A 115,343-nucleotide genomic window follows, 5' to 3' on the forward strand; every position below is an offset into this window, starting at 1 on the left:
TACGCCGCATGCCGCGCCACGTCCTGCACCGATGGCGTCTGCGTACCCAGGAAAAAGGACACACCCGACACGCACACCACCCCGCCGGTGGCCGCGCAGGCGCGGATTTGTTCGTCGGTGATATTGCGGCCATGCTCCACCAGGGCCAGGGGGTTGGCATGGCTGAAGATCACCGGCTGGCTGCTAGCCGCCATGATGTCCAAGCTGCAGCGCCGCCCGGTGTGCGAGCAGTCCATCAACATGCCTGCCGCATTCACCGCCTGCACCATGCGCTGGCCCAGTGGCGTCAGGCCGCGCTCCACGTCATGGCAGCCGTCGGCCACGCTGTTGTTGCGGTTGTAGGCAAAGTGGATCTGGCGCACACCCAAGGCCGCGTACAGCGCCACCATGTCGGGCTGCTCCAGCAGCGGCATGGCGCCTTCCAGGTCGAAGCCTATGGCGATCTGGCCGCCGGCCTGGGCGCGCTGGATGTCGGCCACGCTGCCGGCCAGCAAGTAGCGGTCCGGTTGCGCGGCGATGCTGGTGCGGAAGCCGGCCAGCACGGACATCACCTGGCTGAGCGGGTTCATGTCCATGCCGACGTTGATCGACACGTAGTGCACGCCGGCGGCACGGAGCTGGTCTATGGGCTCAAAACTAGCCTGCGGGTGCAAGGGCAAACAGGCGTGGGATTCCCAATGGATCATGCGACAACTCCGGTTCGGCGAAAGCCACTGGAGGCCTCCATCAGTTGGCGGGTGTAGGGCTGGGCCACGCGGCTGGCCGCCAGGTCAGCGGCTGACAGCATCTCCACCGTCTGGCCGCGCTGCATCACCATCAGCCGCTGGCACAGGTGGGTGACCACCGCCAGATCGTGGCTGACCATGATGAACGTCAAACCCCGGCGTGCGCGCAGGGTCTCCAGCAGGTTCAGCACCTCGGCCTGCACGGACGCATCGAGCGCGGAAGTGGGTTCGTCCAGCAGCAAAATCTGCGGCTCCAGAATCAATGCCCGCGCAATGGCAATGCGCTGGCGCTGGCCGCCCGACAACTGGTGCGGGAAGCGAAAGCGAAAGCCCTGCCCCAGGCCCACATCCTCCAGCGCCTGGCCGATGCGTGCTTCGGCGTTGTCCATGCCGTGGATGGCCAACGGCTCGGCCAGCAGCCGGTCTACCGTGTGGCGCGGATGCAGCGAGCCGTAAGGGTCCTGAAACACCATCTGCACGCTGCGCCGGAAGGCCTTGCTGCCCGGCTGTGGCAAGGTGTCGGCACCCAGCAGCTGCACCGTGCCTGAGGCGCGCGGCGCCAGGCCGCAAATGGCGCGCAGCACCGTGGACTTGCCCGAGCCGGATTCGCCAACAATGCCAAAGCTCTCGCCAGGCTGGACAGCAAAGCTGGAGTCCGCCACAGCGACAAAGCCGTCAAAAACCACGCGCAGCTGGTCTACTTGCAGGCCTATGGAAGGGTTCATAGCGCCCACTCCGGCTGTCGGTCCAGCGTCGGCAATGGGTGGCGCTGCGCGCCCAGCTGCGGCAGGCAATTCAGCAGGCCCTGGGTGTAGGGGTGCTTGGCCTGGGCCAGATCACCTGCGCTGAGCTCCTCCACCACGCGCCCGGCATACATCACCAGAATGCGGTCGCAAAAGGTGGAGACCAAGCGCAGGTCGTGCGATATGAACACCAGGCCCATGCCACGCTGGCGCACCAGCCCGTCGAGTATGGCCAGCACCTGCAGCTGTACCGTCACGTCCAGGGCTGAGGTGGGTTCGTCTGCAATCAGCAGCTCGGGTTCGGCGATGAGCATCATCGCGATCATGGCGCGCTGGCCCATGCCGCCCGAGACCTCGTGGGGGTACAGGCGAAAGACGCGCTCGGGCTCGTCGATCTGCACTGCCTCCAGCGCGGCCAGCGCCTTGTTGTGCGCCTCACCTCGACTGACCGGGCTGTGGGCACGCAGGGTTTCCACAATCTGGTCGCCGATGCGCATCACCGGGTTGAGTGAAAACTTAGGGTCTTGCAGCACCATGGCAATGCGCCCGCCGCGCAGAGCGCGCCGCTCTTTAGCTGAACAGGCCAGCAGGTCTGTGCCATGGAAGGCCAGACGCTGGGCAGTGACACGCCCCTCCGGTGCCGTAAGGCCCAGAATCGCCCTGCCGGTCTGCGACTTGCCCGAGCCCGATTCGCCCACAATGCCCAGGCGCTCGCGACCCAGCGTAAAGGACACGCCCCGCACCACCTCGGCCCAGCCGCCATCGCGGTTGGGGAAGGACACGCGCAGATCGTCCACGACCAAAACAGGATCGCTCATTTGTGGCCCTTTGGATCTAGTGCATCGCGCAGGCCATCACCTACCAAGTTGAAAGCCAGGCTGACCAGGAAGATGGCCGCCCCGGGCGCCGCTGCCACCCACCATTGGTCCAGCACGTACTGGCGGCCATTGGCGATCATGGCACCCCACTCGGGTGTGGGCGGTTGAGCGCCCAGGCCCAGAAAGCCCAGGCCGGCCGCGGTGAGGATGATGCCGGCCATGTCCAGCGTGACGCGCACGATCACCGACGACATGCACAGCGGCATGATGTGGTGCAGCACGATGCGCCAGGGCGAAGCGCCTATCAAGCGCACTGCAGAGATGTAATCGGCCTGGCGAATGGTCAGGGTTTCCGCGCGGGCCATGCGTGCGTAAGGTGGCCAGGCGGTGATGGCAATGGCGATGATGGCGTTCTCAATGCCCGGGCCCAGCGCCGCTACAAAGGCCAGAGCCAGTATCAGCCGGGGAAAGGCCAAAAAGATGTCGGTGATGCGCATCAGCACCGCATCCACCATGCCGCCCGCGTAGCCCGCCACCGTGCCCACCAGCAAACCTATGGGTGCGGCTAGCACGGCCACCAGCACCACCACCTTCAGGGTGATGCGTGCGCCAAAAATCAGCCGCGACAAGATGTCACGCCCCTGGTCGTCCGTGCCCAGCCAGAACTGTGCGGACGGTGCCAGCAACCGCGTGGTGCGCAGGTCACCCACCGTGGGCGCATAGGGCGCCAGCACCGGCGCTAGCACGGCCACCAGCACCAGGGCCAGAATCGCCAGCAGGCCCAGCGCTGCGAGCCGGTTGCGCAAAAAGACGCGCCAGGCGTTATAAGTTCGCCCCCAGGCAGCCTGGCGGCGTGAGGCGGGGTGCTCGCTCATCAGCCAGCCGTGCCAGCGTTGCAATAGCTCCATCATCTACTCCGGGTGCGCGGGTCCAGCGTCTTGTAGAGCAGGTCCGACAGCAGGTTCAACGCGATAAATACCGAACCCACCACCAGCGTGCCGCCCAGCACCGCATTCATGTCGGCGTTCTGCAGCGAGTTGGTGATGTACAGGCCCAGGCCCGGCCAGGCAAATACGGTCTCGGTCAGCACCGAGCCCTCCAGAAGCCCCGCGTACGAAAGTGTGATAACCGTTACCAGCGGCACGGCTGCATTGCGTAAGGCGTGGCGCCAGATGATGCGCGCCTCTGACAAGCCCTTGGCCCGCGCCGCCACGATGTACTCCTGCGACAGCTCGTGCAGCATGAAGGACCGCGTCATGCGGCTGATATAGGCCAGCGAGAAGTAGCCCAGCAGCGAGGCTGGCAGCACCAGGTGCGACAGCACATTGGCAAACGCATCCCACTGCCCGGCCATGGCCGCGTCCAGCAGCAGCAGGCCTGAGACGTTTTCCAGGGTGTATTCAAAGGCCACGTCCACCCGGCCCGGCCCACCGACCCAGCCCAGCTTGGCGTAGAACAGCAGCAGGCCCATCAGCCCCAGCCAGAAAATGGGCACCGAATAGCCCACCAGCGCCATCACCCGCACCAGCTGGTCCACCAGGCCGCCACGCCGCACGGCGGCCCACACGCCCAGCGGCACACCTATGCCGGCGCCCAACAGAATGCCCAGGGTGGCCAGCTCCAGCGTGGCCGGGAATACATGGCGTATATCCTGCATCACCGGGTTGGAGGTCAGCACCGAGACCCCAAAGTCGCCACGAAGCACCTTGCTCATGTAGATCAGGAATTGCTCCCACAGCGGCTTGTTCAAGCCCAGTTCTTCACGCACCCGAGCCACGGCGTCGCCCGATGCATGGTCCCCCAGTATGACCAGGACCGGGTCTATGGGCATCACCCGGCCAATGAAGAAGGTGACCGCCAGCAGGCCCAAATAAGTCAGCACCATGGCCAACAAGAACCGGCCAGCAGCGTGCAGCCACCGCGATGTGCCCGCGCCGGCGGACACTTGTTTTGGCGCTCCCAAACCGACTAGCGCTTGCTAACGGTAAACATGTAGTTCGTGCCGAACGTGGGGCCCAGCTTAAAGCCCTGCACATTGCTACGCACGTTCGCCACCTCGACCTGCTGGTACAACATGATGAAGGGGCTGGTCTTGCGGAACTCCGCCTGCATATCTTCATACATCTTCTTGCGCTTGCCGGTATCGCGCTCCAGCACGGCGGCATCTGCCATCTTGTCGAGAGCGGGCACCTCCCAGGCATTGCGCCAGGCCAGGGTCTTGGACTTGGCGTCGTCGCTGTTGTCGGGGTTCTGCACAAAGGTGGCGTTGCTATGCGGGTCCCAGTAGTCAGCGCCCCATTGGCCAATGTACATATCGTGGGCACGGGCACGGTATTTGGTCAGCACCTGCTTGCCGTCGCCGGGAATGATCTCCACGTCAATGCCCGCGCGCTTGGCGGTTTGCTGAAAGGCTTCGGTAATGCCCTGCACCGGCTGGATGGTGCGCATATCAATGCTGACCTTGAAGCCGTTGGGCAGGCCCGCCTTGGCTAGCAAAGCCTTGGCTTTGTCCACGTCCAGCTTGTAGGGCATGTCCTTTGAGGCGCCCAGCAGGCCAACGGGCATGAAGTTCTGGTCGATGGCACCGATGTTCTTGATGAGGGTGTCGCCAATAGCAGCATAGTCCACCAGCCATTTCAGGGCCTCGCGCACTTCGGGCTTGGCCAGGTTGGGGTTCTTCTGGTTCAGGCTGATGTAGTACACCGTACCCTTGGGCGACGAAGTGCTCTTGATCTCCTTGTTGCTGGCCACAGCGGCGATGTCTTGCGGTGACAGGTTGCGCGCGATATCCACATCGCCCTTTTCCAGCAGCAGGCGCTGTGTGGACGACTCTTTGATGTGGCGGTACAGCACGCGGGCCATGGGTGTCTTGGGACCGTTGTAGTTGTCGTTGCGCTCCAGCGCTACGACTTCATTGGCGCGCCATTCGCGTAGTTTCAGCGGGCCGGAGCCTGCGTAGTGGGTCTTGAGCCAGGCATAGCCCATGTCACCCGACACCTCATTGGCCAACACCAGCTTTTTATCGACCACGGACGCCACATCAGCGGTAAGGCAATTCAATACGAACGACGGTGCATAGGCCTTATCGACCTCCATCGTCAGCGTGAGCGGACCGGTGACCTTGATCTTGTCCTTGACGTTGCCCTTGTTGAAGCCAAACTGCCCCAGGATGAAAGCCGGCCCCTTGTCCAAAATGACGGCACGCTGGAAGGAAAAGGCCACGTCTTCGGCCGTCAGCGGGTTACCCGAGGCGAACTTCAGCCCCGGTTTAATTTCGAAGCTGAAGGTTTTGCCGTCGGCGGAAATGCTCCATGACTTGGCAATATCAGACGCCAGCTGGGACGGGTCGTTCAGGTCCAGCCGCACCAGGCGGTCATAGATGTTGTTCGCAACTTCGCTGGCGGAAATCTCAAACAACTCTGCCGGGTCCATGGTGATGATGTCGTCGAAAGCAAACGCTACCACCAGGGTGTCTTTGGGTGTGGCGGCGATGGCCGTTCCTGCGACAACGGCAGAGGCTGCCAGCGCAACCAGGGCGCGGCGGGACAGAAGGGGTATTGAAAGTCGCATCAGTCGTTTCTCCGGTTGTAAAACAAGCTGTCAAACAAGGTGCATCCATGGTGCAAACACTACATCCACCCGAGCAAGAAGCATGCTAACGGTTGCGCATCGGACTGATGTCGCCGAGTGCCGCACTGTCGATCAAGGCGTAATGGTCAGGTAGCGCATAGTGCCACCACTCGTGGTCTATGTGTTCAAAGCCTGCGTCTTGCATGATTTTGAGCAACAACATGCGATTCGCCTGCGCTGCGGGCGAAACCTGCTCGCTGAAATGGTGGGACTGCACGGTCATATCGTCAAAGCCCGTGCCCATGTCTAACTCATGGCCTTCGGCATCCACCAGTGTCAAGTCGATCGCCGTGCCGCGCGTGTGGTTGGAGCCAATTTGCGGGTCGGCCACGTAGGCCTGGTCGGGGGCAGATTCCCACAGCAACACCTGCGCTTCGTGCGGACGGAAAGCATCAAAAATCTTCAACCGATAGCCCGCCTGCGCGGCCAGTCCTACCGCCTTGCGCAGACAGCGCTCTGCGTCACGGTGCAGTAGGCAATGGGGAAAGTCGTAAATCGGCCGGCCTGCAATGTTGTTACTGCTGGCATAGGCCAGCTCAATCACCACCCCGTGGGTTTCGGAGCGGACCGGGACGAGAGGATGTGGCATAGCGAACGCTGATTTGGCAAAGCCAGCAGTTTATAAAAATAAGTGCCGCACCGCTGATAACTGGGCGGCAAGCGCCCGATTCCCCAATGAGAAAAGCCGCTAAGGATTGCTCCTTAGCGGCTCTTATCGTTCGTAATGGTCGGTGTGAAAGGATTCGAACCTTCGACCCCTTGCACCCCATGCAAGTGCGCTACCAGGCTGCGCCACACACCGATCAAGCCTCGAATTATAGCCCGAATTCAGAGCACTTCTGAAAGCAGGTCACGAATTTCAAATAATTCTTGACGCACAGACAGGAGATGGTACGAAACGAGCTCGTCGCCCTCCAAAGGCACCGCATCTTCCAAGCGCTCAAACGACGATTCGGCTTCATCCAGGACATCCAGGCTTTCCAGAGCCGGCACATACTCGCGCAATTTCTCTCGGTCGCCACTCGCCCACTCTTGCAGCTTATTGCGGGCGCCACTGATTGTGAAACCTTGGTCGTACAAGAGGTCGCGAATACGCCGAATCATCAGCACCTCATGGTGCTGGTAATAGCGCCGATTGCCGCGCCGCTTCATAGGCCGCAACTGGGTGAACTCCTGCTCCCAATAACGCAAAACATGCGGCTTGACACCGCATAGCTCGCCAACTTCACCAATGGTGAAGTAGCGTTTTGCGGGAATGCTAGGAAGTAAATTTCCCATGGAAATCAAGAGGCTTGGATGAAGTTCAGAGTTAATCCACTAGGTTAACCCAAGTCTCATGTCGCGGAAAAAATACTTTCAACGGGCCGGATACCAGTAGTGACAAATATCACACGCGCTAACCAGCCAAGCCCAGAGGACAACGGCGTATTAAATCGCCGTCAACCCTGGATTTGCTCTTTAAGTTTGTGGCTGGCGTGGAAGGTCACAACACGGCGTGCATCGATTGGAATCGCCTCGCCGGTCCGGGGATTGCGGCCAGGCCGAGGTGCCTTGGTGCGAATTTGGAAGTTGCCAAATCCAGAGATTTTGACGTCCGTACCCTCGACCAGGCTGGTATTGACCAGGTCAAAAAAGGCATCCACCATGTCTTTCGACTCACGCTTGTTCAAACCAATCTGCTCAAACAGCAAATCGGCCAGTTGCGCCTTGGTCAGGGTCGGGGTCTCCAGGCTCTCTACCGCAATTTCCACGGCATTCTCCAGTGTGTCGTGTGGCATCAAACCGATTTCATCAAGCACGCAGACGCGCGCCGCATTGCATCACCAGCTGGGCCAACACCGCCTGCACCGAAGCATCGATCTGCGCCTCGGTCAGCGTGGCGTCCGGGCTGTTGAGAGTCAGGCGCAGGGCCACACTCTTCTCACCTTGCGTCAAGCCCCCTGCCGCCACCGGCTGGGCTTCAACCCCCTTGGGTGTGGGCTTGGGACGGTAGATGTCGAACACCAGGGTATCGCGCAGCAAACCGTTGGTTGCCGCCGCTTGCGCAGCAGCCAGCAAAGTCGCATGGGTCACAGCTTCGGCCACGATCACCGCAATGTCGCGCTCGACGGCCTGGAACTTGGCCACCGGCGTGAACACCGGGACAGGGCGTTGCAGCACGGCGTCCAAATCCAACTCAAACAAGATCGGTGCCTGGGCCAGCTCGTAGCCCTGGCGCCATTGCGGGTGCAATTCGCCGATGAAGCCAATCGCCCGTCCGTTGACCAGCACCCGAGCGCAACGTCCGGGATGCAAAGCAGGATGCTCCGCAGGTTCGAACTGGGCCTGCAGCGGCGCCAACAGCGCCTCCACATCGCCCTTCATATCGAAGAAGTCGGCGCCCTGCTCGCTACGGCCCCATTGCAGACGATCAGCAGCGCCATAGCTGATGCCGGCGACGCGCATGGGCTGGTGAAAGCCCGCCACCGTGGTGTCGGAATTCACCGCATTGGCATCGCGCAGGAACACGCGGCCCAGCTCGAAGACCCGGACGCGGCTGGCCTTACGGTCCAAGTTGAATTTCAAAACTTGTAGCAAAGAACCCAGCAAAGACGAGCGCATGACGCTCATTTGGCTTGCAATAGGATTAAGCAGTTGGATAGGATTGGGGTTGCCCGCCAACTCCTTCTCCCAGCGTTCTTCGACGAAGCTGAAGTTGATGGTTTCCTGGTAACCCAGACCGGCCAGGGCACGGCGCAAGGCAAACGGGCTGCGCTGCGCTTCGGGGCGAATTTTGGCGGTAATCGGCGCCAGCGGCGGCGTGGTGGGCAACTGGTTGTAGCCCACCATACGCACCACTTCCTCGATCAGGTCTTCTTCGATGGTCAGATCGAAGCGGTAGGGCGGCGGGGTCACGGTTAGCACACCATCGCCCTCCACTACCGGCAGACCGAGGCGCTTCAAGGCATCGGAGCACTGAGCCTGCGTCAGCGGCATGCCGATGACTTTGGCGGCGCGCGCCACGCGCAGAGTAACGGGTTGCGCCTGCGGCACATTCACCTGCACATCATCCATAGGGCCAGCTTCGCCGCCGCAAATGTCCAAAATTAGCTGAGTGATGCGCTCCAGGTGCTCCACCGTCTGGCTGGCGTCCACACCGCGCTCGAAGCGGTGACCGGCGTCGGTGGAGAAGTTATAGCGGCGCGAACGGCCTGCAATCGACTTGGGCCACCAGAAGGCGGCTTCCGCGTAGATATTGACCGTGTCGTCCGACACAGCGGTGGCGTCACCGCCCATGATGCCGGCCAGAGATTCAACCTGACGGTCATCGGCAATCACGCCGACCTTATCGTCCACGGTGACAGTGTTGCCGTTCAGCAGCTTGAGCTGCTCACCGGGGTGGCCCCAGCGCACATCGAGTCCGCCATGGATCTTGTCCAGGTCAAAAATGTGCGAAGGACGGCCCAACTCGAACATTACGTAGTTCGAAATGTCTACCAAGGCGGTCACGCTGCGCTGACCGCAACGAGCCAGGCGGTTCACCATCCACCGTGGCGTTTGGGCTTTGGGATTTACATTGCGCACCACGCGGCCAGAGAAGCGCCCGCACAGATCGGGGGCGCTGATCTTGACCGGTACGCGGTCGGCATTCTTCGCAGCAACAGCGGGAAACTCAGGGTTCAGCAACGGTGCACCAGTCAATGCGGCAACTTCGCGCGCCACTCCATAGACGCTTAAGCAGTGCGCCAGATTCGGCGTGAGCTTGAGGGTAAACAAGGTGTCGTCCAGAGCAAGGTGCTCACGGATGTTCTGCCCCAAAGGCGCATCGGACGCCAGCTCCAACAAGCCACCATGGTCTTCGGATAGCTTCAACTCGCGGGCCGAGCAAAGCATGCCCTGGCTTTCCACACCGCGCAGCTTGCCGACCTTGATAAGGAAGGGCTTGCCATCTTCGCCGGGCGGCAATTCGGCGCCAACTAGCGCACAAGGCACGCGGATGCCAACACGGGCATTCGGCGCACCGCAGACAATATTCAGCAGCTCAGCCTGGCCCACATCAACGGTGCAAATGCGCAGACGATCGGCATTGGGGTGCTGCTCGGCGGTCTTGATTTCGCCCACAACGATGCCGGTAAACGGTGGCGCGACGGGCTTCAGTTCTTCGACTTCCAGCCCGGCCATGGTCAGGGTCTCGGCCAGTTGCTCGGTGGTCAGCTCAGGGTTGCAGAAGGTGCGCAACCAGGATTCAGGAAATTGCATGGTCTAGTTCTGCTGAAGGTTTATTGAAACTGGCTGAGAAAGCGGATATCGCCATCAAAGAACAGTCGCAAGTCGTTCACGCCATAACGCAGCATGGTCAGACGGTCAGGGCCCATGCCGAAGGCAAAGCCAATGTATTTCTCGGGGTCCAGGCCCATATTGCGCACCACATTCGGATGCACCTGACCGGAGCCAGCCACTTCCAGCCAACGGCCCGACAACGGACCGCTCTGGAACTGGATATCAATCTCAGCGCTGGGCTCGGTGAACGGAAAGAAGCTAGGACGGAAACGAAGCACCAAATCATCGGACTCAAAGAAGGTACGGCAGAAATCGGTGAAGACCACTTTCAGGTCTTTAAAGCTGACGTTCTCACCGATCCACAGGCCCTCGCACTGGTGAAACATCGGCGAGTGTGTGGCATCGCTGTCAACGCGGTAGGTGCGGCCGGGCGCGATGACGCGGATCTCTGGCATGACCTGGCCTGCATCAATGGCGGCGCGGTGTTTTTTCACGTGCGTGACCGCATGGCGGATCTGCATCGGGCTGGTGTGGGTGCGCAGCAGGTTGGGTGCGGTGGCGGTGCCGCCTTCCACATAGAAGGTGTCGTGCATGGAACGCGCCGGATGGTCTTCCGGTGTGTTCAGCGCGGTGAAATTGAACCAGTCGGATTCGATCTCGGGGCCCTGGGCGACTTCAAATCCCATTGAGCCGAAGATGGCCTCGATGCGTTCCAGCGTCAAAGAGACCGGGTGCAAACCGCCCTGCCCGCGCTGGCGGCCTGGCAGACTTACGTCCAAGGCTTCGGCTTTCAATTGCAGGTCCAGCTCAGCATCCGCCAATGCTTTGCGGCGTGCCGTCAGAGCAGTTTCAATGGCCTGCTTGGCCAAATTAATGGAGGCGCCGCGTGATTTTTTTTCTTCTATGCTCAGAGCGCCCATGCCTTTCATCAACTCGGTGATACGGCCGGATTTGCCGAGAAACTGGGCCTTGGCATTTTCCAGATCGGCAGGCGTGCTCGCCTCCTGAAAACTGGTTTGTGCTGCACCGACGATTGCGTCCAACTCGTTCATAACATCTCTTGTCTTGAAATGACAAAGGGCTAGTGCTTTTTCAAGCTCTAGCCCTTGTACTACTTGCACAGACTGCTATTCAAAGAATAGCAGCCCAGCGTGGGGAATCAAGCAGCCAGACGGGCCTTGACTTGCTCCACGATGCTGGCAAAAGCCGCCTTGTCGTGCACAGCGATATCCGACAGCACTTTGCGGTCGATCTCGATGGCAGCCTTCTTCAGGCCATTGGCGAACTGGCTGTAGGTCAGACCGCATTCACGCGCAGCGGCATTGATACGGGCAATCCACAACTGACGGAACACCCGCTTGCGGGTACGACGGTCACGGTAGGCATATTGCCCAGCCTTCATTACCGCTTCTTTAGCGATGCGGTAAACATTACCGCGGCGACCGCGGAAACCTTTTGCAAGGGCGAGAACTTTTTTGTGGCGGGCGCGAGCCGTTACACCACGTTTGACGCGAGGCATGTATTTACTCCTTGTTCGTCGTTAAATTAAATGCCACGGCCTGGCAGCATCTGTGCCATGTGACCCATATTGGTCTCATGCACGGTTGCAGTACCACGCAATTGGCGTTTATTTTTGGTGGTCTTCTTGGTCAAGATGTGACGTTTGAAGGCGTGACCGCGCTTGACGGTGCCACCTGGACGAACGCGGAACCGTTTCTTGGCCGCGCTCTTGGTCTTCATTTTGGGCATTTAAATGCTCCTTTTCATTGTGCTCGTGAGGCGCCAGGAACCGATCCCAGACTTGTTGGCCCCGAGCCACTTCTTAATGAAAGGTTCTCACCTTCCACTTTTCAAAATGATGGAAAACCACCATTTTGGACAAAGAGGTTGCCCTCTCTGCAAACAGCCTGCAGGTAAACCTGCAAACCGAATTTTTAAGATGCCGCGACGGCCGGAGCAACTGCAGCTTCTGCCGCAGGCTTGCTAGAGCCTGGCTTTTTCTTGCCTGGCGCAATCATCATGATCATCTGGCGGCCTTCCAACTTAGGGAACTGCTCAACGATGATCAAATCCTGCAAATCCGTACGGATGCGCTGCAACAAAGCCATGCCGATTTCCTGGTGGGTGATTTCCCGCCCACGAAAACGCAAAGTGATCTTGCACTTGTCGCCATCAGCCAGAAAGCGCTTGATATTGCGCAGCTTGATGTTGTAGTCGCCATCATCGGTACCAGGACGGAATTTGACTTCCTTGATCTCGATAACCGTCTGCTTGGACTTCGCGTCTGCCGCCTTTTTTTGTTCTTGGTATTTGAACTTGCCGTAGTCCATCAACCGGCAAACCGGCGGATTCGCTGTGGCAACAATTTCAACCAAGTCCACATCGTACTCACCCGCCAAGCGCAAAGCTTCCATCAGGCTGACGATACCCAAGGGTTCGTTTTCAGGACCGGAAAGTCGAACTTCCGGCGCCATGATTTCACGGTTGAGACGGTGTTTGCGTTCTTCGCGGTGACGGCGGTCACGAAATTCAGTAGCGATGGCTCTAATCCTTCAAAATCAATGCTATAAATACTATAGCTACAACCGCAATCAGCGCGGGCGCTAAAGCTGCGTTCTATTAAAACTAAACTTTAGAGGCTATGTCATCTGCCACTTTGGACATGAAGTCCTGGAGAGACATGACTCCGAGGTCAATATTGCCTCGGGCGCGCACTGCAACGGAACCAGCTTCTTTTTCCTTGTCGCCTATTACTAGGATGTAGGGAAGCTTTTGCATCGAATGCTCGCGTATTTTACGCGTAATTTTTTCGTTACGTAGATCCAGTTGAACCCTAAGCCCTTGATTCTGCAGCATTTTGGCAATTTCGCGACAGTATTCGTCCTGAGACTCCGTGATATTCAGAATGGAAACCTGGATCGGCGCCAACCATGTTGGTAGCGCACCGGCATGCTGTTCGATCAAAATTCCGATGAAACGCTCCAGGCTACCCACGATCGCACGGTGCAGCATCACAGGGCGGTGGCGCGCGCCATCCTCACCCACATACTCGGCATCCAGACGCTCGGGCATATTGGGGTCCACCTGCATCGTTCCGCACTGCCATTCGCGACCAATCGCATCTTTCAGCGTGTATTCGATCTTCGGACCATAGAAAGCGCCTTCACCGGCCGAAATCTGGAAGTCGCAACCTGACGCCCGCAAGCCTGCCATCAAGGCGCTCTCTGCCTTGTCCCAACTTTCTTCGGAGCCAATGCGCTTCTCGGGCCGTGTAGCCAGCTTGTAAATGATGTCGGTGAAACCAAAATCCTTGTAGACCTTTTGCAGCAGCGTGGTGAAGGCTACGCACTCGGCCTGTATCTGGTCTTCGGTACAGAAAATGTGACCGTCATCTTGCGTGAAGCCACGCACGCGCATGATGCCGTGCAAGCCTCCCGATGGCTCGTTGCGGTGGCACTGACCGAACTCACCGAAGCGCAACGGAAGGTCACGGTAGCTCTTGATACCTTGCTTGAAGATCAGGATATGGCCCGGGCAGTTCATCGGCTTCAGCGCGTATTCACGCTTTTCCGATTCTGTCGTGAACATGTTTTCACGGTACTTGTCCCAGTGGCCAGTCTTCTCCCACAGCGTTTTGTCGATCACCTGTGGACCCTTGACCTCCTGGTAACCGTTGTCCTGGTAGACCTTGCGCATGTACTGCTCAACGCCCTGCCAGACAGTCCAGCCCTTGGGGTGCCAGAACACCAGGCCAGGAGCATGGTCGTCAATGTGGAACAGGTCCAACTCACGGCCCAATTTGCGGTGGTCACGCTTCTCAGCCTCTTCCAGCTGCGTCAGGTAGTTTTGCAGCTCGTCCTTGGTGGCCCAGGCCGTGCCGTACACGCGTTGCAGCATTTCGTTGTTGTGGTCACCGCGCCAGTAGGCACCGGCTAGCTTCATCAGCTTGAAGAACTTGAGCTTGCCGGTACTTGGCACATGGGGGCCACGGCACAAATCTTCAAATGCGCCCTCACGGTACAGCGACACATCCTCATTCACCGGAATGCTGGCAATAATTTCGGCTTTGTAATGCTCCCCCAGGCCCTTGAAATAGGCCACCGCCTCGTCGCGCGGCAGAACGCGGCGCACCACTGGCTCGTCTTTAGCAGCCAAGGCCGCCATCTTCTTTTCAATGGCAACTAAGTCGTCTGGAGTGAACGGGCGCTTGTAAGAGAAGTCATAAAAGAAGCCGTTTTCAATCACCGGCCCAATCGTGACCTGCGCATCGGGGAACAACTCCTTCACCGCGTATGCCAACAAATGCGCTGTGGAGTGGCGAATCACGTCCAGCCCCTCCGAATCCTTGGCCGTAATGATGGCTAGTGGGCTGTTTTCCACGATCTGGTAGCTGGTATCAACAACCTGGTCATTGATCTTGCCTGCCAACGCCGCTTTGGCAAGGCCGGTACCGATAGATGCAGCCACCTCGGCCACAGTGATCGGACCAGGAAACTCACGGACAGAGCCATCGGGGAGCGTGATTTGGATCATAGGAATTGAATAGGTAATCGGGGAAACTGGATTCACACAAAGCAAAAAGCGCGGTTCACAGACCGCGCTTTTTTCGTGTTGATAGCTTTTGGACGCCCAAGGCGCGCAGACAACGACCTTTAGGGGCTACTAAAAAATACCGGTGTAGTTCGCAGAGCCATCATGGGAGTGCCTTCAAAAAGCGTGTATCAACAAATATCTAAGCTGCGTATCTTATTCTATCGAATATGGTGCTGCAACCCATTCGCTGCGGAAACAACGTGCGGCTAAACGCTGCCGAGAATACGGTCAATGGCCGGAAAAACATGCGCATCCAGATGGGACTTTTGCATCGCGGCCACTGCGTCCAGAACCTGGGCGGGGCGGCTGGCGCCAATCAGCACCGAGCTCATACCCGGATGGCGCAGCACCCAGGCCAATGCCAGTTGCGCCAAACTACGGCCCTGCTCTTGGGCGAGTTGGTGCAATTGGCGAATTTGCGCCAACCGCTCGGACGTCAAATGCTCTGGTCGTAAAAACCCACCCGAACGCCCTGCCCGGGAATCCGCCGGAATCGCGCCGTCCAGATATCTGTCCGTCAAAAGCCCCTGTGCCAGCGGAGAAAAAGCGATGCACCCCACACCCTCGGCATCAAGGGTCTGCAGCAGCCCCTCCTCCAACGTACGGTTGAACATGTTGTAACGCGGCTGGTGGATCAAGCAGGGGGCACCCATGTCACGCAACACTCCAGCAGCGCGGCGTGCGAGCTCCGCCGGATAGTTGGACAAGCCCACATACAGCGCCTTGCCAGTACGCACCGTATGGGCCAGCGCACCCATGGTCTCTTCCAGAGGTGTATCGGGATCGGGCCGGTGATGGTAAAAAATATCTACATAGTCCAGCCCCATGCGCTTGAGGCTTTGGTCCAAACTGGCCAGCAGGTACTTGCGCGAGCCCCAGTCCCCGTAGGGACCTGGCCACATGGTATAACCCGCCTTGGTGGAAATCACCAACTCGTCGCGGTAGCACCCTAAATCGCTGCGCAGAAGTTGGCCAAAGCACTCCTCCGCAGAACCGGGCGGTGGGCCGTAGTTGTTCGCCAAATCGAAGTGGGTCACCCCGTGGTCAAACGCGCAACGCACGATGGCTCGCGCATTGTCCAAAGCATCTACACCGCCAAAGTTGTGCCACAGGCCCAGCGAAACAGCGGACAACTTGAGCCCACTGCGGCCACAACGGCGATAAGGCACTTGCTCGTAGCGATGGGGGTTGGGTTGGTAGATAGAGCTCATGGTTCTAATTTTTAGGCAATAGCACCTGCGCCCGCGCTCGGCAAGCATACGTAGACATCTCCCGGCAACCCGTTGGGAGATCGGTAGTGCGCGTCGACCACGGCGCACACGTCTGCCACCATGGCCTCAGGCAATAGCGCCACCACACAGCCACCGAAGCCACCACCGGTCATACGCGCCCCACCATGTGCACCGATTGCGTCCTGCAGCAACTTCACCAGTTGGTCAATGGCAGGAACTGTGATCTCAAAATCATCACGCATCGATGCATGCGACTCGGCCATCAGCACGCCCATACGCTGCAGGTCACCACGCGACAAGGCCTCGCAGGCGTCCAGCGTACGCTGGTTTTCGGTCACGATATGGCGAGCCCGGCGCAGCACCACGGGGTCAATTCCTGCGCTGTGGGTGTCCAGCATCTCGGGCGTGGCGTCGCGCAGCGCCGGCACGCCAAAATGGGCGGCGGCAGCCTCGCATTGCTGACGACGGATGTTGTAAGCACTCTCCACCAGACCGCGCTGCACGCGTGAATTGACGATCATCACCGCCACGCCGGCAGGCATGGGCACAGCACGGGCGTCCAACGAACGGCAGTCGATCAGCAATGCGTGGCCTGTCTGCCCACGGGCCGAAATGAGCTGGTCCATGATGCCGCAGTTGCAACCTACGAAGCGGTTTTCTGCCCGTTGGGCGATCAAAGCCATGTCCGTGGGTTGCAACTCAGTCCAGCCCTGCAGGCTTTTGAATGCTTGGGCAACGGCAACCTCCAACGACGCGGACGAAGACAGCCCGGCGCCTTGGGGCACATCCCCAGACAAGGCCAAGTCCGCGCCCTGTAAGGCCAAACCATGTTCCTGCAAGTATTTGACGACGCCCCGAACATAGTTGGGCCATAGCTCGGTGGCATGGGGCACGATGGGTGCATCCAGACGGAACTGGTCCACGGCGTTGCCATAGTCTGCCGCCACGACACGCACCAGCCCGTCGTTGCGCGGTGCAGCGGCGATGACCGTACCGTGGTTGATGGCGCAGGGCAGCACAAAGCCGTCGTTGTAATCGGTATGCTCGCCGATCAGGTTGACGCGCCCTGGCGCCTGAACAAACAGTGTGGGGGCTGCGCCAAAGCTGCTTTCAAATGCTGCTGTTACAGCCGCGATCAAGGCGGGATTCATGGTTGGGTGCTCAGGTAATGGGTATCGGATACGGCACGCAGTTTTTCTGCGGCCTGCTCAGGTGTAAGGTCGCGCTGCGCCTCGGCCAACATTTCGTACCCCACCATGAACTTGCGCACGGAAGACGAGCGCAAAAGCGGTGGGTAGAAATGGGCGTGCAGCTGCCATGGCCGGGCATCAGAGCTGTCGAACGGGGCTCCGTGCCAGCCCATGGAATAGGGAAACGAGCACTGGAACAGGTTGTCGTAGCGGCTAGTGAGCTTTTTCAAAGCCAGGGCCAGGTCTAGCCGTTGGGCAGCATTCAGCTGCGGTAACTGTTGCACCTCAAAGCGCGGCAACAAAAGCGTTTCGAACGGCCATGTCGCCCAGTACGGCACCACAGCCAACCAGTGCTCGGTTTGCACCACGGTCCGCTCGCCCAGTTGGGCTTCTCGTTCGGCGTAATCCAACAGCAATGCCCGGCCATGCTCCGCAAAGTAGCTCCGCTGCTGCGTGTCTTCCTTCAAGGCTTCATTGGGTAGAAAGCTGCTGGCCCACACTTGCCCATGGGGATGCGGGTTGGAGCAGCCCATGGCCGCCCCCTTGTTTTCAAACACCTGCACCCACGGGTAAGTCGCCCCCAAGTCTTCGCTCTGCTCAGCCCAGGTGGTGATGACATGGCCTATCGACTCCAGCGACAGCTCGGGCAAAGTCTTGCTGTGGTCGGGCGAAAAACATATCACGCGGCTAGTCCCACGCGCCGACATGCTGGTGAACAAGGCATCGGTGGCAGGCGGGGCATCAGGCACCTCTTGCATCAACGCTGCGTAATCGTTGGTGAACACATGCGTGTGTGTATAGGCTGGATTGCGCTCGCCGGTGACACGGGCATTGCCTGCGCACAAATAGCACTGGGCGTCGTAAGCCGGACGCTCTGCGGTGTCGGGTGCCTCTTGCTGCCCCTGCCAGGGCCGCTTGGATCGGTGTGGAGACACCAGCACCCACTGGTCAGTCAAGGGGTTGTGGCGGCGGTGGGAATGGTCGTTGCGGTCAAACATGGGATGAAACGAAATAGAATGCCTGGGAACCGATTAATCATCATACAAATGCAAAACTATGCACAGTGTAGCGCGCCACGCCATCAGTCCATCTGAGGGTAAACACGTTTAACACGCGGCAGTAGCTTGATCAGACACCATGCACGACACCCCCCCTACCCTTTTGCATCTGCGCAGCCCGGACGGGCTGAGTCTGACCCTCATGGACCTGGGCGCCACCTGGCTGTCATGCCAGGTGCCGATGCCCGATGGCACGCGCCGCGAGGTTCTGCTCGGCTGCCCCACGCCAGCCGCATACGCACAACAAACCGCCTACATTGGTGCCACCATAGGCCGTTATGCCAATCGGATTGGGCATGCCCGCATTGCCCATGCTGGCCAAACTTTCCCCATCACACCCAGTCCCGGTTCTCCTCACCAGTTGCATGGCGGACCCGACGGGTTTGACAAGCGCCGCTGGACGGTAGCCTCGGCCAACGACACCGAGGTGCGCTTCACGCTGGAATCTCCCGATGGAGACCAAGGCTTTCCCGGCGCATTGCAGACCCAAGTGCTGGTACGCCTGGTAGACGGGCTGGGTATTGACATGGAGTTCGAAGCACGCGTCAGCGCGCCCAGCCCGGTGTGCTTGACCAACCATAGCTACTTCAACCTGGACGCCGCGCCTGGCGATGCGCGAGCGCATACGCTGTCCATTGCCGCCAACCAATACCTGCCTGTAGACGATTCACTGATTCCACATGGCGAATTGGCTCCGGTGCAAGATACAGGTTTCGATTTTCGCCAGCCCAAGACCCTGGCAAAGGACTGGCTGAAGGACCCACAGCAGGCAGCTGGCGCGGGCTACGACCATGCGTTTTTGCTCGACCCCGTATGTGCCCAGATGCAGGTACCGGCTGCCATGCTGCAGGCCAGCGATGGCCGTCTAACCTTGCAGGTACACACCACGCTTCCCTCGTTGCAGATGTATGGCGGCCAGTTCCTCACCGGCGCACCTGACAGGGACGGAGGCGAATACTCAGCATGTGCAGGCATCGCACTGGAACCCCAGTTTCTGCCTGACAGCCCCAACCACCCAGAATGGCCCCAACCCTCGTGCTGGCTGCCGCCCGGACAAGTCTACCGGCACAGCATCCACTACCGATTCTCTGCCCGCTAAAGGCATCGCAAGCCCCCGCAGGTCCGACAGCGTCGCGGGGTAATTTCCTACACGGGCAGACGGTTTAGGCCGATGGTTGGCCATGGTCCCTGGTTTTAAAGTTCAGTCATCGGCTTGGTGCATTCACCCACCGCCAAGACGAACAACCAAGGACTTTCATGGCGCACCATAAAAAATCTACGAACACCATCCATGCAGTTGCCGCTGAACCTGGCCGTATGGAGCTCGACACGGTTGCCATGGAGGCAGCCAAGCACAGCCTGGACCAAGGCTCGATCACGCCCCACTACGGACCGTGGCGTGAGGACATCATCCAACTGCTAAACGACTCGCTGGCTACTGAACTGGTGTGCGTACTGCGCTACAAGCGCCACCACTTCACCGCCCAGGGCCGGGCATCGGCCAAGATTGCAGAAGAATTCCTGGTACATGCCAACGAAGAATCAGCCCACGCCGACCGTTTGGCCCAGCGTATCGTGCAGTTGGGCGGAGAACCCAACTTCGCACCCGACTCTCTCAGCAAGCGCAGCCATGCCAGCTATGACGATTCCGCAGACCTGACCGACATGATCCGCGCCAACCTGGTTGCCGAGCGCGTCGCCATTGAAGCCTACAGCCAGATCATCGCCATGATTGGAGACAAAGACTCCACCACACGGCGCCTGATCGAAGATATCTTGAGCGACGAGCAAGAGCACGCCGAAGAACTCAAGGACTGGCTCGGCGCCTAGCCGAGCAGGATGCATCCACCCACAAGTGGACTCGCAAACCTCACTATCCCCCGGTTGATTGCAACCAACTTATTCACCACAGGAGCCTCACCATGTACTTCAACTTACGCACCACTATCGCCACCACCATTGCCGCCGCAGCCCTGCTCACCATGGGCGGATGCGCGGTCAGCCGTGGCCAACAAACCGTCGGCGCTTACGTTGACGACGCGTCCATCACCACTGGCATCAAGGCCCGCTTTGTAGAAAACAAGGATGTGGACGCCACCGCCATCAGTGTTGAAACACTGAACGGCACCGTGATGCTGTCCGGCTTTGCCAAGAGCTTGCGTGAAAAGACCGCTGCGGAAAGTATTGCGCGCAGTGTCAGCGGCGTGAAGGCCGTGAAAAACGAAGTAGCTGTGCGCCCCTAAGCCCAGCCGCTATCTGAATCCCCAACTATCCTGAAAGGACATGTTATGAACTGGGACCGCATTGAAGGCAATTGGAAGCAAGCCACTGGCAAAGCCAAGGAACAGTGGGGCAAGCTGACCGATGACGACCTGAGTGTCATCGCGGGCAAACGCGACCAACTGGCCGGCAAGATCCAAGAACGCTACGGCGTTGCCAAAGACGAAGCAGAGAAGCAGCTTTCAGCCTGGGAAAAGCAGGCCGACGACTCCTGGTTCAAATAGTTTCCTGTGCCCTCGGTTGTATGCCTTTCAAGGCCGCAACCTTTCAACGCCCCTGGTCGCTTGCGCCCAGGGGCGCTTTTCATGGGGCAAGGCACTTTGGCGTGGCGCAAGACAGAATAAGATCCAGGCCCTGTTCTTCTTCCCTGCTAAGCCATGCAACTCGCCACCTGGAACGTCAACTCTCTCACCGTGCGCCTGCCCCAGGTCCTGGACTGGCTGGCAGCCAACCCAGTCGATGTACTGGCGCTGCAAGAAACCAAGATGACCGACGACAAGTTCCCGCATGCGGCCTTTGCCGAAGCCGGCTACCAGGCGCAGTGGTTTGGTCAGAAGACCTATAACGGCGTAGCCCTGCTGAGCAAGACGCCAGCGACCGATGTCGTAAAAAATATTCCGGGCTTCAGCGACGAGCTGTCGCGCGTCATCACTGGCACCGTGGATGGCGTGCGCGTCATCGGGGCCTATTTCCCGAATGGACAGGCGCCGGGTACCGACAAGTTCGACTACAAAATGCACTGGCTGAAGGCCTTGCGCGACTGGATCAAGGCCGAACTGCTGATCCACCCGCAGCTGGTGCTGATGGGCGACTACAACATCACCTTCGACGATGCCGACGTGTGGGACCCTGTGGGCTTGAAGGACACCATCCACTGCACCGACGAAGAACGCTACCACCTGCAAGCGCTGGTAGCGCTGGGCCTGACCGATTCCCACCGCATGTTCCCGCAGCCCGAAAAAAGCTACTCATGGTGGGACTACCGCGACTTCGGCTTTCGCCGCAACCGGGGCATGCGCATCGACCATATCCTGGTCAGCCCCGCACTCAAACCGCTTGTCAGTGCCTGCGTGATCGACAAAGTGCCGCGCAAGAACGAGCGCCCCAGCGACCACACACCTGTCGTCGTGACAATCAATACGCTATAAATTCAATAGCTGTATGCGCAGGTATTACCTGCGCTGCAAGCCGATAAAACGCTTAATCAATGCGTGTCTGCGCGTGTGAACAAGGCCGCCAGATCGCGCTGAGGTCGCGCATGCAGAAAGCCTTGCTGGGCCGCGCAACCGGCCTCCAGCAGGTAGCGCGACTGCTGCAGTGTCTCCACGCCTTCGGCAACCACCTGGATCTTCAAGCGCGCGGCCAGAGCCAGAATACATTCGGTCAGCGCACGTGCGGACTCGTCATGTTCCACGTCCATGCTCAGGGTGCGGTCCAGTTTGAGGAAGTCGCACGGTAATTGCCGCAGCAGCGAGAAGTTGGAATAGCCCACACCAAAATCATCGATCGCAATACGGATTCCCTGGGCATCGAGCGCAAACAGCATAGAGCGGGTCAATTCAGTGTCATGCAGCAGCGCGGTTTCGGTCAACTCAATCACCAAGGCCCGAGCCGGGAACCCGACCTGGGCCAGCAGCAAGGGTAGCGCACGCAATGCCCAGCCTGCGTTGAACTGGGTGGGTGACACATTCACCGTGAGGTAGTCCATGGCTCCGCTGATCACCAGCGGCAGCGCTTCTGGCAAGGCGCGGCGAAGCATGTTCTCCATCATCACGTCAAGCAGGCCCAGCTCTTCCACGGTGTTCAGAAAAGCCGGGGGCGACCGCACCTCGCCACCGGGCACATGCCAGCGTGCCAGCATCTCCGCGCCCGTGTGGCGCCCCTGGTCACAGCGAAAAACGGGCTGGAACCAGGGTTCAATATGGTCGGCCAGCACGGCCTCACGCACTTCGGTTTCATGCCGTGCGCGATGCTCCACGGCGACACGCAAGTTGGACTCGTAGCAGGTCACGCGGGCACGTCCCATGCGCTTGGACGCGTACAAGGCCAGGTCTGCATTGCCCAGCAGCTTGTCGGCCAGCTCATTGGGCAGCTCGGCCGACGCCACGCCAATGGAGCAGTAGCAGGGAATGCTGACGCCATTGAATACCACCGGGCGGCACAGCACGGCCAGCAGCCGCTGCGCCAGCCGCAGCCCGTTGTGCTGGGCACCTATATTTTTGGCGATGACGGCGAACTCATCCCCGCCCAGGCGGGCAACCAGATCTCCGGTGCGGCCCGCGTCATCCGGGCGCAGAGCATCTGACAGACGGCGGGCCATCTCCACCAGTACCGTGTCGCCGGCCTGGTGGCCCTGGGTGTCGTTGACATCCTTGAAGTTGTCCAGATCAATCAGCAACAGCGCCACGCCGGCCCGTATCGCATGCGTATTGCGCAAGGTGTCGTCCAGCCTGCGGGTGAATGCGGCGCGGTTGGCTATGCCGGTCAGGGCATCGGTTTCGGCCAGCTCCACGGCGGCCTGGCGCGCGGTGCGGAGCTCCTCGGTGCGTACCTCCACGCGCTGTTCCAGATCGTTGGCCAGCGCGCTGAGTGCCAGATTGGCATCAAACAAGGCGCGTGACTTTTCTTCCAGCAGATGCTCCGCCTCGGCACGGGCACGCCGCTCCCGGTCCAGCCGCGCCTCCATGCGGCGCAGGCGCTCTGCCAGCGCGGTGGCGCTGAGGTCGGGCATTGAGGGAGCGTTAGACATGGGCCGGTGCGTCACCAGTCAAGTCGATCACGAAGCGCACCACCGGTCCGTTCGCACTGTCGCGCAGCTGCTGCTGCTGAACGCGCACCTGGACGCCGAAATGCTGGGCTGACCCTTGGATCAACCCCACGGCAAGATCGCTCATTTGGCGCGGACTGCGGTAGTCCAGCACCAGGCGTGAAGGCGTGCGCTCGCAGGCGGTAAAGCTGGGCAGCTCGGCATCCGGATACAGCTTTTTCACCTCTTTGTGGATGTGTTCTTCTATGCTTTCCAGAAAGTCGAAAAAATGGCCGCAGCGTGCAAAAAATGCGGGGTAGCCCTTGGCAAAACTGCCACTGAGGTAGACGCCAAAAGCCTGCACCAGTGTCGGTATGGCCTGGCCCGTCTGCTGCGCCAAGGCATTGCACAAGGCCACCAACTCACCGTGGTCGTAGGTGCCCACGGACGTGTATGCACCGCCACCGGGCAAGGCACTGGCGTCGATGATGTCGTCCACCGTATCTTCGCCATAGCGCTGGGCTACAAAGCCAAGAAACTCGGTAAAAACAATACCTTTCACAGTTTCTCTCCATCGAAGTGAATCGCGTGCAGGTGCCAAACAGTGTATCGACTTACGCCGCCTGCGGGGATGCCTGGTGAGGGAGGTCTGGAATACCCAGGCCATATGCTGCCGTGCACATAAGCCAAGTACAAAATAGCGTTCCAGCGCAATCAGAATCTGCGCCAACCGCTATATATTCAAGAGCAACCAGGTTTTAGCGTGGCACCTCTAAAACAAAGCACGCCGCTTCCCACAACAGCCCCGCACGTCCGCATAATGGGGCCGCCCCCCGCGCTGTGAAGGCGCGGATACTTCCATCCATGGACCAGCAGCACGCCACATGTTTGCATTTCTCAAAAGATTCCAGCGCCCCGCAGCCGTGACCGCCCAGCCCAAAGCGGAACCACCTTCGCGGCGCATGGACCTGGAGGAGCGCAAGGCCTACCGCAAGGAGCGGCTTTACCAGTCGATCCGAGAGTCTTTTTTGTCGATGGAAGTGGTGTCGAATATGTACCGCTTCAAGCTCATGCCGGTGGACGAGCGGCACCACCGCTTCATCGCCATGGTGGATGTGGCAAAGTCGTTTGCCGCCGGGGCGCACGGCAAGGGCAAGAGTTTTGCGGCCATGGAGCAAAGCCTGCGCACCGATGCCTTCAAGCGCTATGGCGTGTTGATAGACGGCGTGTACTGGCGCGTCAGCGAAACCGAGGACCAGTTTGAGCGCCGCACCCGCGCGGGCGACCCTGCGCGCAGCGGCAGTTTCGAGCCGCCCAAGCCGGTGGCGCCTGTCGCCAGCACCGCCGCCAATGACCACCCGCCCACGCCCATACTGTCGCGCCGCACCTACCAGCCGATCTCGGCCGCCGAGCAAGCGGCCTTCATGGAAGCCTTGCAGCGCGGCAAGACGCCGCCCCCGGTACGCGTGGGCGAGCAGGAATACCTGTCCGACCTGATGCCTCTGGAAGGCGGCAGCCTGACCGGCGGCACCCAGTACGGCAAGCTGCACTAAGCATTTAAAGAAAATCAGGCTCTGGCGCAGATTCTGCCTGCGCGAGCAGCTACCAGTTCAATAGCACACAAGAAAATGCCACACGGCAGCCTGGGCTGGCGTGTGGCACGTATCCGCATGGCGGCGCTGCGCGGTCAGCGCAGCGGGTGGCTATCAGGCCGCGACGGTTTGCAGCGCTGCGTTCAGCGTGGCGCTGGGGCGCATCACAGCATCGGTCTTGGCGACGTCAGGCAGGTAGTAGCCGCCGATGTCCACCGCGTGGCCTTGCACCGCATTCAGCTCAGCCACGATCTTTTGCTCGTTCTCTGCCAGCAACTTGGCCAGGGGGGCAAAGCGGGCTTGCAGCTCGGCGTCGTCCGTTTGGGCTGCCAGGGCTTCAGCCCAATACAGCGCCAGGTAGAAATGGCTGCCACGGTTGTCGAGCTGACCGGTCTTGGGCGAAGGGTTCTTGTTGTTATCCAACAGCTTGCCGGTGGCGGCATCGAGCGTCTTGGCTAGTACCTTGGACTTGGCGTTGCCGGCCTTGATACCGAGGTCTTCCAGGCTAACGGCCAGGGCCAGGAATTCACCCAGCGAATCCCAGCGCAGGTGGTTTTCTTCCACCAGCTGCTGCACGTGCTTGGGGGCCGAGCCGCCCGCGCCGGTTTCGTACATGCCGCCGCCGGCCATCAAAGGCACAACCGACAGCATCTTGGCCGAGGTGCCCAGTTCCATGATGGGGAACAGGTCGGTCAGGTAGTCGCGCAGGATGTTGCCGGTAGCACTGATGGTGTCCTGGCCGCGGATCACGCGCTCCAGGGTGTAGCGCATGGCACGCACCTGGCTCATGATCTGGATGTCCAGGCCGGTGGTGTCGTGCTCGTGCAGGTACATCTTGACCTTGGTGATCAGCTGCGCTTCGTGCGGACGGTAGGCGTCCAGCCAGAAGACCACGGGCATGCCGGAGTTGCGTGCACGGGTGACGGCCAGCTTGACCCAATCGCGGATGGCGGCGTCCTTGACCTGGCACATGCGCCAGATGTCACCGGCTTCCACGTTCTGGCTCAGCAGCACTTCGCCAGTGGCCAGGTCGGTGATGTTGGCCACGCCGTCTTCGGCGATTTCAAAGGTCTTGTCGTGCGAGCCGTATTCTTCGGCCTGCTGGGCCATCAAACCGACGTTAGGCACCGTGCCCATGGTCTTGGGATCGAAGGCGCCATGCCACTTACAGAAATTGATGATTTCTTGGTAGATGCGGGCGAAGGTGGATTCAGGCATGACAGCCTTTACATCCTTCAGGCGGCCATTGGCATCCCACATCTTGCCGCCGCTGCGGATCATGGCGGGCATGGATGCGTCCACGATCACATCGTTGGGCGAGTGGAAGTTGGTGATGCCCTTGGCGGAATCGACCATGGCCAGCTCGGGGCGGTGCTCGTGGCAGGCGTGCAGGTCACGCTTGATCTCGTCTTGCTTGCTTTGTGGCAGGGTGGCAATCTTGTCGTACAGATTGGCCATGCCGTTGTTCACGTTCACGCCCAGTTCGTCGAACAGCTTGGCGTGCTTCTCGAACGCGTCCTTGTAGAAGATCTTCACGCAGTGACCGAACACGATGGGGTGGGACACCTTCATCATCGTGGCCTTGACGTGCAGCGAGAACATCACGCCGGTCTTGTGTGCGTCTTCGATTTCTTTTTCATAGAACTCGACCAGCGCCTTCTTGCTCATGAACATGCTGTCGATGACTTCGCGGTCCAGCAGCGACACCTTGGGCTTCAGGATGATGGTCTTGCCGCTCTTGGTCAGCAGTTCCATCTTCACGTCGCGGGCCTTGTCCAGCGTCAGGGATTTTTCACCGTGGTAGAAGTCGCCATGGTGCATGTGCGATACGTGCGACTGCGATGCCTGGCTCCACTCGGCCATGCTGTGCGGATTCTTGCGGGCGTATTCCTTCACGGCCTTGGGGGCGCGGCGGTCAGAGTTACCTTCACGCAGCACGGGGTTTACCGCGCTGCCGGTGCACTTGGAGTAGCGCGCACGGATGGATTTTTCTTCGTCGGTCTTTGGGTCTTCAGGAAAATCGGGAATCGCGTAGCCCTTGGCTTGCAGTTCCTTGATACAGGCTTGCAGCTGGCCCACGGAGGCGCTGATGTTGGGCAGCTTGATGATGTTGGTGTCGGGCAGCAGGGTCAGGCGGCCCAGCTCTGCCAGGGTGGCGGGAACCTTCTGGTCGTCCGACAGGAATTCGGGGAACTCGGCCAGCACGCGGGCTGCTACAGAGATGTCGCTGGTCACCACTTCGATGCCGGCTGCCGCTGTGAACGACTGGACGATGGGCAACAGCGAGTAGGTTGCCAGACGCGGCGCTTCGTCGGTCAGGGTGTAAAAGATCTTGGATTTTTCGGCAACCATGGTTCGTCCTCTAGTGCATTTAACAAATGTGTGAGCCGCTCGCAGCGGTTAAGCGGAGTCGCTTGCGCGACCGCCACATCCCAAGAGTCTACTTGAGGGTGCATGTGCTTCCAGACAAGGAGCAATGTGCTAACACAGAAATAAACCGTCAAATATGCATTTGACGCATACAAACCATGCACAGTAAGCTATATTTTATATAGCATTCAAACCGGTGTACCAACCCGTCTAGCGTACTTTTCACCCACCGCAGCGCGGGTGAAATAGCCCAAGGCAGGGGCCACACCCTGCGGACTAAACAGGATGTCTAGCGTCCCGATACCGCTTTAGCCGGATGCATCGCACACCTTGGTGAAACCCTGGAACAGGATGGCAAAAACTGCGTCCAGCGCAAATGCCACGGCCATAGCCAGCTATGTTTTATATAGCTACAACAACCCATCCTTCACGCAGCGGACCAGCGCCGCCGGCACGTCGGACTCAGGCACCTCAATGGTTTCTGCGCCCTGGGCGCCGGTGCGCGAGATGCGGTAGCGAAAGCCATCAGCCACCGGTGGCGCGGCACGGCTGGCCTTTTTGCCTGTGGCGTACCGCTGAAACAGGGCATCCAGTGCACTGTGTTCCTCCGCACTCAAGGCACTGGCGGCCAGCTCGCCCCGGCTGGCGATGCGGGCGCCCGGCCCGCCGAAGCCGGCCAGCCCCCCTACCCGCTCGATTTTCAATATAGCCATATCGTGCCCATGTGAGGTGTGGTTACAAGCCTACCGCCAGCCACGCCTGGTGCACGGCGACGTATACCGCAGGCTGCGTGGGATAAAGGCTTTTTGCCAGCTTGCGGGTGCGGTTGGCAAATACCTTCATCTTCATGCTGGGACTGGGGGCGAAGCCCGTCAAGGCCTTGTACCAGATCTGTCCGGCCACCTCCCAGCTATACCCGCCCAGGGCCATGGCCGCCTTGTAAAAGGCGAAATTGGGTATGCCGCTGCTGTAGTGCGGGTCCATGCCGGGCTGGTATTGCGAATACTGTGTCGGCTGCGGTGACAGGCAATGCGCGGCGGCCGGGTTCGCCAGGTCGCGCAGGCAGGTATAGCCCTTGGCTCGGGCGCCCTTGCCCATGATGTCGCTGCCTATCAGCCAGTCTGCCGCAGTGACGGTCTGCTTCTTTTCCCACTGGCGGAACATGGAGCCAAACACGTCCGAGGCGCTCTCGTTCAAGCCACCAGGTTCGTTGGCGTAGGCAAATTGCGCACTGAACTGGGTGACGCCGTGGGTCAGCTCGTGGCCAATCACGTCGTTGCCTTTGGTGAAGTCCACAAAGATATTGCCGTCACCGTCGCCGTAGGTCATCTGCGTGCCGTTCCAAAACGCATTGTTGTATTTCACTCCGTAGTGGATGCTCGATTGCAGAGCCATGGCCTGGTTGTCCACCGAGTTGCGGCCGAATATCTTGCGGTAAAAGTCGGCCACTGCCGTGGTTTCCGAAAATGCGCGCTTGGCGGTTTGGTCGGCAGAAGTGCCAGGGTTGGGCACAAACGTGCCGGGCAAATGGGTGCTGGTAGCGCAGTTATAGACCGTGATGGCCGGCAAAACGCCAGCCGCCGCCGTGGCTGCTGCCACCGTGGCCGTGCCAGACAGAGAGCGAAGCGCCAGCGCATTTGCCACCGAGGCGGCAGAACGCACTTTGCGCCAATACGCCTCGAATTCGGCCATGTTGGCAAAGTTCTGCCGCTCGGCTGCCGACAAGCTCTTGTCCTTGGCGAAACGCTCCAGCACATCCTTTGGAACAATGAAGCAGTGACATTGCATAGAACCCCCGTAGTTGTTGGTGTAGAACCGCCCGCTACATGCCGCCAACCGTGGTGGGCGATGCCACGGTGCGGGCCGACTCCTGGCGGCCCCCTGTAGTTGTAGGCGGGCCTGCAAAATCCGCTGCCGGGATTTCCATAACAAGAGGGATAGGTTCACAGCTTGCACAGCGCCAGCTTTACCAGCAGGCAACACAGCCGCCACGGCAAGTAATCTGTACGAAAAGTGTCTGTAGCGCTTTCATTTACTGCGCATACAGCTATTTTTTCCATAGCAAAATAATCCAAGAAACACTAGCACGCCACGCCGGCTGGAGGTGCTGCCCACACACCGGTCCGCAGCCGCAGGCCGCACCCGCGCTTACCAGAACTTTACTTTTCGACAAAGAAGGCGCAATGTTTACAACTTGCGAATTCGATAACTAGTAGGCAAAAGCCGCATGTTTTACACAGCGGCTGGCTTGTTCTGTGCAGGGTCAACAGGAGATGGCAATGGCATCGAATGGCTGTAAAACAAGAACCCCTTGGCTGCTGGCGTTGGCGTTGACGCTGGCGCTGCTGCTGGCGGCCTGCTCCAAAGGCCCGGAACCCGGCACCGTGCTGGACGAAGCCCTGCTAGCCGGACGCGACGGCAAAAGCTTTCCCCATGCCAGCGAGGACTACTTCCACGATATGGACGGCGCCGTGGCCCTATCGCCCGCAGAAGTCACCGGGCGCAATATGTGGCTGGTCTGGACCGGCGGCAACGACCGTCTGTGGGACCACATGACGGACTACACCTTTGGTGCCTTCGACCTGCTGAAAATGGTCAGCTCCCACCCCAGCCAGGGCTACACCCGTGACAGCCGCTGGGACTATTTAGGGCTGGTCAACGAACCTTGCTTCGACAAGGCTTCTGGCCCCGACCCCAAGCACCAGGGCCTGTGGCTGGACCAGCGCAGCAAGGGTTGCGCCCCCGACCCGTTTGAGAACGCCAGCAAATACCCTGGCGTAGCCACAGGTGCGCGCGGCAAGCCCCTGCCGGTGGGCTCGTTCTACGGAGAGGCCACCGGCATCGTGGGCCTGCGCCTGTTCCCCAATCCGGCGTTTGACGAAAAAGCCGCCAAGGAATGGAACGCCGACAAGTACTACACCGACCCGAAGTACTACAACCGCCAGGACCTGGTGCGGCCTTACCGCGTGGGCATGTCCTGCGGCTTCTGCCATGTGGGGCCCAGCCCGGTGAACCCGCCTGACGACCCAGCCCACCCCAAGTTCGCCAACCTCAGCTCGTCGGTAGGCGCGCAGTACATGTGGGTAGACCGGCTGTTCATCCACAACGCCAACAAGCCCGAGGGGCAGAAGAACTATATGTTCCAGCTGGCGCACACCTTCCGCCCTGGCGCCATGGACACCTCGCTGATCTCCACCGACAGCATCAACAACCCGCGCACCATGAATGCGGTGTACGACTTCGCATCCCGCATGGGCGTCGCCAAAAACCTGTGGCATGAAAAGCTGAACGGCGGCGAGCGCGACAACAAGCAGTTCAACGACTTCTTCACCAGCGGCCCTTTTTCCAGTCTCACCGAGTTCTACGACAAAACCAGCGGCACCACACGCACGCCCCATGTGCTGAAAGACGGCGCAGACTCGGTCGGCCTGCTGGGCGCGCTGAACCGCGTGTACCTGAACATCGGCCTGTTCAGCGAGGAATGGCTGCTGCACTTCAACCCCGTGGTCGGCGGCAAAGCCATCACGCCGATCCAGATCGCGGTGGCGCAAAAGAACTCGGGCTACTGGCAGGCTACCGAGGCTGGCACGCCCAATACCGCGCTGTTCTTCCTCAAGGCCGCGCAGCCCGACCATTTGAAAGACGCCCCCGGCGGCGCCAGCTATTTGGCCGAAGACCGTACCACCGTGGAGCGCGGCAAAACCGTGTTTGCCGACACCTGCGCGCGCTGCCACTCCAGCAAGGCCCCCACTCCGCCCCCGGAGCTGGCGCTGGACCCGGACAAATGCGCCGGCGCGGGTTACCTGGCCTGCTTCAAACGCTATTGGGGATGGACGCAAACCGATAGCTACAAGACGCAGATGCGCCAGATCGTACAGGCGCCCGATTTTCTGCATGGCAACTACCTGTCCACCGAGGCCCGCATACCGTCCACACTGCTGCGCACCAATGTCTGCAGCCCGCTGGCCACCAATGCCCTGGGCGGCAATATCTGGAACGACTTTTCGTCCACCTCCTACAAGCAGCTGCCATCGGTGGGCACGGTCACATTGAGCGACCCGTTCACCGGCGACCCCGTGCCCTACGCCATGCCGGCCGGCGGACGGGGCTATACCCGCGTGCCATCGCTGATCAGCATCTGGTCCACCGCGCCTTTCCTGCTGAACAACAGCCTGGGGCCATTCGACTCCAGCCCCTCGGTCGCCAGCCGCATGAAAGTGTTTGACGCCTCCATCGAGCAACTGCTTTGGCCCGACAAGCGCGAGCGTGACAGCCTGCTGGGCAACAAAGTGCCCGGCACCATAGACCGCACCACCCAGCGCAGCGAGGTCATCGTCCCTGACGGCTTCATGCCCGATGCGCTGCAGCCGCTGCAAGGCATGCTGCACCGCTGGTTCCCCAAGCTGGTCGGCTCGGGCAGCGACGTGGTGCTGGGCCCCATCCCCAAAGGCATGCCGGTGAACCTGATCGCCAACCTCAAGCTGCGCAGCGAAAGCGACGACCTGGGCGACAAAGCCGCCCAGGTGCGCGACGTGACCGAGATGGTGGTCAAGCTCAAGGCCGACCTGCTGACCGCGCCCGAGAACGCCACGGACGAGCAGCTGCGCGACAAGTTCGCCAACCTGCGCGCACCCATGCTGCGCCTGAGCAAATGCCCGGACTTTGTAGTCAACCGTGGCCACTACTTTGGCACCGCTGCATTCAATGAACAGGAAGGGCTGAGCGCAGACGAGAAGTCATTCGGCACCGAACCGGTGTTGAGCGACGACGACAAGCGCGCGCTGATCGCCTTCATCAAGACCTTTTGAACACCCATAGCCCCCAATGACCGATGCCGAAAGACGACCATGGGACTACATCATCGTCGGGTCGGGGGCAGGCGGCGGCACGCTGGCTGCCCGCCTGGTAGAGGCCGGCATGCGGGTTTTTTTGCTAGAGGCCGGCGGTGACCCGCGCACCAGCGCCGGGCCGGGCCTGCCCGATGATTACGACGTGCCCGCATTCCACAGCTTTGCCTGTGAGAACGAAGCCATGGCGTGGAACTTCCAGGTGCGCCACTACGGCGACGAAGCACGCCAGCTGCGCGACCCCAAGTACAACGCCAGCCACCAGGGCGTGCTCTACCCCCGCGCGGCCGGCCTGGGCGGCTGCACCGCGCATAACGCCATGATCTTCATGCGCCCGCACGATTCCGACTGGAACCACATCGCCGAGCTGACGGGCGACCGCAGCTGGCAGGCCCGCCCTATGCAGCGCTATGCCGAACGCGTGGAGTCCTGCCACCACCGCCCGCTTTGGCGCGCACTGCGCCACTTGGGCATCAACCCCACTGGCCACGGCTGGGATGGCTGGCTGCACACCGAACGCGCCATCCCGCTGGAAGCGCTGGGCGACGCACAAATGGTGCGCCTGGTGGCCCAGACCGCCCGCACGTTCACCGGCAGCCTGGCCCATCCGCTGCGCAGCGCCCTGCGCTGGCTGCGCGGCAAGGGCGACCCAAATGCGCGCCCCTGGGGCGGCGGCAGCTTTGAAGGCCTGTGCTACACCCCCACCAGCACGGTGCAGGCCAGCCGGTTCGGCACCCGCGAGCGTCTTTTACTGGTGGCGGCGCGGCACCCAGGCCAGTTGCACATCGAGCTGGATGCCCTGGCCACGCGGGTGCTACTGGGGCCCGATGGCAAGGCCGAAGGCGTGGAGTTCCTCAAGGGCGCGCGCCTGTACCGCGCACACAGCCAGGCCAGCAGCAGCCCTGGCCGACGCCAGCAGGTACGCGCTGCACGCGAAGTGGTGTTGTGCGGCGGGGCCTTCAATACGCCGCAGCTGCTGATGCTCTCCGGCATAGGCCCGGCAGACGAACTCAAGGCCCACGGCATTCCACTGAAGGTAGATTTGCCCGGTGTTGGGCGCAATCTGCAAGACCGCTACGAAGTGGCCATCACCCACCGCATGGCAAAACCCTGGCAGGCGCTGGCCGGCGCCCGTTTCGCGCGGGGCGACCCGCAGTGGCAGGAATGGCATGCCCGGCGCAGCGGCATGTACGCCACCAACGGGGCCGCTGTGGGCCTGGTGCGTCGCTCGTCCAGCCAGCAGCCCGAGCCGGACATCTTCTGCATGGCCCTGCCAGCGCGCTTCGAGGGCTATGCGCCGGGCTTCTCGCAGCTGATACGCCAGCACAGCGACAGGCTCACCTGGGCCGTGTTGAAGGCGCACACACTGAACCGCGCCGGCCGCATCAGCCTGCGCTCGGCCGACCCGCGCGACACGCCGCAGGTCAACTTCCACTACTTCGAAGAAGGCAGCGACACCCAGGGCAGCGACCTGCAAGCCGTGGTGCAGGCCATACGATTTATACGCGGCCTGACAGCGCCGCTGCTGGCCCGTGGCCTGATCGCCGAAGAATGCCTGCCCGGCCCCCAGGTGCAGACCGACGCCGCCCTGGCCGACTATGTGCGCAACACCGCCTGGGGCCACCACGCATCCTGCTCCTGCCCTATGGGTGCCGCGAAAGATGGCGGCGTGCTGGACAGCCGCTTTCGCGTGCACGGCACACAAGGGCTGCGGGTGGTGGACGCATCGGTGTTCCCGCGCATACCCGGTTTTTTCATCGCATCGGCGGTCTATATGGTGGGTGAAAAAGCCGCCGATGTGATCCTGCAAGACGCCGCGCAAGCGCCCACCTAGTTTTTTACAGCGGGCAACCGCATAAGGAGAGAGCATGGCCTACGACGTAAAACAACTGCTGGCAATGAGCCAAGTGCAGCTTGATGATTTGTTCCGGGCCAGCCCGGCCGGCGATATACCCAATGGCTCGGCCAACGGCACGGCCATCATCGCGCCCGGCACCAAGTACACCGAGAGCATTGCCCACCTGATCAATATGTTCGGCTGGCAAGGCAAGGTGTTTGACGCCGAAAAAGGCCTGCTGAAAAACAAGGTGCTGGTGTTCGGCTTCGAGGCCGTACTGGCCAAGGTCTACAAAGACAAGAGCTGGCTGGATGGGCAGGAATGCATCGTGCTGGACTACTCCGACACCTCGGTCATCGCCCACTACGTGCGCGACGAAATCCGCCTGATCGGCCCCAACTTCTACCTTGGCAAGGTGTATTGGGGCAAGGAACGGCTGATCGACTTCTGCCTGCAATTCTAAAAAGCCACCGTGACCCCACAGTCGCAATTCACCGTGGTGGCGCCGCTGGCCAGGGGGCGCGAGATCAGCTTGCGTACGCTGCTGGACAGCATGAACGCCACCCCCGGCATGGCAGATGCACACAACGCGGTGCTGCCATTCACCCGCTTCCAGCAGTTGCATTTCGCCCGCTTGGTTTTGCTAGACGACGCACTGCAGGTAGACCTGGAAACGCTGGGCCTGCCGCGCCCACGCCTGCCCACCTACCTGGCGTTCATGGGCGACTGCGACGGCACGGCCCACGACTGCCTGGCCGACCTGGTACAGCACGCGGGCGACGGGCTGCGGCGCATCTTCGCCCACTGCGCCGGCTTTGACGCCACCGCTGACCTGCTGGGCTGGATGCTGGCGCACGACCGCCCGATTGCGGCCCGCTACGTGAATTGGCTGGGGCGCAGCGTGCAGCAGATCCAGCAGGAAAGCGCGCTGCAGCGCTCCCTGTCGGCACGCCTGCCGCGCAACAGCACTGCCGATGCGCAAACCGTGCGGCGCGCACTGCAGTCGGTGGTGCAAACCGAGATACAGGCCGGCAGGCTTACGCTGACACCACCGCCGCCCACTCCGCTGGCCTGGTGTCTGGGCCAGCTACTGCATCTGCTGGCCGTGCCCCTGGCTGGGTTGGTGCTGCTGCCCCTGCTGGTGGTGCTGTCGCCCTGGCTGGTCTACCAGCTGCGCAGCCGCGAGGAAACCGATGTGGAAATCTGCCCCCGACCCGACCCGGCCGACCTGCAGGCACTGCAAGACCTGGAGGACTTCGACGCCAGCAACCAGTACACCGCGCTGGGCGCCGTCAAGCCCGGCCTGTTCCGCCGCTGGCTGGTGACGCTGCTACTGGTGCTGATCGACTACGCCTGCCGCCATGTGTTCACCCGCGGCCATCTGGCGCGGGTGCAGACCATCCACTTCGCGCGCTGGGTGTTTCTGGACGACAAAAGCCGCGTGCTCTTCACCAGCAACTACGACGGCAGCCACCAGGGCTATATGGACGACTTCATCAACAAAGTGGCCTGGGGCCTGAACCTGGTGTTCAGCAACGGCCTGGGCTGGCCGCGCACGCGCTGGCTGATCCTGGGTGGCGCGCAGCAGGAACAAGTCTTTAAGTACTACCAGCGCCGCCACCAGGTGCCCACCCAGGTCTGGTACAAGGCCTACCCGGGCCTGACCCTGGCCGACATGCAGCGCAACCAGCGCATCCGCGAAGGCCTGCAGCGCCCCCATATGACCGATGCCCAGGCCCTGACCTGGTTGAGGCTGCTATGAGCAACATCCGCCCCGCAGCGCCCGTAGAGCTGGAAGACATCCAGGGCCTGCTGCGCTTTGGTTACAAGCACCACAGCGAGGCCTGCTTTCTGCTGCTGCGCGTGAAGGACCCGGCCGCCGCCCGCGCCTGGCTGGCCAGCGCCCCCGTAACCAGTGCCGCGCCGGCCGAACCACCGCCGGCAACCGTACTGCAGATTGCCCTGGGCAGCGCTGGCCTGCGTGCACTGGGCGTTCCGGCAGCGGTGGTGGATGGGTTTTCCACCGAGTTCATCGCCGGCATGGGCGGTGACCCCAGCCGTTCCCGCCGCCTGGGCGACTTGGGCGCCAACGCGCCCAGCCAATGGGCATGGGGGGACGACGCAACGCTACCCCATGTGCTGGTATTGCTGTACGCCTTACCCGGTCAAATGGACGCCTGGCAAAGTGCGGTGGAAGCGCAATGCGCCGCTGGCTTCGACACCCTGGCCCGCCTGCGCTGCAGCGAGCGCGGCGACCATGAACCCTTCGGCTTCCTGGATGGCATCTCCCAGCCCCTGCTGGACTGGAGCCGCGACCGGCCGGTGCGCGATGCCGAGCAGCTGCACTACACCAACCTCAGCTGCCTGGGCGAATTCCTGCTGGGCTACCCCAATGAATACGGCGGCTACACCGACCGCCCCTTGCTCAGCCCGCAGCAAGATCCACAGGCCCTGCTGCCGCGTGCGGAAGACCTGCCCGACCAAGCCGACCTGGGCCGCAACGGCAGCTACCTGGTGCTGCGCCAGTTGGAGCAGGATGTGCAGGGCTTCTGGCAATGCCTGCATGCCCAAGCCGGCGGCGACTCCGCACGGCAGGAGCAACTGGCCGCCGCCATGCTGGGTCGCACGCGCGACGGCCAGCCGCTGCTGGCCAGCACGCCGGCCAGCGACCTGAATGCCTTCGACTACAGCAGCGACCCGCGCGGCACGCAATGCCCGCTGGGCGCGCATATTCGCCGCGCCAACCCGCGCAATGCCGACCTGCCGGCGGGCGCCCCCGGCCTGCTGCCCTGGCTTGCGCGCACCCTGGGGTTTGACGCCGCCGCGCTGGAGCAGGACCGTGTGCCCTCCACCCGCTTCCACCGCCTGCTACGGCGTGGCCGCGCCTATGGCCAGGACGGGCCGCCTGGTGAAACTCCTACCGGCCTGCACTTCATCTGCCTGGGCGCCAACATCGCCCGGCAGTTTGAATTCGTCCAGGGCGCGTGGCTGAACTCGCCGCATTTCGATGGCCTGCACGGCGAGAACGACCCGCTGCTGGGCAACCGCGCACCCGGGCTTGGCAGTGGCGTGGTGGATGGTTTTTCAATGCCCCAGGCCCAAGGGCCGGACCAGCGGCTCAGCGGCTTGCCGCAGTTCGTCACCGTGCGCGGCGGTGCCTACTTCTTTCTGCCCGGCATCCGCGCACTGCGCTACCTGGCGCAGATTGGTGAAGAGGGAGACACACGATGAATTCCAACACCAGCCGTCCGGTGCCGCGCGCCAATACCGGCTCGGCCGTGAAGAACTGGCTGTCTGATACCTCGCTGGCACTGATCCAGCTGGAACGCCGCTTCGACCCCTTCATCCGCCCCGCCTTTGACGCCCTGCTGCGCGACCCGCTGGCCCGGCTGACCACGGCGCTGATCAACGCCCAGCGGCCCAACGAAGGCCTAAAGATCGCTGAAGAAAAGCTGCTGCCCGGCGAGGAGGCATTTGTAGATTCCATCATCCAGAGCTTTCAGGAGCAGATGCGCGCGCTGTGGAAGCCCGGCGGCTTCGAGCGCGGTGGCAACACCAAGACCCAGGGCATTGTGCGCGCCGAGTTCATCGTGCACGACAACCTGCCCCCAGCGCTGCGCCACGGCATCTATGCCCAGCCCCGCAGCTACCCGGCCTGGGTGCGCTTCTCGGGCCCCGGGCCCTACATCACACCGGATATTGACGACGTAGGCTTCATGAGCATCAGCGTCAAGCTGATGGACGTGCCCGGCCCCAAGCTGATGGACGAGGAAAGGTTCACCCAGGACATGTTCGGCGTGTCGCCGCCCACCTTCGTCACGCCCGACGTCATGGCCAATGCCCAGCTGCAAAAGACCAGCCTGGAGAACGCGCAGATCTTCTATTTCCTGAACTTCCACCGCCCGCACATCCTGGACGCCATCATGCAAGGCCTGTGGACCAAGACGCAGAGCAGTCCGCTAGAGGCGCCCTACTTCAGCTGCGTGCCGTATTTGCTGGGCGAGGGCCAGGCCATGCAGTATTCGTTCTGGCCCAAGAGCACGCAGCGCACGCCCATACCCCGCCTGCCGCTACGCCCGCCGGACGACTACCTGCGCGCCGCCATGGCGCAAAGCCTTGCCATGGGCGATGTGGAGCTGGACGTGCGCCTGCAGCTGCAGACCGACCCGCACCTCATGCCGATTGAAAACGCTGGCGTGCTCTGGCCCGAGCGCCTGTCGCCCCGCATCAGCGCCGCCACGCTGCGCATCCCGCGTCAAAAGTTCGACTCACCGGCCCAAATGGAGTTTGCCAAGCGCCTGTCGTACAACCCCTGGCACAGCATCGCCGAGCACCGCCCCCTGGGCAACCAGAGCCGGGCCCGCAAGCGCATGTACTACGAGCTCTCCAAGCTACGCCACCAGATGAATGCAGTGCCGCACTTTGAGCCTACGGGCGATGAAAAATTTGAATGAAATATGCCTGATTAGGTACATGCCTCAGAACGCAACCACGCCGATGTCCCCCCCCGTTCGCCCTGAGCTGGTCGAAGGGCTTAGTTTGCAAGCCCTTCGACCAGCTCAGGGCGAACGGTTGTCGTGGTGTGTCTGAGGCAAGTAACTAATCAGGGAAATATGGCTCTGGCGCTTATAAAAACTGCGCAGGCAGCTGCATTATTGATAGCAAACGCTGCGTTTAGCCTAGCAGCTGCTTGAACATCACATAGGCGTCCACATAGCCGTGCTGCCGGTGCTGAAACGCACCAGGCAAGGTGCCCACGATGCGAAAGCCCAGCTTCTGCCACAGGCGCACCGCGCCCTCGTTGGTGGACACGACCAGGTTGAACTGCATGGCACGAAAGCCCAGGCGCAAGGCTTCGGCCTGGGAGTGCTCGCACATCAGCGACGCAATGCCCTGGCCGCGCGCCTGGGGCGACACGACGTAGCCGCAGTTGCAAACATGCGCGCCCAGCCCGGGCTGGTTGGGCTGCAGCTTGTAGGTGCTGATGACCGTGCCATCGTCCGCGCAAGCCACGTAGGTAGCCAACGGTGCATCGACCCAGATGGCACGGATCTCGGCCTCACTGCTTTCGGGGGCATAGGCATAGGTGTCGCCGCTGGCGAATGTGGTCTGCAACAAAGTCCAGACGCTGGGCCAGTCGGCGGGTTGGAAGGGGCGGATGGTGTGGGGCATGGTGGATCAACAGACTAAAGATGCACGGCGCAATAAATGGGACTGGCGCTGGCGTACGCAGCCAACGCGCCACTGGTTACCAATGATTTCAAACAACTCGCCTCGTACCGCAGGGTCTCCTATGAACTTGCCATACAACGGAGACATCTTGCGAATATACAAAGAGAAGTCCTTCACCACGGCAGCCCGTGCCGTGGCCACACGTTTCTCCATCACCAACGGTTTACACGGTACGCCGCAAGGCTTCAAAGAACAGCTCAGACTGCAAACGCTCACCCAGCGTCTGCTCGCACACGCGCCGGGCCAAGGCGGGGTCTACGGGCTGCAGCGCCCGGCCCGTGGATTGCGCCAGCACCTGGGCCATGCAGGCGCGCTCCAGGTAGTACAGGTCGTCGTAGGCATAGTCCATGCGCGCACCGCAAACCACCACGCCGTGGTTACCCAGGAAGGCTATCTCGGCACCCCGCATCACACCGGCAATACGCTCGCCTTCCGATGCGTCCAGCGCCAGGCCGTTGTATTCCGTATCCACCGCAACACGGCCATGGAAACGCATGGCTCCCTGCGACAGGCAGGTATCCAGCGCGCGGTCGCTGGTCAGTGTCAGTGCCGTGGCGTAAGGCATGTGGGTGTGCAGCACGCAGGCCTGGCCGCACAGGCGGTGGATGGCCGCGTGGATGAACATGGCGGTCGGCTCCACCGCGTGGCGCCCAGCCAGCTTGTTGCCCAGGGCGTCGATCATCACGATGTCGTCCGCGCCAACCTCGCTCCACAGCAGGCCGCGCGGGTTCAGCAAGAAGCGGCCAGACTGGTCGGGCAGCTCCACGCTGAAGTGGTTGCAAACGCCCTCGGCCAGGCCGTGGTGGGCGGCGGCGCGCAGGGCCAGGGCCAGGTCGGCGCGTAGTCGGCGGACCGTAGGCGATTCAAAATCCAGTGCTTGCATTGCAGCTTCTTTCAATCCAGGTCGGGAAAAACGAGGGTGGGTGTGGCCCAATCCAACCGGCCAGGCCGGTCGCCCCCTATTCTCCGCTGAGCACCGGCAGCAGTTGGTCGGCCCTTACATAAGAAACTAGCCCCTGGCGCAGGTACCGCCTGCGCAGGCAGCTATATCTTCAATAGCAATAAAAAAACCCACGGCATCCTAAGACACCGTGGGCTGAGCTCTACCGATGGGGTTTACTGTTTGATCGCGCTGAGGAAACCCAGCAGGGCCGTGCCGTTCGGGCTACCCAGACCAGTGCTGCTGTCGTAGCCAGTCGTGGCTTTGCAGGTAGTGCAGTTGCCGTTGGAGCCGCTGGTCACGTCCAGAAATGCCTGGGCGTACGAGGTGGCGCTGGGCAGCACGTTCAGGTACAGCGCGTTGTGCACACTGCTCAGAACCGGCAGGCTGGACAAGGCGCGTTGGGCGCTGGCAATGGCCAGCAAGCCAGCCCATTCGGGGGCTGCAATACTGGTGCCGCCACCGGACATGAAACCAAAAGCTCCCCCCGGCACGGTGATGCCCACGTACTGGCCGGTGTAAGGGTCGGAGTCGATGGCCACATCGGCCACGCGGCGTTTGGTGATGGTGGAAGACAAGGCCTTCTGGTAGGTCGGCACGGCGGTATAGGCGCTGGTGCCGCCGCCGGAGCCGGTCCACACCACTTCAGAACGGGTGCTGCCGTTGTAGGTCAACGTAGTACCGCCGGTGGCCAGCACCTTGGTGGACACGGCCGGCCAGTTCACCGCCACACCGGAGTCGCCAGTGGACGCGGTGTACTGCATGCCCGAGACCTGGAACAGGCTGTCCACAGATGCAGTCCACGAGCCTTCCAGCGCGCCAAAGCTCATGCTCACCACGCCCTTGCCCATGTTGTTGGCCACGGTAATGGCATTGGCCAGCGCCGACAGCGAAGACGATGCAGCCTCGATCAAGACAATGCGGGCCAAGGGCGCAATCGCATGTGCGGACTCCACGTCCATCGCGATCTCGGCCGCCCAGCTGGCGTTATAGGCCGGTGCAGTTGCCGTACGGCCACTGGTGGCGCCCGCATACACCACGCTGAAGGTGCAGCCGGCGGTTGTGCTGGCCGCAGCCAACGGCAGGCTGGCGGTTGCGGCGATGGTCACGCTGGTGCAGCCGGGCAGGTTCAGGCGGGAGCTGTAGGTATTCAGGTCCGAGAACGCATTCGGGTTGTGGTACGCGTCCACGATGTAGATGGTCTGGCCGGCGCCCAGGGCCGCACGCGCCGCAGCGGTGGACACCACGCCGGTGGCGCTGACCGCCGGCAATTTATAGGCCGCGCGGATCTGCGCCGGGGTGTAGACGGTGACGGTGGACGCAGCCCGCGAACTGATGGTGCCTGCGTTCTCTACCGCCAAGCGGCGCGCCACTACCGCCTCGGAAGCCACGGTTTCGGGCAGCAAACGGGCGGTGACCATGCCTTCCATGGCGGGCAGTACCGCCTCCGTGCGCACCACGTCCGGGTCACTGGGCACCAGGGACGGGTCGCTGATGTCTACCGGCGCGGTGTGGAAGGTAGGCAACACCTCGGTCGTCACGCTGGACAACGCCGCCACGGGGTCCGATTCTGCGGTGGCTGTCACGTCGCCGCCACCGCCACCGCCGCCGCAGGCGCTCAGCACCAGTAACGCCAGCAGGGAGAGGCCGCCGCCTGCGCAGCGTGCCGTGGAACGAGAAAAAGTAGAGGTTTTCAGCATGTCGTCACCTTAGAGTTAAAAAACAAAAGGGCGACAGTGCACAGAGAAGAGTTTGACGTCACTCTGTACGGCAACCCCGCTAGCATGGTGCTGGAACCCAGCACCGAAGCCCGGTGGCTTTGCGTCCCCGGCTTTCGCCAGGTTTGCCCCTGTCAGTTTTGCTTCACAGAAGCCGCATACTGACCGCGGCACCTGGGGGATTTCAAAGCCCCCGAAGTGCAAACGAAGTGTGTCAGAAAAATACCGCCATGGCAGCGGGCATTTGTCACACCAACCGGGATTTACACAGCCGTACACGCAGTATGCATCCCCAAAACCGGTGCGGCGCCCTGCCCGCCGGCGCGTGCAGCCTCTACGGCTGCATCCAGGGCCTGGATATTGGTCTGGAAGGCGATGCCATGGATGGCTGACGATGACTGCCAGTGTGTTGCTGCTTTCGTTGATGCCCTTCATGGTCTGGAGCAGCTGGCCAACCACATCGCCAGCACGCACAGCAACGCTAGAGGCGTTCAGCGCCAGCTGGTTCGCCTGTTGGGCGCTATCAGCCGGGCCTTTTACAATCGCGCCCTTTTTCCCCTGCTAGCGCTACAACATGAATATCACGGTCAACGACGAACTGCTTGCCTACATCGACCCGCTCACCTCTGAGGAGCACGCCGCGCTGGAGCGCAGCATCCTGGCCGAAGGCTGCCGCGACGCGCTGGTGCTGTGGGGCGATGTGCTGGTAGACGGCCACAACCGCTACGGCATCTGCCAAAAGCACAACCTGCCCTTCAACACCGTGCAGAACGCGGCCTTCAAGACTATCGACGACGTGCACCTGTGGATGATCGACCAGCACCTGGGCCGGCGCAGTGTGTCCGACTTCCAGCGCGGCGTGCTGGCCCTGCGTAAAAAAGACATCCTGGCTGGACGCGAGCAGCCCGCACCGGCCGAAGCAGTAGCCGACACCAGCGGCCCCGCGCCCTGGGAGGCGCCTGCCGAAGCCCCGGCCGCCCCTGCCGCCGAGCCCACGCTGACCCGCGAGGCCTTGGCCAAGGCCGCACGCGTCAGCAGCGCCACCATCAGCCAGATCGAGAAGATCCAGAAAACCGCCACGCCCGAGCTGGTGGCTGCGGTGAAGTCGGGCACCATCTCCATCAGCACTGCCGCCACCGTGGCCACGTTGCCCGCCGAGGAGCAGCTGGCCGCCGCCGCAGGTGGCAAGAAAGAGCTGCAGCAAGCCGCCCGCCAGGTGCGCGCGGCCAAGGCCGTGGAGCGCGAGGTGGAGCGTACCGAGCCCGATACGCCCGAAGGCATCATCGCCCGCCTGAAGCAAACCGTGGCCGAACTCACCGCAGAGAACGCCGCCCTGAAGGCGCATATCGCTGAACTAATGGCCTAAGCAGATACAAGCCAAAAATGGCTCTGGTGCAGGCAGAACCTGCGCCAGCAGCTATTGATTAAATAGCAAGCCCCAATCAGCCTGCAGGCGCCCGGGACTGCTGCAACAGCTTGGCGGCGATCTGCAACTCTGACCGCAACCATGCCTGGAAGGCCAGCAGCGGCGGCCAGTCTCGAAACTCGGGCGGGTACACCAGCCAATAAGCGTCGTAGGCCTCGGTAGCCAGGGCCAGGGGCGACAGCTGCACCAGCCGCCCGGCATGTAGCGCGTCGGCAGCCACCAGCTCACGGCCCAGCGCGATGCCCAGGCCCTGCTCGGTGGCCTGCAGCATCAGGCCCATATCGTTGAACACCGCCACCGGCTGGATACGGCAGGGGTGGCCCGCCAGCGCGAACCAGGCCTCCCAACACTCGCTGGTGCCCAGCAAAGGCTCGTGGACCCAGCTGGCCGGATCACTGCCAGCCAAGCGCTGGGCCATGGCCGGGCTGGCCACCACCACCTGCTGGGAGTCGATCAGGCGACTGCCCTCCAGCCCGCGCCACGGGCCCTTGCCCTGGCGCACCGCCGCGTGGAAGCCCTCGCGTGGCAGGTCCATGGCCTGCTGCGAGGTGTGCAGCTCCACCGCCATGCCGGGGTGCAAAGCACGCCAATGCGCCATGCGGGGCATCAGCCAGTGCTGGGCAAACGACGGCGATACCGTGATGCGCAAACGCTGCTCGGTGCCAGTGGAGGCCAGGGCTGCAGCGCGCATGCCCTCGTCGATCTGGGCCAGCGCAGGCTCCACCGCTTGCAGCAGCGCAGCCCCGGCGGCATTCAGCACCACGCGGCGGCCACGCCGGTCAAACAGCAAAAAGCCTAGTTGCTCCTCCAGCAAGCGGATTTGCTGGCTGACCGCACTGTGCGTCAGGTGCAGTTGCTCGCCCGCGGCACGCAGGTTGGACAGCGTGGCCACGGCACGAAAGGTGGGCAGGGTTTGCAGGGGAATGCGCGTCATGCTGGTAAGTATAAGCATCCAGCCTTGGCAGAAATGAGCGCTTTTACAGAATGTATTGGATGAATATGCTTACCAGCAATTCTTTTGAATGCCAGCCATGACGCTCTCCACCCTTGTACTGAAACGGCCGCAGGCCAAGCGCAACAACGCCAATTTACTGACCCGACTGTGGCAGCGCTGCACCCGCCGCAATCCGCCCCACGCGGCACCCCTGGGCGAGCTGGGCAACCACCTGCTGCGCGACATCCAAGCCCCGGGCCGCGTGCACGGGCAGGCACAGGAGCACAGCGAACTAGCCCGCTATGACAGGCAACAGGCGCGGCGTACGTCGGACTGGAATGTGTAGAAGGAAACAGGCTCTAGCGCATGTAAAACCTGCGCCATGCGCTATCAAAATAGGAGTCAAACCTGCATCCAGGCAGCGCGCCTAGTAAGTGGATGCCGGTTCGCCGTCCACTCCGAAAACCCGCACGCAGTCGCGCCCGCTGACCTTGGCGGCGTACATGGCGGCGTCGGCACTGCGCAACAGCTCGTCGGCGTCGGCACCCGCTGCGGGGTACAGCGCAATGCCGATGGATGCGCCCACCTGTAGCTGGTGGGACTCGATCTCCATGTCCTCTGCCACGCCATCCAGAATGCGATTGGCCAGGCCCATAGCACTCTCCAAGCCCTCCACCCGGTACTGCAGCACTGCAAACTCATCACCGCCCATGCGCGCCACCAGGTCGCCGTCGCGGACGATCTGCCGCATGCGCTGGGCTAGCAAAGCCAGCACCTTGTCGCCCACCGCATGGCCGTAGTTGTCGTTGATGGGCTTGAAGCGGTCGATGTCGATGAAGTGCACCGCAAAGCCGTTAGATCTAGCGCCGAACAGCTTGACGGCCTGGTTCAGCGCCTCCAGAAAGGCATCGCGGTTGACCAGCGAGGTCAGGCCGTCGTGCCGGGCCACATGGCGGATGCGCTCGTCGGCGCGCTTGCGCTCGGTGATGTCGGTGAAGGTGCGCAGCACGCCACCGCCCTGGATGGGCACGCTGTTGACCTCGATCACCCGGCCGTCCGGGCGCTTGCGGTCGTAGGAGTAGGGTCGGCTGAAGTCGCCCCCATTGCGCACGATCTCCACCAGCTCGGGCGGCACGTGGACAAACTCGCCGTGCGCAGCCTGGTAGGCGAACACCGCATCCAGGGTCGGGCGGCTGTCCATCAGTTCCTTGGGCAAACCCAGAAGCTCCTGGGCGCGCCGGTTGCAGACCACCACCACCCGCTCGGCGCTGATACGCATCACGCCTTGCAGCATGCACTCCAGGGTGGCCTCCAGCAGGGCCGACTTTTCCTGCAATATGGCTTCGCTGTCGCGGGCCCGGCGCTCGGCATCCAACAGCTGCTGTTGCTGGCGCTTGAGCAGGGTGATATCCATATGGGCAAAAAAACCCTTGCCGTCCAGGCTGCGCTGGGCGACGACGCGGCTCCAGCGCCCGTCTGGCAAAGGCACCTCGAAAGGTATGCCCTGGTAGCGTGTGCTTTCGACCAAGGTCAGCAAACCCTGCTGGAACAAGGCGCCATCTTGCGCTTCGTGCCCCTTCCATAGGTTGCGGTACAGGCTCTCCAAACGCAGGCCGACCGCCCCATGACGCCCAGACAAGCGGTACAGCAACACAAAAGGCTCGTTAACCCATTCGATGCGTTCGTCCGCACCGGTGACCATGATGCCGTCCGGCAGCTTGTCGAACAGGCCTGCTCCGTCAATAGACGGCGCATCGGCTGCGCCCAGGATGGACGTGCCCAGCCCGCCGGTATTCAGGTCGTGCGCACGCCAGATGCGGATGCGCCCCACCCCTTCCAAGGGTAGCGACGACACCCATAGGCGCACGCCCCGGTGCACGAACGAATACGAGCGCTGCTGCGCCCGGTGGCGCGCAATGCCTCGGGTGATGTAGTCGTCTATGGCTGGCAACTCCTCGGGCGGCAGGCGCACCTGGTAGAAGCGCCGCAGGTTGGCCGCATAGGGCTCGCCTGCATGGATGTAGGGCGCTTGTTCGGGGAAGAATTTGAGAAAGCTGCGGTTCCACAGCAAGGTGTTGTCGGCGCCGTCAAACACGCAGGTGGCGATGCCCAGGCCGTCCAGCGTGTCGGCCACCGTCTGCAGCAAGGGCAACACGCTAGCCATGTACCCACCCTGCGCCGATACCTAGCGCCGCGCGGGGGCGGCAACCCGGCTGCCTTGCGTGCAGCCTCTGGTGTAGCTTGCTTGTCTGGGCGCAACTGACACGCCGTCTGCGGTCTATTCTGCTCATGGCCAAAATGTACCCCAGTCGCCCCCACTTGCGCTGCGCGGGCTGCAAAGCCGGCCCACGCCGGCCCTCTGCATTTTTTAAGATAAAAATGCCGCTAGCGCACTTCCCACCTGCGCTAGCAGCTATCTCTTTAGTAGCAAAATGCTGCCCGCCTTATTTCGGCGCCAGGTCCACGCCGCTGAGCTTGGCGATGTACTCGGGCAGCATGGGCACATAGGCCTGGTCCCCACCGTTCTTCAAGGCCAGCGCAAACGAATTCTTGACCGCATTGCCCAGGCTGTTGGAGATGCCCGCCGCGTCGGCCATGGACTCCAGGTAGCGCAGGTCCTTGAAGGCGTTGTGCAGGGTGAACTTGTGGGCCTCCTTGTTGCCCTCCAGCACATAGCCCATGAAGGTCTGGTAGAAGCCGCAGTCCATGCGGCCGCCACGGATCACCGAGTCAAAGCGCTGCGGCCCTATGCCCACGGCCTGCGCCAGCGTCATGGCCTCGGAATACAGAGCGGCATAGCCCAGCGACAGAAAGTTATTGACCAGCTTCATGCGGTGCCCGTCGCCCGGCCCGCCAATGTGCACGATGCGCCCGGCCCAGGTGGCCAGCACCGGCTGGATGCGCGCGAAGGTGGCGTCATCGGCCCCCACCATGGTGTCCAGCGTACCGTCCCAGGCCTCTTTGGGCGTGCGGCTCAGAGGCGCATCCACCAGCGTGGCGCCCAGCGCGGCGATTTCGGCGGCCAGCGCCACAGTGGACACCGGGTCGGAGGTCGAGCAATCCACCACCACCGCGCCCGGTTGCAGGCCGCCCGCCAGGCCGTTCGGCCCGCGCAGCAGCGCCTCCACATCCTTTGAACCGGTCACGCACAAGAAAATAAGCGTTGCCTGGGCGGCCAGGGCGTGTGGGGACGCAGCCACCTGGGCGCCGCGCTGCTGCAAATCCTCCAGCGCGGCCGATGGGCGGCGGGCGTAGACAGTCAGCGCGTAGCCCTTGTCCACAATGTTCTTGGCCATGCCGTGGCCCATCAGGCCCAGGCCTATGAAGCCGATGTGCTCTCGCGTCTGTTCCATGGATGTCTCCCGTTTATCTAAGCAGGGTTTGTACCCCATCCAAACGCAGTCAGGTACTTGCCCAGGCCCGTTACACCAGTGTCACAATGTAAACAGCGCCGGAAATGCTGCCAACCGCTGCCATTTCCAGCACATGAACACCAAGGGATCGCCAGATCTCCAACGATGGCAAGCGTGACAGAACTGCATATCCGTAACGTGCTTGCACGTTTTCGCCGGTTCATGGCGCCATACGAGGCGGACGAGCCCCTGGCCGCCAGTTTCCGCGCCAAGCAACTCCAGGCCGTGCTGGGCCTGACCCCGTTGGCCATGCTGGTCAACCTGTTCAATGCCACCATCGTCATGTCCCGCATGCCCGCCCATGCGCAATGGCTGTGGGTCTGGTTCCTGGTGCTGCTGGTATTTGCCGCCCAGGGCCTGCGGGCCTGGTACCGCACACGCGACCGTCCACCCCGCCCCCACGCCTCTCTGAAAGCGATGCGGCGTGCAGTGCGCCACGCTGCGGGGCTGGGTGCTTTGTGGGGGCTACTGCCCGCGCTGCTGCTGCCCGGGGCAGCGCCACAAGACCAGCACATGCTGACCATGATTTCCTGCGGCATGGTCTGCGCAGGTGGCTTTGCCCTGGTGACCGTGCCCGCAGCGGCGATGTCGTATGTAGGCATACTGACTCTGGGTTCTGCCATCGGCCTGCTGCGCGTAGCGCTGCCGGGCGCGCATGTGTTGCTCTGCCTGCTGCTGGTGTATAGCCTGGTGGTGGTTGCCTCGGTGCGGGTCATGGCCCGGTCGTACGGATCGCGCCTAGTGGCGGAGGCCGACGCCGCCCACAAGGAGCAGATCGTCGGGCTGCTGCTGCGTGACTTCGAGGAAAACTCCAGCGACTTTCTGTGGGAGCTGTCGTACAGCGGGCAGTTGGGCCATTCCTCCAACCGGCTGGCCAAGGCCCTGCAATTCGATCCACACCAAGACTCTGACAAAAACCTGGTTGCACTGATAGCGCGCACCCAGGCCGCGCACCCCCGGGGGGCCGACGATAGCGCCCAGTACCTGGAAAAACTACAGCAGGCGCTGGCTACGCCCCTGCCCTTTCGCGACGTGGTCGTGCCGGTCATGCTCAACGGCAAGCAGCGCTGGTGGGCGCTCACCGCCAAGCCTGTATTCCTGCTTGGCCCGGCAGGCCAGGCCGACTACAAGCAGTACGGCTGGCGCGGCGTGGGCGCCGACATTACCGACCGCAAGCATGCCGAAGACGAAATGCACCGCCTGGCGCATTTCGACGCACTCACCGGACTGGCCAACCGCCGCCATTTCCAGCACCGCTTGCAGCAACTATGTAGCCAAGACGGCGGCAACCCCGGCAGTGCAGCCCTGCTGTGCATAGACATGGACAACTTCAAGCGCGTCAACGACGCCCACGGCCATGCCAACGGCGACCTGCTGCTGAAAACCGTAGCCCAGCGCATGGTTGGCGCCATCCGGGCCCGCGACCTGGTGGCCCGCCTGGGCGGGGACGAGTTCGCCATCTTGCTCGACGGCATCGCCCAGCCAGACGAGGTGCGCCTGTTCACCGAACGCCTGATGCAAAACATAGAGCAGCCCTGCAACCTGTCCGGCATAGGTTGCACGCCGCACACCAGCATAGGCATCGCCCTGCTGCCGCAGGATGGCCGGCACGCCGACGAAATACTCCACCACGCCGACCTAGCGCTGTACGAGGCCAAGGCCCGTGGCCGGCGGCAGGCCCATTTCTTCTCACCCGCTTTGGACGAGAAGTCCCGCCGCCGCATAGCGCTGGAAGACGATCTGCGTCACGCCTTGCAGCAGGGCAATCTGAACCTGGTGTACCAACCCCAGGTCTCGCTCACCGGCCAGCACATGACCGGCGTGGAAGCCCTGCTGCGCTGGACCAGCACGCGATTTGGCAGCGTCTCGCCGGCAGAATTCATCCCCATCGCCGAAGAAGCCGGGCTGATCTGCGACATCGGCCTGTGGGTGCTGCAAACCGCCTGCCAGGCGGCCCGCCAGCTGCCTGATGCGCTGCTGATGGCTGTCAACCTGTCGGCCAGGCAGTTTGACGACGCACTGCTGGTGGACAAGATACTGGCCGTACTGGAAAAAACCGGCCTGGACCCGCAGCGGCTGGAGCTGGAGATCACCGAATCGGTCTTTCTGGCCGACACCGACGACGTGCTGGCCGCCCTGCACCGGCTGCGCAGCGCCGGCATACGCATCGCGCTGGATGACTTCGGCACCGGCTACTCCTCACTGGCCTATCTGCGCAGCTTCCCGTTCAACAAGCTGAAGATCGACCGCTCCTTCGTCATGCACATTGGCGACAGCACGGAGTCAGACGCCATCGTGCGCTCGGTGATCGACCTGGCCAGCGGCCTGCACATGGTCACCACGGCCGAAGGCATAGAAACCGCCGAGCAATGCCAGCGCCTGACACAGCTGGCCTGCACCACCGGCCAGGGTTACTACTTTGCCCGCCCGCTGGGCCTGGACGCGGTGCTGGAGCGGCTGGCGCAACCTACCCAGCACATCAGTAGCTGAGCGCCAGCAACAAGCCGGGCGGTTGCATCATGACCCGCTACACCCCGACCCGTTACAAAACAGCACAACAAAAATAGGCCTGCCGCGCATAATTCTCCAGCGCCAGCAGCTATTTTTATCATAGCAACTGAACCAGTATCGGTGTGCACACCAACACACACGCCGACCGCCGACGGGACATCTACCGTGGCCCCACAGGCAAAGGTGCTTCCCCCACGGGCACCGTACCAGGACCCGCTATGAAGACGATTGGCATTTCCGCCTCGCGGCGCCGCTTTTTGCGCGGCGCGGTCAAAACCGCACCGGCACTGGCAACCCTGGGCAGCACACTCGGTCTGGCCAGCTCTGCCCCCAGGGGCAGCAGCCCTGCCAGCTACAGCCCAGGCTATTTCACCCCGCAAGAATGGCAGCTGCTGTCGGCCCTGGTGGAGCGCCTGATTCCAGCCGATGCCGCCGGCCCCAGCGCCACAGAGGCCGGTGTGCCCGAGTTCATCGACCGGCAGATGGCCCAGCCCTACGGCTTTGGCGCGCTATGGTTCATGCAGGCACCATTTGTGCCGACCGCTGCCGATGAATTCGGCTACCAGCTGGCGCAGAGCCCGCGCGAGCTATACCGGCAAGCGCTGGCTGCACTGGCGCAGGCGATGCAACAACTACACGGCAAGCCTTTCACCGGGCTTGCCCCAGCGCAGCAGGACGCAGTGCTCACCGCATTGGAAGCCGGCACGCTGGCCATAGGCACGGTGCCGCCCAAGGCCTTCTTCGCGCAGCTGCTGACCAACACACGCGAGGGCTACTTCTGCGACCCCAAGCACGGTGGCAACAAGAACATGGCGGCCTGGAAGATGGTCGGCTTTCCGGGTGCACGCGGCGACTACATCGACTGGGTAGACCAGTACGCCACCAAGTACCCGCTGCCGCCGGTGTCCAGTTCCTGAAGGCCGCTATGAGCGACAGCATTAAAAAACCCGCAGTCGATGTCGTCATCGTCGGCTTTGGCTGGACCGGCGCCATCATGGCCAAAGAACTCACCGAGGCCGGCCTGAAAGTCGTGGCCCTGGAGCGCGGCCCCTACCGCGACACCTACCCCGACGGCATCTACCCGACGACCCTGGACGAGCTGACCTTTGTGCAGCGCGGCAAGCTGTTCCAGAACATGGCCAAAAGCTCATTCACCTTTCGCCACGGCGTGGCGGATGTGGCCGTGCCGTACCGGCAGATCGGCGCCTTCAAGCCCGGCGAAGGCGTGGGTGGCGCCGGCCTGCACTGGTCCGGCCAGCACTGGCGCGTAACGCCTGAAGAGCTGCAGCTAAAGACCCACTACACCCAGCGCTATGGCAAGAACTTCATCCCCGACGGCATGACGATCCAGGACTTCGGCGTCAGCTACGCCGAGCTGGAGCCCCACTTCGACTTTGTCGAGAAAGTCTTTGGCACATCCGGCCGCGCCTACAAGGTCAAGGGCCAGGTGGTCGGCGAAGGCAATGTGTTCGAGGCCGACCGCTCCGACCACTTTCCGCTGCCGCCGCAGAAAGTGCCCTACACCGCCAGCCTGTTCATGCAGGCGGCCAAAGACGTGGGCCTGCATCCGTTCGTCAGTGCCTCGTCCAACGCCTCCGGCCCGTACACCAACCCCTATGGCTGCCAGATGGGGCCGTGCAATTTCTGCGGCTTCTGCTCGGGCTTTGCCTGCTACAACTACTCCAAGGCTTCGCCGAATGTGAACATCATGCCGGCGCTGCGGCAGGTGGCGAATTTCGAGCTGCGCGCCGACGCGAACGTGCTGCGCATCAACCTGGATGCCAGCGGCAAGCGCGCCACCGGCGTCACCTATGTAGACGCCGCCGGCAAGAGCTTCGAGCAGCCCGCCGACCTGGTGATAGCCAGCACCTTTGCCTACAACAACGCCCGGCTGTTTTTGCTCTCCGGCATCGGCAAAGCCTATGACCCGGTGAGTGGCGAAGGCGTGGTGGGCCGCAACATCGCCTACCAGATGATGTCCACGGTGCAGATGTTCTTCCCGCCAGGCACCAACACCAACCCCTTCATCGGCGCTGGCGGCACGGGCGTAGCGGTGGACGACTACAACGCCGACAACTTCGACCACGGCCCGCTGGGCTTTGTAGGCGGCGCGCCGGCCTGGTGCAACCCGGCCGGCGTGAAGCCCATCGGAGGCATACCGGTGCCCACCGACACGCCGAACTGGGGCGCCGGCTGGAAGAAGGCGGTGAAAGACAACTACCTCAACACCGTGTCCTTCGACGTGCACGGAGCCAACATGGTCTACCGCGACTGCTATGTGGACCTGGACCCGACCTACACCGACCACTACGGCCAGGCGCTGATGCGCTTCACCTTCGACTGGAAAGACAACGACATCAAGATGAGCCGCTACGTCACCGGCGAGATGCTGAAAGTGGCCAAGGCGATGAACCCACACTCCATCAAGGTCAGCCAGAAGAACTTTGGCGACCACCTGGACCTGCGCGCCTACCAGACCACCCACTGGGCTGGCGGCGTAGCCATGGGCGAAGACCGCCGAACCAGCGTACTGAACCGCTACCTACAAAGCTGGGACGTGCCGAATGTGTTTGCCGTCGGCTCCGGCGTGTTTCCTGTGGGCATAGGCTACAACCCAACCGGCCTGGCCACCGCCCTGACCTACTGGGCGGCCAAGGCGATACGCGAGCAGTACCTGAAAGACCCCCGCCCCGTGGTGGACGCATGATGGCCCACACCACCCTGCTCCAAGCCACAGCGATGGCTGTGGCGCTCAGCGCAGGTGCAGTGCAGGCTGCTGCCCCTGTCGATGCGGAACTGGTTGCCAAGGGCGCCTATCTGGCCCGCGCTGGCGACTGCATCGCCTGCCACAGCGCCACGCCGGACAAGCCGTTTGCCGGTGGCTTGCCGATGGTCACGCCCATAGGTACGATCTACTCCACCAACATCACACCCGACAAGACTGCAGGCATCGGCAGCTGGAGCTATGAAGACTTCGCCAAGCTGATGCGCACCGGCGTCACCAAGGCCGGCTACACCGTCTACCCGGCCATGCCATACCCCTCGTTTTCGCGGCTAGGCGAAGACGATATGCAGGCGATGTACGCCTACTTTATGCACGGCGTGCAGCCCGACCCCACGCCGAACAAAAAGGCCGACATCCCCTGGCCGCTGTCGATGCGCTTCCAGCTGGCACTGTGGCGCATGGTGTTTGCGCCCGCGCCTGCCCCCATGAGCGTGCCGCAGAGCCCGCAGTCGAGTCTGCTGCGCGGCGCCTACCTGGTGCAGGGCCTGGGCCATTGCGGCGCCTGCCACACGGCGCGCGGCGTGGCCTTTCAGGAAAAGGCGCTGAACGATACCGGCAACAGCATCTACCTAGCCGGCGGCGGCGCGGTTGACGGCTGGGTTCCACCATCGCTACGCAACAGCCACGGCGGCGGCCTGGCGCGGTGGAGCGAACGCGACATCGTGGACTTTCTGAAAACCGGGCGCAGCCAGCGCAGTGCCTCGTTTGGCGGCATGAACGACGTGGTGGCGCACTCCACCCAGCACCTGACCGACGCCGACCTGACCAGCATCGCGCTGTATCTCAAGTCCCTGCCCACCGGCACGCCCGAGCCAGCACCGTATGTGGCCGACCCGCGCGTGGCGCAGGAGCTGCATAGCGGCGTGGTGAACAGCCGTGGCGCACAAATCTACCTGGACCGCTGCGCCGGCTGCCACCGCTCCAACGGCGAGGGCGCTGCCAAAACATTCCCGGCGCTGGCCGGCAATGCGCTGCTGCAGACTGCGGACGCCTCAAGCAGCATCAAGATCGTGCTGTCCGGCAGCGCCATGCCCGCCACGCAGACAGCGCCCTCGGCCCTCACCATGGCGCCGTACGCCGGGCTGCTCAGCGATGCCGACATTGCCGAAGTCGTCAGCTTCATCCAGACCAGCTGGGGCAACCAGGGTGGCGTGGCCACAGCGGGCCAAGTGGCGGCCCTGCGCAAGACGTCGCCGCCCGTGCAAGCAGCGACCGTGACCACGTTTGCGCCGGGCCGGCCGGACGCCTTGGCCCCGCGCCCAGCGGCCAGCGGTGCTGTGCCTTAGGAAATCAAAGAAAATTGGGCTCTCGCGCAGATAGCACCTGCGCCAGCAGCTATTTTTTTAATAGCAAGTGCAGAAGACGCCAAGCCTTACCAGCGCTGGTGCACCAGCGGCTTGGCAAAGCGCTCGTATACGCCCGCGATGGCCTGCATGGTGCTGTCGGTCAGCGGCGGCAGGTCGGCTGCGGCCACGTTGTCGGCCACCTGGGTGGCGCGCTTGCCACCGGGGATGGAGCAAGTCACCGCCGGGTGCATCTGGATCCAGCGCAGCGCCATCTGCGGCATGCTTTGGCCCTGGGGCACCAGCGGGCGCAGGGCGTCCACGGCTTGCAGGCCCACGTTGTAGTCCAGGCCAGAGAAGGTTTCGCCCTTGTCGAAGGCTGCACCCTCGCGGTTGAACTGGCGGTGGTCGTCGGCCGCAAACGTGCTGTCCTTGCTCAGCTTGCCACTCAGCAGACCGCTGGACAGCGGCAGCCGCGCCAGAATGCCCACGCCGCGTTTTTGCGTTTGCTCGAACAGCAGCTCGGCCGGGCGCTGGCGGAAGATGTTGTAGATGATCTGCACAGACTGCACGCCGGGGAATTCGATCGCCTTCAGCGCCTCTTCCACCTTCTCCACGCTCACGCCGTAGTGGCGCAGCTTGCCGGCCTTCACCAGGTCGTCCAGCACGCCAAACACTTCGGGCATGTAGAACACCTCGGTTGGCGGGCAGTGCAGCTGCAGCAGGTCCAGCGCTTCGGTGTTCAGGTTCACCAGACTGCGCTCGACAAAGGCGGTCAGGTTTTCGCGGTTGTAGCCAGCCGCCACATGCGGGCTCAGGCGGCGCCCGGCCTTGGTGGCGATGTAAAAGGGTTCGCTGCGCTCACGCTTGAGCTGGGCCAGCAGCCGCTCACTGCGGCCATCGCCATACACGTCGGCGCTGTCGAAGAAGTTCACGCCCATGTCCAGCGCTTTGTGCAGCGCACCCATGGACTCTGCGTCATCCACATCGCCCCAGGTGCCGCCAATGGCCCAGGCGCCGAAGCTGACGGTCGAAATATTCCAGCCGGTGCGGCCGAGAGGACGGTATTGCAAGATGGGTCTCCTTGTTGTTCAGGGCGGTAAGTATCGCACCCGGGGCACTTTAGTGCGACGCTATAACAATACGCCCTAAAACCCATTTTGCGTAGGCAGCTACTGCGCAAGTAGCTACGTTTTAAATAGCACTTCCGGCAAGGAGCAGATATGCCCATCGCCCGCTATGGGGTCTAACGAACAGACATGGCGGCGCTTTTGCCCTACCTTGATCTACATCAGTGTGCCCACCTGGGCATGCGAGGAACATCAGGACCAAGGAGCCACACCATGCAACACCTCACACCTGAACAACGCGCCATGCTAGACCACGCCTTGCAAGCGCGGCGGCGGGCGCTGGAAGTAGAACTGGCAGAGCACCGGCAAGACCTCGCCGAGCTGGCCCCGCAACTGGCAGAACGCCCGCAAAACAGCAGCGCCTACCCGGCCAACGCAAATGAGCGCGAAGTAGAAGCCGCACTGTCCGATATGGACTCGGCAGAACTGGCTGCAGTGCGCCGCGCCCAACAGCATCTGCACGACGACAACTTCGGCATGTGCGTGGATTGCGCCAAACCCATCCCGTTTGCACGTTTGCTGATCGAGCCCGAAGCCCTGCGCTGCGTGGCCTGTGCCTCCATTTTTGAAAGGAAACTTTGATATGCCACTCTTCCACGCTGTCGTTCTAACCGACCACCAATCCGCCCTGGTAGTGCAATTTGATGCCGAGCAGGTGCTGTCACAGCGCATCCAGGCCCACAAACACCCCACCGCCCAGCACAACAGCGCGGTACGCACCGAGCACGAGTTCTTCGGCGAAGTCTGCGACGCGCTGCAGGGCATCCAGCAGGCGCTCATCACCGGCTCACACACCGCCACCGCCGACTTCAAGCACTACGCCGAAAAGCACCGGCCCCTTATCGCCCCGCAGATCGTCGGCTACGAAGTGGTAGACCACCCTACCGAGAACCAGCTGGTGGCGATGGCCCGCGTAGCGTTTGATAAACACAATCTGATGGATGGCATTCCGACTGCCGGCCGACCTGCCTGATGCCTCGGCTGCAGAATTCAACACAAAAGTGCCGGATCAGCTACTTGCTTCAGACACACCACCACAACCGTTCATGCACATGGTTGCAATCTGAGGCATGTATCTAATCACGCAAAAGTAGCCTCCAGCGCAGGTATTACCTACGCTGGAAGCTACACTTTCAATAGCAAATACACCTACAGCCGCAGCACGCGCGTCAATCCCATTCGCTGCTGGTCAAGCCAATGCGCTGCAGCCATTCGCGTACGCCCTTGGGCCGCGAGAAAAGGTAGCCCTGCATGGAAGGCACACCGCGTTGGCGCAAGAAATCCGCCTGCGACTCGGTTTCCACACCTTCGGCAACCACATGCAGATGGAAACGCAAAGCGATGTCCAAAATGACCTCAATCAAGGCTGCATCGCTTGCCTGGACGCCTAGGCCTTGCACAAAACTCTGGTCAATCTTCAACTCCCGTACGGGCAGTTGCTTGAGATACGCCAGACTGGAATAGCCCGTTCCAAAGTCGTCGATGGAGAACTGCAAGCCCAGCTCCGTCAAGGCATTCATACGCTCTATGACCTGCGGCACATCGTTGAGCATCATGCCCTCGGTGACTTCCAGTACCAATCTTCCTGGGCGTATCTGGTATTGGCGCAGCAAGCCGCTGACAAACTCTACGAAGTCGGCCTCTCTGAAATGGCGCGGGCTGATATTGACCGAGATGGGCAGCTTGCAGCCATGCGTATCCAAGTAAGCGAGCAGCCGGCACACCGCTGTCAGCATCCAGCGGTCCAACTCGACGATCAGGTACGAAAACTCCACTTGCGGAATAAAGAGCCCGGGCGCAAGAAGTCCACGCACCGGATGCTGCCATCGCACCAATGCCTCGGCGCCCTGAATGGCACCATTTCCATCCACTTGCGATTGCAAAAAGACGCGCAGCTCACTTTTCGCAATGGCGACCCGCAAAGAATGTTCATCCTTTAGCCTGCCCTCGATTGCCTCGCCCATTCCGCGCTCATAAAAAGTAACGGTATTTCCGCCGGCTGCTTTGGCCTCACGTCTGGCGCTCTCGGCCCGCCGAACGATTTCACCGGCTACCTCGTTCGAACACTCTGGATAAATTGCCACACCTACAGTTCCCCGCAAGTGGAACAGATCCGATTCCATTTCCTCCGAAAACCGATGCAAAACCCGCCGTATGCGCAACGCAGCCTCACCGGCGTGCTGCGCAGCAGTGGCGCTATCCGGGTAAACGGGGGGAATAAGAACTGCAAAATGGGCCCCGCCCAAGCGGGACAGAGATAGCCCATGCTCCAAACCCTCTGTCAATCGCTGGGCTATGCGGGCAAGCGCATCGTCACCCATTTGCATGCCGCGTGAAGCATTCAAGTCGCTGAAATTTTCAATATCAAACACCATGACCGCGCCTTTCAGCGTGGGCGAAGCGGTTGACCCCAAAGTCTGCACAAGACGGTCTGAAAACAGAGAACGATTGGGCAGACCTGTCACGGCGTCGTGCCAAGTAAGGAACTCCATGCGGTCTTGCACTTCCTTGAAGCGAGACACATCACTGAATACGCCCACGTAGCACGCCACCTCCCCCTCATCGTCGTACACCGTGCTGATACTTAACAGCTCCGCAAATACTTCGTTGCTCTTACGCCGGTTCCAAATCTCGCCCGTCCACGAGCCCAGACGGGTAATGCGCTCCCACATGATTTCAAAAAAGACGGGCTCATGGCGCCCGGACTTCAGCATGCGCGGGTTACGGCCGAGAACCTCGCTTTCGGTGTACCCGCAGATCGCGGTGAATGATGCGTTCACAGCCAGGATCTCGCCCGTTTTGGAGGTGATGATCACACCGTCGCTGGTACTTTCAAAAACCTGCGCAAATAGCTTTTGCCGCGATTTGACCTCACCCAACTCAGTGGAATACCACGCCAGCATTTCGTGCTGCTTTTGCAACAACGTCAGCTTCTCATTCAAAGCGCGGTTTACATCCTCCAACTCCGAGATCAAGCCACGCAGACGCAGTTGGGTATGGACGCGGGCACACACTACGCTGGGTGTAAACGGCTTGGCAACATAGTCCACGGCGCCAATGGACAAACCATACTCTTCCGCATCAGGTGCGCTTTTGGCCGTGACGAAAATGACCGGAATATGGCGGGTCGCTGCGTCGCTCTTCAAACGCTTACACACAGCATAGCCATCAATATCCGGCATCTCCACGTCCAGCAATACTATGTCTAGCATGGGATTGGACGCCGCAATTTCCAGCGCTGCAGCCCCATCGGTCGCCACCAATACCTCGTATTCGGGCTGCAGCAGCTTCGCCAGGACACGCAGGTTGACCGGGTCATCGTCCACCAACAGAAGTACGGCTTTGCGTGCTGCCACGGAATCAAGCATAAAGTGCCTCCGTTTTAAACCAGGCTGAACGCCTTCCAATTTTGCATTTGTGGCAGGGGGTCACATGCATAGCTTGTGCAGTAATTGCGCCGCTGCTTCAAACTGCAGTCTTTCCATGCAGTCCTGCAATTTTTGAAATTCTGCCCGGTCCAGCAATGGCCTGATCTGCGCCTGAATCTCTTCAAATTTATCCAAAGCTTCCATGTTTTGTCTTAACAAAAGCTTACGCAGGTTGACAAGCTCTTGGGGGTCAAGAGGCACCGCAGATGCACTGCCCGCAGTTTCCAGAGCGCGACTGTAAGCATCCAGGTGCGGCCCAGCACTGCGCTGAATTTTTTGCAGCTCCAGGTCGATTTTCTGAACCCACTGCACCATCTGGGCGGGCGGCGCTGTCAAACAGTCTGACTCAGCTTCTGCCGCAAGCTTCTCTACCGTACTAAGGCCCAGCGTTCCTGCTGTGCCTCTGAGCCTATGCATTCTTCCCTTGAAATTGGACCGAAGCTCTTGAGTGTCCAGCGGCTTGTCTTCAAATTCACCCAACAGCAACTTCAACATACTTAAAAATAAGGACAAATCCCCCCCCACACGACCCGAGGCAGCGCTTGTATCCACACCGTAGATGTTGGGCCAATCAGATGCGCCAGCCGCCGGGCTATCGGGTCGGGCGCCGGACTCGGCTTGCAATGGCGTAAATGGCAGGTGGCGCCGGATGACGTTGACCAATTGCCGCACTTCAAAGGGCTTGGCTACAAAATCATCCATTCCGGCAGCTACCGCTTCTTGCTGCTCCTCCAGCATGGCACCCGCGGTCAGCGCAATGATGGGCAGACCGGTCAGGCCCAGTTGGGTGCGGATCAGGCGGGTTGCAGTCAGGCCGTCCAGCTCGGGCATTTGCACATCCATTAACACTGCGTCATAAGCGTCTGGTTGCGCTGCCAACATATCGATCGCCTGCTGACCACGGCCAGCCAGACTGACCTGCGCACCTTCTAGCTGCAGAATGCGCTTGGCCACCTCCAGGTTGATTTCGCTGTCGTCCACCACCAGCACACGCACTGCCTGCAAGCCGGTACCGACGCTGAGGTCTCGATTGCTTTGTATCCCGGCGCGCTCGCTTTGCGCCACAACGCCAAACTCCAGCTCGAACCAGAACTCGCTGCCCAGTCCTTGCGTGCTGTTCAGCCCCAGCTCCCCGCCCATCAGGGTGACCAGGTGCTTCACGATGGACAGGCCCAGCCCGGTACCGCCAAAACGGCGCGTGGTGGTGGAATCCTCTTGCACAAAGGGCTGAAACAGCCTGGTCTGGGCTGCAGGCGAAATACCAATGCCGCTGTCTCGCACCTCGAAGCGCAAACGCATGCTGTCCGGTGTGTCGGCCAACAACCGAACATCCAGGCTCACCTTGCCAGCTTCGGTGAACTTGACGGCGTTGGACAAGAGGTTGGTCAACACCTGCTGTAGCCGTGTAGCGTCGCCCTTCACAACGTCCGGCACCCCTGGGCCCGCATGTATTTCGAATTCCAACCCCTTAGCCTGCACCTGCATGGCCATGAGTTCAGACAGGTTGCGCAGCAGCAGGCTGAGGTCGATCGGCACATGCTCAATCGCCATCTCATTGGCTTCAATCTTGGACAGGTCCAGCACATCGTTGATCAAAACCAGCAAAGACTGGCTGGCCGTTCGGATTTTGTCCAGAAAGGCAGTCTGCTCCGTATCCAGCTGCGTGTGTCCTAAAAGATAGGACAGACCAATCACCGCATTCATCGGCGTACGAATCTCGTGGCTCATATTGGCCAGAAACTGGCTCTTGGCGCGACTCGCCTGCTTGGCTTGATGTATGGCTTTGCGCAAAGTCAGCTCGACCTGCTTTTGCTTAGAAACATCGTATGCCACCCCTAGGTAACCAAACACGCTGCCATCTGCAGTCTGCATGGCTGTAACTACGAGCGCGACAGTCACCCTGCTGCCATTTTTGTGGATATACGTCCACTCACGCGGTTCGCGGAACACCGAGGGGTCGGTAAACACTGCGCCGCCTTCGATCGGATAGCCGAGCTGCTCGGCCATCTCCCGGCTGCGCGCTTGTATTTCCGTTGCGTCGTGGATCACCACAGGTGTGTGCAAACCCACCATCTCTTCTGCAGAGTAGCCCAGCAATCGCTGAGCGCCCGCGTTGAAAATACGGATAACGAGATTCGCATCGGTCGCGATGATGGACACCTCGGATGCCGCCTCCAGCACGTTTTGCAGCAAGGAGCTGGTCTCCGTCAACCGCTGCTCGGCCAGCTTGCTTTGCGTCACATCAAAGTTCACACCAGTGAGTCTGATCGGCTTTCCGTCCGCGTCGCGCTGTACCCGTGCAGCAGATTTCAAATAGCGCACCTCGCCATCCGGACGACAGATCCGAAACTCCACCACCAGCGGGTCGGAACCAAGCAGAGCTTTAGCGGCAGCGGCTTCGTAGTGGGCTCTATCGTCTGGATGCAGGCACTGCTCCCACACTGCCAACGGATCCAGGCCAATCGTCGACGCCACGCCAAACAGCTCAAAAACCCGCGCATCCCAATGCAGAGCGCGGTTAACAAGATCCAAATCCCACACACCCAACCCCGCGCCGTCTGCAGCCATTTCAAAGCGCAAATTGGTGTCGTGCAGCTGGGCTTCGACTTGCTTACGGGCGGTGATGTCGCGCGAAATGCCGAAGATGCCAATCGTCCGGCCAAGGGAATCGCGCAAGGGCATCTTGGTAGAGAGATTCCAGGTTGGTGGCCGATCTGGCCAGGTTTCCTGCTCCTCCAGGTCCACCACAGGCACACCGGTATCCATGATCTGCCTTTCCAGGCGCGCAGTCCCCTCGGCATGCTGCGTAGAAAAGAAATCGGCATCCGATTTGCCTATGGCCAGATCAGGCTTTTCCAGACCATAACGTTTGGCCAGTCCAGGGTTGATGCGCAAGAACCGGCATTCCAGGTCCTTGAAGTAAATCTGGTCGGGCACCGTATCTAGCAGAGAGGCCATCAAATGGCGCTCATCGGCCAAGGCAATCTCTGTCTGTTTTCGGCCCGTAATATCTAGCAGAATGCCGACCAAGCGCACCACCCGACCAGCCTCAAATTCAGGTTCACCCAGCACCCGCACCCATATCTGCCGCCCTAGGTGGGTGCGCATACGGACCTCCAGGTCCCAAGCTGCATTGTCCGCCAAGGCCTTGCTGATAGCGGCTTCAATGACAGGACGGTCCTCTTCCTCGTAAAAGCTCAGACCTGCATCCAGGCTAGGTTGGTAATCCATGGGCACTTCATGGATCTTTTTCAGCTCCGGCGACCAGGTGACGGTCGCGGTATCCATATCCACCTCCCAGGCGCCCAATTTGGCCACGCGGCTCGCGCGCTGCAGAAGCGACTGGCTGGCCCGCAGCTCTTGCTCGGCCAATTTGGAGGCGGTCACATCACTGCGGATGGAGATATAGCGCTCCACCTTGCCGTCGGCGCCCATGAAAGGAGCAATGATGCTGTTGACCCAATACAAGGAGCCATCTTTTGCGCGGTTGCAAATATCGCCGCGCCAAGGCAAGCCGGCAGAGATGGTCCGCCATACTTGCGGCCAAAAGTCAGCCCCCTGCAGGCCGGAGTTCACCATGCGATGGGTTTGCCCCAACAGCTCTTCGCGGGTGTAGCCTGAGATGCTACAAAACGCATCGTTCACCTCGGTGATGCGACCTGCCCGGTCCGTGGCAGACACGATGGTGTGCAGGTGGATGGTATGCAACAGCGCCGTGTTGTCGCGCTGCAGCTCTGCCAACGCCAGGCGCCCTTCGACAAGTTCGGAGACATCGTGGACAAAGACATAAAAACCTTGCACTTCGCCATCCACAACATCCGGCAAATAGTGCGCAAGGGAATGCCGCACCCCCGAGCCATCCGGCATGGGAATAGCCCGTTCAAACGTCTGTGGCACGCCCGCTAGAGCCGACTCCATATACGGCAAGTTGCGCGCATATATGTCTTCGCCCAATAGATCACGAATATTCTTGCCCTGCAATGCACCGGGCTCCACACCAAACCAATCTTCATAGGCATGGTTGGCGAACTTGTTGACCAAACCCCGGTCCCAATAGGCGATAAGCGACGGTATGGCGTCCAAAATATTCTGCAAGTCACGGCGGGTTGCGTCCAACTGCTGGGTGCGCTGCAGCACCTGCTGCTCGAGGCTGGCGTTCAGCAATCTCACCTGCGCTTGTGCTTGCTTGGTATCACGGATGTCGCGGACAGTCCTCACCTGCCCTACAGTGCGCCCGGCAGCATCAATGATGGGGGCAACTGTCACGGCTACGTCGATCAGGTCTCCTTGCCGGTTGGCATAAACCGTTTCATAAACACCACGAAAGTTCCCTGCCGCTGCGGCATCGGTAGCATTGGTTGCGTCTCCCCCTTCGGGCGTAAACGAATGGTTCGAGATCAACTCTGACAACGGACGCTTTAACGCCTGCGCGGCGGAATAGCCCAAGAGTTTTTCAGCGGCCGGATTCCAGTTCAGCACCATACCGTCCAATGAAACCGCAATGATGGCGTCGGCAGAAAACTCCACCATCGATGCCCGCTGTGATCGCTCCAACTGTACTTGCGCCACTTGCTGCACCACTTGCTGGCGCACATACGCCATGATTGCCAAAAGCAGGCTGATGAATGCGCCCATGGCCGCAACCGCGCCAGGGCCAACAAGGCTCAACTGTTCCACGAACAGCTGGGTGGGCTGCAAACTTAGCTCCCAGGTGCGGCCAAAGATGGCGATGCGAACGCTCTGCTGCATCCCTTCCGCAACAGGTAGATCTGTGGACTGGCTATAAAACGTGTGCGTCTCGGCTCCCGCCACATCTTTGAGCTTCAACATCAATTTGTCGCGGTGCAAATCGGCCCCTGCAAGTACCTCGTCTATCGCCAAAGGCGCATACGACCAACCCTGGGTTGCCACGATACGCTCCTCCTCTGTACTAAGCTCAGAGTCGGGGCGGTAAATCGGCAATAGCAGCAGAAAAGATGTCCTCGACTTCCCCTTGGTTTGCACCAAAGTAATGGGCCCAGTGAGGGTAGGCAAACCCGTGCGCATGGCTTGATCTGCAGCGAACTTGCGACTTTCTTCAGACGCTATGTCCAGGCCCACCGCCACGCCATTGGTGGATGCTGGCTCGATATATTGGATTACATAGCGTTCGCCAACGTGCGGCTGCAGCTGCCGCACCGCAAAGTTGGGCCAGCCATCGGCCTGAGAAGCGGCTACAAACGCAGCCTCTTGCTCTGGCGGTACACGGCGTATCACGCCAAAGCCGCGCGCGCCAGGGAACTCTTTCTCGATATTGCGGCTTTGCGCGTAATGCCGGAAATCTCGCCGGCCCAACTGGTCAAACCCGGCGCTCAAAGCGGCACCCCGCACACCTCGCAAGCCATATTCGTAGATGCCCAGACGGTGCTGCACCTCACCGACGGTGTCTTGCATCAGCACTGCAAAACGTTGTTCAGCAAGCTTGTTATTTTCAAAGTGCTGCCAAACCGCAGCGCACATGGACAGCAGCAAGCCCGCCGCAAACACCATCGCCGCACGGACAGAGGGCTTTTGCAGAGCCTCGCCATAACCCGGCCTGACCAAACTGAAAGACGGCTTCATGGCAATAAGTCCGTATCCGTGCGATTGAGCGACGCACAGAGCCAATGTGGCCCCTGCGATGAGAGATGGTCGGCCCGCAAGGCCCAAACCTGCGCGCGGCCCGCACCTTTGGCTGCGTACAGGGCTTTGTCTGCAGCGAGGATCAGGTCACGTTCGGTACATGCTTGAGGCACGCTGTCCAGAAAGCCAATGCCCACGCTGACCGTGACATGGCTGGCAATGCTTGAGCCGGCGTGCGGCAGCGCCAATACATCCATGGCATCCAAGACGCGTTGCGCCACATGCTGGGCACCAGCCAGCGTGACATCTGGGAGCAAAATTGCAAACTCCTCCCCCCCATAGCGGGCGACCAAATCAGACGGGCGCTGACAGCTTTGTTCCAGAGTCAGTGCCACCGCGCGCAAGCAACCGTCACCAGCCGGGTGGCCGTAGTGGTCGTTGAACCGCTTGAAATAGTCCACATCGATCAGCAGCACGGCGAGGCCGTCCTTTTCGCGCGCACAACGCAGCCATTCACGGGACAACCTGGCATCAAAACGGCGCCGATTTGCGATTTGTGTGAGCGCATCCACCGTCGAGGTATGGCGCAACTCGTCGGTAAGGCGCTTGATACGCAACTGGCTTTTGACACGGGCCAGCAGCAAGGGCTCGCTAATAGGTTTGGCAATAAAGTCCACCGCCCCCAGCTCCAGTCCAGCGATATGCACCTCCGTATCGCTATGGCTCGTCACAAAGATGATGGCCACATCGGCAAACTCGGGGTCCGCCATAAGGGTTTCGCACACCTGGAAGCCGCTCGTGCCCGGCATTTCAGCATCCAGCAAGATCAAATCGGGTGGCGATTCACGGGCCAAACGCAAGGCGGTGTCACCATCTAGGGCAAAGCGCAGCTCGGCCACATTCGACAAAATACGGCTCATGCTGCGAATGATCACCAGATCATCGTCTACCAACAGAATGCTGCTGTTCTTCATAGCTGGACCCGCTTATTGGTTCTATCGTGGCTAGTATGTCGTTTCATTTTGGCGGTATATCAAAGTTTGACCACAATTCGAACGATGAAAAGGCCAACGGTGGGTTCTCCGCTCTGGCCACATACGCTCTGCCAGCCCAGTGCTGGTTACACCCCCAGCATCATGCAGACAGAAGCGCCAGGGACGCCACTGGAAAAAGCGGGAGTGGAGAACACTGTATGGGCTTCATCATCCCCTCAACGCCTTCGGCATATATGGAATGCCGCAGCCCATCCCATTTTTGCAGCGCACCCGCTTGCGGTCTACCGCCCAACATACGCCCGCCCTCGCACATTCTGTTGCGCCGACTCGGTCAGCAACTCCGCTAGCCGCTGTACCGGCGGCTCGGGCTCGCTACTGGCCCAGCGCAGGGCCAGAGTGATTTGCGGCGATGGCGCTGTGGGCCGCGCCATCGCACGGGCAGATTCCACCGCTGGGCTTGCTGGCCGGCGGGTTGGTGCTGGTTGGCCTGCCGGGCGGCAGCGTGAACGGCGCCAGCGGACGGGCGGTGATGCTGTGGTTTGCCGACGCTGAGCGCAGCCTGGCGATGAGCATCCGCCAGACCGCCGTGCCAAAGGGCGGCGGCATCGGCGCGCTGCTGCTGCCGGCCGTGGCGCTGCAGCACGGCTTTGCCACGATCTACAGCCTGCTGGCCGTGCTGTGCCTGCTGGGCGCGCTGCTGACCTGGGACGGACCAGCGGCGCAACCGCCCGGCCTATCTGCGCGCCTCTAGCGGGCTGAGTGCTGCGCTGTTTGCCGCGCTGGCGCTGTTTTGTGCGCTGGCCGAGGGTGAACAACTATTGGCATCGCCGCTGGTCTGGCTGCTGGCCAGCGGCTGCACGTTGCTGGCCCTGCCTTTGCTCGGTGGCAGCCAAACACAGCGCACTGCCAATTTATAAGAAATCAGCCTGTAGCGCACGTACTACCTGCACCAGTAGCTATCCATTCAATAGCAAAACAATTTAGTGGGCGGTACGTACTTCTGCGCTGGTAACTTGCCCGCGCGCGCTTGGCGCGGCGCCAAACAAGTAAGCGCCCAGCCGGAACATCAGGTAGATCGCGACGAGCAACCCGGCCGCCAGCAAGCCCATGGCAGGGGCGTAGCTGTGCAGATGCTGGTAGCTCATACCCATCACAAACGGCCCCATGGCTGAGCCCAGCATGAAGACTGCGAACAGGTAGCCATAGATTTCGCCAAACGCCCGCAAGCCCAGGTAGCGCGACTGCAAAAAGGCGATCAAATCCACCTCGGCGCCCAAGCCCAAGCCCACCAGAACAGCAGCCGGCACCAAAAGTGCCGTAGCGCTGCTACCCAGCAGCATGCCGATACCGACCAGAGGCAGCGCGAAAAACACGATCGCGATATATGGCGCAAAAATCCGGTCCAGCAGGTAGCCGGCCAGCAGGCGGCCACCTATCAGCGCAACTCCGGCCGCACTCAGTGCCGCCGTGGCGCTGCGAGCTTCCATGCCGCGGTCCACCATCATCGGCACGATATGGGCAATCGTGCCGCTGGCCGCCAGTGCGACCAGAAAGAAGCTCAACGCCAGCTTCCAAAAGGCCTGGCTGCGCAGCGCCTGGCGGGCCGTCAGACCGGGCAAGCTGGTCGGTGCCTTGGCCCGTGCCGTGCCGGTTGTCGCATCCCGCCGCGCCACCAAGAAGGCCATGGCCGGCAGCGCAATCACCAGAGTCAACGCACCCAGCCCGACATAGGCAGCGCGCCAGCCGAACTCGGCCAGCACACGCTGCGCAAACAGCGGCACCAGCGCCGTGCCCAGCCCCACGCCGGCAATCGAGATGCCCAGCGCCAAGCCGCGCTTGGCATCAAATGCCGACGAGACGGCTTTGCAATAAGTCAGCGGGGTTTGCCCCGCAGCCACGATGCCGGCCAGGCCGTACAGGGCCACAAAGGCCCATGTGGCATCGGCAAACAGACCAATACCGGCCATGGCCAGCCCAAACAGCGTGATGGCCGGCAGCGCCACGGCACGGATGCCGAAGCGGTCCACCAGGCGCCCGGCGATGGGCGTAGCCAGCCCGGTCATCAGCAGCCCCACCATCAGCGCCGCCGACAGTGTGCCGCGCTCGGCATGCAGGGCCTGCGACACCGGCATCACGAACACGCCAAAGCTGAACTGCATCACCGGGCCATTGCCCACCACCAGGCCCAGTACCGAGCCCACCACGATCCACCACGGACTGCGAACACTTTTCATTTTTTGTCTCCTGTCATTGTTTTTACACCAGCGGCAATCCCGAAACTCTATGGCTCGGTGAACTGCGCTGCCCGTTTCTCCAGCCGCGCGCGTATGCCCTCGGTCTTGTCCTCAGTGGCAAACAGCAGCTGAAACGATTTGCGCTCGAACTGCAGTCCCTGCTCCAGCGGCAGGTGCATGCCTTGCAGCACCGCCTCCTTGATGAAACGCAGCGCCTGCTGCGGGCCGGCCGCCAGCTGCTGGGCCAGCGCCAAGGCGCGGGCTTCGACCTGCTCATCGGGCAGCACCTCGCTTGCCAGGCCCATCGCCAGCGCGTCGGCGGCGGTGATGGCGGCGCCGGTTAGCAGCAGCTGCATTGCACGGAACTTGCCCACCGCCCGGGTCAGGCGCTGGGTGGCGCCGCCGCCGGGCATCAGACCAATCAACACCTCGGGCTGGCCGAAGCGCGCGCCCTGCCCTGCCAGCAGAATGTCAGCATGCATGGCCAGCTCGCAGCCGCCACCCAACGCATGGCCGCGCACCGCAGCAATCACCGGCTTGCGGCAGCTGCTGATGGCGCCCCAGAGTTTGTCCATCTGCCGGGCGATGATTTCGGACGGCGTGGCGTCCACGTACTCACGCAGGTCGGCACCGGCACAGAAGGCGCGCTCACTGCCGGCCAGGACGATGGCGCGCACGGCGGTATCTGCATCCAAGCGGGCAAAAGCCTCGGCCAAGGCCTGGCGCAGCGCCAGGTTCAGCGCGTTCAGCACGGCGGGGCGGTGCAGCCGCAGCATCACCACGCCGGGCGCCGGCTGTTCTTCCAGAAGAATCTGTTCCATACGCCTCCTTCAGCCGCCGAACACCGGCGCACGTTTTTCAAAGAAGGCCGCTACCGCCTCGGCATGGTCGGCTGTGTGGTGGGCATGGCCTTGCAGGTCGGCTGCGGTGTCCAGCGCCTCGTCCAGTGTGCGGGTGCGGGCCTGCTGCAGCAGCTGCTTGGTCCAGCGCAGTACCTGCGGCGGATTGGCTGCAATGCGCTCGGCCAAGGCCAGCGCGGCATCCAGCAAGGCATGGGGTTCCACCAGGCGCGACACCAGGCCGATACGCAAGGCCTCATCGGCGTCGATGGTGTCGCCTGTCAGGGCCAGCTCGGCCGCCTTGGAGGCCCCCACCGCGCGGGGCAGCAGCCAGCAGCCGCCATCGCCGGGCACGATGCCCACCTTGACAAAACTCTCTGCAAAACGGGCCGATGTACTGGCGATGCGGATATCGCACATGCAGGCCAGGTCGTTACCCGCGCCAATGGCCGGGCCGTTGACCGCCGCGATGATGGGGACCTGCAGCGACTGGAAGGCGCGCGGAATGCGCTGGATGCCGGCGCGGTAGTTGGCGGCGATCTGCGTGGGTGAGCCGGCAAACATGCCGGCCCTGTCGCGCATCTCGGCCACATTGCCGCCAGAGCAAAACGCACTGCCTGCGCCGGTCAGCACGGCGGCGCGGATCTGCATGTCGGTATTCAGCCGCGCGAACAGGTCTTCAAATGCGGCAAACATGGCCTCCCCGCTCAGCGCATTGCGGGTGTCGGGACGGTTCAACGTCAGCAGGGCGATGGGGCCGCGCTGCTCGTAGAGGATGGGATCGGTTTGCATGGTGTTCTTTCAGATTCGTTCAGACTCGCTCAAACTCGCTCAATAGCCAGCGCGATGCCCTGGCCCACGCCTATGCACATGGTCACCAGCGCACGCCGGCCACCCGTGTGCTCCAGCTGGCGCAGCGCCGTCAGCGCCAGGCGGATGCCGGACATGCCCAGCGGGTGGCCCAGCGCAATCGCGCCGCCGTTCGGGTTGACGTGTTCACCGTCGTCGGGCAGACCCAGCGCGCGCAGCACGGCCAGGCCTTGTGCGGCAAAAGCCTCGTTGAGTTCGACCACATCGAAGTCGGAGATAGACAGCCCCGTCTGCGCCAGCAGCTTCTGTACCGCCGGCACCGGGCCTATGCCCATGACGCGCGGCGCCACGCCGGCGCTGGCAATACCGAGCACGCGGGCGCGCGGCTGCAGGCCAGCACGCGCGGCCCCGGCTTCGCTGGCCAGCAGCAAGGCAGCAGCGCCGTCATTGACGCCGGACGAATTGCCCGCCGTGACGCTGCCCCCAGCGCGGAAGACCGGCTTCAAGCGCGCCAGGCTGTCCAGGGTGGTGTCAGCACGCGGGTGCTCGTCTTGCGCCACCACCAGGCTATCGACTTTGCGCCCACCGGGCACACTGACGGGCACGATCTCCCCAATGAACCAGCCCGCCGCCTGGGCGCGGGCCGTGCGCTGCTGGCTGCGCAGCGCGAACGCATCCTGTTCGGCGCGGGAAATGCCGTGCTCTTGCGCCACGTTTTCGGCCGTGTCGCCCATCGCGTCCACGCCGTACAGGTCTTCCATACGCGGATTGACGAAGCGCCAGCCGATGGTGGAATCAAAAATTTCCGCCTGGCGCGAGAAGGCACTGCTGGCTTTCGGCATGACCAGCGGCGCGCGGCTCATGCTTTCCACGCCGCCAGCCAGCGCCAGGTCCAGCTGACCAGCGGCAATGCCACGCGCCGCGCTGGCAATCGCTTCCAGTCCAGAGCCGCACAAGCGGTTCACCGTGGCCGCCGCCACCGTAACAGGCAAACCGGCCAGCAGCGCGCTCATGCGGGCCACGTTGCGGTTGTCTTCTCCTGCCTGGTTGACGCAACCAAAGTACACCTCTTCCAAGCGGTTCCAGTCCAGGCCCGGATGGCGCGCCATCAAGGCCTGCAGCGGCAGCGCGCCCAGGTCATCGGTGCGCACGCCAGCCAAGGCGCCACCGTAGCGGCCTATGGGGGTGCGGATACCGTCGCAGATAAATGCTGTTTGCATGCGTATCCCCGTTAGAAAGGCAGGGCCCGGCCAAGAGCCTGGGCGTAGTAGGCATCAAAGAAGTCCAACGCCGGGCGGAACGGCGCAGCAGCCGGGGCAATGCCGTCGCCAATGAACAGCGCCGGGCTGCTGGCGCCAGTGAACTCGGGCCAGGCCACCAGGTCGCCACCGTTCGGGTTACCGGTACGGGCAAAGTTGACAAGGTAGCTGGACGCAGCATCCGCTATGCGCCGGTCGGTGGCGTCATACGGGCGTGCTGGCACGCTGCGGTCCAGGTTGTTGTAGAAGTAAACCTGCTCCAGCGAGTGGTAGGCGCCGAAGTTGGCGGGCGGGTCTTGCTCATTGAACTTCTGGTCCGCGTAGTAGGCCGGGCGGCGCGTGAAGTGGTACAAAAAAGTCTTGGACTTGTGCTGCGCCGCGTGGGCCCGCGCCAGGGTCCATGGCTGCCAGGCAAAAAAGCTGTCGCGCATAGGCTGGTAGGCCATGGCCAATACGTCGCTGTCGCTGCTCGCGGGATACACCGCCTTGAACTGTGCGGCAAAAGTGCCATAGCGCGCCGCAGCCGTGCTGTTATAGCCCGCCAGCGTGGTGGCAAATGCCGGGTAAGGCGTGCCCTCGTCGGCATTCCAGCCCACCAGCAAAGGCACGTCGTGGATCTTGCCCTGGGCCAGCAGCAGGTCCAACTGGTCGGGCCACACCACGCCATCGACGATGGGGCCGATATACGAGCCCGCACCGGCCATGATCTGCTGCGGCGTTTTGGCACGCAGTGCGGCCAGGTCGGTAGCCCCCAGGTTGCTGGCAAACGTGGTGCCCGCAGCTTCCGCCTGGGCCAGCGTGGTGTTGGGTGCACCGGCGGGTAAGCTCGCCAGGCTCTCGATCACCAGCCTGTGGAACAGGTTGGCCGCCAACGGCGAGGCCAGCAACACGCTGGACAGGCCGGAGCCAGCCGACTCGCTGTAGAGAGTGATGTTGGCCGGGTCACCACCAAAGGCGGCGATGTTGGACTGCACCCACTTCAGCGCAGCGATGGCGTCCAGCAAGGCGTAGTTGCCTGACACATGCTGGCCCGACTCGGCGCTGAGCCCGGGGTGCGCCAGAAAGCCCAGCGGGCCCAGCCGGTAGTTCAGCGTGACCACCACGGCGCCTTTTTCGGCTAGGCCGATGCCGCTGTAATTGCCCTGCGAACCGGCGCCCAGCTGGTAGCCACCGCCATGCACCAGCAGCATCACCGGCCGCTTTTCGCTGGCTCTGGCGGCACCAGTCCAGACGTTCAGGTACAGACAATCTTCACTCTGTGCGGCAATGGGCTGGTAGAGGATGGAGCCAGGCAAGCCGGCGGGTCGGCTACCCTGGTAGCAGCCTGCAGAGAACGCATCGTTGCGGCGCACGCCGGCCCAGGCCACCACAGGCGCGGGTGCGGCCCAGCGCAGTGCACCTACGGGCGGTGCGGCGAACGGCATGGCCTTGAAGACGCGCACGGTGGCGGTCGATTCCGCAGCAGCGGCTACGCTGCCGCCCGTCACGCCCACAATGTCATCGGCGGCTGAATAGGGCACGCTATCAGCACCGGCGCAGGCCACGGAAAGCCAAGCGGCGAGTAGCGCCGCAGCGAATGTGTAAAAAGATTTGTGCATGGAGTGGCTTACGTCAAAGGCCCAGCACACGCTCGGCGTTGCCGTGCATGATCTTTTCCATCACCTCGTCCTTGTAGCCCAGCTCGCTCCATTCACGCAGGATGCGCTCGTAGGGCAGGCTGGGGTAATCGCTGCCGAACATGATCTTGTCCTGCAGGCGCCCCCGGATGTCCACCTTGAGGTTGCCCGGAAAATGCTTGGGTGCCCAGCCAGACATTTCCCAGAACACATTGCCCTTGTGCAGCGCCACGGCCGTGGTTTCGTCCACCCAGGGCCAGCCGGGGTGGGCCATGATGATCTTCAGGTTTGGAAAGTCCGCCGCCAGGTCGTCAATGGCGCCGGGGTGCGCATGGCGGATGCGCGCACCGTGGCCGCCGGGCATGCCCGCACCCATGCCGGTGGTGCCCACATCAATCATTACCGCCGCGCCGAGTGCGTTGATCTCTTCAAACAGGTCGTAGTGGCGCCGGTCGTTCACCGCGAAGTGCTGCATGATGGGATGGAAGTGGAAGCCGATGAAACCGAGCTCCGTCACGGCCTTCTTCACCTGGCGGATGGCGACCTCGCCCTTCGCCGGCTCTACAGCGCCCCAGCACTGGATGACGCGCTGGGGGTGGCGCTGCCACATGCCGTGCACGTATTCGTTGGTGCAAGGCGGTGTGGCCACCGTGGTTTCGAGGTCGAGCGCCACCAGGCAGGCCTCTACACCAGCCGCAGCGAATTCGGCGATGACGCCGTCTTCGGTCTTGGCCACCCAGTCGCGCTTCCAGTAGCTTGCCAGAGCTTCGGGGTATGGGCCCTGGGCGTCGATCCAGGTTTGGGTGCCGGGGTAGCAGTGCAGGTCGATGATACGCATGGATATTCCTAAATTGATAGCTATAAGCCTAGGCCGCTACTGCGCCAAGCTCGGTTTTTATCTTGGCCGCTACGAGCTCGCCCAAGGCCTTCTTGGAGACCTTGCCGAAGGTGGACACCGGGAAGTCGGGCAACACTTCCAGCCGCTCGGGCAGCTTGAACTTGGCGATCTCGTGGGTTTTCAAAAACTCCACCAGCGCGGGTAACGTCAGCGATTGGCCGGCCTTCAGCACCACGTAGGCGCACATCTTTTCGCCCATGGCCGCATCGGGCATGGGGACACAGGCCACGTTCTGCACCGCCGGGTGCATCAGGATCAGGTTCTCGACCTCTTCCGCGCTGATCTTTTCACCGCCACGGTTGATCAAGTCCTTCTTGCGGCCCTCCACGATGTAGTTGCCCGAGGGGTGCTGGCGCATCAGGTCGCCGGAACGGTAGAAGCCGTCGGGCGTGAACTGGCGCGCGTTGTACTCGGGCACGCCGTAGTAGCCGCGCAAGGTATACGGGCCACGGCAGGCCAGCTCGCCCACCTCGCCCGGCGCCACGGTGTGGCCCTCGTCGTCGATCAGCTTGACCTCGTCGTCGTCGCAGACTGGGCGACCGCAGGTTTCCAGCAGCACGTCTTCAGCGTCGCCCTTGCGCACGAACATCAGCAGGCCTTCGCTCATGCCGAAGTTTTCTTGCACAAAGGCATTGGCAAATAGTTGGCGCGTGCGGATGCGCACCTCGGGCTGCATGCGCTGGCCGCCACTCTGGATTTGCTGCACCGACGTCACGTCAAAGTCGGCAATAGCGGGGTCGTTAATGAGCCGGATCAGCAGCGCTGGCACCACCTTCAAGTGCGTCACGCGGTGCTGCTGGATCAGCGCAAACATCTCCGCCGGCTTGGTGTTCGCATGCAGCACCACGGTGGCACCATTGAACAAAAAGCCCTGTATGCCCGGGCAGGCCAGCGGCAGGTTGTGGGCAATGGGCAGCACCAGCAGCAACACCGAGTCACCGCCCACGCCAGCCACTTCGGCTGCCACCTTGGAGTTGTAGGCGTAGTCGTTGTTGGTGCGCGGGATCAGTTTAGGGATGCCGGTAGTGCCACCCGACAGCTGGAAGATGCAGGGTGCCGTCGGGTCGATCTGGATGTCGGCCAGCATGCTCAGCGGCAAGGTTGCCGGGCGCTCGATCAAATCCACCAGCGAATGTTCGCCAGGACCAGGCTGGCCCAGCACGATGCGCAGCCGCAGGCAGGCGTGCTCGGCTTGCACGCGCTCAACCATGGGGCTGAAGCGGAAGTCGCCCAACTGGTCGGGGTAGACGCAGCAGCGGGCCTGCGATAGCTGGGTGAACTGGTTGATCTCTGTAAACCGGTGCGTCACCAGCGCGGCGATCGGGATGCAGCCTATCTTTTGCAGCGCAAAGTACAGCACCACGAATTCGGCCACATTGGGCAGCGTCGGGATCACCCGGTCCTGCGGCTGCAGGCCGAGTTCCAGCAGGTTCAGCGCCAGGTTGCTGCTTTGCCGGTCCAGCTCGGCATAGGTGTAGCGGCGCGCGCCGTCCACCAGCGAGGTGCGGCTGGCGAACTTGGCGAACACCGTGGCAAACTCTTGCGCCAGCGACTGGTCGCGCCAGTAGCCTTGGGCGCGGTAGCGTTGGGCAAAGTCGGCAGGAAAAGGTACGAATCCGTCGAGCATGGTGTTCTCCTCAGGTCGAGCTGGTAAAGCCGCCGTCGATAACGACCACTTCGCCAGTGACAAAGCGGTTAGCGGTAAGCAGGTTCAGCATGGTTTCCGCCACGTCGTCGGCGGTGACGCAGCGGCGCAGCGGCGTCTGCTTGGCGCGCTTGCCCATCAGGTCGTCGTATTTGTCGCCCAACATGCGCTCCATCCACTCGCCTTCCATCCAGCCGGGGGCTACGGCGTTCACGCGGATCTCGGGGCCGAGGTTCCAGGCCAGCATCTTGGTCATGCTGATGATGGCGGCCTTGCTGGCCGAATACGGCAGCGGCTGCGGGCCGGGGCGCAGGCCAACGATGCTGGCGGTAAAGACGATGGCTGGCTCCGTGCCCTTCTTCAGCAGCGGCACGGCGGCGCGGGTTACCTGAAAGTTGCCGCGCACGTTGACGGCAAAGGTGCGGTCCCACTCGGCCATGTCCAGGCTTTCCAGGTCTTTCACCTTCCACTTTGCAGTGGTGCCAGCGTTATTGATAAGGCCGTCAAGGTGGCCCCAGGCCGCGTCGATTTTCTGCAGCATGGCGCGGGCCGCAGCATCGTCGCTGACATCGCATTGCAGCAACAAGGTTTTGGCGCCCAGTGCCTGGGCTTCGACGGCGACCAGTTCGGCTGCGTGGGCGCTGGAGGAATAGTTGATGGCCACATCAAAGCCAGCGCGAGCCAGGGCCAGCACGGCACTGCGGCCGATACCGGTGGCGCCGCCCGTGACCAGGGCTTTTTTACGTTCAGTCATAGCAATCTCTCAAAGTGAGGAGGCAAGAAAAGTCCCCCCCCGCAGTGCGCGGGGTTTTAGACACGAAATAAGGTGGAACGGGCGCCAGCCTCAGGGGCTGGAAAGTCGCAAGAGCGCTGTGGTGTGCGTCGAAAGATCGCCAGGCGCGGCGAATGCTTGAAATGGCATGGTGTTGTCTCCTGTCGGCTCTGTGGTTCAGGCCTTGTTGGCACAACTTTAGGCAGCCTGGCCGATCTATCAAAGATGGCAAAATCCAAAACATGATTCGATTTCTGCATCCCCCCACCGGACACTGCCCATGAAGCTGGAACAGTTACAGCATCTGGTGGCCATCGTCGAGCACGGCAGCCTGCGCGCGGCGTCGCGGCGACTGCAGATACCGCAACCCGCATTGACACGCAGCGTGCGAACGCTGGAGAAGGAGCTGGGCGGTGCGGTGTTTCTGCGCGAGACCACCGGCATGGTGCTGACCGAACTGGGCCGGCGCTTCCATGTGCGCGCCAGCACCATCATCCACGAGGCACGGCGCGCGCTGGACGAGATCGCCCAGCACAGCGGTGACGACCGCGGCACGGTGGTGGTGGCGCTGTCCATCATGCCGCATGTGGGCATGTTGCCCTATGCGCTGAAGGCCTTCCGCCAGCGCTACCCCAAGGTACGCATGCAACTGATCGAGGGTTTGTTCCCCGATGCCGAAAGCGGCCTGCGCGACGGCACCATCGACTTCTACCTCGGCGCCGCTCCGCGCAACCCGCCGGCCCCCGGGCTGGCGGTGCAAAAGCTGTTCGACAACACCCGCACCGTAGTCTGTCGCAAAGGCCATCCCCTGGTAGGCTGCCGCTCCCTGAAGGAACTGGCCGGCGCAGATTGGGCCACCACCGCAGTGGACTATGACGCGGCGGACGATCTGCTGCGGCTGTTCAGCAGCCATGGCCTGGCCGCGCCGCAGGTGGTGCTACAGGCGCGTTCGGCCATGTCGGTGATGGTGGCGCTGGCGCACAGCGATCTGCTGGCCATGCTGCCGGTGCAGTGGGGCGAGTTTCCGTTGACGCGCGACACGCTACAGGCCATCCCCCTCGCGGAGCTGCTGCCCGCCCCGGCCATCGTGCTGGTCCGCCGCCCCGACCTGCCGCTGACGCCGGCGGCCGAATTCCTGTGCGATGTACTGCTGCGCCACGGGCCGGCCAGCACGCATTCAAAATAAATATGGCTCCAGCGCATATAAAGCCTGCGCCAGCAGCTATTTATTCCATAGCATTGACACCTAGGTGACACCCATCCACCGGGTGGCATAAAACCTGCAGATAATCTCGCCGGCAGACGCTGGGGTATCTACCAATCCCACCGCCGCACGATGCGAGCACCATCGCAGTGCACGTTTGCCTTTGCGTTTTGACATATTTGGAGAACCATGAAAAATTTGAGCAAACTGGTCGCAGCCCTGGGCTTGACCGTCGCCGCTTTGGCAACCCACGCCGCTGGCACCCTTGTCTATTGTTCCGAAGCCAGCCCCGAGGGCTTTGACACTGCGCAGTACACCGGCGGCCAAACCTTCGATGCGGCCGGCATGGCCATCTTCAACCGCCTGGTCGAGTTCGAGCGCGGCACCACCAAGGTGGTCCCCGCCCTGGCTGAGTCCTATGACAGCGCGCCCGACGGCCTGACCTACACCTTCCATCTGCGCAAGGGCGTGAAGTTCCACACCACCGAGAACTTCACCCCCAGCCGCGACTTCAATGCCGATGACGTGGTGTTCACGTTCATGCGCATGTTCGACAAAACAACGCCTTTCGCCAAGGCCTATCCGGTGCAGTTCCCCTATGCGGGCGACACCGGCCTGGACAGCAACGTCGCGTCGGTGCGCAAGACCGACGACAACACCGTGGTCTTCCTCCTGAAAAAGCCCGACCCTGATCTGCTGGCCAAGATCGCCATGCCGGTGTTCTCCATCCTGTCGGCTGAGCACGCCAACAAGCTGCTGGCCGCTGGCACGCCAGCGCTGATCAACCAGCAGCCCGTAGGCACTGGCCCCTACATCCTGAAGCGCTACCAAAAAGACTCGCAAATCCGCTACGCGGCCAACAAGCAGTACTGGAACGCCAAGGACATTAAGCTGGACAACCTGATCTTCGCTATCACCACCGATGCATCGGTGCGCGCCCAGAAGGTCAAGGCCGGTGAGTGCCAAGCCATGTCCTATCCCAAGCCACAAGACCTGGAAAGCCTGAAGGCCGACCCCAAGCTGAAGGTCATCACCGCGCCCGGCTTCAACATCGGCTACCTGTCGTACAACACTGAAAAGCCCATCACCGGCAAGCTGGAAGTGCGCCAGGCGCTGGACATGGCGATCAACCGCAAAGCCATCATCGAGGCCGTGTACCAAGGCCAGGGCCAGGAAGCCACCAACCCCTTCCCATCCTCGCTGTGGTCTTACAACCCGGCTTTGAAGAACGCTCCCACCAATATTGAAAAAGCCAAAGAGCTGCTGAAAAAAGCCGGCTACCCCGATGGCTTTGAGATCAATCTGTGGAGCATGCCAGTGGTGCGCCCCTACAACCCCAACGCCAAGCTGATGGCTGAGATGATCCAGGCCGACTGGGCCAAGATCGGCGTCAAGGCCAAGATCGTCAGCTACGAATGGGGCGAATACCTCAAGCGCATGAAGGCCGGCGAACAAGACGCAGGCCTGATCGGCTGGAGCGGCGACTACGCCAGCCCCGACAACTTCCTGGGCGTGCTACTGACCTGCGACGCCGTGGGCGGCAACAACTACGCGCGCTACTGCAGCAAGGAGTTTGACGGCCTGGTGCTGAAGGCCCGCAACAGCCTGGACCAAAAGGAACGCACCGCGTTGTACATGAAGGCGCAAGAAGTCTTCAAGCGCGACCTGCCCTGGTCCACCATTGCCCACTCCACCGTGAGCCTGCCCACCACCAAAGGTGTGGACGGCCTGAAGATCAGCCCGTTTGCTGTGTTTGACTTCGCGGGCGTGAGCTCCAAGTAACCCCCCAGCGTCCGTCTGGAAAGCAAGGTAGCGGCACAGTTCGTTACCTTGCTTTTTTGTTTTAAGCAGCTATGTTCTTCTACATCCTTAAACGCTTGGCCGTGGTGATTCCGACCTTCTTCGGTATCACCCTGCTGACCTTTTCCCTGATCCGCATGATCCCCGGCGACCCCATCGAAGTGATGGTGGGCGAGCGCACGCTAGACCCGGTAATGCACGCTGCGGCATTAAAGCAGCTCGGCCTGGACCAGCCGCTGCCGGTGCAGTACGTCCACTACCTGGGGCAGCTGGCGCAGGGCAACCTGGGCGCTTCGCTGAAGACGCAAATCCCCGTCTGGACCGAATTCAAAACCCTGTTCCCCGCCACGCTGGAACTGGCGCTGATGGCCCTGCTGTTCGCCCTGGTGGTGGGCATGGTGGCGGGTGTGACGGCGGCGGTCAAACGCGGCTCCATCCTGGACCACGGGGTGATGACACTGGCCCTGACCGGCTATTCCATGCCCATCTTCTGGTGGGGCCTGGTACTGATCATGGTGTTCTCCAGTGGGCTGGGCTGGACGCCGGTATCCGGCCGCATTGACCTGATGTTCGACATACCGCCCGACACTGGCTTTATGCTGATCGACGCCTGGCGCGCCCAGCGTGCCGACCCCGGCCTGAACGGAGGTGCACTGTGGGACGCCATCAAGCACCTGATCCTGCCGACCATCGTGCTGGGCACCATTCCGCTGGCGGTGATTGCGCGCATGACGCGCTCCAGCATGCTGGAAGTGCTGCGTGAAGACTATGTGCGTACCGCCCGCGCCAAGGGCTTGTCGCCCGCACGCGTGGTGTTCATCCACACGCTGCGCAATGCGCTGATACCGGTGCTGACCGTGATCGGCCTGCAAGTCGGCACGCTGATGGGCGGCGCGGTGCTGACCGAGACCATCTTCTCCTGGCCCGGCATCGGCAAATGGCTGATCGACGCCATCAGCCGGCGTGACTACCCGGTGGTGCAAAGCGGCATTTTGCTGGTCGCCACCCTGGTGATCACCACCAACTTCATCGTAGACATCTTGTACGGCGTGGCCAACCCACGCATACGTCACATGAAATGAGAACACCCCCAGGCTTGCGCGCTGCGCGTCGCCTCCTACCCCCTTGCAGGGGGCGATGCCTACGGTCCGGCAGAGCCGGTCCCGTGGCATCTCTGGGTGAACACGGCACGCCATCCGAGGCTCTCAACAATAAACCAAACATATGAACTCTTCTGCCCTCCCCGCCAGCGACGACCAAGAGTTCGCCCTGGCAACACCCCCTTCCGCCTGGAGCGAATTCTGGCGCAGCTTCTCCAAAAACAAAGGCGCCGTCGTCGGCCTGGCCTTCATGGCTATGGTCTGCCTGGCCGCGCTGTTCGCGCCCTGGGTGGCGCCGTATAGCCCGGTCGAGCAGTTCCGCGACCACTTCCTGGCACCGCCTGCCTGGGTGGCTGGCGGCTCCAGCCAGTTCCTGCTGGGCACGGACGAGGTGGGGCGCGACATCCTCTCGCGCCTGATCCACGGCGCGCGGCTGTCGCTGTTCGTCGGCTTCTTCTCGGTGCTGATGGCGCTGATCCCCGGCGTGGTGCTGGGCCTGGTGGCGGGCTTCTTCGGCAAGGCGCTGGACTCGCTGGTCATGCGCGTGATGGACATCATGATGGCCCTGCCCGCGTTGCTGCTGGCTGTTGCCATCATGGCGGTGCTTGGCCCTGGGCTGGGCAATGCGCTGGTGGCCATTGCCGTGGTGTCGCTGCCCGCCTATGTGCGCCTGACCCGCGCGTCTGCCATGACCGAGCTGAACCGCGACTACGTGACTGCCGCCCGTCTGTCGGGTGCTGGCACCCTGCGCCTGATGTTCGTCACCGTGCTGCCCAACTGCATGGCGCCGCTGATCGTGCACGCCACCATGGGCTTCTCGGCCGCGATTCTGGAAATCTCGGCACTGGGCTTTCTGGGCCTGGGCGTGCAGCCGCCGAACCCCGAGTGGGGCACCATGCTGGCCTCGGCGCGCGACTACATCGAACGCGCCTGGTGGGTCGTCGCCCTGCCTGGCCTGACCATTTTGCTGTCGGTCCTGGCGATCAACCTGATGGGCGACGGCCTGCGCGATGCACTGGACCCCAAATTGAAAACAGCGGCCTGATCCCGCGAAAAGAAACACGATGAGTTTGTTAAACATTAAAAATCTATCCGTAGAGTTCGGCCCGCAAGGCCGCGCTTTCCGGGCGGTGGACGGGCTGGACTTGGCCGTGTCCCAGGGTGAAATCGTCGGCATCGTTGGCGAATCTGGGTCCGGCAAATCGGTGACCATGATGGCCCTCATGGGCCTGCTGGACGGCCAGGGCCGCATAACCGCCGACACGCTGAATTTCGACGGTCAGGACCTGCTGAAGATCACGCCCGCCCAGCGCCGCAAGCTGCTGGGCAAAGACATGGCCATGATCTTCCAGGACCCGATGACCTCGCTGAACCCCAGCTTCACCGTGGGCTACCAGATCATCGAAGTGCTGAAGCAGCACCTGGGCCTGCGCGGCGCAGCGGCCACGGCCCGCGCCGTCGAGCTGATGGAGATGGTCGAAATCCCCGCCGCCAAAAGCCGCCTGGACGTGTACCCGCACCAGCTATCGGGCGGAATGAGCCAGCGCGTGATGATCGCCATTGCCATCGCCTGCAAGCCGCGCCTGCTGATCGCCGACGAGCCCACTACGGCGCTGGACGTGACCATCCAGGCGCAGATCATGGACCTGTTGGTGAACCTGCAAAAAGCCCACAACATGGCCCTGGTGATGATCACCCACGATCTGGCCGTGGTGGCCGAGGTAGCCCACCGCGTGGCCGTGATGTACGCCGGCCAGGTGGTGGAAACCGGCAAGGTAGACCGCCTGTTCGACCACCCGGCCCACCCCTATACCGACGCACTGCTGCAGGCCGTGCCCGAGCGCAGCCACGGCGCGCGCCGCCTGAGCACGCTCAAAGGCATGGTGCCCGGCCAGTACGACCGGCCCAAGGGCTGCCTGCTGTCGCCGCGCTGCCCGCGTGTACAAGACCGCTGCAAGTTCGAACGCCCCGCACTCACCGCGCACAACGGCGACGCCGTGCGCTGCTTCTTCCCGCTGAATGTGGAGGTGGCGGCATGAGCGCAATCGTTTTAGAGGCCAAGAACCTCACCCGCTACTACGCCGTGGCCCAGGGCGCCTTCAAGCCCAAGCTGCAGGTCAAGGCGCTGAACGGCATTTCCTTCCAGCTGCAAGCCGGCAAGACGCTGGCTGTGGTGGGCGAATCCGGCTGCGGCAAAAGCACGCTGGCCCGCGCGCTGACGCTGATCGAAGCGCCAACCTCGGGCAGCCTGGTGATGGACGGCCAGGCGCTGGACACCGCCAACCCCGCCCAGCGCAAAGCCATGCGCAGCAAGGTGCAGATGGTGTTCCAGAACCCCTATGCATCCCTGAACCCGCGCCAGAAAATCATCGACCAGCTGGCCGAGCCGCTGCTGCTGAACACCCAGCTCAGCGCCGCCGAGCGCACCGCCAAGGTCCATGACACCATGCGCCGCGTCGGCCTGCGGCCCGAGTTTGCCCAGCGGTATCCGCACATGTTCTCCGGCGGCCAGCGCCAGCGGATTGCGATTGCGCGGGCCATGATCTTGCAGCCCAAGATTCTGGTGGCCGACGAGCCCACCTCGGCGCTGGACGTGTCCATCCAGGCCCAGGTGCTGAACCTGTTCATGGACCTGCAGGAAGAGTTTCAGACCGCCTACGTGTTCGTGTCGCACAACCTGGCGGTGGTCGAGCATGTGGCCAACGACCTGATGGTGATGTACCTGGGCCGTGCGGTCGAGGTCGGCACCAAGGGTCTGATCTTCGAGCGCCCGCTGCACCCCTACACGCAGGCCCTGCTATCGGCCACGCCGTCGATCGACCGGCACCAGCGCAAGGTGAAGATCAAGATTACCGGCGAGCTACCCAGCCCGCTGAACCCGCCTACAGGCTGCGCCTTCCACAAGCGCTGCCCGCACGCCACGGCCCGCTGCTCGACAGAGGAGCCGCAGTTGCGCCCGCTGCTGGGTCGTGAGGTGGCCTGCCACCATGCGGAAAGCATTAACGCAGCGTAGTACGCCCGCTCTTTGCTATCAAAATAATAGCCTCTGGCGCAGTATTTATCTGCACCAGAGGCTATTTTCTTATTCGTACATACCGCACAGCGTCTTTTGGGAGAAGGCGGCCGGTGACAAGGTGCCAAACACCCGGTCCCAGAATGAACTGGTCACCCCGTAGCAACCGGGTTGCAAAGCGTGGTGGTGCAGCGCATGGCAGTACCGGCGATGCTTGAAGTAGAAGTCGATTTGCCGGTGGTGTACGTTGTGGTGTGTTACCGAATAGGCCAGGTAGCCCACCAGAATGCCCAGCGTCAGCGCACAGGCAATCCACAGGCCGCCAGCCACCCAGGCGGGAAGAAACACAAACGCAAATATCAATGTCGCGCTGAAAAACGTGGGCGTGTAGATCAATGCCTTGGGCTGCTGATGGTGCTTGGCGTGCCAGTCTTGAAACGGCTGTGCGCCATGCAACACAAAGCGATGCAGCACGTATTCAATGATGGTCCAGCTCCCCAGCCCCAAGGGCACACACACCGCCATGGCGAACCACTGTGCCCTAGGCCCATAGAGCAGCATCACCGCCATCAAAGCCACAATCGCCATTCCGTACAGCGACAAGTCCACCCGCCATGCAAACCGGCTGTGCTCAAGTGAAAAAATAGCCATATATTTCCTTGGCGCTTTCGGTCATTTCGGTCGTTGCGGGCCGCTCGTACAAGTCTTGGCGCGTCAGCGGCAATGCCGTTTCTGCGCCGCGCCGTGATGCCAATATCTGGTAGATGCCCGTGCCACCGGCTTCAAACTCCAAAGCGCAGGCCGCCATATACAGGCGCCAGACTCGGAACGTGGGCTCGTCCACCTGCTGCAGAGCGGCATCGCGGTTGGCTTCCAGCCGCTGCACCCAGTGCCGCAGCGTTAAGGCATAGTGGCGGCGCAGGGCTTCCACATCTTCGATTTCAAAGCCCGCACGCTCCATGCCCAGCTGGATGTTACTGACACAGTCAAACTCGCCATCCGGGAACACATAGCGGTTGATGAACTCAGTGGCCACCGTCTGGTTCCAGCCCTCTTCATCGTGCGTGATGCCGTGGTTCAGAAACAAGCCACCCGGCCGCAGCACCCTTTGCACCGTGGCCAGGTAGGTGGGCATATTGGCCAAACCCACGTGCTCGAACATGCCTACGCTGGCCACCTTGTCATAAACAGCATGGCCTTGCAGGTCGCGGTAGTCGCGCAGCTCCACCGTCACCAGGTGCTGCAGGCCCTGCGCGGCGACGCGTGCACTGGCGTAGTCGAACTGTTGCTGGCTCAAGGTGATGCCGTGCGCATGCACGCCGTGGTGTTGCGCGGCCCAGCACACCAGCGCCCCCCAGCCGCAACCGATGTCCAGTATGCGATCGTGGGGCTGCAGGCGTAGCTTGCGGCAGATGTGTTCTAGCTTGTTTCTCTGCGCCTGGTCTAGCGTGTCTTCCGGCGTCTCAAAGTACGCGCAGGAATACACCCGCTGCTCATCCAGCCACAGCCCATAAAAGTCGTTGGACACGTCGTAGTGGAAGGCAATCGCCGCCTGGTCTGAGACCCTGGAGTGCTTGTGTGTGAACTTGTCCGCAATGCGTGACACCATGCCGCTCGAAGCCCTGGCCGGTGGCCCCGCATGCGCAGGCAAGCGCCGCGCCTCCAGTAGCAAAGAGAGCTTGTCGCGCCAAGGCAAGGCGAGCGCCTCAAAATGCCCCTTCAGCGCAAGGGCACTGTAGAGATCGCCCTCCACATCCACCTGGCCCCGAAAGTACGCGTCAGCCAGCAATACCGGGCTTTTGGCGGTAATCAACTTGCGCAGCAGCGTCGGGTCGCGCAGCACCAGCGTAAAGGCGGATGCTTCCACACCCAGTGTGTGCAGCCTGTCGTTCCACAGCCGCAAGCTGGCCTTGCCTTCAAAGCCGTGCAGCAAGCGCTCAAAAATGCGGATGGCCAGATCGCAATGCGCCGTGGATTCGATTTGCGCGGGCGTGGGCATTGCACTGCGCAGCAGCGGCGCCGTCATGCGGCTGCCCCTAATGCACAGAGCGCACAAACCAGCGCGTAGATGCGGCCGTTTGGGCCGTAGTTGTGTGAGTGCGTGCACATGGGTGGCTTTGGCGCAGGCTTAGGCGGACGCCGTCTTGCCGGGCATCAGAGTCTGCTTCTGCACCCACGCCACGAAGTGGTCCATCCAGCTTTGCAAAAACTCTTTGCTTGCCGCGCCGATGTTGCCGTCTGCATCGAACAGGCCTTCTTTGCCATGGACGAAGGCTTCAGGCTGCCCCATCACAGGCACATCGAGGTACGCCAGTATGTTGCGCAAATGCTGTTGTGCCATCGCCGTGCCAATAGCGCCCACCGATATGCCCAATACCCCTGCCGGCTTGCCGGGCCACGCGCTGTGGCCGTAGGGGCGGGACGCATGGTCAATCGCGTTCTTGAGCACGCCCGGGATGGAGCGGTTGTATTCCGGGGTGACAAACAGCAAGCCTTGCGAGGCCGCAATGTCTTGCTTCAACCGAATCACGGTATCGGCCTGCTGGGCATCGTCATCCTGGTCATACAGCGGCAAGTCGCCAATTTCCACTGGTTTGAACGAAAAATGGGGCGGCGCCAGCCGGACGATGGCGTTGGCCAACTGGCAGTTCAACGAGTCTTTGCGCAAGCTGCCAATAACGACTGCGATTTGAAAGTGCTGCATGGATAGCTCCTGGGTGGTTCGATAGCCCAAGGTACAAGCAGCACGCACTGCGGTCTGTGCGATAGACAACGTAGCGATGGCCGGTGGCGCAATATGGCGCTACGGGATAATTGGCCAAATTGTTCGCTAGCGCAATCAGCACCTGCGCCGGCAGCTATGCTAAATGTAGCAATGTCCCCAATCGAACATAACACCGGCGCTAGGCCGTGCCCCGCTCCACAATCGAAAACCCGATGTCCACAATCGGCTCGGCAATCGCAATGCCATCGGCCCGGTCCACGATGTACTGGGCTGCCGTCTGGCCTATGCGCGTGCCGTCTATGCGCACGCTGGTCAGCGCAGGCTCCAGGCTGGCGGCGAAGCCCACGTCGCCCAGGCCGACGATGGCCAGTTGGCCGGGCACGCTGATGCCACGCGTTTGCGCTTCGATCAGCACGCCCAGGGCCAGCATGTCGGAGCTGCAAAACACGGCGTCGGGGGCCTCCGGGCGGCTGAGCAGCTCGGCCAGGCCCGCGCGCCCGGCACCCAGGGTGGTGGGCGGCGGGGTGAGGTACACCGGCACATCGGTCTGCCAACCCAGGCTGCGTGCCATGCGCTGAAAGCCGCTGTTGCGGCGGCGTGCGCGCTCGTCGTCGCCGCACATAAGGGCCGGCCGGCGGTAGCCGCGCTGGTGCAGATAGGCGCAGACCGCAGCGCCGATGTCTTCGTTCGAAAAGCCCACCAGCATGTCGATGGGTGTGGGCGTCAAGTCCCAGGTCTCCACCACCGGGATGCCGGACGCCAGCAGTTGGCGCCGCCCGGCGGCCGAATGCATGATGCCGGTGAGCACGATGCCGTCGGGCCGGCGGCGAATGATGGCGTCCAGCAGCGCGTCTTCGCGCGACTGCTCGTAGCCGCTCTGGCCGATCATGAGCTGGTAGCCCCGTGCGTCCAGCGCCTGGTTCAGCGACTGTATGGTTTCCTGGAACACCGGCCCCACCAGCGTGGGCAACACCGCCGCCACCAGCCGGGCGCGCGACGAGCGCAGGCCACCAGCCATGCCGTTGGGGATGAAGCCGGTGCGCTGCACCACCTCTTGTACCTTGGCCAGCGTGGTCGGCGACACCTGCTCAGGGTGGTTCAGCGCGCGCGACACCGTCATGGCGGAGACTCCAGCCAGGCGGGCAATATCGTGAACAGTCAGGGCTTGCGACATGCCTTAATGATAACAATAACATTCTTGGCAACGGGGTATTTTCAAACACGGGCTTACGTCCTACTCACTGGAGAATGCGGGTATACCCTCTATTTACAGCATTTTCCAGAAGCTATGCTTCACTTACTTTGTTATCGATAACAAACAACAATACCAACCCACTACATTCGTCGCCCATGTCCACTCCGTCTTCACATTCCACGCCCCGCATTACCGAACTTCGCGTGATTCCCGTTGCCGGCCACGACGACATGCTGATGAACCTGTCCGGGGCGCACGGCCCGTTCTTCACCCGCAACATTCTGGTGCTGACCGACAACTCCGGGCGCACCGGCGTGGGCGAGGTGCCCGGCGGCGAAAAAATCCGCCAGACGCTGGAAGACGCCCGCGCCTTGATCGTCGGCCAGTCCATCGGTAACTACCAGGCCGTCCTGAACGCTATGCGCAAGCAGTTCGCCGAGCGCGACAGCGGCGGGCGCGGCACCCAGACATTCGACCTGCGCGTGGCCATCCATGCCGTCACCGCCGCCGAGTCGGCCCTGCTGGACCTGCTGGGCCAGCACCTGGAAGTGCCGGTCGCCGCCCTACTGGGCGAAGGCCAGCAACGTGACGCGGTGCAGATGCTGGGCTATTTGTTCTACGTGGGCGACGCCAAAAAAACCAACCTGGCCTACCGCACCGAGCCCGGAGCCGACAACGCCTGGTTCCGCCTGCGCCATGAAGAAGCCATGACGCCCCAAGCCATCGTGCGCCTGGCCGAAGCCGCGCAAGAACGCTACGGCTTTCAGGACTTCAAGCTCAAGGGCGGCGTGCTGCCCGGCGACGAGGAAGTCGATGCCGTGGTGGCACTGCACGAACGCTTCCCCGAAGCCCGCGTCACGCTGGACCCCAACGGCGGCTGGCTGCTGAAAGACGCTATCCGCCTGGGCCAGCGCATGCGCGGCGTGGTCGCCTATGCCGAAGACCCCTGCGGCGCCGAGGGCGTGTACAGCGGCCGCGAAGTCATGGCCGAGTTCCGCCGCGCCACCGGCCTGCCCACGGCCACCAATATGGTCGCCACCGACTGGCGCGAAATGGCCCACAGCCTGGCCTTGCAATCGGTGGACATTCCGCTGGCCGACCCGCACTTCTGGACCATGGCCGGCTCCGTGCGCGTAGCCCAGCTATGCCAGTCCTTCGGGCTGACATGGGGCTCGCATTCCAACAACCACTTCGACATCTCGCTGGCTATGTTCACCCATGTGGGCGCAGCCGCACCGGGCAAGGTCACGGCCATCGACACGCACTGGATCTGGCAAGACGGCCAGCGCTTGACCAAAGAGCCGCTGCAGATCCAGGGCGGCTACGTGCAAGTGCCCAAGAAGCCCGGCCTGGGCGTGGAGCTGGACATGGTCGAGGTCGACAAAGCCCACCAGCTGTACCTGCAGCACGGACTGGGCTCACGCGACGACGCACAGGCCATGCAGTTCCTGATCCCCGGCTGGAAGTTCGACAACAAGCGTCCGTGCATGGTGCGCTGAAGGTTGTGACTCACCCCCAGGCTCCAGTGCTGCGCACTTTCCGCCAACCCCCTTGCAGGGGGCAACACCAGCAGCCTGGCAAAGCCAGTTCTGCGGTGTTCCTGGAAGGTGTGCGTTCTGCCTCTTGAGATCGTCGCCTGCGTCGAACTCTCCTTTTCATTCCTTCCCCCCTGAAAGAAAGCTGCTCCCATGAAATCCACCACCTTGAAAGTTGCCCTGGGCGCTGGCCTGCTGGGCCTGGCTACCGTTGCACTGGCCGACATCCGCGTCATGTGCTACCAGGACGGCATCGAATGCGATGTGACCGCCGACCTGATCAAGCGCTACGAAAAGCAAAACCCCGGTGCCAAGGTAGCCCTGGACATCGTGCCCTACAAGACTGTGGTTGAGCAGCTGCCCATCCAGTTGGCCGCGGGCCAAGGCCCGGACATCGCCCGCGTAGCCGAAATCGGTGGCCTGTCGAAGAACTACATCGACATCGGCCCCTACCTGAAAGACCGCAAATACTGGGAAACCAACTTCGGCACCACCCTGCCCTGGATGCGCAACAAGGCGGGCGACAAGGGCATCTACGGCATGCTGTCGCAAATGACCATGACCGGGCCCTTCGTCAACAAGACCTTGTTCGAACAGGCCAAGATCGCCCTGCCCGGCCCCAAAGCCACCTGGGACGAATGGGCCGACGCCACCCGCAAGGTTGCCAAAGCCACCCAAACCCCGGCCGCCATGGCCTGGGACCGTTCCGGCCACCGCTTTGCCGGCCCGGCCATCAGCTATGGCGCCAAGATCTTCGATGCCAAGGGCAACCTGGCGCTAGACGATGGCTACAAAACCGCCGTGGGCAAGTTCGTCGCCTGGCATAAAGACGGCACTATGCTGAAGGACGTGTGGGGCGGCTCCGGCGGCTCCAGCTATGCCGACACCGTGGGCGAGTTCAAGAACGGCCGCCTGGTGATGATCCTATCCGGCTCGTGGCAGATCAACCGCATGCAAAAGGAAATCGGCAACGCCTTTGACTGGGTGGCCGTGCCCAACCCCTGTGGCAGCACCGCCTGCAGCGGCATGCCCGGCGGCTCGGCCTGGGTCGCGCTGAAGACCACCAAGTCGCCCAAGGAAGTGGCGCAGTTCCTGGACTTCATGGCCCAAGAAGCCAACGTGGCCGAGTTCGCATCCCGCACCAACACCATTCCCGCCCACGCCGGGGTGGCCCAACGCGGCCTGGCCTATACCAGCGCCGGCCCTGCCGCCAAGGCTGCGCTGACTGTCTTCACCAACGGCGCGCCCTCCGTCGCACCTGCGGCCTACGCACTGCAAGGCTACAAATACAACCGCGCCCTAATGCTGCCGACCGTGACCCGCGTGACGCAGGCCATCGTTGGAGAAATCAGCGTGGACGAAGCCATCACCAAGATCGGCGCCGACATGAACGAAGCGGTCAAACAGGCAGAGAAGTAGCCAACTGTTCCGCGCTGGACCAGATACCTTTTAGGCCTCCAGCGCTTATAAATACTGCGCAAGCAGCTATGAAATTTGTAGTATTTGAATAGCCACCTCTGGGCGCTGCGCTGTTGCGCCTAGGGGCACAGCCTGCGCCAAGCGGGTGCTACTGGAGGGGATATCCATGTCCGTGTTTCTGCGCCTTCTAGGCTTGTTTTTCAACCTGTTCGAGCCGATCTTTCGGCTGGGCCAGAAATGGCTGGGCAACTCCCGCATAGGCTGGCTGTTTGTCGGGCCCAACCTGCTGGTGATCGGCGTGTTCACCTTTTTGCCCATCGTCATCAACCTGGTGTATGCGGCCACGGGCGGGGTGAACCTGCTGCCCACGCAGCGCCCGTTTGTGGGGGTAGAAAACTTCTCCATCCTGCTGGAATGCCGGGACTACATGGACCTGCAGACCTGCCGCACCGACATCTTCTGGCGCTCGATTCTGAACACCGTGAAGTTCAGCCTGATCCAGGTGGTGCTGATGGTGCTGTTCTCGCTGCTCACGGCCCTGGTGCTGAACCGCAAGATCATCGGCCGCGGCTTCTGGCGCGGCGTGTTCTTTTACCCCGTGCTGCTGTCGCCGGTGGTGGTGGCGCTGATCTGGAAATGGCTGCTGCAAAGCCAGGGCGTGTTCAATGCCGGCCTGGTCGCCATGGGCTCGCAACCCATGGACTGGCTGCTGGATCGGCACTGGGCCTTCTTCTGGGTGGTGGCCGTGTCCATCTGGGCGCACATGGGTTTCTATACCCTGATCCTGCTGGCCGGCCTGCAAGCCATCCCGAAAGACGTGTACGAAGCCGCCGAGATGGATGCCGCACCGCCCTGGCGCGTGCTCACCCGGGTCACCCTGCCGCTGCTCATGCCCAACCTGATCGTGGTGCTGGTGCTGGTGATGATCCGCGCGGTGCAGAGCTTTGACGAGGTCTTCGTGCTGACGGGCGGCGGCCCGGGCTCGGCCACCACCTTCATCGTGCAATACATCTATCAGACCGGCTTTGCCGAGCAGATCCACCTGTACGGCCTGGCCGCTGCGGCATCGCTGATCCTGGCCGTGGGCCTGATGGCGCTGACCCTGGTGCAGCTGCGCCTGTCCAAGGCCAGCGAAGCCGGCAAGACCAAGAAATAAGAGGACAAGCCCAATGGCCAATTTCATTACCCGCACCCGTGGTGGTGCAAACAGTGGCAAATATGGTGGCAGCCGCCTGCACTGGACCGACTGGCTCTCTTACGCCTACCTGCTGGCAGGCCTGGTCGTCATGTTCGGCCCCGTACTGTGGCTGGTCATGTCGTCCTTCAAAACCGAAAGCGCGCTGAGCCAGTTCCCACCCAGCTTCCTGCCCTACAGCCAGAAAGAGGTGGTGGTGGCGGGCTTTGACAAACCGCTGCCGCTGTTCCTCGCAAAAGACGAGAGCGGCAAAACCCGCGAGCTGGCCCAGGTGCGCCGCATCGGCATCATCGCCACCATGGTGGACCCGGCCCAGCCGGAAACGGAAATCAAGGTCAACATCAACGACCGCAAGCCCTTGAATGAACTGAAGTTTGCCAGCGGAAACTACACAGAGCTGTTCGGCAAGTTCGCCTTTGGCACCTATCTGTGGAACAGCGTGTTCATCACCGTGGTGGCCACCATCCTCACGCTACTGTTCAACTCCATGGCCGCGTTCGCACTGTCCAAGTACCAGTTCCGTGGGCAGAAGACGGTGTTCGTGCTGATCATCGCCACCCTGATGATTCCGCCCACCATCATCCTGGTGCCGGCCTTTCTGGTGATCTCGGGCCTGGGCCTGCTGAACAACCTGTGGGGCGTGATCCTGCCCGCTATCGCCACGCCCACCGGCGTATTCCTGCTGCGCCAGTACATGCTGACCATTCCAGACGAGCTGCTAGAGGCCGCGCGCATGGACAACGCGAGCGAATGGCGCATCTACTGGAAGATCATCCTGCCGCTGGCCGCGCCCGCCATGGCGGTGCTGGCCATCTTCTCCTTCATGTGGCGCTGGAACGACTTCCTGTGGCCGCTGATCGTGCTGTCCAAATCAGAGAACTTCACCCTGCAGCTGGCGCTGAACGCCTTCCAGGGCGAGCTGAATACCCAGTGGCATTACCTGCTGGCCATGACGGTGATCACGCTGATCCCGATCACCATCGTCTTCACCTTCTTGCAGAAATACATCACCACTGGCATTGCCGGTGCCGGTGTGAAGTAAACCTTTTATAGGACGTATTCCGTGGCTACTCTTGCACTCTCCAACGTCGTCAAGACCTTTGACAAAAGCACCATCATCCATGGCGTGGACCTGACCGTTTCTGACGGTGAATTCGTGGTCTTCGTCGGCCCATCCGGCTGCGGCAAGTCCACCCTGCTGCGCATCATCTCCGGGCTGGAGCCCGCCACCAGCGGCGATATCCGCATCGACGGCCAGCGCGTCAACGAGGTGTCGGCCGCGCACCGTGGCTGCTCCATGGTGTTCCAGTCGTATGCGCTGTACCCGCACATGAGCGTGTACGACAACATGGCTTTCGGGCTGGAAAACCTGGGCGTAGCCAAGTCGGTCATTGAAACCAAGGTCACCGCCGCCGCCACCATGCTGCAGCTGGCCCCGCTGCTGCAGCGCAAGCCCACCCAGCTCTCGGGCGGGCAGCGCCAGCGTGTGGCCATTGGCCGCTCCATCGTGCGCGAACCCAAGCTGTTCCTGTTCGACGAGCCGCTCAGCAACCTGGATGCCGAGCTGCGCGTGTCCATGCGCGCCGAAATCCGCGACCTGCACGCCCGCCTGGGCGCGACCATGATCTACGTCACCCACGACCAGGTGGAAGCCATGACCATGGCCGACAAGATCGTGGTGCTGCGTGCCGGCCGCATCGAACAGGTGGGTACGCCGCTGGAGCTGTACAACAAGCCGCGTAACCAGTTCGTCGCCGGCTTCATCGGCAGCCCGCGCATGAACTTTGTACCCGCAGCACAGTTCCCCACCGCCTTGCCCGGCGCGCACGCCGTGGGCATACGCCCTGAGCACGCGCAGCTGGATGAAGCCGGCCCGCTGCAGCTTAAGGTCAAGCAGGTCGAGCAACTGGGTGCCACCAGCATCCTGCACGGCAACGTGGTGCCCGATGCGCCTTTTGAGCTGATCCTGAACGGCCAGACGACCATACAGCGCGGCGACACCGTGCGCGTCAGCGCCCCCCCTGAGCACCTGCATTGCTTCGACCAGAACGGTCTGCGTCTGTAACCCAAATTCCATCCGACCATGCGACTCGACAATCCCCCCGCATTCGCCCTGCATGCACGCAACGGCAACCACCTCGAACTGCGCAGCACTGGCGGCGCCGTCGCCCATGTCTGGGTGCTGGAAGAAGACATCCTGCGCGTGCTGGTGCTGCCCAGCGGCCAGTTGCAGATGCCACGCAGCTGGACAGTGGCGCCCGGCCTGGAAAACCTGCCCGTGGAGGGCCGCGACCGATTCGACACCAGCGGCTTTTCGCTGCCGACCTTCGCGCTGACGCATGACGAAAAGCAGCTGTGCATCACCACAGCGGCCGTGCGCCTCACCATCACCCTGGCCGGCTTCTTCTGCCGCTGGGAAAGCCAGCACAAAGGCAAGTGGCAAGCCACCGCCGCCGACCGCTCCACGCAAAGCTATAACTTCGGCTGGTGGGACGAAAAGGTCTACCACTACCTGCAGCGCGAGCGTGGCGAGGCCTACTTCGGCCTGGGCGAGCGCGCAGGCGACGCCAACCGCGCCGGCCAGCGCTACCGCATGTGCAACCTGGACCCCATGGGCTACAGCGCGCGCAACACCGACCCGCTGTACAAGCACACCCCGTTCTACATCACCCGCAAAGGTGGCGAGAAGGACGCCGGCCTGTGCTTCGGCCTGTTCTACGACACCCTGTCCGACTGCAGCTTCGACATGGGCCGCGAGCTGGACAACTACCACGGCCACTACCGCTACTTCGTAGCCGACCATGGCGACCTGGACCTGTACTACATCGCCGGCAACGACCCCGCCGCCATCACCAAGCGCTACACCTGGCTGACCGGCCGCCCCATCTTCCCGCCGCGCTATGCGCTCGGCTACTCGGGCTCGACCATGAGCTACACCGACGCGCCGAATGCACAGGAGCGCATGGGCGAATTCCTGCAGCGCTGCGCCGAGCACGACATCCCTTGCGACTCGTTCCACCTATCGTCCGGCTACACCTCCATCGGCCCGGGTCGCTACGTGTTCAACTGGAACCGAGACAAGTTTCCAGACCCCGCAGCGTTCGTAGAGAGCTACCTCGCCAAAGGCGTGCGCCTGGTGCCCAACATCAAGCCCGCCCTGCTGCGCGACCACCCGCGTTTTGAGGAGGCTCGCCAGGCCGGCCTGCTGGTGGCCGACCCCGACGGCCAGCCCACCGCCATACAGTTCTGGGACGGCACCGGCGCCTACCTGGACTTCACCCAGCCCGCCACCATCGCCTGGTGGAAGAAGCAGGTGACCGAGCAGCTGCTGCAGTACGGCATACCCACCACCTGGAACGACAACAACGAATACGAAATCTGGAGCGACCAGGCCATGTCGTACGGCTTCGGCACGCCACGCCCTGCGCGTGAAGCCAAGCCGCTGCAAACCCTGCTGATGGTGCAGGCATCGCACGCCGCGCAGACCGAGTTCGCGCCGGCCGAGCGGCCCTACCTGGTGTCGCGCTCGGGCGCGGCCGGCATGCAGCGCTATGTGCAAACCTGGTCGGGCGACAACTACACCGCCTGGGAAACCCTGCGCTACAACATCCGCATGGGCCTGGGCCTGGCGATGTCCGGCGTGTCCAACACCGGGCATGACATTGGCGGCTTCTCCGGCCCAGCGCCCAGCCCCGAGCTGCTGGTGCGCTGGGTGCAGCACGGCATCTTCCTGCCACGCTTCAGCATCCACTCGTGGAACGACGACAAGACCGTCAACGAGCCCTGGATGTACCCCGCCGCCACGCCGCACATCCGCGCGCTGATCCACCTGCGCTACCGGCTCATGCCCTGCCTGTACGACCTGGTGTGGCGCTACCACAGCGCGTATGAGCCCATCATCCGCCCGACCTACCACGACTTCCCGGAAGACCCGCGCTGCCTGGAAGAAAACGACGACATGCTGCTCGGCGCCAACCTGCTGGTGGCCTCGGTGGTGGACGAGGGCCACACCCAGCGCCGCGTCTGGCTGCCTGGCAGCGGCGGCTGGGTCGAATGGTCCACGGCGCAGTACCACAAGGCAGGCCAGCACATCACGCTGGACGCCCCGCTGGACGGCCCCCCGCCCCTGCTGGCCCGCGAAGGCAGCGCCATCGCACTGAACGTAGGCGACATCCACTTTGCCCAGGTGCAAGACGTACGCGGCTTCCAGGTCTTCCCGTTCCAGGGCACAGGCCAGTTCGAAGCCACCTGCTTCGAGGACGACGGCCACACCCAGGCCTGCCGCGACGGCAGCCACGGCCAATGGCGGCTGCAGGTCAGCAGCACGGCGGACACCCTCAGCATCCAGGTGCTACGTGAAGGCGCCCGCCCACCGGTACATGACAGCGTGGTGCTGTATGTGCCCGCCAGCGACACGCGCAGCCTGCAGTTCGGCAGCGCCACGCTGCAAAGCAGTACGGTAGACAGCGCCTGGCGCCAGCTGACGCTCAAGCTCTGACCTGCGTCAAAACCGCTTCTAGCGCAGGAATTACATGCGCTGGCAGCTACTGATTCAATAGCAAATAGAGCTGGCCAGCAGCAATGCCCTGCACAAAGCTCGCCACCACGGCACCGGCATACACTGAATCCATTGCCCCCTTCCAGCAGACTTGCAGAGCGGGCTAATGTGAACAAGCGGCTGGCTGCGTCTTTCGGTCTGGCGGAGCGGCGGTGCGGCGGTGCGGGTCATCGTTGACCAGTCATCTGTAGATGCGCCGGCTTTGACCGTGTAGATCGGGCACCAACGCCATGTGAAGACGTGGAACTGAATTGGTACTATCGGGCAAAGGCGGGCATTGAACGCCCAGCAATACTCCTTTCGCGAACCCTTCATCAAGGCGCCCAATGACAGATACTGAGCTTCGTGAGCACTTGGAATACGTAGACGGGATACAAAAGGCACAGATGCTAGTTTTGCGTTTGTTGCTCCGCGATCAACCCGACCAAAAAGAAAAACTGCAACAGTACGCCGAACAAATGGAGTCAAACCCTCCGGCTGATGATCTTTCCGTGATTACCTTGCAGGCAATGAGAGCCCATATCCTGGCCCTGGCCCGGTGAAGTAGATCCTTTTCATCGAAAGTACGTCACCTCACAAGCAGCTCGTGGCTTCTTATGGCAAACGTTGTAAGTCATGAAAACAGAAATTCATAAGCTCGTCATTGCAATCGAATATCTAAACACTGCGGCCACGCTGTGGCTGCACGATGTCAACTACTTTTCGGCGTTGCACTTGGCTGGCGCCGCCGAAGAACTTAGCGGCAAGGCGTGTCGTATCGAGGGATTCGATGCCCACTTTGACGAAATCAGCATGCGAGCTACGCGCGCGTTGACGGCAGCGGGCATCGAGCATACGAAGCGGCAGCTTGTCGAAGCTGCCTATGGCGCAAAGAACGCAGTCAAACATATGGACAGCAGGAATGATGCTTCAGTGGACATCGACGCGCAATCAGAATCGGCGGACTGCATCATCGCTGCCTTCAAAAACTTTGAGAAATTGAGGCTGCAAGATGAACTGTCAGAGGCAGTCAGAAAGGTGGTCGACGCTAATGTTCTGCAGATCAAAATCGACGCATAACGCACCTGTCAGGGAGATGCCTGGCGCAAGGCGATTGCGCCACGTACCTTGACCGACAACCTCAAAAGTCCACTTAGGGCCCTGAAGCGACGTTCGTTTTTCTCCTAGGCAGACATTGAATAGTCAAAACCAGCGAATTGCTCAGCGACCACCGATGTGCCGCCCCACAATGTCCGCATTAGACACTCCACCAAAAAATTCGAACCAAACAAGCCCCCAGCGCAGATAAAACCTGCGCCAGCAGCTATCAATTACGCAGCACCCGCAATCTGGGGCAAGACATCAAAACAGCTCTGCAGATACTCCACGCAGACCCGCACCTTGGCGGAGGTGGTCAGGCGGGCGGGGTACACGGCCCACACGTCGGCCTGCTGGTCGTAGGCGGGCAGCACTTGCACCAGGGCGCCCGACTGCAGCAGCGGCGCCACGTCCCACAGCGAACGCAGCACGATGCCGCGCCCGTCCACGGCCCACTGCACCGCGATCTCGCCGTGGTTGGTGGACAGCGGGCCGGTCACCTTGGCCACTTGCTGCTGGGCGCCGGTGCGCAGCCGCCACACGCCAAACGGGTGGTCGCGCTCCTTGATGACCAGGCAGTCGTGGCCGGCCAGGTCGGCCAGGGTGCGCGGTGTGCCGCGCCGCGCCAAGTAGGCGGGGGCGGCGCACAGCACGCGGCGGTTGGTGGCCAGGCGGCGGGCGATCAGGTGCGGGGCAATCTCGTCGCCCACCCGCACGTCCAGGTCGAAGCCCTCGGCGGCCACGTCCACCAAGCGGTCCAACACCTCCAGCCGCAGCTGCAGCTCGGGGTACTGCTCGTACATGCGCGACAGCATGGGCGCCACCACGTTGCGGCCAAAGCCAAAGCTGGTGCTGATGCGCAAAGTGCCGCGCGGCGTGCCTTTGGTCAGGCCCACCTCTTGCACCAGCTGGTCCACGCCGTCCAGGATCTGCCCGGCCCAGTGGAAGACGCGCTCGCCCTCCTCCGTCACCACCACGCGGCGGGTGGTGCGCTGCAGCAGCTTCACGGCCAGGGCCTCTTCCAGCAGGCGGATACGTTTGCTGACATAGGCCACCGAGGTGCCAAGCTCGTCGGCCGCCGCCGCAAAGCTGGCCTTGCGCGCCACCACAGTGAAGACGCGCAGGTCGTCGTTGTTCAGAGTTTTATGCACGAAGTGTTGATAGTGGATTCACACCTAGCGGATTGTAAATTTAGCGTGGCCAATTAAAAATCCAGCCATCTGCACCTATCTCAACGCTATACCGAAAGAACACCATGCCCCAGCCCTACAAGATCGCCGTCATCGCCGGAGACGGCATTGGCCAGGAAGTCATGCCCGAAGGCCTGCGCGTGCTGCAGGCTGCGGCCCAGCGCTTTGGCATTGCGCTGCAGTTCCAGCATTTCGACTGGGCGCATTGCGGCTACTACGCAAAAACCGGCCAGATGATGCCCGACGACTGGAAGGCCCATTTGCAGGGCATGGACGCCATTTACTTCGGCGCCGTGGGCTGGCCAGACACCGTGCCCGACCATGTGTCGCTATGGGGTTCACTGCTGAAGTTCCGCCGCGAGTTCGACCAGTACATCAACCTGCGCCCGGTGCGCCTGTTCGAGGGCGTGCCCTGCCCATTGGCCGGGCGCAAGCCGGGCGACATCGACTTCTTCGTGGTGCGCGAAAACACCGAGGGGGAGTACACCAACCTGGGCGGCGTGATGTATGCGGGCACCGACCGCGAGATCGTCATCCAGGAGTCGGTGTACTCGCGCTTTGGCACGGACCGGGTGCTGAAGTACGCGTTTGAGCTGGCGCAAAGCCGCCCACGCCACAAGCTCACCGTGGCGACCAAGTCCAACGGCATCGCCATCAGCATGCCCTGGTGGGACGGCCGGGCCGACGCCATGCATCAGCACTACCCGCAGGTGGTGGTGGACAAGCAGCACATCGACATCCTGAGCGCGCGCTTTGTGCTGCAGCCGGACCGCTTCGACGTGGTGGTGGCCACCAATTTGTTTGGCGACATCTTGTCCGACCTGGGCCCGGCCTGCACCGGCACCATTGGCATTGCACCGTCTGCCAACCTGAACCCGGAGCGCAGCTTCCCCTCGCTGTTCGAGCCGGTGCATGGCTCGGCCCCGGACATTGCGGGCAAGAACATCGCCAACCCGGTCGCCATGGTCTGGTCGGGCGCGCTGATGCTGGACTTTCTGGGCCATCGCGAGGCGCACGACGCCATATTGCAGGCCATAGAACAAGTGCTGGCCCACGGCCCGCGCACGGCAGACCTGGGGGGCAGCGCATCCACCACCGAGATGGGCATGGCGATTGCCGCGCTGCTGACGTAGAAGCCTGGTCGCGGAAGGACCGCCTGCAGACCGCTAGTGCGCGGGTTTGGCAGCGGGAATCGCACGCATGCTGACCTGCACCGCAGGCGCGCCGTCGTACACGGTGGTGATGCTTTGCGCCTGCACTGGCACGGCGCTGCCGTCCAGGCGTAGCACCACCTCTTCAAACGGCGCTGAGGGCACGTGGACCTGGCTGGTCTGCGCCAGGCGCACCATGGCGGCGGCATGGCAATCCGGGTGCAGTCGCTCCAGGCGTGACTGCCCCAGCAGCGCGCGGGCATCCGCAGCCCCCAGCAAGGCCGCCGCCGCCGCATTGGCGTAAATGACCTTACCGGCGCGGTACACGCATATGGCATCCGGCGACCACTCCACCAGCGCCTGGTAGCGCGCCTCGCTGGCGCGCAGCGCAGCCAGGGCGGCGTGCTCCACCGTCACATCGGTCAGCACCAGGCGCTGCACGGCCTGGCCTGCCGCATCGCGCGCCACCACACCCACCATATGCACCCCCAAGCGGCTGCCGTCGGCCTTGGTCATCTGCAAATCGCAGGTCTGGGGCGCACCAGTATCGACCAGGCGCTTGCGGTAGGCATGGAAGGCCTCCTGCTGCGTCAACTCTACAAATCGGTGCATGCGCTGGCCCACCAGATTCTTGCGCGCCAGGCCCAGCAGCAACGCTGCCGCGATATTCGCGTCGTGCACCACGCCCTGCTCATTCAGGCTGAAATAGCCCACGGGCGCCTGGTCAAATAGATCCAGATAGTGCGTGCGCGAGGCATCGGCCAAGGCCTGGCTGTGCAGCAGCTCCTGGTTTTGGCGTTCCAATTCTTGCTGGCTGAGGTGCATGGTGTACATGGCGTGGTGCATGTCGCCATGCTCATCGTTGATGTGTATGGGCTGGGCTTGCGCGGGCGCTGGCGCTTCACCATTTCGGTCACTCACCCGGCGATGAAGCCCTTGCCCCACGGCAACCAGGCTGCCGTTACGTCTGTCCATGATGTCCAAGATATACCCCTTTCTTGGTACTAAGCCGCATTGCCGTGCGGCGACCCCGGGGCGCCACCAGGTTCTTCTGCTCTTATCTGCCTGTTTCGCCCATCTAATTACCAGTGTATGTGTGTAAACGGGCTTTGTGGAGCATGGTTACGCAAACTTGCATACGGCGCTTAAATAGGCTGAAGACCATCTGCCGCAAACCAGCTTTCACTATCTTTTCGATAGCTTCCAGCGCAGGTATCTTCTGCGCTAGCGGGTGTTTTATTAGGGCAACGCGATACGGGCACGCCACAAGCTCAAACCATCCGTGCGGCCACCCGCATCGGAGGTCCCGGGCTTGCGCACCCGGCATCAGCGATGTATGGCACAACGCAGACGGCAAGACCGCTGGCACTGCGCCGCACGCCTTGCTACACATTGCATAGCTTGTGCCGTAGACGCTGCCTGCGCCAGCGGCCATTTTCTTGAAAATTTTCTTGCGGTCTATTGCGATGCCATGCGACGCTATGCGCCGCACCGCATCACGTCGCTCCACCGCATTTCAGCCCTTGGCGGCCAGCTTGTCCTGGGTTTGCGTGTCGAAATCGCTGGCGGCATGGCGTTCATGCAACTGCTCGGATGGCTCACCCCAGGCGCGGTTGACCATGCGACCGCGCTGCACCGCTGGGCGTGCGGCGATCTGCGTGGCCCAGCGCATAACGTGGGTGTATTCGTGCACGCTCAAAAACTCGGCCGCGCCATACAGCTGGCCCAACACCAGGCCGCCGTACCATGGCCACACTGCCATGTCGGCGATGGTGTAGTCCTCGCCCGCCAGGTAGGTGTGCTTGGCCAGTTGGTGGTCCAGTACATCCAGCTGACGCTTCACTTCCATCGCGTAGCGGTTGATAGGGTACTCAAACTTGGCCGGCGCGTAGGCATAAAAATGCCCGAAGCCACCGCCCAGAAACGGCGCGCTGCCCATTTGCCAGAACAGCCACGACAGGCATTCGGCCCGCGCCGCGCCGCTGGCGGGCAAAAACGCGCCAAACTTCTCCGCCAGGTGCTGCAGGATCGCACCCGACTCGAAGACGCGCACCGGCTCAGCACCGCTGCGGTCCAGCAGCGCCGGTATCTTGGAATTGGGGTTGACCTCCACAAAGCCGCTGCCGAACTGGTCTCCGTTGTTGATGCGGATCAGCCAGGCGTCGTATTCCGCGCCGGTGTGGCCCAGCGCCAGCAGCTCCTCCAGCAGGATGGTGACCTTGACGCCATTCGGCGTGGCCAGCGAATACAGCTGCAGCGGGTGCTGCCCCACCGGCAGCACCTTGTCATGCGTGGGGCCGGAGATAGGCCGGTTGATATTGGCGAACTGCCCACCGTTTTCCTGGTCCCAGGTCCAGACTTTGGGGGGTATGTAGGCGCAGGTATCGGTCATGTGGGGTCCTTGGAAGGTGGAGAAAATTTGGGGATGGATGACAGGTTAGCGGCGGTGGGATGACCCGTGGGATTTAAGGTTTTGGTCACAGGTGGTACGTGCTGCGGCTTGCCAGCCAAGCATTTTGGAGAAATTTCCCGTACGCAATATTTTTGTAAAAAAATTGCCTATCTAGCCTTTAATTTCCCGAACGGGGCATTTATTTGCCATTATGCAGTTTTAACTGCATAATTTCCCGAACAGGAAATCACCATGACCGCCATCCCCTCCCCCGCCGACCTGGGCACCGCCACCCGTGCCGCTCGCAAACAGCTCGGCCTGACCCAGCCGCAACTGGCCCTGGCTGCGGGAGTAGGCGTGCGTTTTGTGGTGGAGATGGAGGCAGGCAAACCTACGCTGCGGCTGGAGCATATTTTGCGGGTGCTGCATGCGCTGGGGGGGGAGTTGCGGGTGGAGGGGCTGCCCTCGGCCTCGGAAGGTGCTTAACATGCCGGGCCAACTCGATGTGTACCTGTTCGAACACCTGGTGGGCAAGCTGGCGCAAGTGAACGGACGGCTCAACTTCAGCTACGCACCCGATTGGCTGGTCAGCAGCGGTGCCCACGCACTGTCGCATTCGCTGCCGCTGCAAACCGCAGCGTTTGACGACCGTGCCACCCGCCCTTTCTTCGCCGGGCTGCTGCCCGAAGGCGACAAACGCAAGCTGATCGCCCAGGCACTGCAGGTATCGCGTCAGAACGACTTTGGACTGCTCGACGGTATTGGCGGCGAATGCGCCGGGGCCGTCACGCTGCTCGAATCCGGCCAGGCCTTGCCTGCCCCCCACACCCCGCCCACCGTGCGCTGGTTGGACGACGCCCAACTGCTGCGCCTGCTGGATGAAATGCCCCAGCGCCCCATGCTGGCCGGCGAGGACGGCCTGCGCCTGTCGCTGGCGGGCGCGCAAGACAAACTGCCAGTGGTGGCAGACGGACACCGCATCGGCCTGCCCCTATTGGGCACGCCCAGCAGCCACATCATCAAACCCGCAATTGCCGGGATCGACGGCAGCGTGCACAACGAAGGCTTTTGCATGGCGCTGGCCGTGGCCATGGGCCTAGACGTAGCCCCTGCCAGCGTGCGCCAGATCGATGGCCGCCCCTACCTGCTGGTCACGCGCTACGACCGCGTACCGGCAACGGGCACCGACGGCTTACCCACGCGGCTGCACCAGGAAGACTTCTGCCAGGCCCTGGGCGTGCCGCCCGAAACCAAGTACCAAAACGAAGGCGGCCCGGGTCTCGCCGATGCCTTTATCCTGCTGCGCAACACCACCCGCCCCAGTGCCGTGCAGGTGCTGAAGCTGCTGGATGCCGTGGTGTTCAACGCCCTGGTCGGCAACCACGACGCGCATGCCAAGAACTTCTCACTCCTGCACACCCCACGCGGCACGGTGCTGGCCCCGCTCTACGACCTGCTGTGTACGGCGGTCTACCCGCGCCTGACCGACAAAATGGCCATGAAAATCGGCAGCAAATACAAGTTCAGCGAAGTGCTGGCCCACCACTGGATGCAGTTTGCCGAGGCCGCCGGGCTGTCGCCTGCGCTGGTGAGGAAACGGATTCTGGAAATTGCCGACCGGCTGCCAGCCTTGGCGCGGATTACGCTGGCCACGATGGAACTGCAAGGCAATGGGCACGTGGTGCTGGGGGAGATCGTGGGATTGCTGGGGCAGCGGTGTGCGTTGACAGTGCAGCGGTTGGGAGAAGATAAAGGAGTGGCTCTCAGGTAGAAACTTGATGCTCTTCAATGGATCCATGACCCACGGAAAAAGGACCTTAAATTTGCGTCTAGCGCAGGTAAATATTGCAGTTCTTGCTATGCTTTTAATACTGACCGGGGGTTACTGGATACACCGCGCCGCTCTTCTCCAACAAGGCTTCGTATCGGTGTTGCAGTACCTCATGTCACACTTGCCCCCGTAATAACAAGAAAGATGAAATGGCTACCGCCCCAACTCCAAACTCCCCTGCACCTGCACCGAGTCGACCTGTAGTTCCGCAGCCAGCTCGTGACGTAAGGAATCGGCCTCCCGCGCCCTCTCGTCCTCGTGGATGAGTCGTCTTGTGAATGAGCAACAGCAAAAGCCCAATTTAGTCGTCAAGCAACCGACGAAGGAAGTACGCGTTACGCGTGCAGGTACGGTCCTAGCTTCTAAGAAGGTTACTTCTGCCAAGAAAGCCGCACCTGCGAAAAAGGCCACTCCCGCCAAGAAGGCTGCTCGCTAAAACGACGAATACGCAATGACAACTCCACACCCTGACTGGCCGAAAACTCTTGAATGGGTCGAAAAGCAAGGCCAGGAAAGCCTTAAAGCACGATTCGCAACTGCAGAGATAGTTGCAAAAGAGGCGCAGACGACCCTCACGGTCCTCCTCGCGGCAATTGGTGGATCGGCTGCCTATGCCGCAAAAATATTTGATCCGGGAACTCCCGGGCCGATAGAAATTGCGGCCACAGCAGTTTGCATCTACTTGCTGAGTCTCGCAGTGCTCTTAGTCAGAAGTTGCATGATGTTCCAAAGTTATCCCGCGCTTTACCAAGACCCCGAAAATCTGATGCACCCCGAATACTCAATTGACGAGATTCGGGAGGAGGAAGTTAAGAATATTGGTATCCGCATCAAGGAAGCCGCCGGGATCAATGCGAAGCGGGCCAGTAACCTTAACAAACTACGACTTGCAACTGCACTCAGCCCGCTCTTGTTTGCAATTACGGCAGCATTGGCACCGTCAAAACCACAAGTGACTTCTGAGAGAACCAAGCTCATCTGCAACATCGAAAGCGCAACTTCCGCCCCAAGAGCCAAAATTGAATGCGAGATCGCAAAATAGCAACAAACACGCCTAGCGTCGGGCACAACGACTGCTAAGCCAGGAACCCGAAGAACCGGCTTCGCCGGGCCACTGGGTTCGCCCCCTGCAAGGGGGGAGGCGAAAACACGAAGTGTGCAGCCTGGGGGTGAGCCATTCCCTACAGCCGACACGCCGCAAACCCCGCCCCATCCGCCAGTACAAAGTCCCGAAACGCCGCCCCCAGATCGGACGGAACAGCATCCCTTCGGTGCAGCAAGCACCAGTCCAGCATCTTCGGCATGTCCTGCAGATCCAGCACCGCCAGCATCCCCGCCGCCAGCTCGACTTGGAACACGTGGGCGGACAAGAAGCTGATGCCCATGCCGACCATCACGGCCTGTTTGATGGTCTCGTTGCCGGATAGCTCCATGGACACATTCACCTGCAGCGACTGCGATTGCAACAGGTGTTCCAGGAACTGGCGCGTGGCGGAGCCGGGCTCGCGGAAGATGAAGTCTTCGGTACGCAAATCTGCCCAGGTCAGCTTGCGTTTAGTTGCCAAGGGGTGGTTCGGCGGGGCGACGATGCAGTGGGGGTTGCGGGCAAAGGTTTCGGCCTCCACATCGGCCTCGCTGGGCGGGTAACCGCCGATGGCCACGTCCAGCTGGTGGTCTTGCAGCATGGCCAGGATTTTCTCGCGCCGCTCCACAGTCAGCTTGAAGCGTATGCCCGGGTGCCGCGCCTTGAAGGCCATCAGCAGTGCGGGCGCAAAGTAGTGCGCGGTGGGCACTACGCCCAGGTGCAGTAGCCCGCCCTCGCCGCTGCGGCTGGCGGCCATGGCCTCGTCTGCAATGCGCACCTGGTCCAGGATGCGGCGGGTGTGACGCAGTAGGGCTTCGCCGGGCGGGCTCAGCACCAGGCGCTTGCCGGTCTTGATGAACAAGGGCTGGCCCACATCGTCCTGCAGCTGGCTGATTTGCATGGACACCGCCGGTTGCGTGAGGTGCAGCTGCTCGGCAGCGCGCGAGTAGCTCAGCGTGGTGGCCACGGCTTCAAAGATGCGCAGCTGGCGCAGGGTGGTGTTTTTCATGCGAAACAGTACAGGGTTTCACCCGCAACGCGGGCCTTGAATAGCGGGCGAAATCGGCCCACTGGCCATGGGCTTGCAGGGGGTTTCCCTAAGCTGCAACGCAGCATTTCAGGCCCCACGGGCATTGGGCGCAAACCCCTGCCCGAGCAGGTCAAAAGTATAAGCAAAACTTTGCCAAAACATAAAAACCTATGTGTTGTCGATATGCATGGCGCTACCTAGACTTCAGCCCATCGCAACCCCGCCCACTCCCGATTCGCCCCCATGCCCCACACCACCATTGCCCCCTTTCCCACCTGGAACGACGCCCATGCCGCCACGCTGGATGCGTCCGGCCTGCTGCTATACCGCTCCAACCTGCTGGGCTCTGACCTGCGTATCACCAACTACGGTGGCGGCAACACGTCGGCAAAGCTGGTGCAAAAAGACCCGCTGAGCGGCCAGGACACGACGGTGCTGTGGGTCAAGGGATCGGGCGGCGACGTGGGTTCGATGAAGCTCGACGGCTTCAGCACCCTGTACATGGACAAGCTGAACGCGCTGCAAAAGCTGTACCGCGGCCCGCAGTTTGAAGACGAGATGGTGGCCTACCTGCCGCACTGCACCTTCAACCTGAACCCACGTGCCGCCAGCATCGACACGCCGCTGCACGCCTACCTGCCGTTCGCCCATGTGGACCACATGCACCCTGATGCGGTGATTGCGATTGCCGCCATGGCCAACAGCGAAGCACTGACCGCCAAGATTTTTGAAGGCACGGTAGGCTGGCTGCCCTGGCGCAAACCTGGCTTCGAACTCGGCCTGATGCTGCAGCGCTACCAAGCCGCGCATCCCGACCAGCGCGGCCTGGTGCTGGCCGGCCATGGCCTGTTCACCTGGGGCGACACGGCCAAGAGCTGCTATGAAAACACCGTGGGCGTCATCGCCCATGCGCAAAACTGGCTGGGCCGCGAACGCATGGCCCGCAAGGCCGTGAGCTTTGGCGGCGTGGCGCAGGAATCGCTACCCACCGCCGAGCAAGACGCGACCCTGGCCCGTGTGCTGCCGGTGCTGCGCGGCCTAGCTTCGAAGAGCGGCCACAAGCTGCTGCACGTAGACCGCCAAGCCACGGTGATGGAATTCGTCAACAGCCGCGACCTGGCGCCGCTGGCGGCGATGGGCACGTCCTGCCCCGACCATTTCCTGCGCACCAAGATCCGCCCGTTGATCCTGGAAGCGTCTGTCTACAACCTGGAAGGCGCCGCCTTGGCCGCCGCGCTGGAAGAGAAGCTGGTCGCCTACCGCGCCGACTACGCCGCCTACTACGAGCGCTGCAAGCGCCCAGACAGCCCAGCCCTGCGCGACGCAAACCCGGTCATCATCCTGCTGCCCGGCATCGGCATGGTGTCGATTGCAAAAGACAAGGCCACGGCGCGCATCGCTGGCGAGTTCTACGTCAACGCCATCAACGTGATGCGCGACGCCAACGCCATCGACACCTATGTGGGCCTGCCCGAGCAGGAAGCTTTTGACATCGAATACTGGCTGCTGGAAGAAGCCAAGCTGCAACGCATGCCCAAGGCCAAGCCCCTGGTCGGCAAGGTTGCGGTGGTGACCGGCGGCGCCGGCGGCATTGGCCGGGCCATCGTCGAGCGCTTTTTGAACGAAGGCGGCTGCGTGGCTCTGCTGGACATCGATGCCGAGGCACTCGAATCCACCCGCGCCGAACTAGCCAAGCGCTACGGCAAAGACGTGGTGCGCAGCATGGTCTGCGACGTGACGTCCGAAGAATCCGTCATCAACGCCTACGAGCAAACCACGCTGGAATTTGGCGGCGTGGACATTCTGGTGTCGAATGCCGGCATCGCCTCGGCGGCACCGATCGAAGACACCAGCCTGGCGCTGTGGATGCGGAACCAGAACATCCTGGCCACCGGCTATTTCCTGGTGGGCCGTGAATGTTTCCGCCTGATGAAGGCCCAGGCCATTGGCGGTGCCATGGTCTACATCGCCAGCAAGAACGGCATGGTGGCCAGCGCCCAGGCCAGCGCCTATTGCGCCGCGAAGGCGGCCGAGATCCAGCTCTCGCGCAGCTTTGCCTTGGAAGGCGCGCCGCTGGGCATACGCTCCAATGTGGTCAACCCCGATGCGGTGATACGCGGCAGCAAGATCTGGACGGGTGCCTGGAGCCAGGAACGCGCCGCCGCCAACAAGATCAGCGAAGAAGAACTGGAAGCCTTCTACCGCGACCGCTCCATGCTGAAGCGCAGCGTCTTCCCCGAAGACATTGCCGAAGCCACCTACTTCCTGGCCAGCGACCTGGCCGCCAAATCGACCGGCAACATCATCAATGTGGATGCGGGCAACCTTGCAGCATTCCCCCGCTGAATACGCGATGATTGCGCGTTAATTCGACGGTAAAACAAAACAAATGAGACAGACATGACCACGACCAAAATTGCTCCTGAATTAATAGCTGACCACGCACATAACGCAAGCGCCAGAGTCGATTCCGACTACAAATATCTGGGCGAGCAGCTGGCCCGCCGTGGCGTCGATATCGACGTGTTGAAAGCCGAGGTAGCCAAGTTCGCGGTGGCCGTACCCAGCTGGGGTGTGGGCACCGGCGGCACCCGCTTCGCCCGCTTCCCCGGCAAGGGTGAGCCGCGCAATGTGTTCGACAAGCTGCAGGACTGCGGCGTGATCCAGCAACTGGTGCGCTGCACGCCCACCGTGTCGCCGCATTTCCCCTGGGACAAGGTCAGCGATTACAAAGAACTGCGCCAGCATGCCGAGTCCTTCGGCCTGGGCTTTGACGCGGTCAACTCCAACACCTTCTCCGACCAGAAGGACCAGCCGCTGTCATACAAATTCGGCAGCCTGACCCATGCCGACGCCGGCGTGCGCGCCCAGGCTGTGGCGCACAACCTGGAGTGCATAGAGATCGGCAAGCAGATCGGCAGCAAGGCGCTGACGGTGTGGATTGGCGATGGCTCCAACTTCCCCGGCCAAAGCCACTTCCGCCGCCAGTTCGACCGCTACCTGGACAGCAACCGCCAGATCTACGCCGCCCTGCCGGCCGACTGGAACATGTTCCTGGAACACAAGATGTTCGAACCGGCCTTCTACGCCACCGTGATCCAGGACTGGGGCTCCAGCCTGCTGGCCGCCCAAAGCCTGGGCGAGAAGGCCCGCTGCCTGGTGGACCTGGGCCACCATGCGCCGAACACCAATATCGAGATGATTGTGGCCCGCCTGGTACATGCACAAAAGCTGGCCGGCTTCCACTTCAACGACAGCAAGTATGGCGACGACGACCTGGACAGCGGCAGCATCAACCCCTTCCAGCTATTCCTGGTGTTCAACGAGCTAGTGGACGCAGCGCAAAGCAAGGCGCCCAACTTCAAACCCGCCTACATGCTGGACCAGTCGCACAACGTGACCGACCCGATAGAGAGCCTGATGACCAGCGCCGTCACCGTACAGCGCTGCTACGCCCAGGCCCTGCTGGTGGACCGCGTGGCCCTCACCGGCTACCAGGACAGCAACGATGTGCTGATGGCGGCGCAGACCTTGAAGGCCGCCTTCCACACCGACGTGACACCGCTGCTGCAAAAGATCCGCCTGGATGCGGGCGGTGCGGTCGACCCGGTGGCTACCTACCGCGCCAGCGGCTACCGTGCCGATATGGCGGCGATCCGCCCTGCCAGCGGTCCCAGCAGCGGCATTGTTTAAGCGCACCTGCATCAAGCTACGGCGCAACCCCATCGACACTGCCGGCATACGTGCCGTCGGTAGCGACTCCGGCCTTCAAGCCAACTTTTGATACCAACAACGACATCCAGGAGACAAGCATGCAAAAACACCTCAAAACCCTGATCACCGTGGCCCTCGGCGCAGCCTTGGCCAGCCCGGCCTTTGCAGCCGACAAGATCGCCCTGGTGGTGAAAAGCCTGGGCAACGGCTTCTTTGACGCGGCCAACCAGGGTGCGCAGGAAGCAGCCAAAGAGCTGAAGAATGTGGAAATCATTTACACCGGCCCCGCCAAGGCCACGGCCGAAGGCCAGATCGAAATCGTCAATTCGCTGATCGCCCAAAAGGTCTCGGCCATCGTCATCTCGGCCAACGACCCCGACGCCCTGGCACCTGTGCTCAAGCGCGCCATGGACCGTGGCATCAAGGTCATCTCGTTCGACTCCGGCGTGCGCAAAGACGGCCGCATGATGCACCTGAGCCCCTCCAGCAACCCGCTGATCGGCGAAAAGCTGGTGAAGATGACGGCCGACGCCGTGGGCGCCACCGGTGAAGTGGCCATCCTGTCCGCCACCGCCCAGGCCACCAACCAGAACATATGGATCGATGAAGCCAAGAAAGTGCTGGCCCAGCCCGCCTACAAAGGCCTGAAGCTGGTCAGCGTGGTCTACGGCGACGACCAGACCGACAAGAGCTACCGCGAAGCCCAAGGCCTGTTCAAAAGCTACCCCAACCTGAAGGCCATCATCGCCCCCACCACCGTGGGTGTGGCCGCAGCGGCCAAAGCTGTACAGGATGAAAAGAAGGTGGGCAGCGTCTTCGTGACAGGCCTGGGCCTGCCCTCTGAAATGGCTGGCCATGTGAAGAGCGGCGCGGTCAAGTCCTTCGCCATTTGGAACCCTATCGACCTGGGCTACTCGTCCATCTATGCGGCCAGCCAATTCATCTCGGGCAAGGTCACCGGCAAGCCGGGTGAAAAAGTGTCGTTGGGCCGTGTAGGTACCGTGACGCTGGACGCGAACAGCGAAGCAGCTATGTCGGAACCGTTTACTTACGACGCAACCAACGTAGAGAAGTTTGCAAAGTTTTTCTAACGCGGCAGGCCCGCTGGTATCTGTGGGTGCCAGCCAACAAGTTCATGGGGCATCTCTGTCAGGGTGGGTGCCCCTTTTTTATGCAAAGCTGGATTTCTAAATGAGTGACGTATTGCTTAGCCTGCGCGGCATCCACAAACGCTTTGGCGCTACCCATGCGCTGCGTGGCGTGGACCTGGACTTGCAGGCCGGAGAAGTGCTGGCCCTGGTGGGCGAAAACGGCGCCGGCAAGTCCACTTTGGTCAAGCTGCTGACCGGCGTGATTCCGGTGGACGAAGGCAGCATCACGCTCAACGGCGTGGCACACAAATTTGCCAACGCCCAAACTGCCAAGGCCGCTGGAATCCAGGCCGTGCACCAGGAAACGGTGATGTTCGAAGAACTCAGCGTGGCCGAAAACATTTACGTGGGCCGCCACCTGATGCGCGGCCCTTTCATCGACTGGAAGAGCATGAACACCCAGGCCCAGCAGGTGCTGGACCAGATCGGTGCGCGCTTCCAGGCCAGCACCGTGGTGAAAGACCTGAGCCTGGCCGAGAGGCACCTGGTGGAGATCGCCCGTGCCCTGTCGCAAAAAGCCCAGGTCGTGATCCTGGACGAGCCCACAGCGGCCTTATCGCAGCAGGAAATCCGCGACTTCTACGGCATTGTGCGCAAGCTGCGTACCCAAGGTGTGGGCGTGATCTTCATCACCCACAAGTTCGACGAAATATTTGCCGTGGCCGACCAGTATGTGGTGCTGCGCGACGGCACTACCGTGGGCAGCGGCCGTATTGCCGATGCCACCGAGCAAGACCTGGTGAAGCTGATGGCGGGCCGCGCCATCGACCAGATCTACCCCGCCATCACCTCGGTGCCGGGCGAGGTGGTGCTGACGGTGCAAGACCTGTCCCACCCCACCGAATTTGACAAGCTGAACTTCACCTTGCGCAAGGGCGAAATCCTGGGCTTTTACGGCCTGGTCGGCTCTGGCCGCAGCGAATCCATGATGGCGCTGATGAGGCTGAACCCCGCAGCCCACGGCACATTCACCGTCGGCGGCAAACCCTTTTCACCCAAAGATCCGGCGGACGCCATCAACGCCGGCATCGCCTACGTGCCGGAAGAGCGCCAGCGCCAGGGTGGCATTCTGAGCTTTTCGGTGCAGCACAACATCAGCCTGGCGGGCCTGAGCCGCTTTGCACGTGGGCCCTGGCTATCGCAAGTGCGCGAATCGGCACTGTGCCAACGCATGATCGAGCGCCTGCGCATCAAGACGCACTCGCCCGACACCCTGCTGTCCGGCCTGTCGGGCGGCAACCAGCAAAAGGTGGTGATCGCCAAATGGCTGGGCCTGGAGCCACGCATCGTGATCCTGGACGAGCCCACCAAGGGCATCGACGTGGGTGCCAAGCAGGCTGTGTACCAGTTGATTGCAGAAATGGTGGAACAAGGCCTGGCGGTGATTCTGGTGTCCAGCGAACTACCCGAGGTGATGAACCTGGCCCACCGCACCATCGTCATGCGGCGTGGCGTGCAGGTGGCCGAATTTGCCCGTGCCGACGCGCATGCGGAAGCCATTGTGGCGGCGGCATCCGGCGCCACTGCAGCCAACAGCCCGCCGCCTGCGGCGCGGCCCACCCAGGTATTGCTAGAGGCATTTGCAGCATGAAAAAATTTAACGTGATTCGCAGGGAATGGCTGCTCCTGGCCATCATCGTGGTGATTGCCCTGGCCGTAGGTGCGCGGGCTCCCGTGTTCCTCAGTTGGCGCAACGGGCTGGATATCGCCAACGACTCAGCCATCCTGAGCATCCTGGTCATGGGCCAGATGCTGGTGTTGCTGACCCGTGGCATCGACCTGTCGGTCGCATCCAACCTGGCGCTGACGGGTATGGTCTGCGCGCTGCTGGGCCGGGCCTGGCCCGAGGCGCCCATCGTGCTGCTGATATTGGTGTCCTTGGTGGTAGGCGCGCTGCTGGGCAGCGTCAACGGCTGGCTGATTACCCGCTTTGCACTGCCACCCATTGTGGTGACGCTGGGCACGCTGTCGGCCTACCGGGGCGCGATTTTTGTGGCCAGCAAGGGCGCCTGGATTTCCGACCAGGACATCCACCCCGCCATCAAGGGCCTGCCGCGCGAGGTCTGGCTGGGCCTGCCCGCCCTGGTGTGGTTTGCGCTGGCCGTGCTGGCTGCCAGTGCCGTGTTTTTGAAGCTGCGCCGTGAAGGCCGCGAAATCTACGCCCTGGGCGGCAACCCGCATGCAGCGGCCTATGTAGGCATCTCGGCCAACAAGCGGCTGCTGATGGTCTACACGCTATCCGGCATGCTGGCCGGGCTGTCAGGGCTGCTGTGGGTGGGACGCTATTCCATCGCCTACACCGAGCTGGCCGCAGGCTATGAGCTGACCGTGGTGGCGGCCTGCGTGATCGGCGGCGTGAGCATTGGCGGCGGCGTGGGCAGCGTGCTGGGCGCCGCTTTAGGCGTGCTGTTTATCGGCGTGGTCAACGGTGCCTTGCCGGTGATCCAGGTGTCGCCCTTCTGGCAGCAGGCAATTGCCGGCGCGGTGATCTTGGTTTCGGTGGCGGTGAATGCCCGCGCCGAGCGGCGCGCTGGGCGCCAAATTCTGGAACGTAAAGGGAGTCTGGCATGAAGGCCTGGAACACATGGGAACGGGTGCTGCTGGCCCTGCTGGTACTGCTTTTGGTGGTGTTTGGCGTGACGCAACCGGGCTTTATGTCGCCCGACGCGCTGGCCGACAGCACCTTCAATTTCAGCGAAAAAGGCATTCTGGCGCTGGCCCTGGCCTTGCTCATCATCACAGGCGAAATTGACCTGTCCATCGCCGCCACGCTGGCGCTTTGTTCGCTGGCCATGGGCTTTTCCATGCGGGCGGGGGCCGGTCCGCTGGGCATCACGCTGGCGGCATTTGCCACCGGTGCTATTGCCGGCGGGCTGAACGGCTGGCTGGTGACGCGCTACAAACTGCCCTCCATCGTGGTGACGATTGGCACCTTGTCCCTGTACCGGGGCCTGGCCCTGGTGGCACTGGGCGACAAAGCCATCTCTGGCTACCCCGAGGCCTTCTCCACCCTGGGCAATGCCTATGTGGGCGAGCTGATTGGCGTGCGCTGGCTGGTGTTGCCGATTGAATTCGCCATCCTGCTGCTGTGTGCCGTGGCGGTGGGCGTGGTGCTGCACCGCACCGTGCTGGGCCGCCGGCTGTATGCGGTGGGCGCGAACCCAGTAGCGGCCCGCTTCTCGGGTATTGCGGCCGACCGTTACCGCATGGGTCTGTTTGTATTTGCCGGCCTGATGGCGGCGCTGGCAGCCATCATGTTGACCGGCCGCATCGGCAGCACCCGCCCCAACATCGCCATGGGCTGGGAGCTGGACGCCATCACCATGGTGATCCTGGGCGGCGTGGCCATCGAAGGCGGGCGCGGCAGCATCGTGGGCACCATGCTGGCCGTGCTGCTGCTGGGCCTGTTCACCTTTGCCATGGGCATGGCGAACGTGACCGGCATTGTGATGAGCATGGTGATTGGCGCGCTGCTGATCGTCTCCATGGTCTTGCCGCGCATGTTCAAGCGGCCTGGCCGGAGGCTGTTGGCATGAGCGTTGAAATTAGCTCGGAGAAATACGCCTTCCGCATGTTCCTGCACCCGGGCTGCGTGGCGGAATACAAAAAGCGCCACGACGAGATCTGGCCCGAGCTGGTGGCCCTGCTGAAAACAGCGGGCGTGAGCGACTACAGCATCTACCTCGATGAGGAACACCATGTGCTGTTCGCCGTGCTGCGCCGCGCCGCCGGCCACACCATGGACGCCCTGCCCCAGCACCCGGTCATGCAGCGCTGGTGGGCCTATATGGCCGACCTGATGCGCGCCAACCCCGACGGCAGCCCGGTGGCCGAGCCGCTGCCCTGCATGTTCCACCTGGACTGATGCGCATGCAGGACACGACTCTGGACCTGACCCTGGTCATAGACATCGGCAAAAGCCACGCCAAACTGCTGCTGGTCAACGACAGCGGCGAAGTGCTGGAGCAACACGGCCGTAAGAACGCCCCAGTCACGGCGCCGCTGGGCTACAGCGCGCTGGACATCGGCGGCCTGACCGACTGGATCTGCTCCACCCTGGCTGCGTCTGCGCTGACGCGGCGCTGCGCCCGCGTGATTCCCTGCACCCACGGTGCAGCGTTTGTCGCACTGGACGACAGCGGCCTGGCCTGGCCCGCAATGGACTATGAGTTTGACGGCTGTGCAGGCCAGACCAGCGCGCTGCATCCGGCCTATCAAAGCCAGCGCGATGCCTTCGAGTCCACGCTGTCGCCCGACCTGCCCATGGGCCTGAACGCGGCCCGCCAGCTCTACTGGCTGCAACACACCCATCCGGACGCCTGGGCCCGTACCCGCACCCTGCTGCCCTACCCGCAGTACTGGGCCTGGTGGCTCAGCGGCGTGGCCGCCAGCGAGGTATCGTCCCTGGGCTGCCACACCCAGCTGTGGCTGCCAGACAGGCAAGAATTCTCTGCCCTCGCCACTTCGCAAGGCTGGGCCACCCTGTTTGCGCCACTCGCACCTGCCTGGCAAGTGCTTGGCAACGTGCGGCCCGCGTTGACCGAGACACTGGGCTTGCCAGCCGCCTGCGAAGTGCATGCAGGTGTGCATGACAGCAATGCCTGCCTGGCGCGCTACCTCTCGAACGCACAGGACCTCACCGTGGTCTCCTCTGGCACTTGGACGGTTTTGATGGCGCCCGATGCCTCCACCGCTACTTTGCGAGCAGAACGCGACATGCTTTGCAACGTCAACGTACTGGGCCAGGCCACGCCCACAGCCCGCTTCATGGGTGGGCGCGAGTTCGCCGCCATACTGGACGGCGCCCATCCAAATCTGGGCACACTGGACGACATCGCCAGTCTGCTGCATAGCCAAACCTTTGCGCTGCCCAGCTTCGCCCTCCAGGGCGGCCCTTTCATGCAACGCGTTGGGCAGATCGTACGGGCCGGCGAAACAATTCCTTTGTCCATGCTGCCCCCGGGTGAACGCTCGGCGCTGGCGGCGCTGTATTGCGCGCAACTCACCGCATGGCTGGTGCAGCAGTTGCGCCCCACTGCAGCCCACGCCAGCGTGGTGGTCGAGGGGCCGTTGGCCCATAACCCGCTGTACCTTGGGCTGCTACAAGGCCTGCTGCCAGACCACCACTGCCAAGCCAGCACCGACGCCATGGAAGGCACGGCGCGCGGCGCCTGGATGCTCAGCCGTTGGACAAGCAGCCCTGCCGCCACCAGCCTGCAAGCTGCGCCCCGCTACGTACTTCCCGGTTTAGCCGCCTACCAGGCGCTCTGGCTGCAAGCATTGCAGTAAACGCTCTACTTTTAATAGCTACTTGCGCAGGCATTACCTGCGCCGCAGCCCTATTTTTCATATATCCAGATGCAGAAAAGGTATATGCATCTGGACTTACACTCTGGGGGTGCGCACTTGTTGGTGCGCAACAGCGTTCTCAGGGCGGGGTGAAATTCCCCACCGGCGGTAATGGCAGCGATGCACAAGCCCGCGAGCGCCTGCAGATGGCCCGCCATCCGCAGGGTCAGCAGACTCCGGTGCGATTCCGGGGCCGACGGTCATAGTCCGGATGCAAGAGAACGCGTTCCTGCAGCCCTT

At 62.1% G+C, this 115,343-nt stretch carries 95 protein-coding genes, 1 tRNA gene, 2 pseudogenes and 2 riboswitches (1 of these 100 only partly in view); of the genes and pseudogenes, 47 read left to right on the forward strand and 51 right to left on the reverse strand.

The features are described from left to right. The 19 genes from AC4BBN_RS15670 to AC4BBN_RS15760 all read right to left on the reverse strand — a co-directional run. Window positions 1-686, reverse strand: the 5' portion of a protein-coding gene (locus AC4BBN_RS15670) for a dipeptidase (RefSeq protein ID WP_490592937.1). 280 nt of this gene lie to the left of the window's left edge; 686 of the gene's 966 nt are visible here — the first part of the coding sequence; the start codon lies at window positions 684-686; its stop codon lies off the left edge, out of view. Next, complete coding sequence (locus AC4BBN_RS15675; RefSeq protein ID WP_490592938.1) at window positions 683-1,450, reverse strand: ABC transporter ATP-binding protein; 768 nt, start codon at window positions 1,448-1,450, stop codon at window positions 683-685. The genes AC4BBN_RS15670 and AC4BBN_RS15675 overlap by 4 nt, the downstream gene beginning before the upstream one ends. Further along, window positions 1,447-2,286 carry an ABC transporter ATP-binding protein gene (locus AC4BBN_RS15680; RefSeq protein ID WP_490592939.1) on the reverse strand — a complete coding sequence of 280 codons (840 nt, stop codon included), beginning with the start codon at window positions 2,284-2,286 and terminating at the stop codon, window positions 1,447-1,449. The genes AC4BBN_RS15675 and AC4BBN_RS15680 overlap by 4 nt, the downstream gene beginning before the upstream one ends. Beyond that, window positions 2,283-3,194 (reverse strand): nickel transporter permease, encoded by a 912-nt coding sequence (gene nikC, locus AC4BBN_RS15685; protein WP_490592940.1) that lies wholly within the window; start codon window positions 3,192-3,194, stop codon window positions 2,283-2,285. Before nikC ends, AC4BBN_RS15680 begins: the two co-directional genes overlap by 4 nt. Next, entirely contained in the window at window positions 3,194-4,249 is a 1,056-nt protein-coding gene (locus tag AC4BBN_RS15690) for an ABC transporter permease (protein ID WP_490592941.1), read from the reverse strand. The genes nikC and AC4BBN_RS15690 overlap by 1 nt, the downstream gene beginning before the upstream one ends. 5 nt (window positions 4,250-4,254) lie before the next feature. Then, the gene (locus tag AC4BBN_RS15695) at window positions 4,255-5,856 is read right to left on the reverse strand and encodes an ABC transporter substrate-binding protein (RefSeq protein WP_490592942.1); all 1,602 of its coding nucleotides are present in this window, start codon (window positions 5,854-5,856) and stop codon (window positions 4,255-4,257) included. An 85-nt stretch (window positions 5,857-5,941) separates the two neighbouring features. Further along, a complete protein-coding gene (ddpX, locus tag AC4BBN_RS15700; RefSeq protein ID WP_490592943.1) occupies window positions 5,942-6,505 on the reverse strand; it encodes a D-alanyl-D-alanine dipeptidase in 564 nt (187 codons plus the stop codon). Window positions 6,506-6,641: 136 nt separating this feature from the next. After that, window positions 6,642-6,718, reverse strand: a tRNA-Pro gene (locus AC4BBN_RS15705). 26 nt (window positions 6,719-6,744) lie between these two features. Continuing rightward, on the reverse strand, window positions 6,745-7,194 hold the full coding sequence (locus tag AC4BBN_RS15710) for a MerR family transcriptional regulator (protein WP_490592944.1): 450 nt from the start codon (window positions 7,192-7,194) through the stop codon (window positions 6,745-6,747). A 161-nt stretch (window positions 7,195-7,355) separates the two neighbouring features. After that, the gene (locus AC4BBN_RS15715) at window positions 7,356-7,694 is read right to left on the reverse strand and encodes an integration host factor subunit alpha (protein WP_490592945.1); all 339 of its coding nucleotides are present in this window, start codon (window positions 7,692-7,694) and stop codon (window positions 7,356-7,358) included. Window positions 7,695-7,707: 13 nt separating this feature from the next. Beyond that, window positions 7,708-10,155 carry a phenylalanine--tRNA ligase subunit beta gene (gene pheT / locus AC4BBN_RS15720; protein WP_490592946.1) on the reverse strand — a complete coding sequence of 816 codons (2,448 nt, stop codon included), beginning with the start codon at window positions 10,153-10,155 and terminating at the stop codon, window positions 7,708-7,710. Between the two features lie 20 nt (window positions 10,156-10,175). After that, window positions 10,176-11,228, reverse strand: a complete 1,053-nt coding sequence (gene pheS / locus AC4BBN_RS15725) for a phenylalanine--tRNA ligase subunit alpha (protein WP_490593636.1) — start codon at window positions 11,226-11,228, stop codon at window positions 10,176-10,178. A 107-nt stretch (window positions 11,229-11,335) separates the two neighbouring features. Continuing rightward, entirely contained in the window at window positions 11,336-11,695 is a 360-nt protein-coding gene (gene rplT, locus AC4BBN_RS15730) for a 50S ribosomal protein L20 (protein ID WP_092758774.1), read from the reverse strand. A 26-nt stretch (window positions 11,696-11,721) separates the two neighbouring features. Beyond that, window positions 11,722-11,925 carry a 50S ribosomal protein L35 gene (rpmI, locus tag AC4BBN_RS15735; RefSeq protein ID WP_092758776.1) on the reverse strand — a complete coding sequence of 68 codons (204 nt, stop codon included), beginning with the start codon at window positions 11,923-11,925 and terminating at the stop codon, window positions 11,722-11,724. Window positions 11,926-12,110: 185 nt separating this feature from the next. Beyond that, the gene (gene infC, locus AC4BBN_RS15740) at window positions 12,111-12,725 is read right to left on the reverse strand and encodes a translation initiation factor IF-3 (protein WP_490593637.1); all 615 of its coding nucleotides are present in this window, start codon (window positions 12,723-12,725) and stop codon (window positions 12,111-12,113) included. 76 nt (window positions 12,726-12,801) lie between these two features. Further along, window positions 12,802-14,709, reverse strand: coding sequence for a threonine--tRNA ligase (gene thrS / locus AC4BBN_RS15745; RefSeq protein ID WP_490592947.1), 1,908 nt, complete (start codon window positions 14,707-14,709; stop codon window positions 12,802-12,804). 266 nt (window positions 14,710-14,975) lie between these two features. Beyond that, window positions 14,976-15,980: an L-glyceraldehyde 3-phosphate reductase gene (gene mgrA, locus AC4BBN_RS15750; protein WP_490592948.1), complete on the reverse strand. Its 1,005-nt coding sequence runs from the start codon at window positions 15,978-15,980 to the stop codon at window positions 14,976-14,978. Between the two features lie 11 nt (window positions 15,981-15,991). Beyond that, window positions 15,992-17,152, reverse strand: a complete 1,161-nt coding sequence (gene galK / locus AC4BBN_RS15755; RefSeq protein ID WP_490592949.1) for a galactokinase — start codon at window positions 17,150-17,152, stop codon at window positions 15,992-15,994. Continuing rightward, complete coding sequence (locus AC4BBN_RS15760; protein ID WP_490592950.1) at window positions 17,149-18,189, reverse strand: UDP-glucose--hexose-1-phosphate uridylyltransferase; 1,041 nt, start codon at window positions 18,187-18,189, stop codon at window positions 17,149-17,151. The genes galK and AC4BBN_RS15760 overlap by 4 nt, the downstream gene beginning before the upstream one ends. Window positions 18,190-18,328: 139 nt before the next feature. Here AC4BBN_RS15760 and AC4BBN_RS15765 point away from each other — a divergent pair, with 139 nt between their 5' ends. The 5 genes from AC4BBN_RS15765 (at window position 18,329) to AC4BBN_RS15785 (ending at window position 21,677) form a co-directional block, all read left to right on the forward strand. Next, a complete protein-coding gene (locus AC4BBN_RS15765) occupies window positions 18,329-19,348 on the forward strand; it encodes a galactose-1-epimerase (protein ID WP_490592951.1) in 1,020 nt (339 codons plus the stop codon). A 218-nt stretch (window positions 19,349-19,566) separates the two neighbouring features. Further along, window positions 19,567-20,079, forward strand: a complete 513-nt coding sequence (locus tag AC4BBN_RS15770) for a ferritin-like domain-containing protein (RefSeq protein ID WP_490593638.1) — start codon at window positions 19,567-19,569, stop codon at window positions 20,077-20,079. A 92-nt stretch (window positions 20,080-20,171) separates the two neighbouring features. Continuing rightward, window positions 20,172-20,492, forward strand: a complete 321-nt coding sequence (locus AC4BBN_RS15775) for a BON domain-containing protein (RefSeq protein WP_490592952.1) — start codon at window positions 20,172-20,174, stop codon at window positions 20,490-20,492. A 45-nt stretch (window positions 20,493-20,537) separates the two neighbouring features. After that, a complete protein-coding gene (locus AC4BBN_RS15780) occupies window positions 20,538-20,753 on the forward strand; it encodes a CsbD family protein (RefSeq protein ID WP_490592953.1) in 216 nt (71 codons plus the stop codon). 153 nt (window positions 20,754-20,906) lie between these two features. Beyond that, a complete protein-coding gene (locus AC4BBN_RS15785) occupies window positions 20,907-21,677 on the forward strand; it encodes an exodeoxyribonuclease III (protein ID WP_490592954.1) in 771 nt (256 codons plus the stop codon). A gap of 56 nt (window positions 21,678-21,733) precedes the next feature. On the opposite strand, the gene AC4BBN_RS15790 is transcribed toward AC4BBN_RS15785, so the two are convergent. Then, window positions 21,734-23,278: a putative bifunctional diguanylate cyclase/phosphodiesterase gene (locus AC4BBN_RS15790; RefSeq protein ID WP_490592955.1), complete on the reverse strand. Its 1,545-nt coding sequence runs from the start codon at window positions 23,276-23,278 to the stop codon at window positions 21,734-21,736. Next, window positions 23,271-23,837: a heme NO-binding domain-containing protein gene (locus tag AC4BBN_RS15795; protein WP_490592956.1), complete on the reverse strand. Its 567-nt coding sequence runs from the start codon at window positions 23,835-23,837 to the stop codon at window positions 23,271-23,273. The genes AC4BBN_RS15790 and AC4BBN_RS15795 overlap by 8 nt, the downstream gene beginning before the upstream one ends. 322 nt (window positions 23,838-24,159) lie before the next feature. Here AC4BBN_RS15795 and AC4BBN_RS15800 point away from each other — a divergent pair, with 322 nt between their 5' ends. Continuing rightward, complete coding sequence (locus AC4BBN_RS15800) at window positions 24,160-24,828, forward strand: hypothetical protein (RefSeq protein ID WP_490592957.1); 669 nt, start codon at window positions 24,160-24,162, stop codon at window positions 24,826-24,828. Window positions 24,829-24,981: 153 nt separating this feature from the next. Here the strand turns inward: AC4BBN_RS15800 and AC4BBN_RS15805 are convergent, their stop codons facing one another. From AC4BBN_RS15805 to AC4BBN_RS15815, 3 genes are all read right to left on the reverse strand, one after another. Further along, a complete protein-coding gene (locus AC4BBN_RS15805) occupies window positions 24,982-27,219 on the reverse strand; it encodes an NADP-dependent isocitrate dehydrogenase (RefSeq protein WP_490592958.1) in 2,238 nt (745 codons plus the stop codon). Window positions 27,220-27,647: 428 nt separating this feature from the next. Beyond that, window positions 27,648-27,950, reverse strand: a complete 303-nt coding sequence (locus AC4BBN_RS15810; RefSeq protein WP_490592959.1) for a protealysin inhibitor emfourin — start codon at window positions 27,948-27,950, stop codon at window positions 27,648-27,650. A 22-nt stretch (window positions 27,951-27,972) separates the two neighbouring features. Beyond that, on the reverse strand, window positions 27,973-29,025 hold the full coding sequence (locus AC4BBN_RS15815) for a M4 family metallopeptidase (RefSeq protein WP_490592960.1): 1,053 nt from the start codon (window positions 29,023-29,025) through the stop codon (window positions 27,973-27,975). A gap of 491 nt (window positions 29,026-29,516) precedes the next feature. Here AC4BBN_RS15815 and AC4BBN_RS15820 point away from each other — a divergent pair, with 491 nt between their 5' ends. The 6 genes from AC4BBN_RS15820 to AC4BBN_RS15845 are packed head-to-tail and all read left to right on the forward strand — an operon-like array spanning window position 29,517 to window position 38,375. Next, window positions 29,517-32,045 carry a hypothetical protein gene (locus AC4BBN_RS15820; protein WP_490592961.1) on the forward strand — a complete coding sequence of 843 codons (2,529 nt, stop codon included), beginning with the start codon at window positions 29,517-29,519 and terminating at the stop codon, window positions 32,043-32,045. Between the two features lie 16 nt (window positions 32,046-32,061). Continuing rightward, the gene (locus AC4BBN_RS15825) at window positions 32,062-33,918 is read left to right on the forward strand and encodes a GMC family oxidoreductase (RefSeq protein WP_490592962.1); all 1,857 of its coding nucleotides are present in this window, start codon (window positions 32,062-32,064) and stop codon (window positions 33,916-33,918) included. 34 nt (window positions 33,919-33,952) lie between these two features. Beyond that, the gene (locus AC4BBN_RS15830) at window positions 33,953-34,384 is read left to right on the forward strand and encodes a hypothetical protein (protein WP_490592963.1); all 432 of its coding nucleotides are present in this window, start codon (window positions 33,953-33,955) and stop codon (window positions 34,382-34,384) included. A gap of 9 nt (window positions 34,385-34,393) precedes the next feature. Continuing rightward, complete coding sequence (locus AC4BBN_RS15835; RefSeq protein ID WP_490592964.1) at window positions 34,394-35,683, forward strand: hypothetical protein; 1,290 nt, start codon at window positions 34,394-34,396, stop codon at window positions 35,681-35,683. Continuing rightward, complete coding sequence (locus tag AC4BBN_RS15840) at window positions 35,680-37,152, forward strand: Dyp-type peroxidase (RefSeq protein ID WP_490592965.1); 1,473 nt, start codon at window positions 35,680-35,682, stop codon at window positions 37,150-37,152. The genes AC4BBN_RS15835 and AC4BBN_RS15840 overlap by 4 nt, the downstream gene beginning before the upstream one ends. After that, a complete protein-coding gene (locus AC4BBN_RS15845; RefSeq protein WP_490592966.1) occupies window positions 37,149-38,375 on the forward strand; it encodes a catalase family protein in 1,227 nt (408 codons plus the stop codon). The genes AC4BBN_RS15840 and AC4BBN_RS15845 overlap by 4 nt, the downstream gene beginning before the upstream one ends. 220 nt (window positions 38,376-38,595) lie before the next feature. Here the strand turns inward: AC4BBN_RS15845 and AC4BBN_RS15850 are convergent, their stop codons facing one another. From AC4BBN_RS15850 to AC4BBN_RS15865, 4 genes and pseudogenes are all read right to left on the reverse strand, one after another. Continuing rightward, window positions 38,596-39,093, reverse strand: a complete 498-nt coding sequence (locus tag AC4BBN_RS15850; RefSeq protein WP_490592967.1) for a GNAT family N-acetyltransferase — start codon at window positions 39,091-39,093, stop codon at window positions 38,596-38,598. Between the two features lie 223 nt (window positions 39,094-39,316). Beyond that, window positions 39,317-40,036 carry an aldolase gene (locus AC4BBN_RS15855; RefSeq protein ID WP_490592968.1) on the reverse strand — a complete coding sequence of 240 codons (720 nt, stop codon included), beginning with the start codon at window positions 40,034-40,036 and terminating at the stop codon, window positions 39,317-39,319. A gap of 233 nt (window positions 40,037-40,269) precedes the next feature. Further along, window positions 40,270-41,793, reverse strand: a complete 1,524-nt coding sequence (locus AC4BBN_RS15860) for a S53 family peptidase (protein WP_490592969.1) — start codon at window positions 41,791-41,793, stop codon at window positions 40,270-40,272. Between the two features lie 66 nt (window positions 41,794-41,859). After that, a riboswitch (cyclic di-GMP riboswitch) is annotated at window positions 41,860-41,951 on the reverse strand. 168 nt (window positions 41,952-42,119) lie between these two features. Continuing rightward, window positions 42,120-42,357, reverse strand: a pseudogene (locus AC4BBN_RS15865) (methyl-accepting chemotaxis protein); the annotation flags it as partial. A 28-nt stretch (window positions 42,358-42,385) separates the two neighbouring features. Here AC4BBN_RS15865 and AC4BBN_RS15870 point away from each other — a divergent pair. After that, window positions 42,386-43,177, forward strand: coding sequence for a ParB N-terminal domain-containing protein (locus tag AC4BBN_RS15870; RefSeq protein ID WP_490592970.1), 792 nt, complete (start codon window positions 42,386-42,388; stop codon window positions 43,175-43,177). Between the two features lie 76 nt (window positions 43,178-43,253). On the opposite strand, the gene AC4BBN_RS15875 is transcribed toward AC4BBN_RS15870, so the two are convergent. Further along, window positions 43,254-44,183 (reverse strand): LysR substrate-binding domain-containing protein, encoded by a 930-nt coding sequence (locus AC4BBN_RS15875; RefSeq protein ID WP_490593639.1) that lies wholly within the window; start codon window positions 44,181-44,183, stop codon window positions 43,254-43,256. Between the two features lie 85 nt (window positions 44,184-44,268). On the opposite strand from AC4BBN_RS15875, the gene AC4BBN_RS15880 reads away from it, so the two are divergent. Continuing rightward, on the forward strand, window positions 44,269-44,517 hold the full coding sequence (locus tag AC4BBN_RS15880; protein WP_490592971.1) for a hypothetical protein: 249 nt from the start codon (window positions 44,269-44,271) through the stop codon (window positions 44,515-44,517). Window positions 44,518-44,598: 81 nt separating this feature from the next. On the opposite strand, the gene AC4BBN_RS15885 is transcribed toward AC4BBN_RS15880, so the two are convergent. Beyond that, complete coding sequence (locus AC4BBN_RS15885; RefSeq protein WP_490592972.1) at window positions 44,599-46,335, reverse strand: diguanylate cyclase domain-containing protein; 1,737 nt, start codon at window positions 46,333-46,335, stop codon at window positions 44,599-44,601. Between the two features lie 280 nt (window positions 46,336-46,615). Then, window positions 46,616-47,524 carry an NAD(P)-dependent oxidoreductase gene (locus AC4BBN_RS15890; protein WP_490592973.1) on the reverse strand — a complete coding sequence of 303 codons (909 nt, stop codon included), beginning with the start codon at window positions 47,522-47,524 and terminating at the stop codon, window positions 46,616-46,618. A gap of 174 nt (window positions 47,525-47,698) precedes the next feature. On the opposite strand from AC4BBN_RS15890, the gene AC4BBN_RS15895 reads away from it, so the two are divergent. From AC4BBN_RS15895 to AC4BBN_RS15910, 4 genes are all read left to right on the forward strand, one after another. Then, window positions 47,699-50,074: a putative bifunctional diguanylate cyclase/phosphodiesterase gene (locus AC4BBN_RS15895; protein WP_490592974.1), complete on the forward strand. Its 2,376-nt coding sequence runs from the start codon at window positions 47,699-47,701 to the stop codon at window positions 50,072-50,074. 239 nt (window positions 50,075-50,313) lie between these two features. After that, complete coding sequence (locus AC4BBN_RS15900) at window positions 50,314-51,012, forward strand: gluconate 2-dehydrogenase subunit 3 family protein (protein ID WP_490592975.1); 699 nt, start codon at window positions 50,314-50,316, stop codon at window positions 51,010-51,012. Between the two features lie 8 nt (window positions 51,013-51,020). Further along, the gene (locus AC4BBN_RS15905) at window positions 51,021-52,802 is read left to right on the forward strand and encodes a GMC family oxidoreductase (protein ID WP_490592976.1); all 1,782 of its coding nucleotides are present in this window, start codon (window positions 51,021-51,023) and stop codon (window positions 52,800-52,802) included. Next, a complete protein-coding gene (locus AC4BBN_RS15910; RefSeq protein WP_490592977.1) occupies window positions 52,802-54,166 on the forward strand; it encodes a c-type cytochrome in 1,365 nt (454 codons plus the stop codon). The genes AC4BBN_RS15905 and AC4BBN_RS15910 overlap by 1 nt, the downstream gene beginning before the upstream one ends. An 86-nt stretch (window positions 54,167-54,252) precedes the next feature. Here AC4BBN_RS15910 and AC4BBN_RS15915 read toward each other — a convergent pair whose 3' ends face one another. Beyond that, window positions 54,253-55,236 (reverse strand): aldo/keto reductase, encoded by a 984-nt coding sequence (locus AC4BBN_RS15915; RefSeq protein WP_490592978.1) that lies wholly within the window; start codon window positions 55,234-55,236, stop codon window positions 54,253-54,255. Between the two features lie 270 nt (window positions 55,237-55,506). Here AC4BBN_RS15915 and AC4BBN_RS15920 point away from each other — a divergent pair, with 270 nt between their 5' ends. Next, window positions 55,507-55,875 carry a TraR/DksA family transcriptional regulator gene (locus tag AC4BBN_RS15920; protein WP_490592979.1) on the forward strand — a complete coding sequence of 123 codons (369 nt, stop codon included), beginning with the start codon at window positions 55,507-55,509 and terminating at the stop codon, window positions 55,873-55,875. 1 nt (window position 55,876) lies between these two features. Further along, the gene (locus AC4BBN_RS15925) at window positions 55,877-56,266 is read left to right on the forward strand and encodes a hypothetical protein (protein ID WP_490592980.1); all 390 of its coding nucleotides are present in this window, start codon (window positions 55,877-55,879) and stop codon (window positions 56,264-56,266) included. Window positions 56,267-56,462: 196 nt separating this feature from the next. Here the strand turns inward: AC4BBN_RS15925 and AC4BBN_RS15930 are convergent, their stop codons facing one another. Genes AC4BBN_RS15930 through AC4BBN_RS15940 form a run of 3 tightly spaced genes read right to left on the reverse strand, consistent with a single transcriptional unit; the run spans window position 56,463 to window position 65,296 of the window. Beyond that, on the reverse strand, window positions 56,463-58,661 hold the full coding sequence (locus AC4BBN_RS15930; protein WP_490592981.1) for a GGDEF/EAL domain-containing response regulator: 2,199 nt from the start codon (window positions 58,659-58,661) through the stop codon (window positions 56,463-56,465). Window positions 58,662-58,721: 60 nt separating this feature from the next. Further along, window positions 58,722-64,322 carry a PAS domain S-box protein gene (locus AC4BBN_RS15935; RefSeq protein WP_490592982.1) on the reverse strand — a complete coding sequence of 1,867 codons (5,601 nt, stop codon included), beginning with the start codon at window positions 64,320-64,322 and terminating at the stop codon, window positions 58,722-58,724. After that, window positions 64,319-65,296, reverse strand: coding sequence for a diguanylate cyclase domain-containing protein (locus AC4BBN_RS15940; RefSeq protein WP_490592983.1), 978 nt, complete (start codon window positions 65,294-65,296; stop codon window positions 64,319-64,321). Before AC4BBN_RS15940 ends, AC4BBN_RS15935 begins: the two co-directional genes overlap by 4 nt. Before the next feature lie 424 nt (window positions 65,297-65,720). On the opposite strand from AC4BBN_RS15940, the pseudogene AC4BBN_RS15945 reads away from it, so the two are divergent. Further along, window positions 65,721-66,023 (forward strand): annotated as a pseudogene (locus tag AC4BBN_RS15945) (MFS transporter); the annotation flags it as partial. A 274-nt stretch (window positions 66,024-66,297) separates the two neighbouring features. On the opposite strand, the gene AC4BBN_RS15950 reads toward AC4BBN_RS15945, so the two are convergent. The 8 genes from AC4BBN_RS15950 to AC4BBN_RS15985 are packed head-to-tail and all read right to left on the reverse strand — an operon-like array spanning window position 66,298 to window position 75,372. Further along, window positions 66,298-67,551: an MFS transporter gene (locus AC4BBN_RS15950; protein WP_490592984.1), complete on the reverse strand. Its 1,254-nt coding sequence runs from the start codon at window positions 67,549-67,551 to the stop codon at window positions 66,298-66,300. 47 nt (window positions 67,552-67,598) lie between these two features. Continuing rightward, window positions 67,599-68,372 (reverse strand): enoyl-CoA hydratase-related protein, encoded by a 774-nt coding sequence (locus AC4BBN_RS15955; RefSeq protein ID WP_490592985.1) that lies wholly within the window; start codon window positions 68,370-68,372, stop codon window positions 67,599-67,601. 9 nt (window positions 68,373-68,381) lie between these two features. After that, complete coding sequence (locus AC4BBN_RS15960) at window positions 68,382-69,182, reverse strand: crotonase/enoyl-CoA hydratase family protein (protein WP_490592986.1); 801 nt, start codon at window positions 69,180-69,182, stop codon at window positions 68,382-68,384. Between the two features lie 29 nt (window positions 69,183-69,211). Then, window positions 69,212-70,420 carry a 3-oxoadipyl-CoA thiolase gene (gene pcaF / locus AC4BBN_RS15965; RefSeq protein WP_490592987.1) on the reverse strand — a complete coding sequence of 403 codons (1,209 nt, stop codon included), beginning with the start codon at window positions 70,418-70,420 and terminating at the stop codon, window positions 69,212-69,214. Between the two features lie 11 nt (window positions 70,421-70,431). Then, the gene (locus AC4BBN_RS15970) at window positions 70,432-72,057 is read right to left on the reverse strand and encodes a carboxylesterase/lipase family protein (protein ID WP_490592988.1); all 1,626 of its coding nucleotides are present in this window, start codon (window positions 72,055-72,057) and stop codon (window positions 70,432-70,434) included. A gap of 13 nt (window positions 72,058-72,070) precedes the next feature. Continuing rightward, a complete protein-coding gene (locus AC4BBN_RS15975) occupies window positions 72,071-72,913 on the reverse strand; it encodes an amidohydrolase family protein (protein ID WP_490592989.1) in 843 nt (280 codons plus the stop codon). A gap of 28 nt (window positions 72,914-72,941) precedes the next feature. Next, a complete protein-coding gene (locus tag AC4BBN_RS15980) occupies window positions 72,942-74,600 on the reverse strand; it encodes a (2,3-dihydroxybenzoyl)adenylate synthase (protein WP_490592990.1) in 1,659 nt (552 codons plus the stop codon). 10 nt (window positions 74,601-74,610) lie between these two features. Then, a complete protein-coding gene (locus AC4BBN_RS15985) occupies window positions 74,611-75,372 on the reverse strand; it encodes an SDR family NAD(P)-dependent oxidoreductase (protein WP_490592991.1) in 762 nt (253 codons plus the stop codon). A 298-nt stretch (window positions 75,373-75,670) separates the two neighbouring features. On the opposite strand from AC4BBN_RS15985, the gene AC4BBN_RS15990 reads away from it, so the two are divergent. The 6 genes from AC4BBN_RS15990 (at window position 75,671) to AC4BBN_RS16015 (ending at window position 82,507) form a co-directional block, all read left to right on the forward strand. Then, window positions 75,671-76,576 (forward strand): LysR substrate-binding domain-containing protein, encoded by a 906-nt coding sequence (locus AC4BBN_RS15990; protein ID WP_490592992.1) that lies wholly within the window; start codon window positions 75,671-75,673, stop codon window positions 76,574-76,576. A 207-nt stretch (window positions 76,577-76,783) separates the two neighbouring features. Then, window positions 76,784-78,376 (forward strand): ABC transporter substrate-binding protein, encoded by a 1,593-nt coding sequence (locus AC4BBN_RS15995; RefSeq protein ID WP_490592993.1) that lies wholly within the window; start codon window positions 76,784-76,786, stop codon window positions 78,374-78,376. A 71-nt stretch (window positions 78,377-78,447) separates the two neighbouring features. Then, the gene (locus tag AC4BBN_RS16000; RefSeq protein WP_490592994.1) at window positions 78,448-79,476 is read left to right on the forward strand and encodes an ABC transporter permease subunit; all 1,029 of its coding nucleotides are present in this window, start codon (window positions 78,448-78,450) and stop codon (window positions 79,474-79,476) included. A 142-nt stretch (window positions 79,477-79,618) separates the two neighbouring features. Further along, on the forward strand, window positions 79,619-80,539 hold the full coding sequence (locus AC4BBN_RS16005; protein WP_490592995.1) for an ABC transporter permease subunit: 921 nt from the start codon (window positions 79,619-79,621) through the stop codon (window positions 80,537-80,539). A gap of 19 nt (window positions 80,540-80,558) precedes the next feature. Next, the gene (locus tag AC4BBN_RS16010; protein ID WP_490592996.1) at window positions 80,559-81,533 is read left to right on the forward strand and encodes an ABC transporter ATP-binding protein; all 975 of its coding nucleotides are present in this window, start codon (window positions 80,559-80,561) and stop codon (window positions 81,531-81,533) included. Then, complete coding sequence (locus tag AC4BBN_RS16015) at window positions 81,530-82,507, forward strand: peptide ABC transporter ATP-binding protein (protein WP_490592997.1); 978 nt, start codon at window positions 81,530-81,532, stop codon at window positions 82,505-82,507. Before AC4BBN_RS16010 ends, AC4BBN_RS16015 begins: the two co-directional genes overlap by 4 nt. Window positions 82,508-82,576: 69 nt before the next feature. Here the strand turns inward: AC4BBN_RS16015 and AC4BBN_RS16020 are convergent, their stop codons facing one another. From AC4BBN_RS16020 to AC4BBN_RS16035, 4 genes are all read right to left on the reverse strand, one after another. Beyond that, window positions 82,577-83,158 (reverse strand): sterol desaturase family protein, encoded by a 582-nt coding sequence (locus AC4BBN_RS16020; RefSeq protein WP_490592998.1) that lies wholly within the window; start codon window positions 83,156-83,158, stop codon window positions 82,577-82,579. Continuing rightward, window positions 83,139-84,506 carry a class I SAM-dependent methyltransferase gene (locus tag AC4BBN_RS16025; RefSeq protein ID WP_490593640.1) on the reverse strand — a complete coding sequence of 456 codons (1,368 nt, stop codon included), beginning with the start codon at window positions 84,504-84,506 and terminating at the stop codon, window positions 83,139-83,141. The genes AC4BBN_RS16020 and AC4BBN_RS16025 overlap by 20 nt, the downstream gene beginning before the upstream one ends. A gap of 129 nt (window positions 84,507-84,635) precedes the next feature. Then, window positions 84,636-85,211, reverse strand: coding sequence for an NADPH-dependent FMN reductase (locus AC4BBN_RS16030; RefSeq protein ID WP_490592999.1), 576 nt, complete (start codon window positions 85,209-85,211; stop codon window positions 84,636-84,638). 199 nt (window positions 85,212-85,410) lie between these two features. Further along, complete coding sequence (locus AC4BBN_RS16035; RefSeq protein ID WP_490593000.1) at window positions 85,411-86,406, reverse strand: LacI family DNA-binding transcriptional regulator; 996 nt, start codon at window positions 86,404-86,406, stop codon at window positions 85,411-85,413. A gap of 176 nt (window positions 86,407-86,582) precedes the next feature. Here AC4BBN_RS16035 and gudD point away from each other — a divergent pair, with 176 nt between their 5' ends. The 8 genes from gudD to AC4BBN_RS16075 all read left to right on the forward strand — a co-directional run bounded on the left by gudD (window position 86,583) and on the right by AC4BBN_RS16075 (window position 96,193). Beyond that, window positions 86,583-87,926 (forward strand): glucarate dehydratase, encoded by a 1,344-nt coding sequence (gene gudD / locus AC4BBN_RS16040; RefSeq protein ID WP_490593001.1) that lies wholly within the window; start codon window positions 86,583-86,585, stop codon window positions 87,924-87,926. A gap of 189 nt (window positions 87,927-88,115) precedes the next feature. After that, window positions 88,116-89,381 (forward strand): ABC transporter substrate-binding protein, encoded by a 1,266-nt coding sequence (locus AC4BBN_RS16045; RefSeq protein WP_490593002.1) that lies wholly within the window; start codon window positions 88,116-88,118, stop codon window positions 89,379-89,381. Window positions 89,382-89,547: 166 nt separating this feature from the next. Next, window positions 89,548-90,537, forward strand: a complete 990-nt coding sequence (locus tag AC4BBN_RS16050; protein ID WP_490593003.1) for a carbohydrate ABC transporter permease — start codon at window positions 89,548-89,550, stop codon at window positions 90,535-90,537. 13 nt (window positions 90,538-90,550) lie between these two features. Further along, window positions 90,551-91,618 carry a carbohydrate ABC transporter permease gene (locus tag AC4BBN_RS16055; protein ID WP_490593004.1) on the forward strand — a complete coding sequence of 356 codons (1,068 nt, stop codon included), beginning with the start codon at window positions 90,551-90,553 and terminating at the stop codon, window positions 91,616-91,618. A gap of 21 nt (window positions 91,619-91,639) precedes the next feature. Further along, the gene (locus AC4BBN_RS16060; protein WP_490593005.1) at window positions 91,640-92,641 is read left to right on the forward strand and encodes an ABC transporter ATP-binding protein; all 1,002 of its coding nucleotides are present in this window, start codon (window positions 91,640-91,642) and stop codon (window positions 92,639-92,641) included. A gap of 18 nt (window positions 92,642-92,659) precedes the next feature. After that, complete coding sequence (locus AC4BBN_RS16065) at window positions 92,660-95,074, forward strand: glycoside hydrolase family 31 protein (protein ID WP_490593006.1); 2,415 nt, start codon at window positions 92,660-92,662, stop codon at window positions 95,072-95,074. 386 nt (window positions 95,075-95,460) lie between these two features. Then, entirely contained in the window at window positions 95,461-95,676 is a 216-nt protein-coding gene (locus tag AC4BBN_RS16070; RefSeq protein ID WP_490593007.1) for a hypothetical protein, read from the forward strand. A gap of 73 nt (window positions 95,677-95,749) precedes the next feature. Next, the gene (locus AC4BBN_RS16075; protein WP_490593008.1) at window positions 95,750-96,193 is read left to right on the forward strand and encodes a hypothetical protein; all 444 of its coding nucleotides are present in this window, start codon (window positions 95,750-95,752) and stop codon (window positions 96,191-96,193) included. Between the two features lie 251 nt (window positions 96,194-96,444). On the opposite strand, the gene AC4BBN_RS16080 is transcribed toward AC4BBN_RS16075, so the two are convergent. Further along, the gene (locus tag AC4BBN_RS16080) at window positions 96,445-97,362 is read right to left on the reverse strand and encodes a LysR family transcriptional regulator (RefSeq protein ID WP_490593009.1); all 918 of its coding nucleotides are present in this window, start codon (window positions 97,360-97,362) and stop codon (window positions 96,445-96,447) included. Window positions 97,363-97,466: 104 nt separating this feature from the next. Here AC4BBN_RS16080 and AC4BBN_RS16085 point away from each other — a divergent pair, with 104 nt between their 5' ends. Then, a complete protein-coding gene (locus tag AC4BBN_RS16085; RefSeq protein ID WP_490593010.1) occupies window positions 97,467-98,534 on the forward strand; it encodes a tartrate dehydrogenase in 1,068 nt (355 codons plus the stop codon). A gap of 33 nt (window positions 98,535-98,567) precedes the next feature. Here the strand turns inward: AC4BBN_RS16085 and AC4BBN_RS16090 are convergent, their stop codons facing one another. Together AC4BBN_RS16090 and yghU are read right to left on the reverse strand one after the other, a co-directional pair. Continuing rightward, complete coding sequence (locus AC4BBN_RS16090; RefSeq protein WP_490593011.1) at window positions 98,568-99,527, reverse strand: PAS domain-containing protein; 960 nt, start codon at window positions 99,525-99,527, stop codon at window positions 98,568-98,570. Between the two features lie 541 nt (window positions 99,528-100,068). Continuing rightward, the gene (yghU, locus tag AC4BBN_RS16095; protein WP_490593012.1) at window positions 100,069-100,944 is read right to left on the reverse strand and encodes a glutathione-dependent disulfide-bond oxidoreductase; all 876 of its coding nucleotides are present in this window, start codon (window positions 100,942-100,944) and stop codon (window positions 100,069-100,071) included. A 252-nt stretch (window positions 100,945-101,196) separates the two neighbouring features. On the opposite strand from yghU, the gene AC4BBN_RS16100 reads away from it, so the two are divergent. The 3 genes from AC4BBN_RS16100 (at window position 101,197) to AC4BBN_RS16110 (ending at window position 103,817) form a co-directional block, all read left to right on the forward strand. Further along, complete coding sequence (locus AC4BBN_RS16100; RefSeq protein ID WP_490593013.1) at window positions 101,197-101,430, forward strand: helix-turn-helix transcriptional regulator; 234 nt, start codon at window positions 101,197-101,199, stop codon at window positions 101,428-101,430. Between the two features lies 1 nt (window position 101,431). Further along, window positions 101,432-102,715: a type II toxin-antitoxin system HipA family toxin gene (locus AC4BBN_RS16105; protein WP_490593014.1), complete on the forward strand. Its 1,284-nt coding sequence runs from the start codon at window positions 101,432-101,434 to the stop codon at window positions 102,713-102,715. A gap of 511 nt (window positions 102,716-103,226) precedes the next feature. After that, window positions 103,227-103,817 carry a hypothetical protein gene (locus tag AC4BBN_RS16110; RefSeq protein WP_490593015.1) on the forward strand — a complete coding sequence of 197 codons (591 nt, stop codon included), beginning with the start codon at window positions 103,227-103,229 and terminating at the stop codon, window positions 103,815-103,817. A 139-nt stretch (window positions 103,818-103,956) separates the two neighbouring features. Here AC4BBN_RS16110 and AC4BBN_RS16115 read toward each other — a convergent pair whose 3' ends face one another. Further along, on the reverse strand, window positions 103,957-104,868 hold the full coding sequence (locus tag AC4BBN_RS16115; RefSeq protein WP_490593016.1) for a LysR family transcriptional regulator: 912 nt from the start codon (window positions 104,866-104,868) through the stop codon (window positions 103,957-103,959). Between the two features lie 264 nt (window positions 104,869-105,132). Here AC4BBN_RS16115 and AC4BBN_RS16120 point away from each other — a divergent pair, with 264 nt between their 5' ends. The 8 genes from AC4BBN_RS16120 to AC4BBN_RS16155 all read left to right on the forward strand — a co-directional run bounded on the left by AC4BBN_RS16120 (window position 105,133) and on the right by AC4BBN_RS16155 (window position 115,043). Continuing rightward, a complete protein-coding gene (locus tag AC4BBN_RS16120; RefSeq protein WP_490593017.1) occupies window positions 105,133-107,235 on the forward strand; it encodes a bifunctional rhamnulose-1-phosphate aldolase/short-chain dehydrogenase in 2,103 nt (700 codons plus the stop codon). A 54-nt stretch (window positions 107,236-107,289) separates the two neighbouring features. After that, window positions 107,290-108,582 carry an L-rhamnose catabolism isomerase gene (rhaI, locus tag AC4BBN_RS16125; protein WP_490593018.1) on the forward strand — a complete coding sequence of 431 codons (1,293 nt, stop codon included), beginning with the start codon at window positions 107,290-107,292 and terminating at the stop codon, window positions 108,580-108,582. 119 nt (window positions 108,583-108,701) lie between these two features. Next, the gene (gene rhaS / locus AC4BBN_RS16130) at window positions 108,702-109,694 is read left to right on the forward strand and encodes a rhamnose ABC transporter substrate-binding protein (RefSeq protein WP_490593019.1); all 993 of its coding nucleotides are present in this window, start codon (window positions 108,702-108,704) and stop codon (window positions 109,692-109,694) included. A gap of 100 nt (window positions 109,695-109,794) precedes the next feature. Beyond that, complete coding sequence (locus tag AC4BBN_RS16135) at window positions 109,795-111,345, forward strand: sugar ABC transporter ATP-binding protein (protein ID WP_490593020.1); 1,551 nt, start codon at window positions 109,795-109,797, stop codon at window positions 111,343-111,345. Beyond that, a complete protein-coding gene (locus AC4BBN_RS16140) occupies window positions 111,342-112,325 on the forward strand; it encodes an ABC transporter permease (RefSeq protein WP_490593021.1) in 984 nt (327 codons plus the stop codon). Before AC4BBN_RS16135 ends, AC4BBN_RS16140 begins: the two co-directional genes overlap by 4 nt. Then, window positions 112,322-113,290, forward strand: coding sequence for an ABC transporter permease (locus tag AC4BBN_RS16145; RefSeq protein WP_490593022.1), 969 nt, complete (start codon window positions 112,322-112,324; stop codon window positions 113,288-113,290). Before AC4BBN_RS16140 ends, AC4BBN_RS16145 begins: the two co-directional genes overlap by 4 nt. Then, entirely contained in the window at window positions 113,287-113,619 is a 333-nt protein-coding gene (gene rhaM / locus AC4BBN_RS16150) for an L-rhamnose mutarotase (protein ID WP_490593023.1), read from the forward strand. The genes AC4BBN_RS16145 and rhaM overlap by 4 nt, the downstream gene beginning before the upstream one ends. A gap of 5 nt (window positions 113,620-113,624) precedes the next feature. Then, the gene (locus AC4BBN_RS16155; protein WP_490593024.1) at window positions 113,625-115,043 is read left to right on the forward strand and encodes an FGGY-family carbohydrate kinase; all 1,419 of its coding nucleotides are present in this window, start codon (window positions 113,625-113,627) and stop codon (window positions 115,041-115,043) included. 131 nt (window positions 115,044-115,174) lie between these two features. Continuing rightward, window positions 115,175-115,330, forward strand: a riboswitch (FMN riboswitch). Window positions 115,331-115,343: the final 13 nt, after the last annotated feature.

Source organism: Rhodoferax sp. SPJ21, assembly GCF_058216335.1.

Excerpts from the sequence above, each read along its gene's own strand:
- AC4BBN_RS15980 (WP_490592990.1), bottom strand. The coding sequence starts at position 74,600 with ATGCTCGACGGATTCGTACCTTTTCCTGCCGACTTTGCCCAACGCTAC.
- AC4BBN_RS15930 (WP_490592981.1), bottom strand. The coding sequence starts at position 58,661 with ATGCTTGATTCCGTGGCAGCACGCAAAGCCGTACTTCTGTTGGTGGAC.
- AC4BBN_RS15845 (WP_490592966.1), top strand. The coding sequence starts at position 37,149 with ATGAATTCCAACACCAGCCGTCCGGTGCCGCGCGCCAATACCGGCTCG.
- gudD (WP_490593001.1), top strand. The coding sequence starts at position 86,583 with ATGTCCACTCCGTCTTCACATTCCACGCCCCGCATTACCGAACTTCGC.
- AC4BBN_RS15850 (WP_490592967.1), bottom strand. The coding sequence starts at position 39,093 with ATGCCCCACACCATCCGCCCCTTCCAACCCGCCGACTGGCCCAGCGTC.
- AC4BBN_RS15900 (WP_490592975.1), top strand. The coding sequence starts at position 50,314 with ATGAAGACGATTGGCATTTCCGCCTCGCGGCGCCGCTTTTTGCGCGGC.
- AC4BBN_RS15785 (WP_490592954.1), top strand. The coding sequence starts at position 20,907 with ATGCAACTCGCCACCTGGAACGTCAACTCTCTCACCGTGCGCCTGCCC.
- AC4BBN_RS15990 (WP_490592992.1), top strand. The coding sequence starts at position 75,671 with ATGAAGCTGGAACAGTTACAGCATCTGGTGGCCATCGTCGAGCACGGC.
- AC4BBN_RS16115 (WP_490593016.1), bottom strand. The coding sequence starts at position 104,868 with ATGAAAAACACCACCCTGCGCCAGCTGCGCATCTTTGAAGCCGTGGCC.
- AC4BBN_RS16000 (WP_490592994.1), top strand. The coding sequence starts at position 78,448 with ATGTTCTTCTACATCCTTAAACGCTTGGCCGTGGTGATTCCGACCTTC.
- AC4BBN_RS15890 (WP_490592973.1), bottom strand. The coding sequence starts at position 47,524 with ATGGAACAGACGCGAGAGCACATCGGCTTCATAGGCCTGGGCCTGATG.
- mgrA (WP_490592948.1), bottom strand. The coding sequence starts at position 15,980 with ATGAGCTCTATCTACCAACCCAACCCCCATCGCTACGAGCAAGTGCCT.
- AC4BBN_RS15810 (WP_490592959.1), bottom strand. The coding sequence starts at position 27,950 with ATGGCTATATTGAAAATCGAGCGGGTAGGGGGGCTGGCCGGCTTCGGC.
- rhaM (WP_490593023.1), top strand. The coding sequence starts at position 113,287 with ATGAGCGTTGAAATTAGCTCGGAGAAATACGCCTTCCGCATGTTCCTG.
- rpmI (WP_092758776.1), bottom strand. The coding sequence starts at position 11,925 with ATGCCCAAAATGAAGACCAAGAGCGCGGCCAAGAAACGGTTCCGCGTT.
- AC4BBN_RS15950 (WP_490592984.1), bottom strand. The coding sequence starts at position 67,551 with ATGAAAAGTGTTCGCAGTCCGTGGTGGATCGTGGTGGGCTCGGTACTG.
- AC4BBN_RS15830 (WP_490592963.1), top strand. The coding sequence starts at position 33,953 with ATGGCCTACGACGTAAAACAACTGCTGGCAATGAGCCAAGTGCAGCTT.
- AC4BBN_RS16140 (WP_490593021.1), top strand. The coding sequence starts at position 111,342 with ATGAAAAAATTTAACGTGATTCGCAGGGAATGGCTGCTCCTGGCCATC.
- AC4BBN_RS15820 (WP_490592961.1), top strand. The coding sequence starts at position 29,517 with ATGGCATCGAATGGCTGTAAAACAAGAACCCCTTGGCTGCTGGCGTTG.
- rplT (WP_092758774.1), bottom strand. The coding sequence starts at position 11,695 with ATGCCTCGCGTCAAACGTGGTGTAACGGCTCGCGCCCGCCACAAAAAA.
- rhaS (WP_490593019.1), top strand. The coding sequence starts at position 108,702 with ATGCAAAAACACCTCAAAACCCTGATCACCGTGGCCCTCGGCGCAGCC.
- AC4BBN_RS15825 (WP_490592962.1), top strand. The coding sequence starts at position 32,062 with ATGACCGATGCCGAAAGACGACCATGGGACTACATCATCGTCGGGTCG.
- AC4BBN_RS16020 (WP_490592998.1), bottom strand. The coding sequence starts at position 83,158 with ATGGCTATTTTTTCACTTGAGCACAGCCGGTTTGCATGGCGGGTGGAC.
- AC4BBN_RS15855 (WP_490592968.1), bottom strand. The coding sequence starts at position 40,036 with ATGCAAGCACTGGATTTTGAATCGCCTACGGTCCGCCGACTACGCGCC.
- AC4BBN_RS15760 (WP_490592950.1), bottom strand. The coding sequence starts at position 18,189 with ATGTTTGACCGCAACGACCATTCCCACCGCCGCCACAACCCCTTGACT.
- pheS (WP_490593636.1), bottom strand. The coding sequence starts at position 11,228 with ATGAACGAGTTGGACGCAATCGTCGGTGCAGCACAAACCAGTTTTCAG.
- AC4BBN_RS15695 (WP_490592942.1), bottom strand. The coding sequence starts at position 5,856 with ATGCGACTTTCAATACCCCTTCTGTCCCGCCGCGCCCTGGTTGCGCTG.
- ddpX (WP_490592943.1), bottom strand. The coding sequence starts at position 6,505 with ATGCCACATCCTCTCGTCCCGGTCCGCTCCGAAACCCACGGGGTGGTG.
- AC4BBN_RS15805 (WP_490592958.1), bottom strand. The coding sequence starts at position 27,219 with ATGGTTGCCGAAAAATCCAAGATCTTTTACACCCTGACCGACGAAGCG.
- nikC (WP_490592940.1), bottom strand. The coding sequence starts at position 3,194 with ATGGAGCTATTGCAACGCTGGCACGGCTGGCTGATGAGCGAGCACCCC.
- AC4BBN_RS15970 (WP_490592988.1), bottom strand. The coding sequence starts at position 72,057 with ATGCACAAATCTTTTTACACATTCGCTGCGGCGCTACTCGCCGCTTGG.
- AC4BBN_RS15910 (WP_490592977.1), top strand. The coding sequence starts at position 52,802 with ATGGCCCACACCACCCTGCTCCAAGCCACAGCGATGGCTGTGGCGCTC.
- AC4BBN_RS16155 (WP_490593024.1), top strand. The coding sequence starts at position 113,625 with ATGCAGGACACGACTCTGGACCTGACCCTGGTCATAGACATCGGCAAA.
- thrS (WP_490592947.1), bottom strand. The coding sequence starts at position 14,709 with ATGATCCAAATCACGCTCCCCGATGGCTCTGTCCGTGAGTTTCCTGGT.
- AC4BBN_RS15775 (WP_490592952.1), top strand. The coding sequence starts at position 20,172 with ATGTACTTCAACTTACGCACCACTATCGCCACCACCATTGCCGCCGCA.
- AC4BBN_RS16070 (WP_490593007.1), top strand. The coding sequence starts at position 95,461 with ATGACAGATACTGAGCTTCGTGAGCACTTGGAATACGTAGACGGGATA.
- yghU (WP_490593012.1), bottom strand. The coding sequence starts at position 100,944 with ATGACCGATACCTGCGCCTACATACCCCCCAAAGTCTGGACCTGGGAC.
- AC4BBN_RS15780 (WP_490592953.1), top strand. The coding sequence starts at position 20,538 with ATGAACTGGGACCGCATTGAAGGCAATTGGAAGCAAGCCACTGGCAAA.
- AC4BBN_RS15800 (WP_490592957.1), top strand. The coding sequence starts at position 24,160 with ATGTTTGCATTTCTCAAAAGATTCCAGCGCCCCGCAGCCGTGACCGCC.
- AC4BBN_RS16025 (WP_490593640.1), bottom strand. The coding sequence starts at position 84,506 with ATGCCCACGCCCGCGCAAATCGAATCCACGGCGCATTGCGATCTGGCC.
- AC4BBN_RS16035 (WP_490593000.1), bottom strand. The coding sequence starts at position 86,406 with ATGTCGCAAGCCCTGACTGTTCACGATATTGCCCGCCTGGCTGGAGTC.
- AC4BBN_RS15790 (WP_490592955.1), bottom strand. The coding sequence starts at position 23,278 with ATGTCTAACGCTCCCTCAATGCCCGACCTCAGCGCCACCGCGCTGGCA.
- AC4BBN_RS15680 (WP_490592939.1), bottom strand. The coding sequence starts at position 2,286 with ATGAGCGATCCTGTTTTGGTCGTGGACGATCTGCGCGTGTCCTTCCCC.
- AC4BBN_RS16085 (WP_490593010.1), top strand. The coding sequence starts at position 97,467 with ATGCCCCAGCCCTACAAGATCGCCGTCATCGCCGGAGACGGCATTGGC.
- AC4BBN_RS16055 (WP_490593004.1), top strand. The coding sequence starts at position 90,551 with ATGGCCAATTTCATTACCCGCACCCGTGGTGGTGCAAACAGTGGCAAA.
- AC4BBN_RS15955 (WP_490592985.1), bottom strand. The coding sequence starts at position 68,372 with ATGGAACAGATTCTTCTGGAAGAACAGCCGGCGCCCGGCGTGGTGATG.
- AC4BBN_RS16090 (WP_490593011.1), bottom strand. The coding sequence starts at position 99,527 with ATGGACAGACGTAACGGCAGCCTGGTTGCCGTGGGGCAAGGGCTTCAT.
- AC4BBN_RS15925 (WP_490592980.1), top strand. The coding sequence starts at position 55,877 with ATGCCACTCTTCCACGCTGTCGTTCTAACCGACCACCAATCCGCCCTG.
- AC4BBN_RS15880 (WP_490592971.1), top strand. The coding sequence starts at position 44,269 with ATGACGCTCTCCACCCTTGTACTGAAACGGCCGCAGGCCAAGCGCAAC.
- AC4BBN_RS15995 (WP_490592993.1), top strand. The coding sequence starts at position 76,784 with ATGAAAAATTTGAGCAAACTGGTCGCAGCCCTGGGCTTGACCGTCGCC.
- AC4BBN_RS15860 (WP_490592969.1), bottom strand. The coding sequence starts at position 41,793 with ATGCTGAAAACCTCTACTTTTTCTCGTTCCACGGCACGCTGCGCAGGC.
- AC4BBN_RS15870 (WP_490592970.1), top strand. The coding sequence starts at position 42,386 with ATGAATATCACGGTCAACGACGAACTGCTTGCCTACATCGACCCGCTC.
- AC4BBN_RS15765 (WP_490592951.1), top strand. The coding sequence starts at position 18,329 with ATGCACGACACCCCCCCTACCCTTTTGCATCTGCGCAGCCCGGACGGG.
- AC4BBN_RS16105 (WP_490593014.1), top strand. The coding sequence starts at position 101,432 with ATGCCGGGCCAACTCGATGTGTACCTGTTCGAACACCTGGTGGGCAAG.
- AC4BBN_RS15975 (WP_490592989.1), bottom strand. The coding sequence starts at position 72,913 with ATGCGTATCATCGACCTGCACTGCTACCCCGGCACCCAAACCTGGATC.
- AC4BBN_RS15905 (WP_490592976.1), top strand. The coding sequence starts at position 51,021 with ATGAGCGACAGCATTAAAAAACCCGCAGTCGATGTCGTCATCGTCGGC.
- AC4BBN_RS16065 (WP_490593006.1), top strand. The coding sequence starts at position 92,660 with ATGCGACTCGACAATCCCCCCGCATTCGCCCTGCATGCACGCAACGGC.
- AC4BBN_RS16050 (WP_490593003.1), top strand. The coding sequence starts at position 89,548 with ATGTCCGTGTTTCTGCGCCTTCTAGGCTTGTTTTTCAACCTGTTCGAG.
- AC4BBN_RS16075 (WP_490593008.1), top strand. The coding sequence starts at position 95,750 with ATGAAAACAGAAATTCATAAGCTCGTCATTGCAATCGAATATCTAAAC.
- AC4BBN_RS15920 (WP_490592979.1), top strand. The coding sequence starts at position 55,507 with ATGCAACACCTCACACCTGAACAACGCGCCATGCTAGACCACGCCTTG.
- AC4BBN_RS15675 (WP_490592938.1), bottom strand. The coding sequence starts at position 1,450 with ATGAACCCTTCCATAGGCCTGCAAGTAGACCAGCTGCGCGTGGTTTTT.
- AC4BBN_RS15715 (WP_490592945.1), bottom strand. The coding sequence starts at position 7,694 with ATGCCACACGACACACTGGAGAATGCCGTGGAAATTGCGGTAGAGAGC.
- AC4BBN_RS16145 (WP_490593022.1), top strand. The coding sequence starts at position 112,322 with ATGAAGGCCTGGAACACATGGGAACGGGTGCTGCTGGCCCTGCTGGTA.
- AC4BBN_RS16110 (WP_490593015.1), top strand. The coding sequence starts at position 103,227 with ATGACAACTCCACACCCTGACTGGCCGAAAACTCTTGAATGGGTCGAA.
- AC4BBN_RS16015 (WP_490592997.1), top strand. The coding sequence starts at position 81,530 with ATGAGCGCAATCGTTTTAGAGGCCAAGAACCTCACCCGCTACTACGCC.
- pheT (WP_490592946.1), bottom strand. The coding sequence starts at position 10,155 with ATGCAATTTCCTGAATCCTGGTTGCGCACCTTCTGCAACCCTGAGCTG.
- AC4BBN_RS15985 (WP_490592991.1), bottom strand. The coding sequence starts at position 75,372 with ATGACTGAACGTAAAAAAGCCCTGGTCACGGGCGGCGCCACCGGTATC.
- AC4BBN_RS15815 (WP_490592960.1), bottom strand. The coding sequence starts at position 29,025 with ATGCAATGTCACTGCTTCATTGTTCCAAAGGATGTGCTGGAGCGTTTC.
- AC4BBN_RS16005 (WP_490592995.1), top strand. The coding sequence starts at position 79,619 with ATGAACTCTTCTGCCCTCCCCGCCAGCGACGACCAAGAGTTCGCCCTG.
- AC4BBN_RS16120 (WP_490593017.1), top strand. The coding sequence starts at position 105,133 with ATGCCCCACACCACCATTGCCCCCTTTCCCACCTGGAACGACGCCCAT.
- AC4BBN_RS16135 (WP_490593020.1), top strand. The coding sequence starts at position 109,795 with ATGAGTGACGTATTGCTTAGCCTGCGCGGCATCCACAAACGCTTTGGC.
- AC4BBN_RS15770 (WP_490593638.1), top strand. The coding sequence starts at position 19,567 with ATGGAGCTCGACACGGTTGCCATGGAGGCAGCCAAGCACAGCCTGGAC.
- pcaF (WP_490592987.1), bottom strand. The coding sequence starts at position 70,420 with ATGCAAACAGCATTTATCTGCGACGGTATCCGCACCCCCATAGGCCGC.
- AC4BBN_RS16030 (WP_490592999.1), bottom strand. The coding sequence starts at position 85,211 with ATGCAGCACTTTCAAATCGCAGTCGTTATTGGCAGCTTGCGCAAAGAC.
- AC4BBN_RS15935 (WP_490592982.1), bottom strand. The coding sequence starts at position 64,322 with ATGAAGCCGTCTTTCAGTTTGGTCAGGCCGGGTTATGGCGAGGCTCTG.
- AC4BBN_RS15710 (WP_490592944.1), bottom strand. The coding sequence starts at position 7,194 with ATGGGAAATTTACTTCCTAGCATTCCCGCAAAACGCTACTTCACCATT.
- AC4BBN_RS16100 (WP_490593013.1), top strand. The coding sequence starts at position 101,197 with ATGACCGCCATCCCCTCCCCCGCCGACCTGGGCACCGCCACCCGTGCC.
- AC4BBN_RS15885 (WP_490592972.1), bottom strand. The coding sequence starts at position 46,335 with ATGGCTAGCGTGTTGCCCTTGCTGCAGACGGTGGCCGACACGCTGGAC.
- AC4BBN_RS15940 (WP_490592983.1), bottom strand. The coding sequence starts at position 65,296 with ATGAAGAACAGCAGCATTCTGTTGGTAGACGATGATCTGGTGATCATT.
- rhaI (WP_490593018.1), top strand. The coding sequence starts at position 107,290 with ATGACCACGACCAAAATTGCTCCTGAATTAATAGCTGACCACGCACAT.
- AC4BBN_RS15960 (WP_490592986.1), bottom strand. The coding sequence starts at position 69,182 with ATGCAAACCGATCCCATCCTCTACGAGCAGCGCGGCCCCATCGCCCTG.
- AC4BBN_RS16045 (WP_490593002.1), top strand. The coding sequence starts at position 88,116 with ATGAAATCCACCACCTTGAAAGTTGCCCTGGGCGCTGGCCTGCTGGGC.
- galK (WP_490592949.1), bottom strand. The coding sequence starts at position 17,152 with ATGAATCCCGCCTTGATCGCGGCTGTAACAGCAGCATTTGAAAGCAGC.
- AC4BBN_RS15840 (WP_490592965.1), top strand. The coding sequence starts at position 35,680 with ATGAGCAACATCCGCCCCGCAGCGCCCGTAGAGCTGGAAGACATCCAG.
- AC4BBN_RS16010 (WP_490592996.1), top strand. The coding sequence starts at position 80,559 with ATGAGTTTGTTAAACATTAAAAATCTATCCGTAGAGTTCGGCCCGCAA.